Source organism: Citrobacter sp. Cpo061, assembly GCF_030332845.1.
Lineage (GTDB): Bacteria > Pseudomonadota > Gammaproteobacteria > Enterobacterales > Enterobacteriaceae > Citrobacter > Citrobacter portucalensis.
The window spans coordinates 284,827-400,169 of the sequence record NZ_JAOWHB010000054.1 but is presented as its reverse complement, the minus strand read 5'-3'; the positions used below and the strand labels follow the sequence as shown (position 1 = coordinate 400,169).

The window sequence follows — 115,343 nt, the reverse complement described above, 5'->3', positions numbered from 1 at the left end:
CTGATCCGGAATCGAGATGGAACGCTTACTTGCTGGAACCGGGCTATCGTCATAAGCAATACCGGTACGGAACGTCCAGCTTTTATCCATATAGTAAGTCGTACCCAATGCAATGCGGTAAGAATCTTTGAAGCCTTCTTCTTTATAGAACAGTGTCTGTCCATTGGAACCTGTGGCTTTCAGCTCCTGGAACTGACTCCAGCTGGTATAGGCCATGCTGTAGTGGATAGCCCACTGTGGTGCGATACGGTTATAACCTGACAATTCCCACATTTCAGGAAGGTTTAGTGTCAGAGAACCCGGGACGGTGGCATTGGTCGTTCCCCATGGGAATGTAGTGCCAGCGCCAGGTATAGCGTTGGCCTGGGTACGGATGCCACTCTTATAATCGCCATCAAAATCAATTTTAACTTCAGAACGGTACGTTAAACCATAACGGTTATTTTTATCCAGTTCGTACAGAATCCCGGCGTTCCAACCGTAGCCCCATTCGTCCCCTTTCAGACTGGCAATTTTGTTGCTGACCTTCGGTAATGCAGCCGTCTGCTCGCCAGAATAACGTTCAATTTTTGCATCAGCATAAACGGCGTTAAAACCGAGACCGAAGCTCCAGCTATCATTCAGACGGTAGGCGCCGCTCAGGTTAAGGTTGACCGTTTTAAGGTCGGTCTTACCGCCGTATTCACCGACGATGTAGCTGTCGTTAAATTCGGTAGCCAGGCCATAGTTTGAGGTAACGGAAGCACCCCAACCAAACTGTTCGTTGATAGGCATCACGAAGTGAGCATTAGGAACCCACGCCGTAGGCGCGATGTTGTCCGCATCAGTGCTGCGTCCGGTGTATGGCGATTTACCGGAAATATTAACGTCTGGATCGATATACACCGCACCTGCTGAGAAAGTAGGGCGATCAAACATCATAATCAATGCCGGGTTACGACTGGCGTTACCTGCATCATCTGCAATTGCGCCTTCACCCGAATATGCCCGGCCAAGGCCAGAGGAAGAAAATTCGTTTAACTGAAAGCCTGCAGACCAGGCCTGTGTGGAGATAATTGCCACTGCGACTGCGAGAGCAGACTTTGTAAACAGGGTTTTCTGGCTCATGACCATAACCTCATAGATTTATTTTTATACAAACAATGTTACATGCCGTAACAGGAGCGCGAAGTGTAGGGTCTGAGGTACGACTTAGAAATCAGACCAGTGGCGTGAGTATAGGTCGGACCAGCTGGAATGTTGCAAGTATGTTTATAAATATTTTCAAATTTGATCAGAGAAACGCGATCCAGCTGGCAAAATTGCGGGGGTGCGCACTCACCTGTTTGGGCGATTTTTGTTTTAGATCATTTTTAAGTGTGATTTCGGTCACTTATCGCATTTCATACAATTAACGACTGGAGAGGCGAATAATGGGAGCGTAAAATATCCCTATCGTTTATCTGGCACCTCAGGTGCGAATACAGAGGAAATCTACAATGAGTAAATGCAGTGCTGATGAAACCCCGGTTTGCTGCTGTATGGATGTTGGCACCATCATGGACAACTCCGATTGCACCGCGTCCTACAGCCGTGTGTTCGCGAACCGCGCAGAGGCAGAAGAAACGCTGGCTGCTCTGACCGAAAAGGCGCGTGGCGTGGAATCTGAGCCTTGCCAAATCACCTCGACCTTTACTGAAGAGTCAGAAGGTGTGCGTCTGGATATCGACTTTGTTTTTGCCTGTGAAGCTGAAACGCTGATCTTCCAGCTGGGCCTGCGTTAATCCCCCTCTGCAAAAGCCCTTGCTATCAGATAGCAAGGGCTTTTTCGTAACTGTCAGTGATTATTCACTGTGTCTTAGCTCCCACTTTCTTTTCTCTCCGCTTGGCTAAATGTAAAAAATTGGTTAAGACTATGATCAGGTCAGACCACTTATTTTATTTTTTTACAGGGGAGTGTTATGAGTCAGGCTTTACCGCTGGTTACCCGCCAGGGCGACCGTATTGCCATTGTAAGTGGGTTGCGTACGCCATTTGCTCGTCAGGCTACCGCGTTTCATGGCATTCCCGCCGTTGATTTAGGAAAAATGGTCGTCGGTGAGCTGCTGGCGCGCAGCGAAATACCTGCTGATGTGATTGAGCAACTGGTTTTTGGTCAGGTGGTGCAAATGCCTGAAGCGCCAAATATTGCTCGTGAAATCGTGCTGGGAACCGGCATGAATGTGCATACGGATGCCTATAGCGTAAGCCGAGCCTGCGCGACCAGTTTTCAGGCAGTGGCGAATGTCGCGGAAAGCCTGATGGCGGGGTCTATTCGTGCGGGAATTGCGGGTGGTGCGGACTCCTCGTCAGTCTTGCCTATTGGCGTTAGTAAAAAGCTGGCGCGGGTGCTGGTGGATGTCAATAAGGCCCGGACTACCGGTCAACGCCTTAAACTCTTTTCCCGACTGCGTTTACGTGACCTGATGCCTGTGCCGCCAGCCGTCGCTGAGTATTCCACCGGTTTGCGTATGGGGGATACGGCTGAGCAAATGGCCAAAACCTATGGTATTACCCGAGAACAGCAGGACGCTCTGGCGCACCGCTCTCATCAGCGTGCCGCTCAGGCGTGGGCTGAAGGAAAGCTGGCAGATGAGGTAATGACTACCTACGCGCCACCGTTTAAAGATCCTTTATCAGAAGATAACAATATTCGCGGTAACTCTACGCTGGCCGATTACGCCAAACTACGTCCGGCGTTTGACCGCAAGCACGGCACTGTCACCGCAGCAAACAGTACCCCGCTAACGGACGGCGCAGCCGCCGTGATCATGATGACGGAGTCGCGTGCGAAAGAGTTGGGGCTGGTGCCGCTGGGGTACCTGCGTAGTTTTGCTTTTACCGCCATCGATGTCTGGCAGGACATGCTGCTGGGACCTGCGTGGTCAACGCCGCTTGCCCTGGAGAGAGCGGGTCTGACCATGGCAGATTTAACCCTAATCGATATGCATGAAGCCTTTGCCGCTCAAACGCTGGCGAATATTCAGTTGCTGGGTAGCGAACGTTTTGCCCGCGACGTGCTGGGCAGAGCACATGCCACTGGCGAAGTTGATGACAGTAAATTTAACGTGCTGGGTGGGTCGATTGCCTATGGACACCCCTTCGCCGCCACTGGTGCGCGCATGATTACCCAAACCCTCCATGAGTTACGACGTCGTGGCGGTGGTTTTGGTTTAGTGACCGCCTGTGCAGCTGGTGGTTTGGGTGCAGCCATGGTTCTGGAGGCGGAATAATGGAAATGGCATCGGCTTTTACACTAAACGTACGCCTGGATAACGTTGCTGTTGTCACCATTGATGTGCCCGGAGAGAAAATGAACACCCTGAAAGCGGAGTTTGCTTCTCAGGTACGGGCCATTCTGAAACAAATTCGCGATAACAGAGCATTGCGCGGCGTGGTGTTTATTTCGGCTAAACCCGATAACTTCATTGCCGGGGCGGATATCAACATGATTGGTAGCTGTCGCAGCGCGCAGGAAGCCGAAACGTTGGCCCGTCAGGGGCAGCAAATGATGGCTGAAATCAATGCCTTGCCGATCCCGGTTATCGCCGCGATTCATGGCGCATGCCTCGGCGGTGGCCTGGAGATGGCGCTGGCGTGCCACAACCGTATTTGTACCGATGATGTTAAAACCGTACTGGGTTTACCGGAAGTACAACTTGGCTTGTTGCCCGGCTCCGGTGGTACGCAGCGGCTGCCGCGCTTGATTGGCGTAAGTACCGCACTGGATATGATCCTCACCGGAAAACAATTACGCGCAAAACAGGCGCTGAAAGTTGGTTTAGTGGATGAAGTTGTACCGCATTCCATTTTGCTGGAAGCAGCCGTTGAACTGGCTAAAAAGGACAGTTCTGCGCATCGAACACTGCCCGTGAGAGAGCGAGTGCTGGCGGGGCCGCTGGGGCGGGCGCTGTTGTTCCGCATGGCCAGTAAAAAGACGGCGCAAAAAACGCAAGGTAACTACCCTGCAACAGAACGTATCCTTGAGGTTATAGAAACCGGGCTAGCGCAAGGCAGCAGTAGCGGTTACGACGCTGAGGCACGTGCGTTTGGTGAACTGGCGATGACATCCCAGTCTCAGGCGCTACGGCACATCTTTTTTGCCAACACCGATGTGAAAAAAGATCCCGGAAGTGATGCGAAACCTGGCCCGCTAAACAGCGTAGGTATTTTGGGGGGCGGTCTGATGGGCGGTGGTATTGCCTACGTGACGGCCTGTAAAGGCGGCTTGCCTGTGCGCATCAAAGATATAAACGCTAAGGGAATCAACCACGCGCTGAAGTATAGCTGGGATCAGCTTGAAACGAAGGTTCGCCGCCGTCATATCAAAGCCAGCGAACGCGATAAACAACTGTCGCTGATTTCGGGATCAATCGACTACCGTGGCTTTGCGCATCGCGATCTAATTATTGAAGCCGTGTTTGAAGATCTGTCGCTAAAACAACGGATGGTGACAGAAGTTGAGCAAAATTGCGCACCTCATACTATTTTTGCTTCTAACACCTCATCTTTGCCCATTGGCGATATTGCTGCGAACGCTGCAAGGCCCGAACAAGTGATTGGTTTACACTTTTTTAGTCCGGTGGAAAAAATGCCGTTGGTCGAAGTGATCCCGCATGCCACGACCTCTGAGCAGACGATTGCAACTACCGTTAAGTTAGCGAAAAAACAGGGCAAAACGCCGATAGTGGTCAGAGATAAGGCCGGCTTTTACGTTAACCGCATTTTAGCGCCTTATATTAACGAAGCGATTCGTATGTTGACCGAAGGCGAGCGGGTCGAAACCATAGACGCCGCGCTGGTTAAGTTTGGTTTTCCAGTTGGGCCAATCCAACTTTTGGATGAGGTCGGAATTGATACGGGCACTAAAATTATACCAGTGCTTGAGGCTGCATATGGAGAACGTTTTAGCGCGCCTGCAAATGTTGTTGCTTCAATTTTGAATGACGATCGCAAAGGTAGAAAAAATGGTCGGGGTTTCTATCTTTATGGTGCGAAAGGGCGTAAAAGCAAAAAACAGGTCGACCCTGCAATTTATACGCTTATTGGCGTCCAGGGTCAGGGCCGGCTTACCGCCGTGCAGATAGCTGAGCGGTGCGTCATGTTAATGCTCAATGAAGCAGCACGCTGTTTCGACGAGAAGATAGTCCGCAGCGCGCGTGATGGCGACATCGGCGCTGTATTTGGTATTGGTTTTCCGCCATTCCTCGGCGGCCCGTTCCGGTATATGGATTCTCTCGGCGCGGGTGAAGTGGTTGCGACTCTGAAACGGCTGACCACGCAATACGGCTCGCGGTTTACACCGTGTGAGCAGTTATTGCAGATGGCGGAACGCGGTGAAAAATTCTGGAATACTGGGGAAACTGACCTGAATTCATGAGGTCAAACGTAGGATGAATCCGCACTGAATGTATGGGTCTCGCTCAAAATGTAAACAGAGATTGACTATACTTACGCCGTTGAGGTAAAAAACAGCGTTTCATTCGGTGAATGGATAAGGCACAATGCCGGCCACCATATCGTTACCACAGCCAATAGGGGCTGTGAATAAAGGTAGTGGTGATTCTGGTTAACAAAAGCGGTGCAATATGCAAGTTTTTATCATGCGTCACGGCGACGCAGCCCTCGATGCCGCCAGTGATTCGGTTCGTCCCTTAACCTCTTGTGGTTGTGACGAATCTCGCCTGATGGCGAACTGGCTGAAAGGTCAAAAAGTGGATATCGAACGTGTTCTGGTGAGCCCGTTCCTACGAGCCGAACAAACGCTGGATGTGGTGGGGGAGTGTATGAACCTGCCAACCGGTGTTGATGTTTTGCCGGAGCTGACTCCCTGCGGCGATGTCGGTCTGGTCAGCGCCTATTTACAGGCTCTGGCCAATGAAGGTATCGCCACGGCACTGGTTATCTCTCACTTGCCTTTAGTGGGATATCTGGTGTCTGAGCTTTGCCCTGGTGAAACACCGCCGATGTTTACCACATCAGCGATTGCCAGCGTTACGCTTGATGAGAGCGGGAAGGGTACTTTTAACTGGCAGATGAGCCCGTGTAACCTGAAAATGGCAAAAGCGATTTAAACAGGCCGGATAAGGCACAGCCGCCACCCGGAAAATCAAAGAGCCGCAAATGCGGCTCTTTTTGTTTTTCTGCATCACGGAAGTTCGGGCGGTAGCCACTCTTCCACTTCAATCAGCACCAGCAGCGCGGCGTCGCCACCGTACTCTTTCGGTGCCTGATGAAAGGCCATTACGTGCGGATGCTGGGCCAGCCAGAGCGGCGTCTGCTGTTTCAGAATATGTTTTCCGTGGCCATGCATCACGCAGGCGCAAAATACATGCTCACGGCGACAGGCGGCAATCAGCGCGCCTAACTCTTGTTTGGCCTGTTGCTGGGTCAGCCCATGCAGATCGAGAAACAGCTCCGGAGAGTAATCGCCACGGCGCATTTTCTTCAGCTCGAAATGGCTGACGTCGGCGCGCAGGTATCTTACCGGGCCGTCCGTATTCAGCAGCGGCTGAAACTCATCCGAGAAATAGTGGCTGGCATCAGCCTGCTCCTGTAGCAGTCTTTTAACCGGAACCTCGGCAATTTTTTTACGTGGAGGTCGGTGAACGATGGTGTCCTGTTTAATTTTACGCGTGCCGGTCATCAGCTGGCGAAACAGCGTCTGATCCTCCTCGCTGAGCGATGTTTTCTTTTTCATTCGAGAGTCTCAACTTTTATTTTCCGTTAGTTTAACCCGACTCGGCGGGCATCCGATCGCTTAAAACGCAATTTTCGCGTTCAGGCCCCGTGTGAATGCTGATTTATCGCCGTCTTCGTGGCAAACTAGCCGCCGAAATTAATACGAGCATGCCCTGGAGGAATACGTGGATAAAATTTTCGTCGATGAAGCAGTGAGTGAACTGCATACCATTCAGGACATGTTGCGTTGGGCGGTCAGCCGTTTTAGCGCGGCGAACATCTGGTATGGCCATGGCACGGATAACCCATGGGACGAGGCCGTACAACTGGTGCTGCCGTCACTTTATTTGCCGTTGGATATTCCAGAAGATATGCGTACCGCGCGTCTGACCTCCAGCGAGCGTCATCGTATTGTTGAACGCGTGATTCGCCGCGTCAACGAGCGCATTCCGGTTGCTTATCTGACCAACAAAGCCTGGTTCTGCGGGCATGAATTTTATGTTGATGAACGCGTGCTGGTTCCACGTTCACCGATTGGCGAGCTTATCAATAACCGCTTTGCGGGCCTTATTAATGAGCAACCGCAGCATATCCTCGATATGTGTACTGGCAGCGGCTGTATTGCCATTGCCTGCGCGTATGCTTTCCCGGAAGCCGAAGTCGATGCGGTGGATATTTCCACTGACGCGCTGGCGGTGACCGAACACAACATTGAAGAGCACGGCCTGATCCATCACGTAACGCCGATCCGCTCCGATCTGTTCCGCGATCTGCTGAAAGTCCAGTATGACCTGATTGTGACCAACCCGCCGTATGTCGATGCGGAAGATATGTCCGATCTGCCAAACGAATATCGCCACGAACCTGAGCTGGGTCTGGCGTCCGGCAGCGATGGGCTGAAACTGACCCGCCGCATTCTGGGGAACGCCCCGGACTACCTGTCAGATAACGGTATTCTGATTTGTGAAGTCGGAAACAGCATGGTACATCTGATAGAGCAATATCCGGATGTACCGTTCACCTGGCTGGAGTTCGACAACGGCGGTGACGGCGTATTCATGCTGACCAAAGAGCAGTTAGTTGCTGCTCGCGAGCACTTCAGTATTTATAAAGACTAATTACACGCGCACATACACAACACGCATAACGGAGCCGTGATGGCAGGAAACACAATTGGGCAACTCTTTCGCGTAACCACTTTCGGCGAATCACACGGGCTGGCGCTCGGTTGTATTGTCGATGGTGTTCCGCCGGGCATTTCTCTGACAGAAGCTGACCTGCAGCACGATCTCGACAGACGCCGTCCGGGCACATCGCGCTACACTACGCAGCGTCGTGAGCCGGATCAGGTGAAAATCCTCTCCGGGGTGTTCGAGGGCGTTACCACAGGCACCAGCATTGGCCTGCTGATCGAAAATACCGATCAGCGTTCACAGGATTACGGCGCGATTAAGGACGTTTTTCGTCCGGGACACGCCGACTATACCTATGAGCAAAAATATGGCCTGCGCGACTACCGTGGCGGCGGACGTTCATCCGCACGTGAAACGGCGATGCGCGTGGCGGCCGGAGCGATAGCCAAAAAATATCTGGCGGAAAAATTCGGCGTTGAGATCCGCGGCTGCCTGACGCAGATGGGTGATATTCCGCTGGAGATCAAAGACTGGTCCCAGGTGGAACTTAACCCGTTCTTTTGCCCGGACCCGGATAAACTCGAAGCGCTGGACGAACTGATGCGCGGGCTGAAGAAAGAAGGTGACTCAATCGGAGCGAAGGTGACCGTTGTTGCACGCGGTGTACCTGCGGGTCTCGGCGAACCTGTATTCGACCGCCTGGATGCTGACATCGCCCATGCGCTGATGAGCATTAACGCCGTTAAGGGCGTTGAGATTGGCGATGGATTTGACGTTGTTGCGCTGCGCGGCAGTCAGAACCGCGACGAAATCACCAAAGAAGGTTTCCAGAGTAACCATGCGGGCGGCATTCTGGGCGGGATCAGCAGCGGGCAGCAAATCATTGCTCATATGGCGCTGAAACCGACGTCCAGTATTACCGTTCCTGGGCGCACTATTAACCGCTTTGGAGAAGAAGTCGAAATGATCACTAAAGGTCGCCACGATCCGTGCGTAGGGATCCGCGCCGTACCGATCGCCGAGGCGATGCTGGCGATCGTATTGATGGATCACCTGCTGCGTCAGCGGGCGCAAAATGCGGACGTGAAGACCGATATTCCACGCTGGTAAGAGATGAAAAAAACGGCACTTGCGGCGCTGGCTCTGTTTGCCAGTACCGCCTGTCTGGCGGCGACGCCCTGGCAGAAAATTACCCATCCGGTTGCAGGAAGCGCGCAGTCTATCGGCGCGTTTTCCAATGGCTGTATTGTTGGCGCAGATACGCTGCCTGTCCAGTCAGAACACTATCAGGTGATGCGCACCGATCAGCGTCGTTACTTTGGCCATCCGGATCTGGTGAGGTTTATCCAGCGTCTGAGTTATCAGGCCAATAGTCAGGGACTGGGCACGGTATTAATCGGCGATATGGGTATGCCGGCCGGTGGGCGATTCAATGGCGGTCACGCCAGCCACCAGACGGGACTGGATGTGGATATTTTCCTGCAACTGCCGAAAACGCGCTGGACCCAGTCGCAACTGCTGCGGCCGCAGGCGTTAGATCTGGTCTCACAGGATGGTAAACGTGTTGTGCCGTCACTGTGGAAACCGGAGATTTTCAGCCTGATCAGGCTGGCTGCAAAAGATAATGAAGTAACGCGTATTTTCGTGAATCCGGCGATTAAGCAACAACTTTGTCTGGATGCAGGGACCGACAGGGACTGGTTGCGTAAAGTGCGGCCGTGGTTCCAGCATCGTGCGCATATGCACGTGCGGTTACGTTGCCCTGCCGACAGCCTTGAGTGCGAAGATCAACCGTTACCGCCACCGGGTGACGGCTGTGGCGCAGAGCTGCAAAGCTGGTTCGAACCTCCAAAACCTGGAACTACCAAGCCTGAGAAGAAGACACCGCCGCCGTTGCCGCCTTCCTGCCAGGCGCTACTGGACGAGCATGTACTCTAATGGATCATTTTGCCTCTCTGTTTATGGTGTCGCCACTGCTGTTAGGTGTGCTTTTTTTTGTGGCGATGCTGGCAGGTTTTATTGATTCTCTGGCCGGAGGTGGTGGTCTACTCACCATCCCGGCATTGATGGCGGCCGGGATGCCACCTGCGCAAGCGCTGGCAACCAATAAGCTGCAAGCCTGCGGGGGATCTATCTCTTCCTCCCTCTATTTTATTCGTCGGGGTGTGGTTAATCTGGCGGATCAGAAGCTCAATATCTTCATGACCTTTATCGGCTCAATGAGTGGCGCGCTGTTGGTTCAGCACGTGCAGTCAGATGTTCTGCGCCAGATCCTGCCAGTATTGGTTATCTGTATTGGCCTTTACTTTCTGTTGATGCCGAAAATCGGGGAAGAGGACCGACAGCGCCGACTGCACGGTTTGCCTTTCGCGCTGGTGGCCGGGGGCTGCGTCGGCTTTTACGATGGCTTTTTTGGTCCGGCGGCAGGGTCATTCTACGCGCTGGCTTTTGTCATGCTGTGCGGATACAACCTGGCGAAATCGACGGCCCACGCCAAAGTATTAAATGCCACATCGAATATCGGTGGGTTGTTGCTGTTTGCCCTCGGCGGCAAAGTGATTTGGGCGACAGGTTTTGTGATGCTCATTGGCCAGTTTATTGGCGCACGGATGGGCTCTCGACTGGTACTCAGCAAAGGACAAAAACTCATTCGGCCAATGATCGTTATTGTCTCCGCCGTGATGAGCGCCAAGCTACTTTATGATAATCATGGACAGGAGATTCTCCACTGGCTGGGGATGAACTAATGAATAATACGCATCACTACGAACAGTTAATTGAGATTTTTAACGGCTGCTTTGCCGATGAATTTAATACCCGTCTGATTAAAGGCGACGACGAACCGATCTATCTTCCAGCGGATACGGAATTACCGTATCACCGTATCGTTTTTGCGCATGGTTATTACGCCAGTGCGTTACACGAAATTTCACACTGGTGCATCGCCGGTAAAGCCCGTCGTGAACTGGTCGATTTCGGTTACTGGTACTGCCCGGACGGACGCGACGCGAAGACACAATGCCAGTTTGAAGATGTGGAAGTGAAGCCGCAGGCGTTTGACTGGTTGTTTTGCATGGCGGCGGGCTACCCGTTTAACGTCAGTTGCGACAACCTGGAAGGGGACTTTGAACCGGATCGCGTGGTATTCCAGCGCCGTGTTCATACTCAGGTGATGGAGTACCTGGAAAAGGGGATCCCTGAACGTCCGGCGCGTTTCATTAACGCGTTACAGAATTATTATCACACGCCTGAACTTACGGCGGAACAATTCCCGTGGCCCGAAGCGCTCAACTGAAGCCGCTGCCACGTTTACAATGAGGAAATAAGATGATCGCGGAGTTTGAATCACGCATTCTGGCATTAATCGACGATATGGTAGAGCACGCCAGCGATGATGAGTTGTTTGCCAGTGGCTATTTGCGTGGGCACCTGACGCTGGCTGTGGCTGAGCTGGATGCTGGCGAGGACCATTCCGCTGAGGCATTGTACGCCAATGTGACCAGCAGCCTGGAAAAAGCCATCAGCGCAGGCGAACTCTCGCCGCGTGACCAGGCGTTAGTGAAAGAGATGTGGGACACACTGTTCCAGAAGGCAACGCAATAATAATAGCAGTGGATTGTGCCGGATGGCGACGCGAAGGCGTCTTATCCGGCCTACGCGGACGGGGGTTGTAGGCCGGATAAGCGTAGCGCCATCAGGCAATGGCGAGATGGTATCTTATTTCACCGCTTTACCCTTCAATAACTTCCTCACCCACAGACGATTCGGATTCAGCGCTGCCAGCGTACTGGCATCCATAGGAATAGGTTCATCGCTCATTTGCGATGCCAGAATTTCTGCACACAGCGGGGCAGTACACAGCCCGCGCGAGCCCAGCGCACCTAACATAAATAAATCGGAATACACCGGGGCGTTTACGGCGTGCACTCTGTCTTCGGCAAGCGTGGCGTATTGGCTGAGCGTGGTGTCATAGTCCGCGACATTGCCGACCATCGGCATGTGATCGCGCGTGGCACAGCGCACTCCACAACGGGCGGCATTGCCACTAACGTCTACTTCTTTTGCCCACGAGGCATTCGGGAAACAATCTATTAAGCGCTGACGGTTTTGCTGCTGATCGTCCGCGCGATACACCGTTTCTTCACTTCCGCGATGATAGCTGGCGCCAATGCAGTGCTGCTGGTTTTGCGGGTTGTGCGGCGTGAGGTAGCCGTCATAGCACAGCACCTGACGCAGCGCTGAAAGCGAAGGCGTGGTAGGAATGTGACTCACCTGACCGCCTACGGAGTAGACCGGTAGCGACTGCGTCTGCTCAACGCCGTTAATGCGATGCCCGTTAGCCAGAACCACCGCAGCGTGAGTGGCGGTTTCGCCACTGGCAAACGTCAATTGCCAGTGTTCTGTCTGCCGAGACAGCGAGGCCAGCGTATGTTGATACCGGGTGCGTAATCCCAGCGTTGCGGCGTAGTCGAATACGGCGGCGGTTAATTGTGCCGGACACAGCCATCCTCCGGCAGGGTACTGAATCCCGCCGCATCCGGTTTCTACGCCGGTCGTTTGTAAAACCTGCTCTGCGTTAACGCTGACGGCGAGCGCATCAGGCAATTCAAGGGACAGCATTTGAGCGATTTTCTGCTGGCTTTTTTCATCCCACGCCAGTTGCGTCACACCGCACCAGTCATGCGCGAACGCAACCGGAAGGGCGTCATACAGGCGGCGGGCGAAGGTAAACGCGGTAGGGAAAAAGAGGTTAATGGCCGCGTCATGCTTGCTGAGCAACGGATAGAGCGCGCCCTGACGGTTACCCGATGCGCCTTCGGCAGGTTTCGCATCTGCGCAATAGAGCGTGACCTGCCAACCGCGGCGCAGTAACGCCAACGACAGCAATGTGCTGGCGATGCCTCCGCCAATAATGGCGGCTTCGCGCTTATCTGTGCCCGTGCGCGTGAACCACGGAGCCGATGAAGGGAGCGCCAGAGTCTGTTCCATGACGCCACAAAGCATTTCGCGTTTGCGACCAAAGCCTTTGCATTTTTGCATCGTAAACCCGGCTTCCTGCAACCCCCGACGCACAAAGCCCGCTGAGGTGAAGGTCGCCAGCGTACCGCCCGGACGAGCCAGACGGGCCATTGCGTTAAACAGCGTTGGCGTCCACATATCCGGATTTTTTGCCGGTGCGAAACCGTCCAGAAACCAGGCGTCCACTTTTTGATTCAGGGAGTCATCGAGCTTACTGGTCAGTTCGTTAATATCGCCAAACCACAGATCCAGCGTGACGCGTCCTTCATCAAGGAGCAGGCGATGGCATCCCGCCAACGGCAGCGGCCATTGCTCTTGCAGCGCCGTGGCCCATGGGGCAAGTTCTGGCCAGTGCTGATGGGCTAAGGTGAGATCTTCACGCGTTAGCGGATATTTTTCAAAACTGATGAAATGTAATCTTTCCAGGGTAGCTTCAGGATGGGTATCGCGAAAATCGGTAAATGCCTGCCAGAGCGTCAGGAAGTTAAGTCCGGTGCCAAACCCGCTTTCTGCCACCACGAAGAGGGGACGTGAATGCGCAGGGAATCGCTGGGCGAGATGATTCCCGCCGAGAAAGACGTAACGTGTCTCTTCCAGCCCGTTATCATTAGAAAAATAGACATCGTCAAAATCTCGGGAAACAGGTGTACCCTCAGCGTTGAATTCAAGGTTTGCAGGTTGTATAGCGTATTGTTTCACGTAAGTTACTCGTCTGGCAGGCTGTGCCCCGATCTTAGCGATGAGTGCCTGGCTGCGCAAATTTCCACATTAAATGGCTGATCGGACTTGTTCGGCGTACAAGTGTACGCTATTGTGCCACTCGAAACTTTAAAATAGTGCGACTTACAGAGGTATTGAATGAAACGTGCAGTGATTACTGGCTTGGGCATCGTTTCCAGCATCGGTAATAACCAGCAGGAAGTCCTGGCATCTCTGCGTGAAGGACGTTCAGGGATCACTTTCTCTCAGGAGCTGAAGGACTCCGGCATGCGTAGCCACGTTTGGGGCAACGTAAAACTGGATACCACTGGCCTCATTGACCGCAAAGTAGTGCGCTTTATGAGCGACGCATCCATCTATGCATTCCTTTCTATGGAACAGGCAGTGGCTGATGCCGGCCTTGCAGCAGAAGATTACCAGAACAACCCGCGCGTTGGCCTGATTGCAGGTTCCGGCGGCGGCTCCCCGCGTTTTCAGGTGTTCGGTGCTGACGCAATGCGTAGCCCGCGTGGTCTGAAAGCGGTTGGCCCGTATGTGGTCACCAAAGCGATGGCGTCCGGCGTTTCTGCCTGCCTCGCAACGCCGTTCAAAATCCACGGCGTAAACTACTCTATCAGCTCTGCCTGTGCGACATCTGCGCACTGTATCGGTAACGCGGTAGAACAAATTCAGCTGGGCAAACAGGACATCGTTTTTGCTGGCGGCGGCGAAGAGCTGTGCTGGGAAATGGCGTGTGAATTCGACGCCATGGGCGCGCTGTCTACCAAATACAACGATGCACCGGAAAAAGCTTCCCGTACCTATGACGCACACCGTGACGGTTTCGTTATTGCCGGCGGCGGCGGTATGGTCGTGGTTGAAGAGCTGGAACACGCGCTGGCACGTGGCGCGCACATCTATGCGGAAATCGTCGGTTACGGCGCAACATCCGATGGCGCAGACATGGTTGCTCCGTCTGGCGAAGGCGCAGTACGTTGCATGCAAATGGCGATGCACGGTGTAGACACCCCGATCGACTACCTGAACTCTCACGGTACCTCTACCCCGGTAGGCGACGTGAAAGAGCTGGGGGCAATTCGTGAAGTGTTTGGCGACAACAGCCCGGCAATCTCTGCGACTAAAGCCATGACCGGCCACTCCCTGGGCGCAGCTGGCGTACAGGAAGCTATCTACTCTCTGCTGATGCTGGAACACGGCTTTATCGCGCCGAGCATCAACATTGAAGAGCTGGATGAGCAGGCGGCAGGTCTGAACATCGTGACCAAACCGACCGAGCAGGCGCTGACTACCGTGATGTCCAACAGCTTCGGCTTTGGCGGCACTAACGCAACGCTGGTTATGCGTAAGCTGAAAGCATAAGACAGTGTGCCGGATCTTATATCCGGCTCATGCTGTACAGTAAAGGGAGCCGTCAGGCTCCCTTTTTTATATCGTTGACAATCGATCGGGTTTACAGGCAGACTCCAGCTTCAACATTATCCTCTTGATAATGCGTAAGCGTTTAACGTTATCCAACGCACCTTAATCCTGATAGTCAGGTAGAGGGGGCGTGGGCATTCCTCGCCTTACTCTGCATTTTGGAGTAACGCATGACAGCTGTAACCCAACAAGAAAAAACACCTTCGGCGAACTTTTCGCTGTTTCGTATCGCTTTTGCAGTTTTCCTGACCTATATGACGGTCGGTCTCCCTTTGCCCGTGATTCCTCTGTTTGTGCATCAGGAACTGGGCTATGGCAACACCATGGTCGGTATCGCCGTAGGTGTACAGTTTCTGGCGACGGTATTAACGCGCGGCTACGCCGGGCGCTTAGCCGATCAATATGGTGCTAAACGCTCGGCGCTACAGGGGATGTTTGCCTGTGGGCTGGCAGGCGCTGCGTGGCTTTTAGCCGCGCTATTGCCTGTTTCTGTTCCCGTAAAATTTGCGTTGTTAATCGTCGGGCGTTTGATCCTCGGTTTTGGCGAAAGCCAACTGCTCACCGGTACGCTGACCTGGGGGTTGGGGCTGGTCGGCCCAACACGCTCCGGTAAGGTGATGTCGTGGAACGGAATGGCGATTTACGGCGCGCTGGCCGCCGGTGCACCGTTGGGCCTGTTGATCCACAGCCACTTTGGCTTCGCGGCGCTGGCGGGAACGACGATGGTATTACCGCTGCTGGCATGGGCATTCAACGGCACCGTGCGTAAAGTGCCTGCGCATGCAGGAGAACGTCCTTCGTTATGGAGCGTGGTGGGGCTTATCTGGAAACCGGGCCTGGGCCTGGCGCTGCAGGGCGTTGGCTTTGCGGTGATCGGTACCTTTATTTCACTCTATTTTGTCAGCAACGGCTGGACGATGGCGGGGTTCACCCTGACTGCGTTTGGTGGGGCATTTGTGCTGATGCGCATTCTGTTTGGCTGGATGCCGGACCGTTTCGGCGGTGTGAAAGTCGCCGTTGTCTCTTTGCTGGTGGAAACTGCGGGGCTGATTTTGCTGTGGCAGGCCCCATCGGCCTGGATTGCGCTGCTCGGGGCGGCATTAACCGGGGCCGGGTGTTCGCTTATCTTCCCGGCATTGGGCGTCGAGGTGGTGAAGCGAGTGCCCGCGCAGGTTCGCGGTACGGCGCTGGGCGGTTACGCCGCGTTTCAGGATATCTCCTACGGCATAAGCGGTCCGGTAGCCGGGGTGCTGGCCACCGCGTATGGTTATCCTTCAGTGTTCCTTGCCGGGGCGATATCCGCCGTGGTGGGGATTATTGTAACGTTGCTTACGCTGCGTAAAGGTTAAGCGACCAGCCAGAAAATGGCTAACGCAATTATCAACGCAACAAACAGCAGTCCCGGTCGTGCCGACAGAGATTTAACCGTTTCAATCATCGGCGCGAACGGGCTGTAAATGGGCTGCAGATGACGCGGATCGCTGAGCTCACGTTCTCGTTCCACGCGACGCAGGAAAATTTGATTGAGCAAGTCCTGCACCTGCACCGTGGTCAGAATCGATTGTGGTTGGATCTGATACGTCTGCTGTGCGTATTCTTTTATCGCTGTCAGCTCATTCGGCTCTAATGGCAGCTTCAGCGCCGCCTGGAGCGTTTGTAGCGTAGGGGCGCTTTGCAGGCTGAGCGTCTGGCGCGCCTGCAGCCAGGTGACCAGGTGCGTAAACTGTTTGGCAGGGATCAGCTCACCGCTTTTTACGCCAGACAACTCCAGCATAGACTGCCAGATCATCTTCCCGGATTCTCCTGTGGCCGCCGCCAGTTTGGTAACTAACTGGTTCAGCGTATTGTGCTCTGCGGGGAGCAACGGGCGATCGGTAGCAGGGCGCTGCTGCGGCTGCGGTATCGACAGCTGTCCTTGTTGCAGCAGCGTGAGCACGTTCTTCAACTGCTCAGGCGTGAGCTGGCTGAGCGCCGTTTGCCCATACTGCTGACGGATAAAATCACTCACCGCCTGGCGATTATTTCCCTGGCTCAGTAATTCAGTGAGCTGCGAAAGCACCTGACGATTAACATGATTTTGCTGAGCAACCCCCAGTCGTTGGTTAAGGTTTTGCTCAGCGGCAGGAAAGTGACGTGACTGCAGCGGCGTATCACTTTTGACGCCCAGATCGTGCTTCATTCCGGCCCACACCTCAGCGCTTTGCTGCTGGGTGAGTGAAATCAAACGGGTAATTAGCCGTTCCAGCACAGTACGTTGGTGCGTGGATAACGGTTGTTCACCCGCAGCGGAAGGGGCATTTTGGCCTTCGCCGGGAGGGCGTGCGGGCGTACCTGAAATGGGCTGCATCATCTCTGTTCCTTAAATCTGTGCTGACCAGGTCTCGCAGTATGCCTGGCGGCGAGATTATGGCACACTTGCCCGGTTAACTCTCGTTCTCAAACAGGTGCGAAAGACGTGAAAATCCTCGTTGATGAAAATATGCCCTATGCCCGCGAACTGTTCAGTCGTTTGGGGGAGGTCAAAGCGGTTCCCGGTCGTCCGATTCCCGTTGCTGAACTGGATGATGCGGATGCTTTAATGGTGCGCTCGGTGACGAAAGTAAATGAATCACTGCTTGGCGGAAAACCGGTTAAATTTGTCGGTACGGCAACCGCTGGCACAGACCATGTGGATGACGCCTGGCTTGCGCAGGCGGGGATCGGTTTTTCCGCCGCGCCCGGTTGTAACGCAATAGCGGTCGTAGAATATGTTTTTTCAGCGTTACTGATGCTGGCGGAGCGCGACGGGTTTGCGTTACGCGATCGCACCGTAGGCATTGTGGGTGTGGGTAACGTGGGCGGGCGTTTGCAGGCGCGTCTGGAAGCGCTGGGGATCCGCACGCTGCTGTGCGATCCACCGCGAGCCGATCGCGGTGACGAAGGCAATTTCTGCTCGCTGGATGAACTGGTTGAGCAAGCCGATGTGCTGACTTTCCATACCCCACTGTTTAAAGACGGGCCGTACAAAACGCTGCACATGGCGGATGACGCGCTGATTAGCCGGTTGAAGCCGGGCACTATTCTGATCAACGCCTGCCGTGGGGCGGTCATCGACAATACGGCATTGCTGAACCGATTGAATGCCGGTCAGTCGCTGAGCGTTGTGCTGGATGTCTGGGAAGGAGAGCCGGATCTCAATGTGGCGTTGCTGGAGAAAGTCGATATCGGCACGGCGCACATTGCCGGGTATACCCTCGAAGGAAAAGCCCGTGGTACCACGCAGGTCTTTGAGGCCTATAGTAAGTTTATTGGTCACGAGCAGCACGTTGCGCTCAGTACCCTGTTACCCGCGCCGGAATTTGGTCGTATCACCCTGCATGGCCCGTTAGATCAGCCAACGCTGAAAAGGCTGGTGCATTTAGTGTATGATGTGCGCCGCGATGATGCGCCGCTGCGCAAAGTCGCTGGAATTCCGGGTGAGTTTGATAAACTGCGTAAAAATTACCTTGAGCGTCGTGAATGGTCGTCTTTATATGTGATGTGTGACGACGCAACGGCTGCTGCCTTATTGTGTAAGCTGGGTTTTAACGCTGTTCATCATCCGGCACATTAATGTCTTCTTAATGCTCCCTGTCGAATAATGCGACAGGGACGCTTACGTATTTCTTGGAGTAAATCACCATGTCTGAAGGCTGGAATATTGCCATTCTGGGCGCAACGGGCGCCGTAGGCGAAGCCCTGCTCGATACGCTGGCTGAACGCCAGTTCCCGGTCGGTGAAATTTATGCGCTGGCGCGTAATGAAAGCGCCGGTGAACATCTGCGTTTTAACGGTAAATCGGTCATAGTGCAGGACGTTGCAGACTTTGACTGGACGCAGGCACAGTTGGCATTTTTTGTTGCGGGCGCTGAAGCCACCGCCGCCTGGGTAGAAGAAGCCACTAATGCGGGTTGCCTGGTGATCGACAGCAGCGGTCTGTTCGCGCTTGAGCCAGACGTTCCGCTGGTGGTTCCGGACGTTAACCCGTTCGTGCTGGCGGATTACCGTAACCGCAATGTGATTGCGGTACCTAACAGTCTGACCAGCCAACTGCTGTCTGCGCTGAAACCGTTGATTGATGACGGTGGGCTTTCGCGTATTACGGTGACCAATATTATCTCGGCTTCCGCTCATGGCAAAAAAGCGGTGGATGCGCTGGCCGGACAGAGTGCAAAACTGCTTAACGGCATCCCGATTGACGAAGATGATTTCTTTGGCCGTCAGTTGGCATTCAACATGCTGCCGCTGCTGCCCGATCGTGAAGGTAGCGTGCGTGAAGAACGTCGTATCGTTGATGAAGTGCGCAAAATTATGCAGGATGATGGTCTGCTCATCTCTGCCAGCATCGTGCAGTCCCCGGTATTTTATGGCCACGCGCAGATGGTGAATTTTGAGGCCCTGCGCCCGTTGGCGGCGGAAGAAGCGCGCGATGCGTTTTCACGCGGTGAAGACGTGGTGTTGTCGGAAGAGACCGATTTCCCGACCCAGGTTGGCGATGCATCGGGCACGCCGCACCTTTCTATTGGCTGCGTGCATAATGATTACGGTATGCCAGAGCAGGTTCAGTTCTGGTCTGTGGCGGACAACGTACGCTTTGGCGGCGCGTTAATGGCGGTGAAAATAGCGGAAAAACTGGTGCAGGAGTACCTGTACTAATGTCTGACCAGCAACAGCCGTCAACCCATAAAATTGCGCTGGGCATTGAGTATGACGGCAGCAAATATTATGGCTGGCAGCGCCAGAACGAAGTGCGTAGCGTTCAGGAAAAACTGGAAAAAGCGCTCTCTCAGGTGGCGAATGAACGCATCAATGTTTTTTGTGCAGGACGCACGGATGCGGGCGTTCATGGCACTGGGCAGGTCGTGCATTTTGAAACCACTGCCCAGCGTAAAGATGCGGCCTGGACACTGGGGGTAAATGCGAATTTACCTGGTGACATCGCCGTGCGCTGGGTTAAAGCTGTACCCGATGATTTTCATGCCCGATTTAGCGCCACGGCTCGCCGTTATCGCTACATCATCTACAATCATCGGTTGCGCCCTGCGGTTTTGGGTAAAGGGGTAACCCATTACTATGAACCGCTGGACGCTGAGCGTATGCATCGTGCGGCCCAGTGTCTGATTGGCGAAAATGATTTTACCTCGTTTCGAGCGGTGCAGTGTCAGTCGCGCACGCCGTGGCGAAACGTGATGCACATTAACGTCGAACGTTTCGGTGCATATGTGGTGGTGGATATTAAAGCGAATGCCTTTGTACATCATATGGTCAGGAATATTGTCGGCAGCCTGATGGAAGTTGGCGCCAACAACCAGCCGGAGAGCTGGATAGCAGAACTGTTAGCAGCAAAGGACAGAACGCTGGCAGCGGCAACGGCGAAAGCGGAAGGACTGTATCTGGTTGCGGTAGATTACCCGGACCGGTTCGACCTGCCAAAACCGCCTATGGGCCCGCTATTTCTGGCGGACTAATTTGAGTCGTATAAAGGCAAAACTATGGACCTGATTTACTTTCTTATCGATTTTATCCTGCACATTGATGTGCACCTGGCGGAGCTGGTTGCGGAATACGGTATCTGGGTATACGCCATTCTGTTTCTGATCCTGTTTTGTGAAACCGGGCTGGTGGTGACACCATTCCTGCCAGGGGACTCGCTGCTGTTTGTTGCGGGCGCGCTTTCTGCGCTGCCAACCAACGATCTTAATGTTCATCTGATGGTGGCACTGATGATTGTGGCGGCGATTGTGGGCGATGCGGTGAACTACACGATTGGCCGATTGTTCGGGGAAAAACTTTTCAGTAACCCGAACTCCAAAATTTTCCGCCGCAGCTACCTGGATAAAACCCATGCGTTCTACGAGCGTCATGGCGGTAAGACGATTATCCTGGCGCGTTTCGTGCCTATCGTGCGTACATTTGCGCCGTTTGTTGCCGGTATGGGACATATGTCCTACCGTCACTTTGCGATGTATAACGTCGTAGGTGCATTGCTGTGGGTATTGTTGTTCACCTACGCAGGCTACCTGTTCGGCGATCTGCCGATCGTCCAGGAAAACCTGAAATTATTGATTGTGGCGATTATCGTCCTTTCCGTATTGCCGGGGGTGATTGAAGTAATTCGCCATAAGCGTGCTGCGTCACGGGCTGCAAAATAGAAAGTAACTCAGCGGTTCGACCACTTTTTTATCCAAAGTTTCGGGCTGTTATGTTTTAATGTGCAACATTCATGGTCTGTTAGGGGCAAAAATGGCATTATGCGCCCCTTATAACAAAGCTGACTAGGGTTCAGGCAGAAAGGTCACCAATGAGCTGGATTGAACGAATTAAAAGCAACATTACTCCCACCCGCAAGGCAAGCATTCCTGAAGGGGTGTGGACCAAGTGTGATAGCTGCGGTCAGGTTTTATACCGTGCTGAGCTGGAACGTAATCTTGAGGTCTGTCCGAAGTGTGACCATCATATGCGCATGTCGGCGCGCAATCGCCTGCATAGCCTGTTAGATGAAGGTTCTCTTGTGGAACTGGGTAGCGAGCTTGAGCCGAAAGACGTGCTGAAGTTTCGTGACTCCAAAAAATACAAAGACAGACTGGCTTCTGCGCAGAAAGAAACCGGCGAGAAAGATGCGCTGGTGGTGATGAAAGGCACACTTCACGGTATGCCGGTCGTTGCTGCGGCATTCGAGTTCGCGTTTATGGGCGGCTCCATGGGCTCTGTGGTCGGCGCGCGTTTTGTCCGTGCCGTTGAGCAGGCGCTGGAAGACAACTGTCCGCTGATCTGCTTCTCCGCTTCTGGCGGGGCGCGTATGCAGGAAGCGCTGATGTCTTTGATGCAGATGGCGAAAACCTCTGCTGCGCTGGCGAAAATGCAGGAACGCGGTTTACCGTATATTTCTGTACTGACCGACCCAACAATGGGTGGTGTTTCCGCAAGCTTCGCGATGCTGGGCGATCTCAACATTGCAGAACCGAAAGCACTGATCGGCTTCGCTGGTCCGCGTGTTATCGAGCAAACCGTACGTGAGAAACTGCCGCCGGGATTCCAGCGCAGCGAGTTCCTGATTGAAAAAGGCGCTATCGATATGATCGTTCGCCGTCCGGAAATGCGCCTGAAACTGGCAAGCATCCTGGCGAAGCTGATGAATCTTCCTGCGCCGAATCCGGATGAGCCGCGTGAAGGCGAAGTGGTACCTCCGGTTCCCGATCAGGAACCAGAGGCCTGATAGTTTACGCTATGGGTTTCGGGTTGCAGGCAGGCGACAAGAGTGTTAATCCCGATGAACTTACACCGTTAAGTGATTCGGGAGAGCGAGTACAGCCAACACATCTGCAACGTGGAAAACGACGTGTAAAAAAGGGCAGGCCGGTTGGCGCTGCCCTTTTGCTTTTCTCAACGTAAAGAATCTACAGGCATCATGGACAATAAACGTATCCCTCAAGCCGCGTCGCCCCTGGCGTCGTGGCTTTCTTATCTTGAAAACCTGCACAGTAAAACCATCGATCTGGGCCTTGAACGCGTCAGCCAGGTGGCGCGTAAACTGGGGGTGTTGAAACCTGCGCCATTTGTTTTTACGGTGGCAGGAACCAATGGGAAAGGCACAACCTGTCGTACGCTGGAATCTGTGCTGACTGCGGCAGGCTATAAAGTTGGGGTGTACAGTTCGCCTCATCTGGTGCGCTACACGGAACGCGTACGCGTGCAGGGGCGTGAACTGCCGGAATCAGCTCATACCGCCTCGTTTGCTGAGATTGAAGACGCACGTGGTGACATTTCCCTGACTTACTTTGAATACGGTACGTTATCGGCACTCTGGCTGTTTAAACAGGCCCAACTGGATGTTGTTATTCTGGAAGTGGGGTTAGGCGGCCGCCTTGACGCCACCAATATCGTCGATGCCGATGTCGCAGTAGTCACCAGTATTGCGCTTGACCATACTGACTGGCTGGGCCCGGATCGCGAAAGTATTGGTCGTGAGAAGGCGGGGATTTTCCGCGCAGAGAAACCGGCCATCGTCGGCGAACCGGAAATGCCTTACACCATCGCAGATGTCGCTCAGGAGTGCGGGGCGATTTTGCAACGTTGCGGTGTGGACTGGCGCTATGCGGTCACAGAGAACGACTGGTCGTTTACTGATGCTCATGGAACGCTGGCGCACCTGCCGTTGCCGCAGGTGCCACAACCTAACGCTGCAACCGCACTGGCCGCACTGCGCGCAAGCGGCCTTAACGTCAGCGAGCAGGCCATTCGTGACGGTATCGAACAAGCGATTTTACCGGGACGCTTCCAGATTGTGAGCGAGTCACCGCGGGTGATTTTTGATGTTGCCCATAACCCGCATGCGGCGGAGTATCTGACCGGACGTCTGAAAAAGTTAGTGAAAAGCGGGCGTGTACTTGCGGTTATCGGTATGCTACATGATAAAGATATTGCAGGTACGTTGGCCTGGCTGAAAAGTGTGGTTGACGACTGGTACTGTGCGCCCCTGGAAGGGCCGCGTGGTGCAACGGCAGAACAGCTGCTGGAGCACCTGGGCAAAGGCAACGCTTATGACAGCGTGGCGCAGGCATGGGCTGCGGCACTTGCTGAGGCGAAGCCAGAAGATACCGTGTTGGTGTGTGGATCGTTTCACACTGTCGCACATGTCATGGAAGTAATAGACGTGGGGAGAAGCGGTGGCGAGTAAGTTTCAGAATCGATTAGTCGGCACAATTGTGCTGGTCGCGCTCGGGGTGATTGTGCTTCCCGGGCTGCTTGACGGCCAGAAAAAGCATTATCAGGATGAATTTGCAGCGATCCCACTGGTGCCTAAACCCGGCGATCGCGATGAACCAGACATGATGCCTGCAGCAACGCAGGCACTGCCGACTCAGCCGCCGGAAGGGGCGGCAGAAGAGGTGCGTGCGGGTGATGCTGCCGCGCCATCGTTGGATCCATCACGTTTGACGACGGCAAACAGCGCGGAGTTAGATCCTGTCCCTGCGCCTGTGGAACCACCGAAACCTAAACCGAAGCCGCAGCCTGTTGCTGTCGCCCCGACGCCAACGCCGGCACCGACTCCAGCGCCGAAACCGGCCGCTGAGGAAGCGCCAGCCCCAACCGGCAAAGCGTATGTTGTACAGCTCGGTGCATTGAAAAACGCGGATAAGGTCAATGAGATCGTGGGTAAACTTCGTGGCGCGGGCTTCCGGGTATATACTTCCCCGTCAACGCCGGTGCAGGGTAAAATAACCCGCATTCTCGTAGGACCTGACGCCTCCAAAGATAAGCTGAAGAACTCGCTGGGCGAGCTGCAGAAGATCTCTGGTTTGAGCGGGGTGGTGATGGGGTATACCCCTAACTAAGGGATTGCGTTACGTTGCTCTGATGTAGGCCGGACAAGGTGTTTACACCGCCATCCGGCAGTGTCCGAAGAGGCATAAAATCGTATGGCGTTGAAGATTTTTTCAGCGCCATTTTTATTTACGCGTGGAAAGGAAATCCCTACGCAAACGTTTTCTTTTTCTGTTAGAATGCGCCCCGAACAGGACGACAGGGCGTAAAATCGTGGGACACATATGGTCTGGATTGATTACGCCATTATCGCGGTGATTGGTTTTTCCTGTCTGGTTAGCCTGATCCGTGGCTTTGTTCGTGAAGCATTATCGTTGGTGACTTGGGGTTGTGCTTTCTTTGTCGCCAGCCATTACTACACTTACCTGTCTGTCTGGTTTACGGGCTTTGAAGACGAACTGGTTCGAAATGGGATTGCTATCGCGATACTGTTCATCGCGACACTTATCGTCGGCGCTATCGTTAACTTTGTGATAGGCCAACTGGTAGAGAAAACAGGACTGTCGGGTACCGACAGAGTGTTGGGGATTTGCTTCGGTGCTTTGCGTGGAGCGTTGATCGTCGCCGCCATACTGTTCTTTCTCGATACCTTTACCGGTCTGTCGAAAAGTGAAGACTGGGGTAAGTCACAGCTGATCCCGCAGTTCAGTTTCATCATCAGATGGTTCTTTGACTATCTGCAAAGCTCGTCAAGTTTCTTGCCCAAAGTATAAACTTTGGGTCGTTGCTGAACGAGGAAAAGACGTATGTGCGGTATTGTCGGTATCGCCGGTGTTATGCCGGTAAACCAGTCGATTTATGACGCGTTAACGGTGCTCCAGCATCGTGGTCAGGATGCTGCAGGCATCATCACCATTGATGCCAACAACTGCTTCCGCTTGCGTAAAGCAAACGGAATGGTGAGCGATATTTTTGAAGCGCGCCATATGCAGCGTTTGCAGGGCAATATGGGCATCGGTCATGTGCGTTACCCAACGGCTGGCAGCTCCAGCGCCTCCGAAGCTCAACCTTTTTACGTCAACTCACCGTATGGCATTACGCTTGCCCACAATGGCAATCTGACCAATGCGCATGAGTTGCGTAAAAAGCTGTTTGAAGAAAAGCGCCGCCACATCAATACCACTTCAGATTCTGAAATTCTGCTGAATATTTTCGCCAGCGAGCTGGATAACTTCCGCCATTACCCGCTGGAAGCCGACAATATTTTTGCGGCCATTGCGGCAACCAACCGCCAGATTCGCGGCGCCTATGCCTGCGTGGCGATGATTATCGGTCACGGTATGGTTGCCTTCCGCGACCCTAACGGTATCCGTCCGCTGGTGATGGGCAAACGCGATATTGGCGATGGCCGTACCGAGTACATGGTGGCGTCTGAGAGCGTAGCGCTGGATACGTTGGGCTTTGAATTCCTGCGCGACGTAGCACCTGGCGAAGCGGTGTACATCACCGAAAAAGGCCAGCTGTTTACCCGTCAGTGTGCCGATAACCCGGTGAGCAATCCATGTCTGTTTGAATACGTTTACTTCGCACGTCCTGACTCCTTTATCGACAAGATTTCCGTCTACAGCGCCCGTGTGAATATGGGGACTAAGCTTGGCGAAAAAATTGCCCGTGAGTGGGAAGATCTGGACATCGACGTAGTAATCCCAATCCCGGAAACCTCCTGTGATATCGCGCTGGAAATTGCTCGTATTCTCGGTAAGCCGTACCGCCAGGGGTTTGTGAAAAACCGCTATGTGGGCCGTACCTTTATCATGCCGGGCCAGCAGTTGCGTCGTAAATCTGTGCGCCGTAAGCTGAACGCTAACCGTGCGGAATTCCGTGATAAAAACGTGCTGTTGGTGGATGACTCCATCGTGCGTGGCACCACCTCAGAACAGATTATCGAGATGGCGCGTGAAGCCGGAGCGAAGAAGGTGTATCTGGCCTCTGCCGCCCCGGAAATTCGCTTCCCGAACGTTTATGGCATCGATATGCCTACGGCGACGGAGTTGATTGCGCATGGTCGTGAAGTGGACGAGATTCGCCAGATAATCGGCGCAGATGGTCTGATCTTCCAGGATCTGAACGATCTGATTGAAGCTGTCCGTGCTGAGAACCCGGATATTCAGCAGTTTGAATGTTCAGTGTTTAACGGCGTGTACGTTACTAAAGACGTCGACCAGCAATATCTCGATTTCCTCGACTCCCTGCGTAATGACGATGCCAAAGCGGTATTGCGTCAGAACGAAGCGGAAAACCTTGAGATGCACAACGAAGGTTAATGTTTGCTCGCAAGCAAGGGCGCAACCTGCGTCCTTGCTTGCAACTCACAGTAATTTCCTGCAAAGTCGGCCCTGAGCAAGTAAGGGCGATTACACATGAAACGACTCATCATTGGTATTTCTGGTGCAAGCGGGGCAATTTACGGCGTGCGCCTGTTGCAGGTATTGCGTGACGTCACTGATGTGGAAACCCACCTGGTGATGAGTGCCGCTGCCCGACAGACGCTGGCGCTGGAAACGGACCTCTCTGTGCGCGACGTGCAGGCGCTGGCAAATGTGAATCATGATACCCGTGATATCGCCGCCAGTATCTCCTCCGGCTCTTTTCAGACTGCCGGAATGGTTATTCTGCCTTGTTCAATCAAAACGCTTTCTGGCATCGTCCACAGTTACACCGATGGGTTGCTTACCCGTGCGGCAGATGTGGTGTTGAAAGAACGTCGTCCGCTGGTGCTGTGTGTACGCGAAACGCCGCTGCATCTGGGGCATTTGCGATTGATGACGCAGGCGGCAGAAATTGGGGCGGTAATTATGCCACCTGTCCCGGCGTTTTATCATCGTCCGCAAACGCTCGATGATGTGATTAATCAAACGGTTAATCGCGTGCTTGACCAGTTTGATATTACCCTTCCGCAGGACCTGTTCACCCGCTGGCAAGGGGCGTAAGCCGTTCCATCAGCGTGCAAAGAATCATCCGTTGCCCTGTTTCAGGGCAATTTTGTAACCGCGATCATATCCTCAACATTTAATTCGTTAAAACTCAACGAAACGCTGCGGTTCAACCGCCAGACCTGCTATCTTCAAAATCAGGACATTATTGCAACGTTTTATTAACATATTTAACGTCGAATATCCTCATCGACGTGAAAATGGCATAAGACATGCATGAAAAAGTCTGCAAACACACAACACAACGTAAAACATAATAAAATTACGCCACTTGAGGGTTATGTATGAAGAAGACGGTTCTTGCTTTGTCTTTGCTGGTAGGACTCTCCGCCACCGCGGTCAGCTACGCAGCACTTCCGCAGACGGTTCGTATTGGTACAGATACAACGTACGCTCCTTTTTCCTCTAAAGATGCCAAAGGCGACTTTGTCGGCTTTGATATCGATCTGGGAAATGAGATGTGTAAGCGCATGCAGATCAAATGTACCTGGGTTGCCAGTGACTTTGATGCGCTGATCCCATCGCTGAAAGCGAAAAAAATTGATGCCATCATCTCCTCGCTTTCTATCACCGAAAAGCGTCAGCAAGAGATTGCGTTCTCAGACAAACTTTACGCTGCAGACTCACGTCTGATCGCCGCGAAAGGTTCCCCAATTCAGCCGACTCTGGATTCCCTCAAGGGTAAACACGTTGGCGTCCTGCAAGGCTCTACTCAGGAAGCCTATGCCAATGACAACTGGCGCAGTAAAGGCGTGGACGTGGTGGCCTATGCGAACCAGGACCTCATCTATTCTGACCTGACGGCAGGCCGTCTGGACGCGGCATTGCAAGATGAAGTCGCGGCCAGCGAAGGCTTCCTGAAGCAGCCTGCTGGTAAGGATTACGCTTTTGCCGGTCCGTCGGTGAAAGATAAAAAATACTTTGGTGACGGAACCGGGATTGGCTTGCGCAAAGATGATGCAGAGCTGAAAGCCGCTTTCGACAAAGCGCTGGGCGAACTGCGTAAAGACGGCACCTACGACAAAATGGCGAGCAAATATTTTAATTTTAATGTCTACGGCGATTAATACAGCGGCGTGGGGAATTGACTGCACCATTGCGGGTAACCATTTCGGTGCATAATAAATTCAGTGCACTGTTTTGGTGCTTTTATCGCTGACTTAATAAGCATGAGTGCATACTTAAGCGCTTTTCATGCAAATAAATACCGCCGACAGGGTAGAATGCTTTGCCTTGTCGGCCTGATTAATGGCACGATAACTGCACCTGGTCCTGTAAAGATCCCCTATAAAAGACAGTCTGTTGAGGATAGTTATGAAAAAACTGGTGTTGTCTCTTTCTCTGGTTCTGGCTTTCTCCAGTGCTACCGCAGCATTTGCAGCCATTCCGCAAAAAATTCGTATCGGTACCGATCCTACTTATGCGCCGTTCGAATCGAAGAATGCGCAGGGTGAATTAGTCGGTTTTGATATCGATCTGGCTAAAGAGCTGTGCAAACGTATCAATACGCAATGTACCTTCGTGGAAAACCCGCTGGACGCGCTGATCCCTTCGCTAAAAGCGAAGAAAATCGATGCCATCATGTCCTCGCTTTCCATTACTGAAAAACGTCAGCAGGAAATCGCATTTACCGACAAGCTTTATGCAGCCGATTCGCGTCTGGTTGTCGCTAAAGATTCTGCTATTCAGCCGACCATTGAGTCGCTGAAAGGCAAACGTGTTGGTGTGCTGCAGGGCACTACCCAGGAAACGTTCGGCAACGAACACTGGGCGCCAAAAGGTATTGAGATTGTCTCTTATCAGGGGCAGGACAATATCTATTCTGACCTGACTGCCGGGCGTATTGACGCCGCGTTCCAGGATGAAGTCGCGGCTAGCGAAGGCTTCCTGAAACAGCCAGTCGGTAAAGATTACAAATTCGGCGGCCCGTCTGTGAAAGACGAGAAGTTGTTCGGCGTGGGTACCGGTATGGGGCTGCGCAAAGACGATAACGAACTGCGCGAAGCGCTGAATAAAGCCTTTGCCGAAATGCGAGCTGACGGTACTTACGAGAAGCTGGCGAAAAAGTACTTCGATTTTGATGTTTACGGCGGTTAATTACCGCAGGTGCTGATAAAGCCCGTAGATTTTTGACGCGTTGAATTTATGCCCGATGGCGCTGCGCTTATCAGGCCTACGGTGATTTTGTAGGCCGGATAAGGCAAGGCCGCCATCCGGCATTTAACGGTTAGTCTGAAATCAAAAGAGGCTTACTACTCCACCACACACGACAGGACAGGCAGCATGTTGTATGGCTTTTCAGGTGTTATTTTACAGGGCGCAATTGTTACGCTGGAGCTGGCACTCAGCTCGGTGGTACTGGCGGTTCTGATAGGTCTTGTCGGCGCAGCAGCAAAGCTGTCGCAAAGCCGGGCAATGGGGCTTATTTTCGAAGGGTACACAACGCTAATCCGCGGCGTGCCCGATCTGGTCTTAATGCTGCTCATCTTCTACGGATTACAAATCGCGCTGAATACCATTACCGATGCCATCGGTATCGGCCAGATTGATATTGATCCGATGGTTGCGGGCATTATCACCCTTGGATTTATCTACGGTGCCTACTTTACCGAAACTTTTCGCGGTGCGTTTATGGCTGTACCAAAAGGCCATATTGAAGCCGCGACGGCGTTTGGCTTTACCAGCACACAAATATTTCGTCGCATTATGTTCCCGGCGATGATGCGTTATGCCTTACCGGGAATCGGTAATAACTGGCAGGTTATTCTTAAGGCTACGGCGCTGGTATCGTTGCTTGGACTTGAAGACGTGGTGAAAGCGACTCAGCTTGCCGGGAAGAGTACCTGGGAGCCGTTCTATTTTGCCGTCGTGTGCGGGGTCATCTATCTGGTGTTTACCACTGTTTCTAATGGTGTGCTGCTGTACCTTGAGCGCCGCTATTCCGTGGGTGTGAAGAGGGCTGACCTGTGATCGAGATTATTCAGGAATACTGGAAGTCCCTGCTGTGGACCGACGGATATCGCTACACTGGCGTCGCTATCACCCTGTGGCTTTTGATTTCGTCAGTAGTGATGGGCGGAATACTGGCACTCTTTTTGGCGATTGGTCGCGTTTCCAGTAATAAATTTATCCAGTTTCCCATCTGGCTGTTCACCTATATTTTTCGTGGGACGCCGCTGTACGTTCAGCTACTGGTGTTTTATTCCGGGATGTATACGCTGGAAATAGTTAAAGGCACGGACTTCCTCAACGCGTTTTTCCGCAGCGGGCTGAATTGCACCGTGCTGGCGCTGACGCTGAATACCTGCGCCTATACCACGGAGATTTTCGCCGGGGCTATTCGTTCCGTGCCTCACGGTGAGATTGAGGCTGCGCGCGCATACGGTTTCTCGTCATTCAAACTGTATCGCTGCATTATTTTACCTTCCGCGCTGCGTATTGCGCTGCCGGCATACAGCAATGAAGTCATTTTAATGCTGCACTCCACGGCGCTGGCATTTACGGCCACGGTGCCAGATTTGTTGAAAATCGCTCGCGATATCAACTCGGCAACATATCAGCCGTTTACCGCCTTCGGTATTGCCGCTGTGCTGTATTTGATTATTTCGTATGTCCTGATCAGTCTGTTCCGTAAAGCGGAAAAACGCTGGTTGCAGCATGTATCCTCTAAATGATTCGAGTAACACGATGTCTGAAAATAAATTAAACGTTATCGATTTACATAAGCACTACGGCGAACATGAAGTGCTGAAAGGGGTATCGCTGCAGGCCAACGCGGGTGATGTTATCAGCATTATTGGCTCGTCAGGTTCCGGTAAAAGTACCTTCCTGCGCTGCATTAACTTTCTCGAGAAACCGAGTGCCGGGTCGATTGTCGTCAGCGGTCAGAACATTGGTCTGGTGCGCGACAAAGACGGCCAGTTGAAGGTTGCGGACAAAAATCAGCTACGCCTGCTGCGTACGCGTCTGACGATGGTCTTTCAGCACTTTAATCTGTGGAGCCACATGACAGTGCTGGAAAACGTCATGGAAGCGCCGATTCAGGTGTTGGGGCTGAGCAAGCAGGAAGCTCGCGACCGTGCGGTGAAGTATCTGGCTAAAGTGGGCATTGATGAGCGCGCACAGGGCAAATATCCGGTGCACCTGTCCGGTGGTCAGCAGCAGCGTGTTTCCATTGCCCGTGCACTGGCGATGGAACCTGAAGTGTTATTGTTTGATGAACCTACGTCAGCGCTTGATCCTGAGCTGGTGGGTGAAGTGCTGCGCATTATGCAACAGCTGGCTGAAGAGGGGAAAACCATGGTGGTGGTGACCCACGAAATGGGGTTTGCCCGTCATGTTTCCACGCACGTGATTTTCCTGCATCAGGGGAAAATTGAGGAAGAGGGTGACCCGGAGCAGGTATTTGGTAATCCGCAAAGCCCGCGTTTGCAGCAGTTTCTTAAAGGATCGCTGAAGTAAGTCAACAGCCCGGAGACGCTACGCTTTCCGGGCTTACAATTTTAGCGCGTCGCGCTCCAGCCGAAACACCCAGTCGTCGTAGGCGATGCCGTCAATCTCATACGCCTTTTCCAGTACCTGCGTACGTACAAAGCCTGTCTTTTCCAGAATACGGATTGAACCCTTATTATCCGCCAGCGCGTATGCGTTTATCGCCGTCACACCTGCATGCTCGAAGGCATACTGGCACACCGCATGGACGGCTTCACTGGCAATACCTTTCCCCTGAGCCTGTGGCATGATGGCGTAGCCCAGGTCGGCTTCCTGCGGGTAAAGATGGCTGATTTGCAGACCAATATCGCCAAGTGGCGTCGGGCTGTTATGCTCGCGGATGACGAAAGTGTGCTGTGCGGCCAGACGTCTGGCGAATAACAGCCGCGTATCTTTCGCCGGGGCGATGTTGCCCATATAGCGCATGACTTCAGGACATTCACGGAGTTTCTGGAAAAATGACCAGTCAGAAAATTGAAACAAAGAGAGGGTAAGTCGGGGAGTCGATATTATCGCCATAACGTCGCCATTGCGGAAATCTGGTCTATAACCTTACCACCACAACGGCGACTGTGAATAGCGCTTAGGGGTTATCGGATGACATCCGCCAGCGCTTCTTCTAAATCGTACCAGCGAAACGTAAAACCGGAAGCTTCCAGGCGTTTGGGCAATGCGCGTTGTCCACCAAGGACCAGTACTGACGATTCCCCCATCAGCAGTCGCATAGCGGTGGCGGGAACGCGCAGAATGGCAGGGCGGTTCAGAGCGTGACCCAGCGCGTGGGCAAACTGCTCATTGTGCACCGGGTATGGCGAAACCATATTGAAGGGACCGCGTAGATCGTTATTCAGCAGCCAGATAATTCCGTTGACCATATCATCAACATGGATCCAGGCCATATACTGGCGTCCGTTACCGATCGGGCCGCCTAAGCCAAGACGAAACGGCGGGACCATTTTTGCCAGAATGCCGCCTGCTGAGGCCAGTACCACGCCGGTACGCAGCATACACACTCGGGTTTTGTCGCTTTGCGCAGTGCTGGCAATTTGCTCCCAGCGGGCACACAGCTTGTGGGTAAATTCGTTATGCGGCGGCTCTTCTTCAGTGACTACAACTTCGCCTAAATCGCCGTAGTAACCGGTAGCGGAACCGGAGATTAACACTGAGGGCGGCGTCTCGCTCGCATTGATTAAATCGACCAGTTTCTGCGTAATGCCCCAACGGCTCTGGCACAAGCGTTCCTTTTGCTGTGCGCTCCAGCGCTTATCTGCAATAGGCTCTCCGGCAAGGTTAATCACGGCATCAATATTATTGAGATGTTGCCGCTCTTCCAGTCCTTTCCATAACGTGACCCGAGAGTCGAGAATCTGACGAGCCTTATCAGGGGTACGTGTCACTACGATTATCTGATGCCCCAGTTCCAGCAGGCAGGGGATCAGATGACGTCCAATCAGGCCAGTACCGCCGGTAATCAGAATCTGCATGTCGCCTCCCGGGTTACGTTTTAGCGCTGCCAGCTCAGCGTCATTGATACTGAGTCGGCGTAACGCAATGCGTGAAGTTTATCTATCTCGACTTCAGCATAAGTGACCCAGTGATGTTCGCGTGCGATATCGAGCACATCTTGAGTTAATTTTTCTAACAATGAGAAGCGGCTACCCTCCACGTGGGCAATGATGCTTTTGGTTATAGTGCGGTAATTCAGCGCGTCGTTGATATCTTCGCTGGTACGGGCTTTGTCTGCCGGATAGTGAATGGCAATATTGATGACGATATCCTGGCGATTAAGGATCTCCTCTTCTTTGATGCCGATAAAGGTGCGCAGACGAAGGTTTTTTATACGAATAATGGCGTCAGGTTGTGACATTGCAGGTTTCCTCCATGTATGAACCTCTGCATGATACACGAGAACCGAATTGCGTCACCGCTTCTCACTCAGTGCTTGCTGCATGGCGCGTTCCGTGGCAGGACGCGTACGGATGCGTTCGTGCCAGTTATTGACCGCAGGGTAATTGTCGAGGTCGATGCGCTGACGCTGATGGGCGTGGATCCACGGCCAGCAGGCAATGTCAGCAATGCTGTAGTGATCGCCTCCCAGCCAGGGTGACGTTTCCAGACGTTTATTCATCACGTTGTACAGGCGCTGGGTTTCAACCTGGTATCTTTCAATAGCGTAAGGGATCGTTTGCGGAGCGTAATGACTGAAATGATGATTCTGCCCCAGCATGGGACCCAGACCGCTGACCTGCCAGAACAGCCACTGCAGCGTGGTGTGGCGTTCGCGTAATTCACCGCTGAGCAGCTTACCGCTCTTCTCCGCCAGATAGAGTAAAATTTCTCCGGACTCAAACAAGCTGATGGGCCTTCCGCCATCTTCCGGCGCATGATCGATAATGGCCGGGATTTTATTGTTCGGCGAGATCAGCAGAAAATCGGGGCGAAACTGGCTGCCTTTGCTGATATCGACATGAATCAGACGGTATTGCAGCTGTGCCTCTTCAAGAAACAGCGTGATTTTGTGACTGTTTGGCGATGGCGTGTAATAGAGATCGATCATTTTCAGCATCCGTTTTGTCATGAACCGGGTCATTACAAGTATAGAGCCTGTTGGCGTGCGTGAGTTTTCATCAAGTGACAGCGAGAGAAAGACTCTATATTTTGAAAGCAAGCCAATACACTTCAGAGGACATTATGAGCAAATCTGCAATTACGCTGTGGTCAGATGCCAATTTTTTCTCCCCCTACGTGCTGTCTGTTTATGTCGCTCTGCAAGAGAAGGGGCTACCTTTCACGCTGAAAACCGTTGATCTCAATAGTGGTGAACACTTGCATCCTTCATGGCAAGGTTACGCCTTGACGCGCCGCGTACCGGTTCTTGAGATCGATGGTTTTGAACTGAGCGAATCATCAGCGATTACGGAATTCCTGGAAGAGAGCTTTGCACCGCCACAGTGGGAGCGTATCTACCCACACGATGTACAAAAGCGCGCTCGGGCGCGCCAGGTTCAGGCGTGGATCCGCAGCGATTTAATGCCTATCCGTGAGGAACGATCAACAGATGTCGTTTTTGCTGGCGTGAAGAAAGGACCGTTAAGCGAAGCGGGAAAAGCCAGTGCGGAAAAACTGTTCGCTACTGCGAGCAGTTTACTGAGCCACGGTAAGCAGAATTTATTTGGCGAATGGTGTATCGCTGACTGTGATTTAGCGCTAATGCTTAATCGCCTGGTCCTGAATGGTGATGAGGTTCCAGAAGCGCTTGCGGAATACGCCACCTTCCAGTGGCAGCGCGCTTCAGTACAGCGTTTTATCGCGCTTTCAGCGAAGCGTTCCTGCTGAAAAACGGGCCGTAATCCAGTATCATTACAAGGTGATTTTCAGCGAGGAGTGAGTGATGAAACTGATGTTCGCATCGGACATTCATGGTTCGTTGCCAGCCACGGAACGCGTACTCGAACGGTTTGCTGCAAGCGGCGCGCAATGGCTGGTGATATTGGGTGATGTTTTAAACCACGGGCCGCGTAATGCGCTTCCAGAAGGCTATGCACCTGCGCAGGTTGCTGAACGGCTGAATGAGCTGGCATCGCGAATTATTGCGGTGCGTGGTAATTGCGACAGCGAAGTGGATCAGATGCTCCTGCATTTTCCGATGACTGCGCCGTGGCAGCAAATTCTGACAGAAAACCAGCGACTCTTTTTGACGCACGGACACCTTTTTGGCCCGCAAAATATGCCGGTGCTCAATGCGGGCGATGTTCTGGTTTATGGGCATACTCATCTGCCGGTTGCTGAGCGGCGCGAGGGTATCTATCATTTCAATCCCGGCTCGGTAAGCATCCCGAAAGGGGGCTTTGCGGCAAGTTACGGGATTCTGGATGATAATGTTCTCAGCGTAATGGCACTCAATGATCAAAGTGTTATTGCACAGGTCGAGATTAATCCGTAATTTACCCCACAAACATAAACGCGCCGTAAGAGCGCCAGAAAAAAGAAGGTTTCCTGATGGTGGAACAGCGTCGTTTGGCAAGTACTGAATGGGTGGATATTGTGAATGAAGACAACGAAGTCATTGCACAGTCCAGCCGGGAACAAATGCGGGCGCAACGCTTACGCCATCGTGCAACGTATATCGTTGTGCATGATGGTATGGGCAAAATTCTGGTTCAACGTCGCACTGAGACAAAAGATTTTTTGCCCGGCATGCTGGATGCCACCGCAGGCGGTGTGGTTCAGGCTGACGAGCAGATGCTGGAATCAGCGCGTCGTGAAGCAGAAGAGGAACTGGGGATTGCGGGCGTGCCGTTTGCCGAGCATGGTCAGTTTTACTTTGAAGACCAGAACTGTCGCGTATGGGGTGGGTTGTTTAGCTGCGTTTCCCACGGACCGTTTGCGCTTCAGGAAGATGAGGTCAGTGAAGTTTGCTGGTTGACGCCGGAAGAAATTACCGCGCGCTGCGACGAATTTACACCGGACTCCCTGAAAGCCCTGGCGCTGTGGATGACCCGCAACGCCAAGAATGAAGGGGCGAAAGCCGAAAAGCAGGAAGAAGCTGAGTAAACTCTGTTCATCCGGCCTACTGCGTCGAGAAATCGAGTAGGCCGGACGCACACTTTTTAATGGTAACCCATCATCTGCGCGCCAATCACCACCACGCTGGACATAATAAACAGCAGTCCCAACAGCGTAGCACCTACCTTCAGCCAGTTACGAAAATCCACCCGACAAACGCCTAACGTAGCCATCAGAGATGCTGACGTCGGATAGATAATATGACTGAATCCGTCGCCAAACTGGAAGGCCAGGACTGTGACCTGACGGTTTACGCCAACCAGATCGCCCAGCGGTGCCAGTAGCGGCATGGTTAACGCAGCCTGACCAGAGCCGGAAGTGACGAAGAAATTAAATACTGCCTGGAACAATAGCATAAACCACGCCGCGATGGCGTTATCCAGCCCGCTGATGCCATTGGCAATGCTGTGCAGCAGAGTGTTTAACACGCTGGCTTCACCCGCCTCTCCATTACCGACCAGCAGTAAAATGCCTTTGGCAAAACCAACCAGCAGGGCAGGGGCAATCATCATTCGTGCGCCCTCAGTGAATGAGGAGGCCATGATGTTGACCGTCATGCCGTTGAGCTGAAACACGACGCCGATAATGCCAATCACCAGACCCATCGTGAAGAACTGACTGGCGATCTCAGGAATAAACCACGCGTTGGCGATAACGCCCCAGACAACCCAAATCATCACCGCGGTCAGCACCAGTAGCACTAACCAGTCGCCCAGCGTGAAGCGTCGTTCCACGACTTCGTCCTGCTGCTCGCGAAAGAAGCGGTCGGATTCATGTACCCGGGACAAAAGCGGATTCTTTTTGATTCGCGTCGCATAGGCCAGCGTGAAGGTCAGCCCGATTAGTGTAGCGATCACCCAGACCACGATGCGTAGCCCGGAACCAGAGAGCACCGGTACCCCCGCAATACCTTGCGCTACCACCACGCAAAATGGGTTCATCCATGAGCTGGCGAAACCAATCTGAGTCGCGATATAGGTAACCAGCACGGTGGTGATACTGTCGTAACCTAGCCGTACCATCAAAGGCGCTATGATAATGGCAAAGGCAACAGCCTCTTCCCCCATGCCAAACACCGCGCCGCCTAAGGAGAAGAGAATAAACAGCACTGGGATAAACAGGACCTCGTTGCCCCGCGTATGGCGAATGAGCGCCAGGATGCCGTTATCAATGGTGCCGGTACGCATAACGATGCCGAATGCGCCGCCAATGACCAGCATAAACATAATGATGCCGACAGCAGTGCCGAATTTCGAGCCGGAGGTTAATCCTTCAAACGGGAAATTCATCAGGCCTGGGCGTTCATCTCCGGTGGTGAATAACTGCACCCGGTGATACTGCTCTTCACCTGCGTCGTTGGTCAGAATACGAAAGGAATGGGGGTCAACCACCTTACGGGTTTTGGTTTGTCCATCAACCTGATACTGAACTTCCTGGCTGTCGAACATCCCGACGGGAACAACCCATGTTGCCAGACTGGTTAAAATGGCGACGAAAAAAATAATCACCAGCGTGTCGGGCATCGCCCATTTTTTAGCTGGCTGTGATTCTGTTACTGCTGACATGAAAGACTATCCCTGTTGCAACGCAAAAGAGAGTAAGTATGCGAACAGAAGAATAGTTATTCATTGATGCAGCGCATCCAGGCAAATGTTTCAGATTATGCCAAAGGGGAAAAAGACATAAAAAAACCGGAAATATCAGCTATTTCCGGTTTGAAAAGCAGATGTGTTGCCGGATAAAAGATCCGGCACACTCGGCAGATTACTGCTGCTGGGAAGACTGGATCGCGGTCAGTGCGATGGTGTAGACGATATCGTCTACCAGCGCGCCACGAGACAGGTCGTTCACCGGCTTGCGCATACCCTGCAGCATTGGCCCGATGGAGATCAGGTCGGCAGAACGCTGTACCGCTTTGTAAGTGGTGTTACCGGTGTTCAGATCCGGGAAGATGAACACGGTAGCGCGACCTGCAACCGGAGAGTTCGGCGCTTTGGATTTCGCTACGTCAGCCATAACGGCGGCGTCGTACTGCAGCGGACCGTCGATCATCAGGTCAGGACGTTTTTCCTGTGCCAGACGGGTTGCTTCGCGAACTTTCTCTACGTCACTACCTGCACCAGAAGTACCGGTGGAGTAGGAGAGCATCGCTACGCGCGGTTCGATACCGAAGGCAATTGCGGAATCAGCGGACTGAATCGCGATTTCTGCCAGCTGCTCTGCAGTCGGATCCGGGTTGATCGCGCAGTCGCCGTAAACGTAAACCTGATCCGGCAGCAGCATGAAGAACACGGAAGACACCAGAGAGCTACCCGGTGCAGTTTTGATCAGCTGCAGCGGCGGACGGATGGTGTTTGCGGTGGTGTGTACTGCACCAGAAACCAGACCGTCAACATCGTCCTGTTCCAGCATCAGGGTACCGAGAACCACGTTGTCTTCCAGCTGTTCGCGGGCAACGGTTTCGGTCATACCTTTGTTTTTACGCAGTTCGACCAGGCGAGCAACGTAGCTTTCGCGAACCACATCTGGATCAACGATTTCTACGCCAGCGCCCAGTTCAACGCCCTGAGAGGCTGCAACGCGGGTGATCTCATCCGGGTTACCCAGCAGTACGCAGGTTGCGATACCACGTTCAGCACAGATGGCTGCCGCTTTAACGGTACGCGGTTCGTCGCCTTCCGGCAGAACAACGCGTTTGCCCGCTTTGCGCGCCAGCTCGGTCAACTGATAACGGAACGCTGGCGGAGACAGACGACGGCTACGCTCAGAGGTTGCAGTCAGGGATTCAATCCAGTCAGCGTTGATGTAGTTAGCAACGTATTCCTGAACTTTCTCAATGCGCTCGTGATCGTCAACCGGAACTTCCAGGTTGAAGCTCTGCAGGCTCAGAGAGGTCTGCCAGGTGTTGGTGTTTACCATGAATACCGGCAGGCCGGTTTCAAATGCACGTTCGCACAGTTTAGTGATGCGCGCGTCCATTTCGTAGCCGCCAGTCAGCAGCAGGGCACCGATTTCCACGCCGTTCATGGCCGCCAGGCATGCTGCAACCAGCACGTCAGGACGATCTGCGGAAGTTACCAGCAGGGAGCCTGCGCGGAAGTGTTCCAGCATATGTGGAATGCTGCGTGCGCAGAACGTCACAGACTTCACGCGACGGGTGTTGATATCGCCTTCGTTAACGATGGTGGCGTTCAGGTGACGCGCCATATCGATTGCACGAGTAGCGATCAGATCGAAGCTCCATGGCACCGCGCCCAGAACCGGCAGCGGACTGGATTCTTGCAGTTTAGCCGGATCAACTTTGATCACTTTCGCTTTGGAAGAGTCGTCGAAAATCTCGGACAGATCCGGGCGAGTACGGCCCTGCTCATCAACCGGTGCGTTCAGTTTGTTAACGATTACGCCGGTGATGTTGGTGTTTTTCGCGCCGCCGAAGCTGCTGCGAGTCAGTTCAATACGCTCGTTCAGCTGTTCCGGGGTGTCGGTACCCTGAGACATAACGAAGACGATTTCCGCGTTTAGCGTTTTCGCGATTTCGTAGTTCAGAGACTGCGCGAACTGATGTTTACGGGTTGGGACCAGGCCTTCAACCAGTACAACTTCAGCGTCTTTGGTGTTCGCGTGGTAGTTCGCGATGATCTCTTCCATCAGCACATCTTTCTGATTGCTGGACAGCAGAGACTCAACGTGGCTCATCTTCAGCGGCTCAGCGGCTGGCAGAGAAGAGTTAGCACGGACGATGCTGGTAGTCTGGTCTGGCGCATCGCCACCGGCACGCGGTTGAGCGATCGGCTTAAAGACGCTCAGACGAACGCCTTTGCGTTCCATTGCGCGGATCACGCCAAGGCTGACGCTGGTCAGGCCGACGCTGGTTCCGGTAGGGATCAGCATAATAATACGGGACACGGTTTATCCTCTTTCGTTACCGCCAATTTAGACGGGTTACAAAACAGCACCGCCAGCTAGGCTGGCGGTGTGAAATCAGGCAGTCAGGCGGCTCGCGTCTTGCGCGATAACCAGTTCTTCGTTGGTTGGGATAACCAGCGCAGGACGGGTACCTTCTTTGTTGATGAAACCAGATTTGCCGAAACGTGCGGCCAGGTTACGTTCGTGGTCAACTTCAAAGCCCAGAACGCCCAGTTTGCCCAGAGACAGTTCACGAACCATCGCTGCGTTTTCACCGATACCACCGGTGAAGACAACTGCATCCAGACGACCATCCATCAGCGCAGTGTAAGAACCGATGTATTTCGCCAGACGGTGGCAGTAAACGTCCATTGCACGTTTAGCGTCTTCTTTAGTAGCGTAGTTATCTTCAACATAACGGCAGTCGCTGGTGACTTCGGTCAGACCCAGCAGGCCGGACTCTTTGGTCAGCATTTTGTTGATCTGGTCAACGCTCATGCCCAGGGTATCGTGCAGGTGGAAGATGATCGCCGGGTCGATGTCACCGGAACGCGTACCCATCACCAGACCTTCCAGCGGGGTCAGACCCATGGAGGTATCAACACATTTACCGTTACGGATAGCAGATACAGAACCGCCATTGCCCAGGTGGCAAGTGATGATGTTCAGCTCTTCAACCGGTTTGTTCAGCACTTTTGCCGCTTCCTGAGTGACGAAGAAGTGGCTGGTACCGTGCGCGCCGTAACGACGAACGCCGTGTTCTTTGTACAGGCTGTACGGCAGAGCATAGAGGTAAGACTCTTCCGGCATAGTCTGATGGAACGCGGTGTCGAATACAGCCACGTTTTTGTCTTTCAGATTAGGGAAGGATTTCAGCGCTTCTGCGATACCGATCAGGTGAGCCGGGTTATGCAGTGGTGCGAAAGAGGCAGAATCTTTGATGCCCTGAATAACGGAATCATCGATAACCACGGAGCTGGTGTACTTCTCGCCGCCGTGTACGATACGGTGACCAATAGCGGTCAATTGCGCAGACAATTCTGGTTTTTGTGCCAGAATAGTGTTAACGATAAAGTTCAGCGCTTCACTGTGAGCGGCGCCTGCACCTAAAGCCGCTTCTTGTTTACCGCCGTCCATTTTCCACTTGATACGTGCTTCTGGGAGATGGAAACATTCGGCTAAACCAGAGAGGTATTCTTCACCGTTTACTGCATCGATGATGGCAAATTTCAGTGAGGAGCTACCGCAGTTCAGAACCAGTACTAACTTACTCGACATGGAAGTACCTATTTATGATACGTGGCTAAAAAAACGTCAGGGAGTCATAGAGCGTAGCGCATGATGACACCGACGTTTATGATTAACATCATGCGCCATAGTCTTTTTGGGCACGATGGAATAAATACCTTTGAGTCTATGTCATTTTGCGTATTTTTCAGGCAATGGCATAATGTATGCCAATTTGACGACTCAATGATTTTGGACTACAGGCCTTACAGGCCGGCACAGGATACCTGAATGTGGGTATCAAAGACAAAATGTTTTGAACGATGTCCCTTGTAGTTGTTGTTTTGCACAAATTTTTTAATTTTTATATGTGAAGTTGAGGTAACCGCCATGTCGACACCGGATAATCGCTCCGTCAATTTTTTTAGCTTGTTTCGCCGGGGGCAGCACTATGCAAAGACGTGGCCAATGGAAAAGCGCCTTGCGCCCGTGTTTGTTGAGAACCGCGTGATCCGCATGACGCGTTACGCGATTCGTTTTATGCCGCCTATCGCCGTCTTCACCTTATGTTGGCAAATTGCGTTAGGGGGGCAGTTGGGCCCGGCCGTGGCGACTGCGCTGTTTGCGCTTAGCCTGCCGATGCAGGGGATGTGGTGGCTGGGAAAACGTTCTGTAACGCCGCTGCCGCCTTCAATTCTCAATTGGTTCTACGAAGTTCGGGGTAAATTGCAAGAAGCTGGGCAGGCACTCTCTCCGGTAGAAGGAAAGCCGGATTACCAGGCGCTGGCTGACACGCTTAAGCGCGCCTTCAAACAACTGGATAAAACTTTCCTTGATGATTTGTAATTGACCCCTGATTACGCATATAAAAGAAGGCACAAGATGCCTTCTTTTTTTTCATCGCAGTAGTAGTGATACAGGAGTCCCAAATGGAAATGACCAACGCTCAACGTCTGATTTTGTCGAATCAGTACAAAATGATGACTATGCTCGATCCAACTAACGCCGAGCGTTATCGTCGTTTGCAGACGATTATTGAACGCGGTTACGGCTTGCAGATGCGTGAGCTGGATCGTGAGTTTGGTGAACTGACGGAAGAAACCTGTCGTACGATTATCGATATTATGGAGATGTATCACGCATTACATGTGTCCTGGACTAATCTTAAGGATGCGCAGGCTATTGATGAGCGTCGCGTGACCTTCCTCGGTTTTGACGCCGCAACGGAAGCCCGTTTCCTCGGGTACGTTCGTTTTATGGTCAATGTGGAAGGTCGTTACACCCACTTTGATGCGGGTACGCATGGCTTCAACGCCCAGACCCCAATGTGGGAAAAATATCAGCGTATGCTGAATGTTTGGCACTCTTGCCCGCGTCAGTATCACCTGAGCGCGAATGAAATTAACCAAATCATTAATGCCTGAGGGGGCGAGCGTGCAGTGCAAAGGTTTTCTGTTTGATCTGGATGGAACGCTGGTCGATTCCTTACCCGCAGTAGAGCGTGCGTGGTGCAACTGGGCCGATCGCTTCGGCCTCGATCACGCCGAGGTACTTGGCTTTATTCATGGTAAGCAGGCCATTACCTCCCTGCGACACTTTATGGTGGGCAAGTCTGAGGCAGAGATCGCCGCGGAATTTACCCGTCTGGAACAGATCGAAGCGACGGAAACCGCCGGGATCACCGCGCTGCCGGGGGCAGTTGATTTACTCAACCATCTCAATAAAGCGGGTATTCCATGGGCGATTGTGACCTCCGGCTCTATGCCGGTCGCACGGGCGCGCCATCGTGTTGCCGGGCTTCCTGCTCCTGAAGTGTTTGTCACCGCCGAGCGGGTAAAAAGAGGGAAACCGGAGCCAGACGCGTATCTGTTAGGCGCTCAGCTTCTGGGCCTGGCACCGCAGGAATGTGCAGTGGTGGAAGATGCCCCCGCCGGGGTGCTCTCAGGACTGGCTGCTGGGTGTCATGTCATCGCGGTTAACGCGCCAGCGGATACGCCGCGTCTGGACGAAGTTGATTTTTCGCTGACCAGTCTGGAACATATTTCTGTGACCAAACAACCCAACGGAAATGTGGTCGTTATAAGAAATACCTGATCATGATTTAGCCCCAGATTGTTGGGGCTTTTTTATGGCAGAATCAGTCCATCCCTCTCATTTAACAAGGATATGTTGTGAACGGTGAATTGATATGGGTTCTCTCATTGCTGGCGATTGCCGTCGTCTTGTTTGCAACTGGCAGAGTGCGTATGGACGCGGTCGCTTTGCTGGTCATTATTGCCTTTGTTCTGAGTGGAACATTGAGCATCACAGAGGCTTTTTCCGGGTTCAGCGATCCTAACGTTATTTTGATAGCGGCTTTATTCATTATCGGCGACGGCCTGGTGCGTACCGGCGTGGCGACGGTAATGGGTGCCTGGCTGGTGAAGGTCGCTGGCAGCAGTGAAGTCAAAATGCTGGTGTTGCTGATGATAACCGTAGCCGGACTCGGTGCCTTCATGAGTTCGACCGGTGTGGTCGCCATCTTTATTCCGGTTGTCTTAAGTGTTTCTATGCGCATGCAAATCTCCCCCTCACGGCTGATGATGCCGTTGAGCTTTGCCGGATTGATAAGCGGCATGATGACGCTGGTGGCAACGCCGCCGAACCTGGTCGTCAACAGTGAATTGTTACGTGAAGGACTTAACGGTTTTAGCTTTTTTAGCGTAACCCCACTGGGACTGGTGGTGTTGGTACTCGGCATAATTTATATGCTGGTGATGCGTTTTATGCTGAAAGGTGAAGACTCCGGGCAGCCGGGAGACGGCTGGAAGCGCCGGACCTTTCGCGATCTGATCAAAGAATATCGCCTGACAGGGCGTGCCCGTCGCCTGGCGATTCGCCCGGGTTCTCCCATGATTGGCCAACGTCTGGATGACCTGAAATTGCGTGAGCGCTACGGGGCAAACGTGATTGGTGTTGAACGCTGGCGGCGTTTTCGCCGCGTGATTGTCGATGTTAACGGGGTTTCTGAGTTCCGTGCCCGTGACGTGTTGCTGATTGATATGTCAGCGGCCGACGTCGACCTGCGTGAATTTTGCAGCGAGCAACTGTTGGAGCCGATGGTGCTGCGCGGTGAATACTTCTCCGAGCAGGCGCTTGACGTGGGTATGGCCGAGATTTCATTAATCCCTGAATCGGAATTGATCGGCAAAACGGTACGGGAAATCGCTTTTCGTACGCGTTATGGCCTGAATGTCGTCGGACTGAAGCGTGATGGTACGGCACTGGCCGGAGCGGTGGTGGATGAACCACTGCTGATGGGCGATATCATTCTGGTAGTGGGTAACTGGAAACTCATCACTTTGTTGGGGCAAAAAGGGCGCGATTTCGTGGTACTGAATATGCCCGTGGAAGTCAGTGAAGCTTCCCCGGCGCACAGCCAGGCGCCGCATGCGATTTTCTGTCTGGTGCTGATGGTCGCGTTAATGCTCACCGATGAAATCCCTAATACGGTTGCCGCGATTATCGCCTGTTTGCTGATGGGAAAATTCCGCTGCATCGATGCCGAAAGCGCCTATAAAGCCATTCACTGGCCAAGTATTATTTTGATTGTCGGAATGATGCCCTTTGCGCTGGCATTACAGAAAACGGGCGGTGTTGATCTGGTGGTTAAAGGGCTAATGGACGTTGGTGGAGGGTACGGCCCGTATATGATGCTGGGCTGCCTGTTCGTGCTGTGCGCGACCATTGGGTTATTTATCTCTAACACTGCGACGGCGGTACTGATGGCGCCGATTGCGCTGGCGGCAGCAAAGTCGATGGGCGTTTCGCCGTATCCTTTTGCGATGGTGATTGCGATGGCGGCTTCAGCAGCCTTTATGACGCCAGTTTCTTCACCGGTAAACACACTGGTACTCGGGCCGGGTAACTACAGCTTTAGCGATTTCGTTAAAATTGGCGTGCCGTTTACCATCATTGTAATGGTGGTGTGCGTGGTGATGATCCCGATGCTGTTTCCGTTTTGATTTTTATGTGCCGGATGGCGGCTAACGCCTCATCCGGCCTACAAAGGTAACGTCGTCGCAAACTTACAATGGAGAATCCTGACTGATTTCATCTAATGAAAGGTGAAAACTCGGGACGAACACGTCCATAAAGTAGTCCATCTCTTCGCTGCGTCGTGACTCCAGCGTTTTTTCCAGACGTGTTTTCGCCAGCAGAAATTCGTTGTTACCGGCGGAGAGTTCTTCCAGGCACTTCAGATATGCGCACAGGGCATCGGCCTGTTTAACAATCGACCTCTCTTCTTCACTTAAGGCATGTTCATCAATGAGCGGCGCAAAAATATCGCGCAGCTCATCGGGAACCATATCGACCAGTTTTTGTTGGGCAATTTTCTCTATCGCTTTATATTCTTGGGCAATCTGCGAGTTGAAATATTTCACTGGGGTAGGGAGATCGCCGGTTAACACCTCTGACGCATCGTGATACATCGCCAGCAGGGCAATACGCTCAGCATTAACCTGACCACCAAATTTACGGTTTTTAATTGCGGCCAGCGCATGGGCAACCATGGCAACCTGCAGACTGTGTTCGGACACGTTTTCGGTGCGCACGTTGCGCATCAGCGGCCAGCGGTTAATGAGTTTCAGACGGGAGAGGTGGGCAAAAAAGTGGCTCTGCTTCATAACGACCCTTACTCAGTGACTTCAGTAACGGTATTTTGCGCAGAGAGTGCTACCGGATGCAAACCCGGCAGCACTTTGCGTGGTTACAGCTGGCGATACCCTGACAGGAAACGCTCAAATTTACTCAGCGACATTTCGATATCGTCAATACGCGGTAGCGTGACGATGCGGAAATGATCCGGCCACGGCCAGTTGAATGCCGTACCCTGGACCAGCAGTACTTTTTCCTGCAACAGGAAGTCGAGTACCATCTTCTGGTCGTCATGAATATTAAAGCGTTTAGCATCAATTTTCGGGAACATATACAGCGCACCGCGCGGTTTTACGCAAGAGACGCCGGGGATGTCATTAAGCAGTTCCCAGGCGCGGTTACGTTGCTCATACAGACGCCCGCCTGGCATGATGAATTCGCTGATGCTCTGATATCCACCCAGTGCGGTCTGAATGGCATGTTGTGCCGGAACGTTGGCACACAGGCGCATAGAAGCCAGCATCTCAAGGCCTTCGATATACCCTTTGGCATGTTTCTTCGGTCCGTTCAGTACCATCCAGCCCTGGCGGAAACCGGCAACACGATAGGTTTTTGACAGGCCGTTAAAGGTAATAGTCAGCAGGTCAGGGGCCATTGCCGCAATCGAGTGGTGCTCGGCGTCATCGTAAAGAATTTTGTCGTAAATCTCGTCCGCAAAGATGATGAGATTGTTTTGGCGGGCAATCTCAACAATCTCCATCAGCAGCTCTTTAGAATACACCGCGCCAGTAGGGTTGTTTGGGTTGATGATGACGATCCCACGGGTACGCGGCGTAATTTTGGCGCGGATATCATCCAGGTCCGGGAACCAGTCTGACGATTCGTCACACAGGTAGTGCACGGCATTACCACCAGAGAGCGAAACCGCCGCCGTCCACAGTGGATAATCAGGTGCAGGAACCAGCATTTCGTCCCCACTGTTTAGCAATGCCTGCATGGCCTGCACAATCAATTCAGATACGCCGTTACCGATATAGATATCTTCCACGGTTACGTCGCGCATCCCACGGGCCTGGTAATGCTGCATGATTGCTTTGCGGGCTGAATAAAGGCCTTTGGAATCGCAATATCCTTGCGCAGTTGGCAAATTGCGGATCACATCCACCAAAATTTCATCTGGCGCTTCAAACCCGAAAGGCGCAGGGTTGCCGATGTTCAGTTTCAGAACTTTGTTGCCTTCTTCTTCCAGGCGCTTTGCTTCCTTCAGAACCGGGCCGCGAATGTCATAACAGACGTTTTCTAATTTGCTGGATTTTTCAATGGGGGACATGAACGTTGACCTTTTTAGCTGTGAATGCCACTCCCTGCCGTGGAAGTCAGCCCAGCACAATGTACTCCCACGACGGTGAGTTTTGAAGGGTCTTTAGTAGAAGATTTTGGAAAGCAGGAGGATTATAATTCACTGTTAATAACTAAATAATGTGATTTTTGTAGAGTAATAATCTGGATTTTTGTGTTTTTTTGTGGTTTATATTTTGCTTTGTTAGTGTGGGTGTGGTGATTTGTCTGGTCAAAAAAAGTTAGACCTGTAAAGAAAAAGGTAGCCGAGATCTCAGCTGAATGGCGTAATTCGAAAATACTGAGGTTTTGCCTGCGAAATCTGTTATCGGTCTGATCCCTCCGTGATGCGGTGTGAATCCATTGTTAAGCATAATTAATGAATTGAGAGATTCTTAATTAATTATTATTTATTATTTAAACGACATCAAATTGAGTGGGCCAATAATACGAAAACCGTTTCGCTGACATAACACCAATTTGCCCGGAATTATTCGCGATAACACTTATAAATATAGTGGTTTTAGGTTAAGATAACTCCTATGAAATGGTGTGTAGTACGAATTTTACGATAATTCAAATGTTTGTTGGTTGTTCCTAACATCCTGAAAAGTTAGTTTTTAATGTGTAAATTATTGTTCGTTAACTATTTTTTAAATTTACAAAATTTACATGTTTCCCATTAGTCAGAATCATCCAGCAGCTAAAAATACGGCTCTTTCTCGTTGCTATATTCCGATGAATATCACGGGTATTAAAATAGCTCAGAAAGAGAATTGTTTCGTTTGTTAAACCAAATACATCCTTATTTTCACTTGGTTACACTAAGCGAAACTGAAGGGAGGCACATTACAAATGGAGTTGTTTGATTCTGAATGCACAGCATTAACCCGGTATGACCCGCGAGTAAGTGAAAAACTATGATAAATGCAAATCGTCCGATAATTAACCTCGACCTCGATCTGCTGAGAACCTTTGTTGCTGTTGCCGACCTGAATACCTTTGCGGCTGCGGCAGCTGCGGTATGTCGAACTCAGTCTGCGGTAAGTCAGCAAATGCAGCGTCTTGAACAACTTGTGGGGAAAGAGTTGTTCGCGCGCCATGGACGCAACAAACTGCTGACCGAACACGGTATCCAGCTGTTGGGTTACGCCAGGAAAATACTGCGATTTAATGATGAGGCATGCTCATCATTGATGTTTAACAATCTTCAGGGGGTGTTAACTATCGGTGCTTCTGATGAATCCGCCGATACCATACTCCCTTTTCTGCTTAACCGTATAAGTTCGGTTTATCCGAAACTTGCACTGGATGTCAGAGTGAAACGCAACGCCTACATGGTGGAGATGCTTAAGTCGCAAGAAGTGGATTTAGTGGTCACCACTAACCGACCTGGCGATTTTGAGTGCCTGAATTTGCGAACTTCACCGACGCACTGGTATTGCGCAGCCGAATATATCCTGCAAAAAGGGGAACCGGTGCCGTTAGTTCTGCTGGACGATCCCAGCCCGTTTCGCGATATCGTGCTGGCGACGTTGAATGCCGCACAGATCCCGTGGCGTTTGGCTTATGTCGCTTCAACATTGCCTGCGGTCCGCGCGGCGGTAAAAGCAGGGCTGGGCGTTACTGCCCGTCCTGTCGAAATGATGAGCCCGGATTTACGCGTACTGGGTGCGGCGGACGGATTGCCACCTCTGCCTGATACCGAGTATCTGCTGTGCAGCGATCCGGCCACGCAAAATGAATTAGCTCAGGTTATCTTTAAGTCGATGCAGACATATCAAAATCCTTGGCAATACAATCAGTTTACCCCTGAAGGGGGAGATGACTCGCTGATTGTTGAAGGCGACTTTGAGTAAAGCGTCACAAAAAAACGTTTTAAAATGTAAGTGTAAAAAAGAGCCACTGATGATGAAAAAACATCCAGCGGCTCTTTTTTTATGCAAATATTACTGCTTTCTGTTCATTCATATACTAAAACTTAACAAAATCAGCAGGTAAAAAAACAGACTGACAATAGGATGAAAAATAATCAGCTGAGTTGCTAAATGTTTCCATGTTAAAAAACTAGAGAAATTGTTGCTGTTTTTTATGGTGAATTAACAAAAGCGTGTCACAGATCAAGAAAATACTCCCATTTAGGGGGAGGCATCTGGGTGAATTCCTGTCAAAATAGACGTGTATTATCTTTTTTACTTCACTACGGACACGATTCAACAACATTAAAAATGACCGATGATGCAATCGAAATGGGTCTAAAGAGCACTTTATGTTAATGAAGTTGGAACAGTGTAAAATAATGTGAGGAAACTTTTGTTAAAGTTGACAAAAGGTTATAGAAAGGAGTAAAAAACCCCATCAATTAGCTGTATTAAATGATTTTTCACAGTGATTGTAAGGTTTTTTTTATTCCTCCCCATGAATCGATGTGGCGTTCATCTGCCGAAAAGAGCAGAGAATTTGGCGCTACTTTTGATGAGTAAGCAATGAGTATGTCAACATCCACTGAAATCATCGCTCATCACTGGGCATTCGCTATCTTTCTTATCGTTGCCATTGGCCTGTGCTGCCTGATGCTCGTCGGCGGCTGGTTTTTAGGGGGTCGCGCACGCGCGAGATCTAAAAACGTGCCGTTTGAATCAGGTATCGACTCGGTCGGCACCGCCCGCCTGCGCCTGTCTGCCAAGTTTTATCTGGTAGCCATGTTCTTCGTTATCTTCGACGTTGAAGCGCTGTATCTGTTCGCATGGTCAACTTCTATCCGTGAAAGCGGTTGGATTGGCTTTGTGGAAGCTGCAATTTTTATTTTTGTGTTACTGGCAGGTCTGGTTTATCTGGTGCGTATTGGCGCGCTGGACTGGACGCCCGCGCGTTCACGCCGCGAGCGTATGAACCCGGAAACGAACAGTATCGCTAATCGTCAACGCTAACCGCGAGGCATTAAGATGGATTATACGCTCACCCGCATAGATCCTAACGGTGAGAACGACCGTTACCCCCTGCAAAAACAGGAGATCGTAACCGACCCCCTGGAACAAGAAGTTAACAAAAACGTGTTCATGGGCAAACTGCATGACATGGTTAACTGGGGCCGTAAAAACTCAATTTGGCCATATAACTTTGGCCTTTCCTGCTGCTACGTTGAGATGGTGACCTCGTTTACCGCCGTGCACGATGTGGCCCGTTTTGGTGCGGAAGTACTGCGTGCATCGCCGCGTCAGGCTGACCTGATGGTCGTAGCCGGAACCTGCTTTACCAAAATGGCACCAGTTATTCAGCGCCTCTACGATCAGATGCTGGAACCGAAATGGGTTATTTCCATGGGCGCATGCGCCAACTCCGGCGGTATGTACGACATCTATTCTGTGGTGCAGGGCGTTGATAAATTTATTCCGGTCGATGTGTACATCCCGGGATGTCCGCCGCGCCCAGAAGCGTATATGCAGGCTCTGATGCTGCTGCAAGATTCCATTGGCAAAGAACGCCGCCCGCTCTCCTGGGTGGTTGGCGATCAGGGCGTTTATCGCGCCAATATGCAGTCAGAACGCGAGCGTAAACGCGGCGAACGTATTGCTGTAACGAATCTTCGTACACCAGACGAGATTTAATTTGCGCCTGTCGGCAGCAGCACTTCCTTCGCTTATCACTACATAAATAGCGCGAAGCACTGCCGACCACCACGGACCATTTGCAATGGTGAACAATATGACCGACTTAACCGCGCAAGACGCCGTATGGCAAACACGGGATCACCTTGATGACCCGGTCATTGGCGAACTGCGCAACCGTTTTGGGCCGGATGCCTTTACCGTTCAGGCGACTCGCACCGGGGTACCCGTTGTTTGGGTCAAGCGTGAACAATTACTGGAAGTTGGCGATTTCTTAAAGAGACTGCCGAAACCTTACGTCATGCTGTTTGACTTACACGGCATGGACGAACGTCTGCGTACGCACCGCGAAGGGTTACCTGCCGCGGATTTTTCCGTTTTCTATCACCTGATTTCCATTGAACGCAATCGCGATATCATGCTCAAGGTGGCTTTGTCTGAAAACGATCTGCGCGTACCGACTTTCACCAAACTGTTCCCGAACGCCAACTGGTATGAGCGTGAAACCTGGGAAATGTTTGGCATCGATATCGAAGGTCACCCGCACCTGACGCGTCTGCTGATGCCGCATACCTGGGAAGGTCATCCGCTGCGTAAAGACTACCCGGCGCGTGCGACCGAATTTGATCCGTTTGAGCTGACTAAAGCCAAACAGGATCTGGAAATGGAAGCGCTGACCTTCAAACCTGAAGATTGGGGTATGAAGCGTAGTACCGAAAACGAGGACTTCATGTTCCTCAACCTCGGTCCTAACCACCCGTCTTCTCACGGTGCTTTCCGTATTGTGCTGCAGCTTGATGGCGAAGAAATCGTCGACTGCGTACCTGACATCGGCTACCACCACCGTGGCGCTGAAAAGATGGGTGAACGTCAGTCCTGGCACAGCTACATTCCGTACACCGACCGTATTGAGTACCTCGGCGGCTGCGTAAACGAAATGCCTTACGTACTGGCCGTTGAGAAGCTGGCTGGTATCACCACGCCGGATCGCGTCAACGTGATTCGCGTGATGTTGTCCGAACTGTTCCGTATCAACAGCCACCTGCTGTACATCTCCACGTTCATTCAGGACGTCGGCGCGATGACCCCGGTCTTCTTCGCCTTTACCGACCGTCAGAAAATCTATGACGTGGTGGAAGCGATCACCGGTTTCCGTATGCACCCGGCCTGGTTCCGTATCGGCGGTGTGGCACACGATCTGCCGCGCGGTTGGGACAAGCTGCTGCGTGACTTCCTCGACTGGATGCCAAAACGTCTGGATTCTTACGAGAAAGCCGCACTGCGTAACACCATCCTGAAAGGCCGTTCGCAGGGCGTTGCCGCTTACGGTAAGAAAGAAGCGCTGGACTGGGGTTGTACCGGTGCTGCGCTGCGCGCGACCGGTATTGATTTCGACGTGCGTAAAGCGCGTCCGTACTCTGGTTACGAAAACTTTGACTTTGAAGTCCCGGTTGGCGGCGGCGTTTCTGACTGCTATACCCGCGTGATGCTGAAAGTTGAAGAGCTGCGCCAGAGTCTGCGCATCCTTGAGCAGTGCCTCAATAACATGCCGGAAGGCCCGTTCAAAGCGGATCACCCGCTGACGACGCCGCCGCCGAAAGAGCGCACGCTGCAACATATCGAAACCCTTATCACCCACTTCCTGCAGGTTTCGTGGGGCCCGGTTATGCCGGCAAACGAGTCCTTCCAGATGGTGGAAGCGACCAAGGGTATCAACAGTTACTACCTGACCAGCGATGGCAGCACCATGAGTTACCGTACCCGTATCCGTACCCCGAGCTATGCGCACCTGCAGCAGATCCCGGTAGCGGTACGTGGCAGCCTGGTGTCCGACTTAATCGTCCATCTGGGTAGTATCGATTTTGTTATGTCAGATGTGGACCGCTAATTATGCACGAGAATCAACAACCACAAACCGAGGCTTTTGAGCTGAGTGCGGCTGAGCGTGAAGCGATTGAGCACGAGAAGCACCACTACGAAGACCCGCGTGCGGCGTCCATTGAAGCGCTGAAAATCGTTCAGAAACAGCGTGGCTGGGTGCCGGATGGGGCGATCTATGCGATCGCTGATGTGCTGGGTATTCCGGCAAGCGACGTAGAAGGTGTTGCTACGTTTTATAGCCAGATCTTCCGCCAGCCGGTAGGTCGCCACGTGATCCGCTATTGCGACAGCGTGGTGTGCCATATCAACGGCTACCAGGGGATCCAGGCCGCGCTTGAGAAAAAACTCAACATCAAGCCGGGGCAGACGACCTTTGATGGTCGCTTTACGCTGCTGCCGACCTGTTGCCTGGGGAACTGCGATAAAGGGCCAAACATGATGATCGATGAGGATACTCATGCTCACCTGACCCCGGAAGGCATTCCCGAACTACTGGAGCGGTATAAATGAAAGACATTATCCGTACTCCCGAAACCCATCCGCTGACCTGGCGTCTGCGTGATGACAAACAGCCGGTCTGGCTGGACGAATACCGTAGCAAGAACGGCTACGAAGGTGCGCGTAAGGCCCTGACCGGGTTGTCACCGGACGAAATCGTTAATCAGGTAAAAGACGCTGGCCTGAAAGGGCGCGGCGGCGCGGGCTTTTCCACCGGTCTGAAGTGGAGCCTGATGCCGAAAGACGAATCCATGAACATCCGTTACCTGCTGTGTAACGCCGATGAAATGGAGCCGGGCACCTATAAAGACCGTCTGCTGATGGAACAGCTGCCGCACCTGCTGGTGGAAGGCATGCTGATTTCCGCGTTTGCGCTGAAAGCGTACCGTGGTTACATCTTCCTGCGCGGTGAATATATCGAAGCAGCCGTGCATCTGCGTCGCGCGATCGCCGAAGCGACCGAAGCCGGTCTGCTTGGCAAAAACATCATGGGCACCGGTTTCGACTTCGAACTGTTTGTCCACACCGGGGCAGGGCGTTATATCTGCGGTGAAGAAACCGCGCTGATCAACTCCCTCGAAGGTCGCCGTGCTAACCCACGTTCCAAGCCGCCGTTCCCGGCAAGCTCTGGCGCATGGGGCAAACCGACCTGCGTAAACAACGTCGAAACCCTGTGTAACGTACCGGCTATCCTCGCGAACGGCGTGGAGTGGTACCAGAACATTTCGAAGAGCAAAGACGCGGGCACCAAGCTGATGGGCTTCTCTGGTCGCGTGAAGAATCCTGGCCTGTGGGAACTGCCTTTCGGTACTACCGCGCGTGAGATCCTCGAAGATTACGCGGGTGGCATGCGCGATGGACTGAAGTTCAAAGCCTGGCAGCCAGGCGGCGCAGGGACTGACTTCCTGACCGAAGCACACCTCGATCTGCCGATGGAATTCGAAAGCATTGGTAAAGCAGGTAGCCGTCTGGGCACCGCGCTGGCCATGGCTGTCGATCACGAGATTGGCATGGTTCCTTTGGTGCGTAACCTCGAAGAGTTCTTTGCCCGCGAGTCCTGCGGCTGGTGTACGCCGTGCCGTGACGGTCTGCCGTGGAGTGTGAAAATTCTGCGCGCGCTGGAGCGTGGCGAAGGCCAGCCAGGGGATATCGAGACACTTGAGCAACTGTGTCGTTTCCTCGGCCCGGGTAAAACCTTCTGTGCACACGCACCGGGTGCAGTGGAACCGCTGCAGAGCGCCATTAAATATTTCCGCGAAGAATTCGAAGCTGGCATCAAGCAGTCCTTCAGCAATACCCATCAGATTGGTGGTATTCAGCCGAACCTGCTGAAAGAGCGCTGGTGATTACAGGGTTAGCCCTGTGTCGCGATAAGAAATTCGATTAACGCTCGGTTACGACCGAGCCAACTGGAAGCATGCTGACTATGGCTACGATTCATGTAGACGGCAAAGAATATGAGGTCAACGGAGCGGACAACCTGCTGGAAGCTTGTCTGTCTCTCGGCCTTGATATTCCGTACTTTTGCTGGCACCCGGCGCTGGGAAGCGTCGGTGCTTGCCGCCAGTGTGCGGTGAAGCAATATCAAAACGCGGAAGACACGCGTGGTCGCCTGGTGATGTCTTGTATGACACCGGCCACCGAAGGCACCTTTATTTCTATTGATGACGAAGAAGCGAAACAGTTCCGCGAAAGCGTCGTGGAGTGGTTGATGACTAACCACCCGCACGACTGTCCGGTCTGTGAAGAGGGCGGCAACTGCCACCTGCAGGATATGACCGTCATGACCGGTCACAGCTTCCGTCGCTACCGCTTCACGAAGCGTACTCACCGTAACCAGGACCTGGGGCCGTTCATCTCTCACGAAATGAACCGCTGCATCGCCTGCTATCGCTGCGTACGTTACTACAAAGATTACGCCGATGGCGCGGATCTGGGCGTCTATGGCGCACATGACAACGTCTACTTTGGCCGCCCGGAAGACGGTACGCTCGAAAGCGAGTTCTCAGGTAACCTGGTAGAAATTTGCCCGACCGGCGTCTTCACTGATAAAACGCACTCCGAGCGTTATAACCGTAAGTGGGACATGCAGTTTGCGCCGAGCATCTGTCAGCAGTGTTCCATCGGCTGTAACACCAGCCCGGGCGAACGCTACGGTGAACTGCGTCGTATCGAAAACCGTTATAACGGTACCGTTAACCACTACTTCCTCTGCGACCGTGGTCGTTTTGGCTATGGTTACGTGAACCTGAAAGACCGCCCGCGTCAGCCGGTACAGCGTCGTGGCGATGACCTGATCACGCTGAACGCCGAGCAGGCGATGCAGGGCGCGGCAGATATTCTGCGTCAGTCGAAGAAAGTAATTGGTATCGGCTCCCCACGCGCCAGCGTTGAAAGTAACTTCGCGCTGCGTGAACTGGTGGGTGCGGATAACTTCTATACCGGTATCGCCCAGGGCGAGCAGGAACGTCTGCAACTGGCACTGAGCGTGCTGCGTGACGGCGGGATTCATACTCCGGCACTGCGCGAAATCGAATCTTATGATGCGGTTCTGGTGCTGGGCGAAGATGTCACCCAGACCGGCGCACGCGTTGCGCTGGCAGTGCGTCAGGCGGTGAAAGGTAAAGCGCGTGAAATGGCGGCGGCACAGAAAGTGGCTGACTGGCAGATCGCAGCAATCCTTAACATCGGCCAGCGTGCTAAGCACCCGCTGTTCGTTACCAACGTCGATAACACCCGTCTGGATGACATCGCCGCATGGACCTATCGTGCACCGGTTGAAGATCAGGCGCGTTTAGGTTTCGCTATCGCTCATGCGCTGGATAACAACGCTCCGGCGGTTGACGGTATCGACCGTGACCTGCAAAACAAAATTGACGTTATCGTTCAGGCACTGGCCGGGGCGAAGAAACCACTGATTATTTCCGGCACCAACGCCGGTAGCGCCGAAGTGATTCAGGCGGCTGCCAACGTGGCGAAGGCGCTGAAAGGCCGTGGCGCAGACGTCGGCATCACCATGATTGCTCGCTCTGTTAACAGCATGGGCCTTGGTATGATTGGCGGTGGTTCCCTTGACGATGCGCTGACCGAGCTGGAAACAGGTCGTGCTGACGCCGTTGTGGTGCTGGAGAATGACCTGCATCGCCATGCTTCAGCAACGCGTGTGAACGCTGCGCTGGCGAAAGCACCGCTGGTACTGGTCATTGACCATCAGCGTACGGCAATTATGGAAAACGCTCATCTGGTGCTTTCCGCCGCAAGCTTCGCCGAAAGCGATGGTACGGTGATTAACAACGAAGGCCGCGCTCAGCGTTTCTTCCAGGTCTACGACCCGTCCTACTACGACAGTAACACCGTGATGCTGGAAAGCTGGCGCTGGCTGCACTCGCTGCACAGCACCGTGCAGAGCCGCGAAGTGGACTGGACGCAGCTCGACCACGTTATTGACGCGGTCGTTGAGAAGCTGCCGCAACTGGCGGGTATCAAAGATGCCGCGCCGGACGCAAGCTTCCGTATCCGTGGACAGAAATTGGCGCGTGAACCGCACCGCTACAGCGGTCGTACCGCAATGCGCGCCAACATCAGCGTACACGAACCGCGCCAGCCGCAGGACAAAGACACTATGTTCGCCTTCTCTATGGAAGGGAACAACCAACCGTCTGCGCCGCGTTCACAAATTCCGTTTGCCTGGGCTCCGGGCTGGAACTCCCCACAGGCGTGGAACAAGTTCCAGGATGAAGTGGGCGGTAAACTGCGTCATGGCGATCCGGGCGTGCGTCTGATCGAAGCTTCTGCAGATGGTCTGGATTACTTCACTACCGTTCCGGCGAGCTTCCAGGCTCAGGATGGTCAGTGGCGTATAGCGCCGTACTACCATCTGTTTGGCAGTGACGAAATGTCCCAGCGTGCGCCAGTCTTCCAGACTCGCATGCCGCAGCCGTACATCAAACTCAACCCGGCTGATGCCGCGAAGTTGGGTGTTAATGCCGGTACGCGCGTTTCTTTCAGCTACGATGGCAACACGGTTACGCTGCCGGTTGAAATCGCTGAAGGATTAACGGCAGGGCAGGTTGGTTTGCCGATGGGTATGCCTGGCATCGCGCCGGTTCTGGCAGGTGCGCGTCTTGAGGATCTGCAGGAGGCACAACAATGAGTTGGATTACACCCGATCTGATTGAGATCCTGCTGAGCATTCTCAAAGCGGTCGTGATCCTGCTGGTGGTGGTCACCTGCGGGGCATTCATGAGCTTTGGCGAACGTCGTCTGCTGGGTCTTTTCCAGAACCGTTACGGACCGAACCGTGTTGGCTGGGGCGGTTCGCTCCAGCTGGTTGCGGACATGATCAAGATGTTCTTTAAAGAAGACTGGATCCCGAAATTCTCGGATCGCGTCATCTTTACCCTGGCACCGATGATCGCCTTTACCTCGCTACTTCTGGCTTTCGCCATCGTGCCGGTGAGTCCGAACTGGGTGGTTGCTGACCTGAACATCGGGATCCTGTTCTTCCTGATGATGGCGGGCCTCGCGGTATACGCGGTGCTGTTCGCTGGCTGGTCCAGTAACAACAAATACTCCCTGCTCGGTGCGATGCGTGCGTCTGCGCAGACGCTGAGTTACGAAGTGTTCCTCGGGCTTTCCCTGATGGGCGTGGTGGCGCAGGCCGGTTCATTTAACATGACCGACATCGTCAACAACCAGGCTGATATCTGGAACGTTATTCCGCAGTTCTTTGGTTTTGTCACCTTTGCCATCGCGGGCGTGGCGGTGTGCCACCGTCACCCGTTTGACCAGCCAGAAGCCGAGCAGGAACTGGCCGACGGTTACCACATTGAATATTCCGGTATGAAATTCGGTCTGTTCTTCGTGGGTGAATACATCGGCATCGTCACCATTTCTGCACTGATGGTTACCCTGTTCTTCGGTGGCTGGCATGGCCCGTTCTTACCGCCATTCGTCTGGTTCGCGCTGAAAACCGCGTTCTTCATGATGATGTTCATTTTGATTCGTGCGTCGTTACCGCGTCCTCGTTATGACCAGGTAATGTCCTTCGGCTGGAAAGTCTGTCTGCCGCTGACGCTCGTCAACTTGCTGGTAACGGCGGCTGTCATTCTCTGGCAGGCGCAATAAGGGACACAAAGACCATGACCTTAAAAGAATTGTTCGTAGGTTTCGGCACCCAGGTACGCAGTATCTGGATGATCGGCCTGCATGCGTTCGCGAAACGCGAAACGCAGATGTATCCGGAAGAGCCGGTCTATCTACCGCCCCGTTTTCGTGGTCGTATCGTTCTGACTCGTGATCCAGACGGTGAAGAGCGCTGCGTTGCCTGTAACCTGTGTGCGGTAGCGTGTCCGGTAGGCTGTATTTCTCTGCAAAAAGCAGAGACCAAAGACGGCCGCTGGTATCCGGAGTTTTTCCGCATTAACTTCTCACGCTGCATTTTCTGCGGCCTGTGCGAAGAAGCCTGTCCGACTACGGCTATTCAGCTGACTCCAGATTTCGAGCTGGGTGAGTACAAGCGCCAGGACCTGGTTTACGAGAAAGAGGATCTGCTGATCTCCGGTCCGGGCAAATACCCGGAATATAACTTCTACCGGATGGCAGGTATGGCAATCGACGGCAAAGATAAGGGCGAAGCAGAGAACGAAGCTAAGCCTATCGACGTCAAGAGCCTGTTACCGTAAGGAGAGGGGCAATGGAGTTCGCTTTTTATATCTGTGGCCTGATAGCCATTCTCGCAACCTTGCGGGTGATCACCCACACCAATCCGGTACACGCGTTGCTGTACCTGATTATTTCGCTGCTGGCGATTTCTGGGGTGTTCTTCTCGTTAGGCGCTTACTTCGCCGGTGCGCTGGAAATTATCGTCTACGCGGGCGCCATCATGGTGCTGTTCGTGTTCGTGGTGATGATGCTCAACCTTGGTGGTTCTGAAATTGAACAGGAACGTCAGTGGCTGAAACCGCAGGTGTGGATTGGTCCGGCGATTCTGTCGGCCATTATGCTGGTGGTTATTGTTTACGCCATTCTGGGCGTTAACGATCAGGGCATCGACGGCACGCCAATTAGCGCGAAAGCAGTCGGTATTTCCCTGTTCGGACCGTATGTACTGGCGGTTGAACTGGCTTCGATGCTGCTGCTGGCGGGTCTGGTTGTGGCCTTCCACGTGGGGCGCGAAGAGCGTTCTGGTGAAGTGCTGAGCAATCGCACCGATGACCGCGCGAAAAGAAAAACGGAGGAGCACGCATGATCCCCTTACAACATGGACTGATCCTCGCTGCGATCTTATTCGTGCTGGGCTTAACAGGTCTGGTTATCCGCCGCAATCTGCTGTTTATGCTGATCGGACTGGAAATCATGATTAACGCCTCCGCGCTGGCCTTTGTGGTCGCCGGAAGCTACTGGGGCCAGACCGATGGTCAGGTGATGTATATTCTCGCCATCAGCCTTGCGGCTGCCGAAGCGAGCATTGGGCTTGCGCTGTTGCTGCAACTTCATCGCCGTCGCCAGAACCTGAACATCGATTCAGTAAGTGAGATGCGTGGATGAACATGCTTGCCTTAACCATTATTCTGCCATTTATTGGCTTTGTATTACTGGCGTTTTCTCGTGGTCGTTGGTCAGAAAATCTGTCCGCTACCGTGGGTGTCGGGTCGATCGGTCTGGCTGCGCTGGTTACTGCGTTTGTTGGCGTTGATTTCTTTGCCAATGGCCAGCAGGCTTACAGCCAGCCACTGTGGACGTGGATGTCAGTCGGCGACTTCAACATCGGTTTTAACCTGGTGCTGGACGGCCTGTCGCTGACCATGCTCTCCGTGGTGACCGGCGTTGGTTTCCTGATCCACATGTTCGCCTCCTGGTATATGCGCGGAGAAGAGGGCTATTCTCGTTTCTTCGCCTACACCAACCTGTTTATCGCCAGCATGGTGGTTCTGGTGCTGGCGGATAACCTGCTGCTGATGTACCTCGGCTGGGAAGGCGTGGGCCTGTGCTCCTATCTGCTGATTGGTTTCTACTATACCGATCCGAAGAATGGCGCTGCGGCAATGAAAGCCTTCGTGGTAACCCGTGTTGGTGACGTATTCCTGGCGTTCGCGTTGTTCATCCTCTACAACGAGCTGGGCACGCTGAACTTCCGCGAAATGGTGGAACTGGCGCCTGCGCACTTTGCAGACGGTAACAACATGCTGATGTGGGCAACCCTGATGCTGCTGGGCGGTGCGGTCGGTAAATCTGCACAGCTGCCGTTGCAGACCTGGCTTGCTGATGCGATGGCTGGCCCGACGCCTGTCTCCGCGTTGATCCACGCCGCGACGATGGTTACCGCTGGTGTCTACCTGATTGCACGTACGCACGGCCTGTTCCTGATGACGCCTGAAATCCTGCACCTGGTGGGGATTATCGGTGCTATCACTCTGGTGCTGGCGGGTTTTGCTGCGCTGGTACAGACCGACATCAAACGTGTTCTTGCGTACTCCACTATGAGCCAGATTGGTTATATGTTCCTGGCTCTCGGCGTACAGGCGTGGGATGCGGCGATTTTCCACCTGATGACGCACGCCTTCTTTAAAGCGCTACTGTTCCTGGCATCCGGCTCGGTTATCCTGGCTTGCCACCACGAACAGAACATCTTCAAGATGGGCGGGCTGCGTAAGTCAATTCCGCTGGTGTATCTCTGCTTCCTGATCGGTGGCGCGGCGCTGTCGGCTCTGCCGCTGATTACCGCTGGCTTCTTCAGTAAGGATGAGATTCTGGCCGGTGCAATGGCGAATGGTCATATTAATCTTATGGTTGCAGGTCTGGTCGGTGCATTCATGACCTCTCTGTACACCTTCCGTATGATTTTCATCGTGTTCCACGGTAAAGAACAAATTCACGCCCACGCAGGGAAGGGGATTACCCATCATCTGCCGCTGATTGTGCTGATGATCCTGTCCACCTTCGTTGGCGCGCTGATTGTGCCGCCACTGCAGGGTGTACTGCCTGCGACGACCGAGCTTGAGCATGGTCGCGTCATGACGCTGGAAATTACCTCCGGTATCGTAGCGATTGCGGGCATCCTGATCGCAGCATGGCTGTGGCTGGGTAAACGCACACTGGTGACGTCGATTGCGAACAGTGCGCCGGGCCGCCTGCTGGGTACCTGGTGGTATAACGCCTGGGGCTTCGACTGGCTGTACGACAAAGTGTTCGTTAAGCCGTTCCTGGGTGTTGCCTGGTTGCTGAAACGCGATCCGCTCAACTCAATGATGAACATTCCGGCGATCCTTTCCCGCTTTGCAGGTAAAGGCCTGCTGTTGAGCGAGAACGGTTATCTGCGCTGGTATGTTGCATCAATGAGCATCGGCGCCGTCGTTGTGCTGGCACTGTTGATGGTACTGCGTTGAGTTTGTTGGCTGGATGAACGATTGCCGGATGGCGCTGCGCTTATCCGGCCTACAAACCCAAAAATAATTTTTAGAATTCGTTGAAAATCTGTTCCTGATGTACAGGCGTCATCGGCGAAGTCAGACCGGAGACCGCCAGCGCAGAGCAACCGGAGCGTACTGAAGTACGTGAAGATTGCGAGCACTGCCGGGATTTGGGCTGACGAGTGAGATAGCCTGAGCAGGAGTAAATATAAGGGACATACTTAGCTATGTTATTACCCTGGTTGATATTAATTCCCTTTATCGGTGGCTTCCTGTGCTGGCAGACCGAACGCTTTGGCGTGAAGGTGCCGCGCTGGATCGCGCTGATTACCATGGGATTGACGCTGGCGCTTGGCCTGCAACTCTGGTTGCAGGGCGGCTATTCACTGACGCAATCCGCTGGCATTCCGCAGTGGCAGTCTGAATTTGTCCTGCCGTGGATCCCACGTTTTGGCATCTCTATTCATCTGGCTATCGACGGTCTGTCGCTGCTGATGGTAGTGCTGACCGGTCTGCTCGGTGTTCTGGCGGTACTTTGCTCCTGGAATGAAATCGAAAAATACCAGGGCTTCTTCCATCTGAACCTGATGTGGATCTTAGGCGGCGTGATCGGCGTGTTCCTTGCTATCGACATGTTCCTGTTCTTCTTCTTCTGGGAAATGATGCTGGTGCCGATGTACTTCCTGATCGCGTTGTGGGGCCATAAAGCCTCTGACGGTAAAACGCGTATCACGGCGGCGACCAAGTTCTTCATTTATACCCAGGCGAGTGGTCTGGTGATGTTGATTGCCATCCTGGCGCTGGTGTTTGTGCACTATAAAGCGACCGGTGTGTGGACCTTCAACTATGAAGAGCTGCTGAATACCCCGATGTCCCACGGTGTGGAATATCTGTTGATGCTGGGCTTCTTCATCGCCTTCGCGGTGAAAATGCCGGTGGTTCCGCTGCACGGGTGGTTGCCGGATGCGCACTCCCAGGCGCCGACCGCAGGTTCCGTTGACCTGGCGGGGATCTTGCTGAAAACAGCGGCTTACGGTCTGCTGCGCTTCTCTCTGCCGCTGTTCCCGAACGCGTCGGCTGAGTTTGCACCTATCGCAATGTGGCTGGGCGTTATCGGTATCTTCTACGGCGCGTGGATGGCCTTTAATCAGTACGATATCAAACGTCTGATCGCTTACACCTCCGTATCGCACATGGGCTTCGTACTGATTGCTATCTACACCGGCAGCCAGCTGGCGTACCAGGGGGCTGTTATCCAGATGATTGCGCACGGTCTGTCCGCAGCCGGTCTGTTCATTCTGTGTGGCCAGCTGTACGAACGTCTGCACACGCGTGATATGCGTATGATGGGCGGCCTGTGGGGCAAAATGAAATGGTTGCCTGCGCTGTCGATGTTCTTCGCAGTGTGTACGCTGGGTATGCCGGGTACAGGTAACTTCGTTGGCGAATTTATGATTCTGTTCGGCAGCTACCAGGTGGTTCCGGTCATTACCGTGATCTCGACCTTTGGTCTGGTGTTTGCCTCTGTTTACTCGCTGGCGATGCTGCATCGCGCTTACTTCGGTAAAGCGAAGAGCCAGATTGCCAGTGTTGAACTGCCAGGGATGTCGCTGCGTGAGCTGTTTATCATCCTGTTGCTGGTCGTGCTTCTGGTACTGCTTGGCTTCTATCCGCAGCCGATTCTGGATACCTCGCATTCTGCGATGAGCAACATCCAGCAGTGGTTTGTTAATTCCGTTACTACTACAAGGCCGTAAATCGCCATGACAATAACTCCACAACACCTGATTGCGCTGCTACCGCTGCTGATCGTCGGCTTGACGGTGGTGGTTGTGATGCTCTCCATTGCGTGGCGACGCAATCACTTCCTCAATGCCACGCTGTCGGTCATTGGGCTTAACGCCGCGCTGGTTTCGCTCTGGTTTGTTGGCCAGGCGGGCGCCATGGACGTCACCCCGCTGATGCGGGTTGACGGTTTCGCCATGCTCTACACCGGGCTGGTGCTGCTGGCGAGTCTTGCCACCTGTACCTTCGCTTACCCGTGGCTGGAAGGCTACGATGACAACCGGGAAGAGTTCTACCTGTTGGTGCTGATTGCCGCACTTGGCGGTATTCTGCTGGCTAACGCTAACCATCTGGCGGCGCTGTTCCTTGGTATTGAGCTGATCTCTCTGCCGCTGTTTGGTCTGGTTGGCTATGCGTTCCGTCAGAAACGTTCGCTGGAAGCCAGTATCAAATACACCATTCTGTCTGCCGCAGCGTCTTCCTTCCTGCTGTTCGGTATGGCGCTGGTGTACGCGCAGTCTGGTAATCTGTCGTTTGTTGCGCTCGGTAAGAGCCTCGGCGACGGCATGCTGCACGAACCGCTGCTGCTGGCGGGCTTCGGTCTGATGATTGTTGGCCTCGGCTTTAAACTCTCGCTGGTTCCGTTCCACCTGTGGACGCCAGACGTATACCAGGGCGCTCCTGCTCCGGTTTCCACTTTCCTGGCGACGGCGAGCAAAATCGCTATCTTCGGCGTGGTGATGCGTCTGTTCCTGTACGCACCGGTAGGAGATAGCGAAGCGGTACGTATCGTACTGGGCGTGATTGCCTTTGCTTCCATCATCTTCGGTAACCTGATGGCGCTGAGCCAGACCAATATTAAACGTCTGCTCGGTTACTCTTCTATCTCTCACCTCGGCTACCTGCTGGTGGCGCTTATTGCTCTGCAGAGCGGCGAGATGTCGATGGAAGCAGTTGGCGTTTACCTGGCCGGTTACCTGTTCAGCAGCCTCGGCGCGTTCGGTGTGGTCAGTCTGATGTCCAGCCCGTACCGCGGCCCGGATGCGGACTCTCTGTTCTCCTACCGTGGTCTGTTCTGGCATCGTCCGATCCTCGCGGCAGTGATGACGGTGATGATGCTGTCTCTGGCAGGTATCCCGATGACGCTGGGCTTTATCGGTAAGTTCTATGTACTGGCCGTCGGTGTGCAGGCTAACCTGTGGTGGCTGGTTGCCGCCGTGGTGGTCGGTTCCGCGATTGGTTTGTACTACTACCTGCGCGTTGCCGTGAGCCTGTACCTGAGCGCACCGCAGCAGCTGAACCGTGATGCGCCGTCTAACTGGCAGTACAGCGCGGGCGGTATCGTAGTGCTGATTTCTGCCCTGCTGGTACTGGTGCTGGGTATTTACCCGCAACCGCTGATCAGCATTGTGCAGTTAGCGACTCCGCTGATGTAAAAGAAATACGGAAACGAAAAAACCCGCCTTGGCGGGTTTTTTTATGCGTGAAATACGGTCAGTTTAATAGCTGACGGCTCACCAGCGGACCGCTGATGCCTTTCGCTGTGCGATCCATCACTTCCTGGATCACTGAAGAAAGCTCATTGACTTCGAATTTGGCCACGTAGCCATCTGCTTTTACTCGGCGAACGTGATCTTCGTTCGCGCTACCGGAAAGCGAAGAGTGGATAACGACCGGGATTTTCTTCAGACGTTCGTCGGTTTTTATCTTACGGGTAAGCGTAAAACCGTCCATCTCCGGCATTTCGAGATCGGTGAGAACCAGAGCGATCTTCTCACTGACAGGCTTGCCCTCCGCCAGCGCTTCTGCGGAAAGCTGCTGTATTTTTTCCCACGCATCCTGACCTGTTACATGCATCAGATGCGGGATCTCCATGGCGTTAAGCCCTTTTTCCAGCATTGCGCGGGCCACTTTGGAATCATCAGCCACAATCGCCACCGCACCCGGCGTGATGTTGAATTTATTGGTTTTCAGATCGGTTGCGCGCAGGTCGTGGTTCGCCGGTACGATGTCGTACAGGATCTGCTCAACGTCGAGCACCAACGCCAGGTTGTTGGTCTCTTTGTTGTCGTCCAGGCAAGCGATACTGGTGATATAGCGACCATTAACGGCTTTCTCGGCGGTATGCACCTGTTGCCAGTCCAGGCGCATAATGTTTTCCACTGACTCCACAGCAAACGCCTGGACGCTGCGGGCATATTCTGTGATCAACAGGATGTTGAGTCCGGTCTCTGGCTTACAGCCCGCGACGGCGGGCAGGTCAATCACCGGGATCACCTGATCGCGAATGTTAACCATACCCAGTAACGGGGCCTTCATACCCGCTGGACGCGTAAAGGTCGGCATCGGCACGATTTCACGCAGCTTGAATACGTTGATGCCAAACAGCTCTGATTTCTGCTCCTCAACAGATTTGCCGAGGCGAAACAGCAGCAGTTCAAAACGGTTAGACAGGGTTAGGTTTGTCCTGTCATCAATATCTTTCTGGAAATTGTTCATCCTGTCCTCAGTGTGAAAGCCAGCCTTTCCACTGTTATCGGCACTGAGGCGGAAAAATAGAGCGTTAAACGCTGAAAATGGCGAAATCGTGAGCCAGTGCCGTGTCTGGAAATATTGTTTTGCACTCTGCGAGTAATCGCTGACAGCCTTTTTCATCGTAACGTGAGCTAACGTGGGTCATGATCAGGCGTCCCACTCCGGCCTCCAGCGCCAGCTTTGCGGCTTGTCGGGTCGAGCTGTGTCCGCGGCTGTTGGCTTTTTCCTCCATTGAAGCGTCCAGCGTGGTTTCGTGTACCATGACATCTACACCTCGAGCCAGTTCAATGGCGGACGCGCAGGGTCCTGTGTCACCGAAAATAGCGACTGATTTTCCCCTGGTGGCCGGGGCGAGGAAGTCGGCACCGTGGATCGTACGTCCATCTTCCAGCACGATGGTTTTCCCAGCTTTCAAATCCTGAAACCACGGGCCCGCTTTTACACCTGCCGCCTTCAGGGCATTGGCGTCAAGCGCACCGGGTTTGTCGTGCTCTTGAATGCGAAAACCGTAGCATTCCAGCGGATGCGCCAGCGGGTAAGCCGTTACTTTTCGCAGGCCGTCATCCACAATCTCACCCGCGGTGATTTCTACAATATCCAGCGGATAGTCGGTCCAGGAGCCGCTCAGACGCAATGCGGTTTCGGTAAACTCTCGCAACCCTTTTGGCCCGTAGAGCGTCAGAGGCTGGACATTGCCGGCCATTGAGCGACTGCATAGTAGCCCCGGTAAACCAAACAGGTGATCGCCGTGCAGATGGCTGATAAAAATACGATCGAGTTTTCCTGGATTGAAAGGCGTGGTGAGCATCTGATGCTGCGTCCCTTCGCCGCAATCAAAAAGCCACAGCCCTGCCTGAGTCGGGTGTTGCAGATTTAGTAAAATTGCCGTTACATTGCGTGAGCGCGTGGGGACTCCCGCAGACGTGCCTAAAAATAGTAATTCCATCTTTGCGTTACACTTTTCGCCATCAATAAGGCAGGGTGTTCAGGTTATCACAACATAGGGGCAGAGAATGATTCACTGGCAAGATCTCCACCATGCAAAGCTGAGTACCCAACAACTGTACGCACTACTTCAGCTACGATGCGCGGTGTTTGTAGTTGAGCAACAGTGTCCGTACCAGGATGTGGATGGCGATGACCTGGCTGGAGAGAATCGGCATATTCTGGGCTGGCATAACGATGAGCTGGTGGCGTATGCGAGGATTCTGAAAAGCGATGACGAGCTGGAGCCGGTAGTGATTGGTCGGGTGATTGTAAGCAAAACGCTGCGTGGTGAAAAACTGGGGCAACAGCTAATGGCCCAGACGCTGGCATCCTGCGCGCAACACTGGCCACACAAGGCGTTGTATCTGGGCGCGCAGGCGCATCTGCAATCATTCTATGCACGCTTTGGCTTTGTTCCGGTGACGGATATCTATGACGAAGATGGTATTCCACACGTCGGAATGGCGCGGGAAACACATCAGGCGTAAACAGGCGCAATCAGTCCAGGTTGTCTATAGTTAGCGGGTACGTCAATAGAAAGGGAGAATATAATGTCTTTTCATTCTTATGAATCACGTATCGATGATGATCTGGAATTATTAAGTGAAACGCTGGAAGAGGTGCTGCGTTCTTCTGGCGACCCAGCAGATCAAAAATACCTTGAGTTAAAAGCGCGGGCAGAGCGGGCGTTAGAAGAGGTGAGAAATCGCGTCAGCCATGCTTCTGATAGCTACTATTACCGTGCGAAAAAAGCTGTTTGTCGGGCGGATGACTATGTGCACGAAAAACCCTGGCGCGGAATCGGCGTTGGCGCCACAGTCGGTTTAGTGATGGGATTATTGTTAGCGCGGCGATAAATTCCGTTCTGTCATCGCATTTGTACGTACTCCCTAACTGGGGGTACTGCTTTTTCTGCTCAGTACCCCGTATAATGAGAGGTTTTTAACAGGGAGAGGTCCGCGTGCATTCAATCACTACTGCGCTGGAAAGTCTGATGCGTCATTTATCGCAAGAGATGCCAGCAGCACCTGGAATTCGTATTTACGATATACCTTTCCCACTGAATGATGCGTTTGACGCTTTAGGATGGCTGGCTAGTCAACCCGTCTGGCCCCAGTTTTACTGGCAGCAGCGTAACGGCGATGAAGAAGCCGCCGTATTAGGGGCCGTCGCCGCATTTTCCTCGCTGGAATCAGCACAGCAATTTTTACATCAGCATGATAATCATCCCGACCTGCGCATCTGGGGCCTGAATGCCTTTGAGCCTCAGCGTGGCAATTTACTGCTGCCGCGGCTGGAGTGGCGACGTTGCGCCGGAGTGGCGAGCTTACGCTTACATCTTTATAGCGACGTGTCGCTACGTGAAGACGCTGCACAAGCGATCGCCTTCATCTCATCGCTTGCTCCCGTAAAACCGCTCCCTGCATTGCGTTTGAATTTGACGGGAGAACAGCACTGGCCGGAGAAAGCTGGCTGGATAGACCTGATAAAACTCGCCACTCAAACGATCGCAGGAGAAGACCTCGATAAGGTCGTGCTGGCGCGGGCGACCGATTTACAGTTTTCTCAGTCGGTTAATGCCGCTGCCGTGATGGCTTCCAGCCGTCGCTTAAATCTGAACTGCTACCATTTCTTTATGGCATTCTCCGCCGACACCGCTTTTCTTGGCTCTTCTCCTGAACGTCTGTATCGACGACGTGATACGGCGCTGCGCACCGAGGCGCTGGCCGGAACCGTGGCCAATCACCCTGAGGATCATCGGGCCTGGCAATTGGGCGACTGGCTAATGAAAGATGATAAAAACCAGCGCGAGAATATGCTGGTGGTCGAAGATATTTGCCAGCGTCTGCAAGGCTGTACGCAAACTCTCGATGTGCTGCCACCGCAGGTGCTCAGGCTGCGTAAAGTGCAGCACCTGCGCCGTTGCATCTGGACGGAACTGAATCAGGCCGACGATATGCTTTGCCTGATGCAGCTTCAGCCCACGGCGGCAGTTGCCGGTATTCCGCGTGAGCTGGCGCGTGAATTCATCCAACAAAATGAACCCTTTGAACGCGAGTGGTATGCCGGTTCAGCGGGTTATCTTTCTTTGCGCCAAAGCGAGTTTTGTGTGTCATTGCGTTCAGCGAAAATTAGCGCAAACGTGGTACGCCTGTATGCCGGGGCAGGGATTGTACGTGGCTCAGATCCTGAGCAGGAATGGCAAGAAATAGACAATAAAGCGGCAGGGTTACGTACTTTATTACAGATGGAAGGATAGTGATTTCGTGTATATTTCCGATTCATATCAAAAATCCATTTATTCGATTCTCTATACTGTGTCGCAATATTGATACCGGACAATCTCATGTCAGTAAGCGCATTTAACCGACGCTGGGCGGCGGTCATTCTGGAAGCACTCACTCGCCACGGCGTCAGGCATGTCTGCATTGCCCCTGGCTCTCGTTCTACACCGTTGACGCTGGCGGCAGCGGAAAACCCCGCATTCATCCACCACACCCATTTTGACGAGCGCGGTCTTGGGCATCTGGCTTTAGGTCTGGCAAAAGTCAGCCGGCAGCCTGTCGCCGTGATTGTGACGTCCGGTACCGCGGTGGCGAATTTATATCCCGCGTTGATTGAAGCGGGCCTGACCGGTGAAAAACTGATTTTACTTACCGCTGACAGACCGCCAGAGCTTATCGACTGTGGCGCGAACCAGGCGATTCGTCAGGCCGGAATGTTTGCCTCGCATCCATCGCAAACGCTCTCTTTACCGCGTCCGACTCAGGACATTCCGGCAAGCTGGCTGGTGTCCACTATTGATAATGCGTTAGCTGCCCTGCATAGCGGGGCGGTTCATATCAATTGCCCGTTTGCGGAACCGCTCTATGGCGATATGGACGAAACGGGGATTGCCTGGCAGCAGTGCCTCGGCGACTGGTGGCAGGACGATAAGCCCTGGCTGCGAGAAGCGCGTCGGCTGGAAAGCGACAAACAACGCGACTGGTTTTTCTGGCGACAAAAACGCGGCGTAGTCATTGCGGGCCGCATGAGCGCGGAAGAAGGTAAGAAGGTTGCGCAGTGGGCGCAGACGTTAGGCTGGCCGCTGATTGGCGATGTTCTGTCGCAAACCGGACAACCGCTGCCGTGCGCCGACCTGTGGCTGGGAAATGCGAAAGCTGTAGCTGAATTGCAGCAGGCGCAGATTGTGGTGCAGCTTGGTAGCAGCCTGACCGGAAAACGTCTGCTGCAATGGCAGGCCAGCTGCGATCCGCAGGAATACTGGATTGTCGATAATATCGAAGGCCGCCTCGATCCGGCCCATCATCGCGGCCGCAGGTTGGTGGCGAAAGTTGGCGACTGGCTGGAGCTACATCCGGCGGAGAAACGTCAGCCCTGGTGTATGGAGATCCCTCGTCTGGCGCAACAGGCCTGGCAGGCGGTAGAAGCCCGTCGTGAGGCGTTTGGTGAAGCGCAATTAGCCCACCGTATCCGCGACTACTTGCCGGAGCAGGGGCAGCTGTTCGTGGGTAACAGTCTGGTGGTACGCCTGATTGATGCGCTGTCGCAGCTTCCGGCTGGTTACCCGGTCTATAGCAACCGTGGCGCGAGCGGTATTGACGGCCTGCTGTCAACGGCAGCTGGTGTACAGCGTGCCAGCGCGAAATCGACACTGGCGATTGTTGGCGATTTATCTGCATTGTATGACCTGAATGCGCTGGCGTTATTGCGCCAGGTTTCTGCACCGTTTGTCCTGATAGTGGTCAATAATAACGGCGGGCAGATTTTTTCCCTGCTGCCGACACCAGCCAGCGAACGCGAACGGTTCTATCTGATGCCGCAGAACGTACATTTCGAGCATGCTGCCGCCATGTTTAACCTTAAATACCAGCGCCCGGAAAACTGGGAGCAGCTGGAGAGCGCGTTGACTAACGCGTGGCGTACACCTGCGGCCACGGTGATTGAGCTGGTGGTGAACGAAACTGACGGGGCGCAAACCTTGCAGCAACTGCTGGCGCAGGTAAGTCACCTATGATCCTGCATGCGCAGGCGAAAGAGGGCCAAACGGGATTTCCCTGGCTGGTTTTCCTGCACGGTTTCTCTGGCGATTGCCAGGAATGGCAGACGGTCGGCGAAGCATTTCAGGATTATTCGCGGCTATACATCGACCTGCCGGGACACGGTGGCTCCGCTGACATCGGCGTGAGCGGGTTCGATGATGTCGGCGTTTTGCTGCGTAATACCCTGCTTAGTTACAACATACTTAACTTTTGGTTGGTGGGATACTCTCTTGGCGGCAGAGTCGCGATGATGGCGGCCAGTCAGGAGATGCCAGGGCTTTGTGGTCTGGTGGTTGAAGGCGGACATCCCGGCTTGCAAAGCGAGGAGGCGCGCGTTCAGCGTCGTCTCTCGGATGGCCGCTGGGCTGCACGTTTTCGCGCAGAGCCGCTACGTGAGGTGTTTAATGACTGGTATCAACAGCCCGTTTTTTCCTCGCTGAACGCGGCACAAAGAGAGGCGCTGGTCGCTCTGCGTAGCCAGAATAATGGGCAAACGCTGGCGGCAATGCTGGAGGCCACCTCGCTTGCCGTACAGCCTGATTTACGTGCGCAACTCACGACGCGCACATTTCCGTTTTATTATTTATGTGGTGAACGTGACGAAAAATTCCGCGCTCTGGCGGCGGAAATATCAGTACCAAACCATGTGATTCGTAATGCCGGACACAACGCGCATCGGGACAACCCCGCGGGCGTAGTGGACTGTCTGGCTCAGATTCTGCGTCGCTGACTATAGGACATTTTATGATCTATCCTGATGAAACAATGCTTTACGCACCGGTAGAATGGCACGATTGTTCTGAAGGCTATACCGACATTCTTTACGAGAAATCCACCGACGGTATCGCAAAAATCACCATTAATCGTCCACAGGTACGCAATGCCTTCCGTCCGGTCACCGTGAAAGAGATGATCCAGGCGCTGGCGGATGCCCGCTATGATGACAACATCGGCGTAATTATTCTGACCGGTGCTGGCGACAAAGCGTTCTGCGCAGGCGGCGATCAGAAAGTGCGTGGTGACTACGGTGGATACCAGGATGACTCCGGTGTGCATCACCTGAACGTACTGGACTTCCAGCGCCAGATTCGTACCTGTCCGAAACCGGTAGTAGCGATGGTTGCAGGTTTCTCCATTGGTGGTGGCCATGTGCTGCACATGATGTGTGACCTGACCATTGCGGCTGAAAACGCCATCTTTGGTCAGACCGGCCCGAAAGTCGGTTCTTTCGACGGCGGTTGGGGCGCTTCCTACATGGCGCGCATCGTCGGTCAGAAAAAAGCGCGTGAAATCTGGTTCCTGTGCCGTCAGTACGATGCGAAACAGGCGCTGGATATGGGTCTGGTCAACACCGTGGTTCCGCTGGCGGATCTGGAAAAAGAGACCGTACGCTGGTGCCGTGAAATGCTGCAAAACAGCCCAATGGCGCTGCGCTGCCTGAAAGCCGCACTGAACGCCGACTGTGATGGTCAGGCTGGTCTGCAGGAGCTGGCAGGTAACGCTACTATGCTGTTCTACATGACGGAAGAAGGTCAGGAAGGCCGTAACGCCTTTAACCAGAAACGTCAGCCTGATTTCAGCAAATTCAAACGGAATCCGTAATGCGTAGCGCGCAGGTATACCGCTGGCAGATCCCCATGGACGCGGGGGTGATTCTGCGCGACAGGCGGTTAAAAACGCGTGACGGGCTGTACGTTTGTCTTTGTGACGGCGAGCGCGAAGGGTGGGGAGAGATCTCCCCGCTGCCGGGCTTTAGTCAGGAAAGCTGGGAAGAGGCGCAAACCGAGCTGCTGGCCTGGGTGAAAGGCTGGCTGCAAGGGGATGACTCCTTACCGCAACTGCCTTCGGTCGCCTTTGGCGTAAGCTGTGCGCTGGCCGAACTGGCTGGCGTATTGCCACAGGACGCGGACTATCGTGCTGCGCCGCTGTGTACCGGCGATCCTGACGATCTGGTGCTACAACTGGCGGATATGCCGGGCGAAAAAGTGGCGAAGATCAAGGTCGGTCTGTATGAAGCGGTCCGTGACGGCATGGTAGCCAATCTGCTGCTTGAGGCGATCCCGGAGCTGCATTTGCGACTTGACGCCAACCGGGCCTGGACGCCGTTGAAAGCTCAGCAGTTCGCGAAATACGTTAATCCGGAATATCGCGGACGCATTGCCTTTCTCGAAGAGCCGTGCAAAACCCGCGATGATTCTCGTGCCTTCGCGCGTGAAACCGGCATTGCCATCGCCTGGGATGAAAGTCTGCGTGAAGCAGATTTCACCTTCGAAGCTGAAGAGGGCGTCAAGGCCGTGGTTATCAAACCTACGCTGACCGGCAGTCTCGATAAAGTCCGTGAACAGGTGGCTGCGGCGCATGCGCTTGGTCTTACTGCCGTTATCAGTTCGTCAATCGAGTCGAGTCTGGGCTTAACCCAGTTGGCGAGAATTGCCGCCTGGCTAACGCCGCAGACCATTCCGGGTCTGGATACCCTGAGTCTGATGCAGTGCCAGCAGGTACGCACCTGGCCGGGTAGCACGTTGCCGTGTATCGACGTTGATGCGCTGGAACGTCTGCTATGACCCAGCAGGAAATGCCCGATAGCGTGAGCTTATCGGGCCTGGTGCAGTTCCGTGACTGGCCGTGGCGTCACTGGCGACAGGTTCGTGCGAAGGCGCCAGCCTTACGCCTCAACGATGAGGTATTAAGCTGGAGCGATCTCTGCACACGTGTAGATCATCTGGCCTGCGGTTTTGCCGCTCAGGGCGTGGAAGAGGGCGATGGTGTTCTGCTTCGCGCCTGGAATCATCCACGCGCTTTGCTGGCCTGGCTCGCGCTGCTGCAATGTGGGGCGCGGGTTTTACCTGTGAACCCACAGTTGCCTCAGCCGCTGCTTGATGCGCTGATCCCGGACTTAACGCTACGTTTTGCGCTGGATCTGGAGGCCGCTATCGAACTTCCGGAACTCAGTCCGTTACAGATGCGGTCGTTACCAGGCGATCACGCCGCGGCGTGGTTGCCTGAACGTTTGAGCACGATGACGTTAACTTCAGGTTCTACCGGATTGCCAAAAGCGGCTGTTCATACCTGTCAGGCGCATCTGGCAAGCGCGCAGGGCGTCCTGTCATTAATGCCGTTTGGTGCTGAGGATGACTGGCTGCTCTCGCTGCCGCTGTTTCATGTTTCCGGCCAGGGTATTTTGTGGCGCTGGTTGTTCGCCGGAGCGCGAATGACCGTGCGCGACAAGCAGCCGCTGGAGCAAATGCTGGCTGGATGTACCCACGCTTCACTGGTGCCCACGCAGCTGTGGCGCTTGCTGGTCAACAACACGCCGGTCACACTCAAAGCGGTACTGCTGGGAGGTGCGGCAATTCCTGTTGAATTGACGGAGCAAGCGCGCGAGCAAGGGATTCGTTGCTGGTGCGGTTACGGATTAACGGAGTTTGCTTCTACGGTCTGTGCGAAAGAGGCTGATGGTCTGGCAGATGTGGGTTCCCCCCTGGCGGGCAGAGAGGTAAGAATCGTTGATGATGAAGTCTGGCTGCGTGCCGCCAGCATGGCGCAAGGTTACTGGCGTAACGGACAGCTTATTCCTTTAGTGAACGCGGAAGGCTGGTTTGCAACCCGCGATCGCGGCGTGCTGAAGGACGGCAAGTTAACGATTGTCGGTCGTATGGATAATCTGTTTTTTAGCGGCGGGGAAGGTATACAGCCGGAAGAAGTGGAACGCGTGATTGCAGCGCATCCGCATGTTCTACAAGCCTTCATTGTGCCGATAGAAGACAAAGAGTTTGGCCATCGCCCGGTGGCTGTCATTGAGTATGACGCTAATGCTGGAGAAACTAATCTCGAAGAGTGGGTAAAAGATAAGCTAGCCCGCTTTCAGCAGCCGATTTGTTGGCTAACATTGCCGCCCGAGCTCAAAGCAGGAGGAATTAAAATTTCGCGCCGTGCGTTATTGGATTGGGTAAGTGCTTCATCATTAACATTAAGAAAACATTAATAGTATTTCTCGTTATTGTCATTCCGCAGCTATTGTCCTTTTGTTTATGAGCTAATGTGTAACCTATTGTGAAATTTATTAACAATAGGTGCGCTATGGAATGGCATGTGAAGAAGACCTGCTGTCACAAAAAAGCAGGGAGGCTCTATATCGTACTTTGCGATAGCGGTGGTTCGCTCAAGATGCTTGCCCAGGCGCAATCATCTGAGCGGATTAAGCCCGGCGATCTTCTTTCGCCGCTGAAGGATGCTCAGTATTGTATTAACCGCGATACATCTCGGGTGATTAAGATCATTGATGCCAGACAGTACATTTGTGATGAATGGGAACGTCTGTTACGACTGTCTAAAGATAAATAATCTCAGGACAGGTGTTTGCGTGAAGGCAGAAAAATCGTCATTAGCCCTGCCATGATGCACAGTACTCCTGCCAGCGCTTTCACTGAAAATGTTCCCTGCCAGCCGGGCAGGATCATTGAGGCAACCCACACCAGCACATAGCTCAGGCTGAGCAGGGCATAGGCTTTGCTCAGCGCGAGTTGGTGTAGGGCTTTATGCCAGCAAATAACCGACAGCAAATACCCTGCCAGCCCGGCATATAAAGCAAACGCACCAATACTGACAGAGAATACGGCGGAGATGAACGCCAGCGGCTGCAGCATTGGCGGCAGATTATCCATTGCAAAGCCAAGGCTCAACTGGGCAGCAGAGGTGATAATAACGCTACATAATCCCCAAAATACGCCCATTACACTGCACTCCCAAGAATAAATATGCCGGTAATGATCAGCCCAACGCCCAGCCAGTGGCGGGTTGTGACGGGTTCGCGCCAGATTTTCCAGGCCGCGAGAGTTACCCATACAAAGTTAAGACTCAGCATGGGATAGGCAATACCGACAGGAATGTTTTGTAAAACCGCCAGCCATAGCAGCATGGCCAGACCGAGGCTTGCCAGAGCAAGCCCAACCCATTGCGTAATGTAGCGTTTTCGCGCACGAACAGACACCGGTCGGGTCGCCTGCTTCTGGCATAGCTGGCCGCAGACGCTGAGCAGGCTGGAGAGGACTAAGGCTATCCAGATCATTTGGGCCGATACTGAATCAGGACCAGACGCCCCTGATTATCAATGTAGTCAGCGGGAGGGATGGCAAGCTGATTAATATCTTCATCCTTACCGACAGAGAGCACGAGCGTAATGTTTCCTTGTTGACGATGTTGTGCTAACCAGTCGGCAAAATTCTCCCGACTGACAAAGCGGCCTTGAGCATCCGGGTAGTTGAGACCGTATTTTAACTCGCCCGTTTGTCCGTACATCATGATGTCGTCGCGCTTCAGGCTCCAGGCCAGTCCCGCAGCCACGCCAACGCTGTCGGTGAGAATATAACGGCTCGGCTCCAGCGATTCTTTGGTCATCTCGACAAAAAACTGCGGCTGTTTAGATTCCATCACCCGGTCAGGAATGGAGAAGCCAAATAACAGCGCCAGCCCTAATGGGCATAGTGCTGCGAATTTCCAGTTCTTCTCGCGGTTATTTAGCGTATACCAGCCAAAAAGCGTCCAGATGATAAAGATGCCCCAGGCACAAAAAACCTTATACGTTTCGATATGCGACCAGACCGGCGTCTTCAATGGTCCCAGCGTGGAAACAATAAACGTAGCGACGATGCCGACGACACCAAATAGCACGTTGATCCAGCCATTGATGCGCAGGGATGCTGAGTCTTTTTCCGCAGCCTGCAGGCCGAAGCGCGCCGTTAATATCGCTAGCGGCGCGAAGCAGGAAAGAATATAGGTCGGCAGTTTTCCTTTCGCGATGCTGAAAAACAGGATTGGCATAATAATCCAGCTTAACAGGTACAGAGCACTGCGCGGAACATCCCGCTCACGCCAGCCCGTACGCAGCGCGCCGGGAAGCAGACCGAGCCACGGTAATGTGCCTGCCACAAATATCGGGATGTAGTACCAGATAGGAGCCTTATGCTGGGCATCATCCAGCGCAAAGCGCTGAATATGTTCAACCCAGAAGAAGTAATGCCAGAAATCCGGTTCGCGTTGTGCAATCGCTATACCCCACGGTAGTACGATCGCGATGCAGCCGATCACCGCCAGCAGACCGTAGAGAATGAGGTTTTTCCAACGCTTTTGTGCAAAAACCCACGGCAGTACGCTGAGTACAGGAACGGCGAGTGCCAGAAAACCTTTGGTCATTACACCCATACCGCAGGTCAGCCCAAGCAGCAAAAAAGCGATGATTTTGCGTGTTCTGGTGGTGGCCTGCATGCCTTCCCAAAAACAACACATGCCCGCCATCAGCCAAAGCGCAATGATGGGATCAAGTACCGCGTAGGTGCCGATGCTGTAAACCGAAAAAAACGTTAAAAAGATAGCGGAGGAGAGTACGGCGGTACGCTTATCATGCCACAGTCGCATGGCAAGCCAGGCTACCAGTAATGCGGTCAACAAAGTGGCAAAAATAGCACCCGCTCTGACACCAAAATTATTGGCGCCAAACAACCATTGTCCGATGCTGTTCAACCAGTATCCGGCAATTGGTTTTTCAAAATAACGCAGCCCTAAAAAGTGTGGAACGATCCAGTCACCAGAGTTGAGCATTTCCCGGCTGATTTCAGCATAGCGCGTTTCATCAGGCTGCCAGAGCATACGGCTGTTGATAGGTAAAATAAAATACAGTGCGATTAAAGCGATAAATGCCAGAGTGTAGCGGGCAGCAGGTTTCATGGTGTCACACTCACCGGTTGTTGGCAGCCGAGCCATCCCTCTCTGCCGGGTATTTTTCCACGTACTATCTGTCCTAACGGCAGCGTACTGATGTCGTCAGGTAACAGCTCGCCAAGCGGGCAGAATGTCATCCCCATATCGGCAGCGCGAATGAGCAACTCGTCAAAATTCTGATGAAAGGCGATACCTTCAACTTCCGCATGAATGGTGTACACCGGTGTTCCTCTGCTCATCTGGATGTGGGAGAGAATATAGGAGTTGAAGTCCACCGCCTGGACCTCCTGACCAACCACCTCATCCCATGTTGGTAGGGTGACGGGAATTTGTGGCGTCCCCGTTTTCCCGGATTCCAGCACCGGACGAAATAACGACGTTCCCCGACAGTCACTGTTATAGCGCAGATGGAATGCTTCTTTGGCATGGACGACACGGTTGTCGGCACGCCATCCGGCAACGGCAGAGCAGGTGACTGGCTGACCGATGATGGCTTCAAGTGCGGTGATACCTTGCGAAATATCATCAATCAGCTGTTTGTCATTCCAGTTTCCGCTTCGCGCCTGCCAGGCGTGATGATCCCAGGCATGCAAACCGGTTTCATGAATCTGGGCGGTTTGTGCAATGATTGCCGCGTTGGCCTGGCCAATCTCTTTTCCCGGCCATGCGGTTCCCGCCAATAAAATATCCCATCCGTAGAGTGATGCTGCGTTTGAACGCAGCATCTTCCACAGAAATTGTGGCTTCACCAGACGCCAGAGATGGCGTCCCATGTTGTCAGGCCCAACGCTAAAGAAAAAACTTGCCCGAATGTTATGTCGGTTTAATGTCTCCAGCAGGCGGGGCACGCCTTCGCGCGTCCCCCTGAATGTATCGACATCAATGCGCAAGCCTACTTTGGTCATGATGTGTGTTCCGTGATATCCACACTGCGTAAGAAGAAGTCCAGCGTCTCTTCTACCGTTTCCTGCATCTCAATGGTCGGTTCCCAGTTCAGGCAGCGTTTTGCATTGCGAATGTTAGGCTTACGATGCTCAACGTCTTGATAACCTTTACCGTAGTAGCTGCTGCTTTCGACGTCACGGAAACCGGCAAACGGCGGGAACTGGTTACGCAACGGATGTTTTTCAAAGCAGGAAAGCAGCATTTCTGCCAGTTCCTGAATACTTGCTTCGTTCTGTGGATTACCGATGTTGATAATCTCACCGTCACAGCGGCCGCCTTCGTTTTCAATGATGCGGTACAGGGCTTCGATACCATCGCGAATGTCGGTAAAGCAGCGTTCTTGCTTACCGCCTTCAATCAGCTTGATCGGTGAACCTTCCACGAGGTTGAGGATCAGCTGTGTAATGGCGCGTGAGCTGCCGATACGCGCGGCGTTAAGGCTGTCCAGACGCGGTCCCATCCAGTTAAACGGGCGGAACAGGGTGAAGCGCAATCCCTCTTTTTCGCCGTATGCCCAGATAACACGGTCCAGCAACTGCTTGGATACGGAGTAGATCCAGCGTGGTTTATTGACCGGACCGACGATCAGATTCGAACTGTCTTCATCAAAGACTTTGTCGGTACACATGCCGTAGACTTCGGAGGTTGACGGGAAAATGATGCGCTTGCGGTATTTCACGCAGTAACGAATGATTTTTAGGTTCTCTTCAAAATCGAGCTCAAATACGCGCAGCGGGTTGCGGGTATATTCGATAGGCGTTGCGATCGCCACCAGCGGCAGCACAACGTCGCATTTTTTCACATGATATTCAATCCATTCGGAGTGAATGCTGATATCACCTTCGACGAAATGGAATCGCGGATGTTGCAGGAAACGCCCAATGGCGTCGCTGCCAATATCGAGTCCATACACTTCGTAATTATCTTCTTGCAGCAGGCGCTCGGTCAGATGGTTACCAATGAAGCCGTTAACGCCGAGGATCAGTACGCGAGTACGGCGTTTGCTGGTGGTCACTGACTGGCTGTTTAGGCGAGAACCTGGCACCAGACCCAGAACTTGCGCCAGTTGTGAACCCTGCATTGCAATACCATCGCCAGCTTGTCCGGTAATAATCTCCAGTGCACCATCGACACAGGCGATCAGTAAAGGAGACACTGAGATGACGGTGCCCGGCTGGGCCGCAATGTCGTTTGTGCAAACGCGCGATGACCAGACGGTGAACTTTTGTGTGCCAACATAGCTAAATGCGCCCGGCCACGGATCGCTGACGGCACGGACCTGGTTATGTAACTCCGCGGCAGGTTTGTTCCAGTCGAGGAAGCTATCTTCCGGCGTACGGCGACCAAAACAGGTAGCATCTACATCCTGTTGAGGGAATTCGGAGTAACTTCCCGCGTTGATGGCCGGCAGTGTCTGCTCCAGCAGATGACGTGCTGCCTGACACAATTTATGGTGCAGCGTTAACGCCACGTCTTCCGGTGAAATAGCGACACGTTGCTGGGCAACAATAGCACCGGCATCCGCGCGTTTGACCATGCGGTGAAGTGTGACGCCCGTTTCGGTTTCACCATTGACCAATACCCAGTTCAATGGCGCGCGACCACGGTATTTCGGCAGCAGCGAGCCGTGCAGATTAAATGCACCCTTAGGGGCAAGACTGAGGATCTCATCACTCAGTAAATGGCGATAGTAGAACGAGAAGATAACATCGGGTGCCAGTTGGCTAATGCGCTCAATCCACAGGGGATGATTAACCTCGTCTGGGGCGTAAACCGGAATACCGGCGCTGGCCGCGAGGCGGGAAACAGATCCAAAAAACGCTTTTTCACCCGGGTTGTCGGTGTGCGTAAAAATGGCAGCGATTTCATAACCTGCATCCAACAAGGCCTGGACACCCTGACATCCCATATCGTGATAGGCAAATACGACGGCTTTCATGCGCGGTTTTCCTCGGTTGACTGCGTAGTTTGTGGGCGGATAACGTGTTGAACAAAATAGCGGGGGCGGGCGCGGACATCGTTATAGATGCGACCGATATATTCGCCGAGTAAACCCATGCCAATAAACTGTGCGCCGATAAAGGTAAACAGGACGGCAAACAGCATGAATACCCCCTCCGCTGCCCACTGTGGGCCGAGCGTCAGGCGCAGAACAACAAGCAGGACTGATAAGGTAAAGCCCGTGGCAGCTATCACGCTGCCCAGCAGGCTCAACATGCGAAGCGGTGTTGTGGTAAGGCAAGTCACCAGGTCATACATCAGGTTGATCAGACGCATGAAGCTGTATTTGGAGTCACCAAATTCACGCTCTGCATGATGTACCGGGATCTCCGTGGCGCGACGGGCAAAAATGTTGGCCAGAATAGGGATAAAGGTGCTGCGCTCCTGGCAATGCAGCATGGCATCGACGATGTGACGGCGATAGGCGCGTAGCATGCAGCCGTAGTCGCCCATTGCTTTACCGGTGGTTCGTTGGATCAGATGGTTTATCATTCGTGAGGCGGTCTTACGAAATACGCTATCCTGACGGTTCTGGCGTACCGTGCCTACCACATCGAAACCCTCATCTGCAGTGGCGACCAACCGAGGGATCTCCTCCGGCGGGTTTTGCAAATCGGCATCCAGCGTGATGATCAAGTCTCCGGTGACATGGCTGAAACCGGCCATAATCGCAGAGTGTTGCCCGTAGTTGCGATTCAGTAAAATTGAGACAATATGGCTGTTCGGTGCCTGAGAGGCGTCCATCATCAACTGAGCGGAACGGTCGCTGCTGCCGTCGTCGATTAGCAGAATCTCATAGTCTTTGCCCAATTTTTCGCAGGCGGCACTGGTGCGTCTGATTAACTCTGGCAGGCTTTCCTGTTCATTAAAAACGGGAATAACCACCGAGACTTTTTTAATCGGTGTGGCTTCAAACATGCTCATTGTCCTGCGATCTCGCGAAGCGCCGTAATGACCCGCTGAGTGTCATCATCGGTCATGTCAGGGAATAACGGCAGCGAGCAGATGCGCGCGCTGTTCCATTCAGTATTTGGGAGCGAAAGGGTAGTGAAGCGTTCGCGATAATATTTTTGCGTATGGGCTGCACGAAAATGCAGACCGGTGCCGATATCTTTGGTCTTCAGCGCTTCCATCAGGGCATCTCTGCTCAACCCGCAGCGCGTTTCATCAACACGAATGATGAATAAGTGCCAGGCATGAACGTGCGACCACTGCGGTAGGCTCAGCGGCTGGAATGGAGTATCGGCCAGCGCTTTTTGATAGTGCTGGGCAATTTGCGCCCGGCGTGAATTCAGTTGTCCCAGCTTATTCAGCTGTACCAGCGCGATGGCGGCATTGATATCTGTGAGGTTGTATTTGTATCCTGGCGCAAGTACTTCGGCTTGTGGTGCCCGGCCGTAGGTTTGTCGATCAAATGCATCAACGCCCAGACCGTGAAACTTCAGGCTGCGAAGCCGCTGAGCAAGCTGGCTGTCGTCGGTAACGATCAGTCCACCTTCCGCACAGGTGATATTTTTAATGGCGTGAAACGAGAAAATTGCCGTACCGCGAGCACCGACATGACGGCCTTTATACAACGTCCCCACGGCATGGGCCGCATCTTCTATTACCGGGATGCCATAACGCTCGCCAATGGCATAAATTGCGTCGAGGTCGGCGGGGGCGCCAGCATAATGTACTGGAACAATGGCTTTGGTTCGTGGGGTAATAGCGGCTTCAATTTGCTCAGGTGTCACCATAAGCGTATCGCGGTCGACATCGATCATCACTGGCGTCGCCCCCAGCAAAACAATCATGTTGAGGGTAGAAACCCACGTCATCGACGGCGTAATGACCTCGTCGCCCGCACCAATGCCCAGCGCCATAAGCGTAATGTGCATTCCTGCAGTGGCGGAGCAAACGGCGACGGCATGCTTATTCCCCGTGAGCTGGCAAAAAGCCTCTTCCAACTGTTGATTTTTCGGGCCGGTGGTTATCCATCCAGAGTCCAGAACCGCCTTCACTGCGGCAAGTTCTTCAGCGCCCATGGCCGGGCGAGAGAAAGGCAAAAAGTCAGACATCATTATTCCTTCAAGCCATTTAACGCCACCGAAGTTTTATTTTTAGTGATAAACAGGGGCGTCGTTAATTATTTCATCAGGCTACAAAGGTTAATGACTGAAGGTTAATTTATCCTTAAGAGTTTAAGGTTTGGGAACGATAGCTAAATAGAGGTGTTTTTTTTGTTTATCTTAATGAAATTAAGTGTTTTTTAGGTTTTTGCGACATTGCTGTTTGCTATAAGTTGAAGAGTGCAATGCCGCTATTCAGAATGTTAATTATATGCCGTTATTAAAATGATAACCTACAGTAACCCTTTTAAGGTTAACGTTTTACGCGTGGCGATATTTAAATCGTAGGCACTGAGATCTTCCGGTTTAACCCAGGCGAATGCCTGGAACTCTTCGTTAATCTTCACTTCACGATTCGCTGCGACACAATCGAAGATAAGATAAATCATGTAAATCTCTTCCTGACTGCCATCAGCATAGGTTTTAGTGCGAATATCATCACTGAAGGTCCAGGGGGTAATTTCTGATAACACCAGTTGCTCGCCCAGCTCTTCCCTCACTTCACGGCGCAGAGCTTCTTCAATACGTTCACCCGGTTCAACACCGCCGCCAGAAAGCGCCCACTGACCGGGAAACACACCGCGGTCACCAGCCATTTTGCAGAGTAAATAACAGCCATCGTTTTGAATTAATGGGCAAACAATCGTTCTTTGGCGCATCAGTCGAGTCCTTGTTGGGGAGGTAGAGAAAATTCCGTCATGCACGCATCTTACCTTTTGCTGGCGGCAGAAAAAATGTTTCATCGGTGATTAAGAGCGCTATGGCAGGGAAAACAGGATGTTTGTTGAAAATGACGTTCTGGGACGTCCAACTGTGTAATTGGCACAAGAAATTAACCTTAAATAAATCTTGTGAGTAGTATTTAGTTACAATATGTCATTGCATCGCTTTTTTAGCTCATTGATTCCTCGCCATCTGACAGTACAATTCATCGGTTTTGGGGCTATGTTTTGATTCTTGCTGGAAAGGATAGAAAATGAAAAAAAGTTTAATGTTGGGTTTTGCCGGAATGCTGTTTGTTTCCGCGTCGGCGAGCGCGATTAGCATCAGCGGCCAGGCTGGCGAAGACTACACTAACCTGGGATTCGGTATGGGCACTGAGAGTACTGGTCTGGCCGTCAGCGGTAACTGGATGCATAACGATGACGACGGTGATGTTGCCGGGCTGGGTTTAGGTTTGAATATCCCACTGGGGCCGCTGATGGCGACCGTTGGTGGTAAAGGTGTTTATACCAATCCAAACGATGGCGATGAAGGCTATGCTGCCGCTGTCGGTGGTGGTTTACAATGGCCGATTGGCGATAGCTTCCGTCTGTTTGGTGAGTATTATTACTCTCCTGATTCACTTTCCAGCGGTATCGACAGCTATGAAGAAGCGAATGCCGGTGCGCGTCTGACCATTTTGCGTCCGCTGAGCATTGAAGCCGGTTATCGTTACCTGAACCTGGCAGGCAAAGACGGCAACCGTGATAACGCGATTGCTGATGGCCCGTACGTTGGGGTTAACGCCAGCTTCTAACATTTCTGGCGCGGCGTTCAGTCGCGCCTTACCCCCTCCATGCGTTATAGTGTTTTCATCATAAAAGCAGGAGAACACGATGTTAAACGTGGAGATGCTATCCACAGGGGATGAAGTGTTGCACGGACAAATCGTCGACACCAATGCCGCCTGGCTGGCCGATTTTTTCTTTAATCAGGGTTTACCGCTAACACGCCGCAGCACGGTAGGTGACAATCTTAACGATTTGGTCGCCGTTTTGCGTGAGCGTAGCGAGCACGCCGATGTACTGATCGTTAATGGCGGTCTGGGACCTACCAGCGATGATTTGAGCGCGCTGGCAGCGGCAACGGCAAAAGGCGAAGGGTTGGTGCTGCATGAAGCATGGCTGGCCGAGATGGAGCGATATTTCCGCGATCGTGGCCGCGTGATGGCGCCAAGCAACCGCAAACAGGCTGAACTTCCGGCCAGCGCTGAGTTTATCAATAATCCGGTGGGTACCGCGTGCGGGTTCGCCCTGAAGCTTAACCGCTGCCTGATGTTCTTTACACCGGGTGTACCGTCAGAATTCAAAGTCATGGTGGAGCATGAGATCCTGCCCCGTTTGCGTGAGCGTTTCTCTTTGGCTCAGCCCCCGTTATGCCTGCGATTAACCACCTTTGGCCGTTCTGAAAGCGACCTGGCGCAGAGCCTGGATCCGCTCCCGTTGCCTCCGGGAGTAACAATGGGTTATCGCTCCTCAATGCCGATTATTGAGCTGAAGCTGACCGGGCCGGATTCCCAACGGGAAGCGATGCTGGCGCTGTGGCCAGAAGTTAAGCGGGTTGCCGGGCAGAATATGATTTTTGAAGGTACGGAAGGCTTACCCGCGCAAATCGCCCGCACGTTGCAAGAACGGCAATTCAGCCTGACGCTGAGCGAACAATTCACCGGTGGTCTGGTGGCATTGCAGCTTTCTCGTGCGAATGCGCCACTGTTGGCGAGTGAAGTGGTTCCGCCTCAGGAAGAAACGCTGGCGCAAACGGCGCATTGGATAACCGAACGACGCAGCAAACATTATGCTGGATTGGCACTCGCGATATCGGCTTTCGAAAACGAACATATTAACTTTGCGCTGGCCACGCCTGATGGGACACACGCCTTGCGCGTAAGGCTGAATGCAAATCGCTACAGCCTGGCGATTCGTCAGGAAGTGTGCGCGATGATGGCGCTAAATATGCTGCGCCGCTGGCTTAACAATCAGGATATCGCTAGCGAACACGGCTGGATCGAAGTGGTTGAGTCGTTGACGATTTAATTATTGATTGGGAAGGCTAAATGCCTTCCCAATCTGGCTCATGCGGTGGTATCGCCAGGCAATAGCCCGGTAATTAACTGAACTAAATCACGATCAATACCTTGTTCCAGCATTATGTGAGCGATACGTAAGGCTTCTTCTTGCGTACCTTTTTGCACCCCTTGTTCTAACCCTTTTTGCATTCCTTGTTCTAACCCTTGCTGTATCCCTTCTTGCAGTCCATTTTGGTGGCCTTCCTGCCTGAGTCTCTCTGCAATTGTCATCAGCTTCTCCTTGTGATGGGGGGATCGTTCGGCAACTTCGCGGATAAACTCGCTGACGCGAGAAACGTCGCCGTACCGTATCAGGTAATTAAATAGCGTTTGTAGCTGGCTGTCATTAGCAGTGCTTGTAACTAATAGCGAGACCAGTCGATCCACTAACCCCATTAAGTCACGATCGCGGATATGTTTTTGCATCAACTCAAGCAGCGCAACCCTGCGATGCTGTGCGATTTCATCGTCAGGTATTACGGTAATGTCGACCAGCGGAAAAGCCTCTGAATACAGTTGTCGCGCCAGTTGCGGATTATCAAATTCATCCAGCCAGTTGAGCGACCAGGGATAGGGACTTTGTTGACCGTGATAAAACAGCATGGGGATCACCAGCGGCAGCGTTTTATTCCCGGCATCTAGATGATGCTGCATCGCCGCGGTGGCATAACGCATCAGGCGAAATGCCATATGCGGTACCGCGGTACTCTGATGTTCAATAACACAATAAATATAGCCCTGACCTTCGCGGGTTTTTAGTGACCACACTACGTCGGAGTAGCATGCGCGGAGATCTTGTTCGATAAAACTGGTGGACTCCAGCTTCAGCGTTTGTAAATCACATATCTCACGTAATGCGATAGGAAGGTGTATATCCAGAAAATCCCGAGCCATCTCAGGGTAAGACATTATCTTTTTAAAAACGGCATCATGTGGTGTAGATGTAGTGGATTTAGCCATGGTAGTCCGTCACCAGAAAGAGAAGATGGCGTGACGGTATCCACTTTTAATATGCGCTGCATGCGGGAAATGGGTTCTTTGCGTGGGTGAATCAGAGATAAATACGTCCGACTACAACGTATTCAATTAAGCGGAACGGGCTACGCAAAAATGCCCGGTAGCAAACACCACCGGGCAACAGAGTTAACCCAACGCTTTGGCAAGCAGGGTGATAGGATGTTCGCAGCGTTTGCTTGTAGACATCTCAATCTGCCATTTACAGGTTTCGCAGTCGGTGACGACGATATCAGCGCCGCTTTCTTCAATTTGGCGGAATAACGGTGCGCCAATAGACTGTGAAGTCGGATAGTTTTCCTTTTTAAAGCCGTAAGTCCCGGCAATCCCGCAACACTGAGAATCCAGCACCGTCAGCTCCAGCCCTGGAATTTGTCGCAGTAGCTCCAGCGTATAGAGCGTCCAGCCCATTTTCTCCATGTGACATGGCGTGTGATAGACCACCTTCAGCGGCAGCCTTTTCAGCGGCAGCGTTTTACCTTCATCCAGCTTGCGCCACAGCCAGCGGGTTGCCAGTTCAATGTGTTCACGCAGGCCTGAGTTGTCGACATCCAGCACTTCCGGATATTCATCACGTAGCGCAAAGGTACAGGTTGATGAGGTGGCGATCACCGGAATGCCTTTGCCATCAATCGCCTCTCTGAGTGAGGCCACGTTGCTTACTGCCTGCTTACGCGCTTTATCGGTAAAACCGTTGGCAATCAGCGGCACGCCACAGCATTTCTCTTTACTCAGCAGTTGCACGCCAGTACCCATCGCATTCAACACCTTGATCAGGTCTTTGCCGAGCTGGGGATGGTTGTAATTCACAAAACAGCCGTGGAAAAAGGCGACCTGATCCTGATACTGCGCCTGCTGTGCGGCAACGCTGCGATACCAGCGGCGGAAGGTGCCAAAGGAGTACTTCGGCAGCGTACGACGATGATCGATTTTTAACGCGTAATCCAGCAGTTGACGCACCGGTTTTAATGAGGTGGCGGTATTCACTATTGGGGCGAAGGGAGTGGATACGCTGCCCATTAAATCGGTATGGCTTAAGACAAAGTTACGCAACGATGGGCGCGTCGTGTCGTATTTGGCGCGCGCGCGCTGGATGATATCGCCGATTTTCACGTCTGACGGACAGGCCACTTCGCAGCGTTTACAGTTGATGCAGTATTTCAGCGCGTCGTCATATAGCGCGCCATCTTTCAGGCGCAGACGTTCACCGTCCGGGCCGGCCTGCTTAGGGCCCGGGTAGCTCGGATTGACGCGGCTTACCGGGCAGGCGGTGGTGCACACCGTACATTTGATACAACTTTCAAAACGTGTGTCGCTCATTGCTGTCCTCCTGCACGTTTCGCAATATGATGCGCGGCATGTAAGGCGCTAACTGCGCACACGCCGCCTCCGCAACCCTGGGCGATAGGGTCGAATCCGCCGAGGACAGAACCGATGGCATACATGTTCTCTATCGTTTTTCCCGCCAGTGATGGACGTAATGCGGTATCGGTTGTTACGCCAAACTGTTGCCACGGTTGTGGATCGAAAACATCACGCTGATACCACTCGGCGCGGGTAGCTGTTTGCTGTACATCCAGTCCCAGGATTGGTTCGTGGATTGCCTCACGCGTGGCGACCAGCCCGCTGCTGAAGAAGCTGCCGCTGGCGAGCACGGCGAAACGTGGCCGCAAGGGGATATCGGCATGATTTCGGGTCCAGATTTCGCTGACCACGCCATCCTGACAGGTGATTTTTTTCACTTCATCACCCGGCATCCACACACCGCCCTGGCGCACAAACTGGCGCTGTAATTTGTTGTGCAAACGCATGCCCAGTACCGAAGGTGGTAGGGTCGGTAACAGTGTCAGCGAGCAGGGGAGGCGCTCGTTAAGCCACTGCCAGAGCCGCTCATCTGCCAGGCCAAAGCAGGCTGGCATGATTATCATGTCGCAGGTTTTTGCCATTGGCAGCAATGCGTCATAGAGCAGCGACCATTTATCTTCGTTATCCAGCAGGCGTGCAATATTAACGGCACGAAACTCGGTTGGGTTATCACGCAGGACATCCAGCTCCGGTAGCTCGATTTCTGCCGTCTCGACGCTGAGATTGCGTTGGCGTAATGACGCCGCGGCGAGATGCGCCTGAAAATCCAGTAACCCGCTAATCCCTACAACGCAGATACGCTGCGCGGACAGCGGCCAGACCGGCACTTCCGGGGAACTTAACCAGGTTGAGCGCAGGGTGCCCAGCGGGGTAACACGTTGATGTGCCTGATGCACTTTGCCCTGCAAATGCGTTCCGCATTCTTCCAGTAAATTTTGCGCCTGTTGGGCCAGTTCCAGAACGTTCTGCGTTCCGATGGTGCTATACGGATGTGCGGGTGCCTGAGTGCGCAGCGCATTCAAACCCGCTTCTATATCCGTCACCGGCTGACCATCGGGTAAGCTGCTGAGCAAATCCAGTGAGCCGGAGGAAAAATGCAGGGCGCTTTGGCCGCGGGTAACAATCGTGCAGCGCAGTCCGCTTTTTTGCAGTTGCAGGCCACATAGCAGTCCGGCGAGGCCGCCGCCGATAATGACGGTATCAAATTTCATCCTGGTGCTCCTTTTCCAGACCACACAACCCTTGATAAACCCAGCGCGTGAATTCGCTTTCGCGCAGCGCATCTCCCCAGGCGATGGGCTGCACGCCTTTCCAGCGTTCGTTGAGGAAGTCGGAAAGCTGGGTAATGGACTGCGCTGCGGTAGTGACATTGAAACGTTGCAGCAAACCTGCGGCGCGACAGGCACACAATTCGCCCTGGCAGGTCCCCATTCCAACACGGGTACGGCGACGCAAATCGAGCAGGCTGTTGACGGTTAAATTCTCGACGGCGTATTGCACTTCGCCTGCGGTGACTGCTTCGCATTCACAGACCAGACTGCGGTGCTGGCGGCCTTCGCTAAGCCACGCAGGGGTGCGATCGCCGTGACGGTAGACCGCCGAGCCGCGCAGTGGAGCTGGCAATGAGATCACGCGTTTAAGCGTATGCTCGGTAGATTCCTGTGAGCCAGGCAGCGCGGTGTCTGCCGTTGTGCAAGGCTGGGTATTGCCCAGCTTACGGCAAACGGCATCGGTGGCCCATTCCGCCATCAGGCGGTAGGTCATCAGTTTGCCGCCGGTAATGGTGATAAACCCTTCCAGTCCGTCACGTTCAGCGTGATCGAACAGTACAATCCCACGGCTGACGTTACGACCGCTTGGGTCGTCGTCGCTGGCCACCAGCGGGCGTACGCCGGAGTAGGCGCGTAAAATGCGTGTTTTCGCCATAATCGGCGCCAGCTTCTCGCCTTCACGCAGCAGAATATCGACCTCTTCTGCGGTGACGCGGTTGCTGTCGATATCGTCGTAATCAATGTGCTGTGAGGTGGTACCGATCAGTGAAATGGTATCGCCAGGCACCAGAATATCGGCGTCAGAAGGCTTACGGCAGCGGTTAATGACATGCTGGTTAATACGATGATCCATAATCAGCAACGAACCTTTGGCCGGGAACATACGGATGCTCAGATCGGCATATTCCGCAATGCGTTGACCCCAGATCCCAGCGGCGTTGACGACAACCGGTGCATGCAGGGACTGCATTTCGCCTGTCAGATGATTGCGCACGTTAACGCCGCAAACCGTTGCGCCTTCGCGGATCAGTCCCGTCACTTCATGCGCCGTTAAGATAACCGCGCCATGCTCACGCGCATCCAGCATGTTAGCTGCTGTTAAGCGGAAAGGATCGACCGTGCCGTCTGGTACTTTTACTGCACCAATCAGCTGTGGATTCACAGAAGGTTCGATAATACGTGCCTGCTGAGGGTCAATCGCTTCTGCGCGAATCCCTGCCTCTTCACAGGCGCGAATAAAGGTGGCCTGGAAGGAAAGCTCATCCTCCGGCAGAGTAATAAACAGACCGTCCGTTGGCTCAACGCAATGACGGGCGATACGTTTCAGAATTTGGTTTTCGCTGATGCACTCACGAGCAGATTCAGCGTCGGTGACGGCGTAGCGTGCACCGCTATGCAGCAGGCCGTGGTTGCGCCCGGTCGCACCTGTGGCGATATCGTGGCGTTCCACTAAGATGACGCGCAACCCGCGCAGCGCACAGTCACGTGCGATCCCTGCACCTGTTGCTCCTCCACCAATGATAATCACGTCACTTGTTTGCGAGTCGCGAGTTTTCATTGTTTTTCCTCACAGTTCGTTTTTTATCATTTAGCCACATAAAAAACATGGGTTGTTTGATTTCGCGCATAATCGCTCATTATTCGAAAATGAAACGTGATTTCGTGCGCCTTTATGAACATTTGTCATAAATCTGTAACAATATGTGCTGCGTTTCACATTTTTGTTATGTATCTTTCCTTAACATCGCGGCCACACTGGGAGCGGTAGGGTAGTAATGACGAACTGCAGTGTTTACTTCGAATGAAAGACGGCCACGGAGGCTACACTATGTTGAGCATTTTTAAACCAGCGTCACACAGGGCGCGTTTACCTGCAGCGGAGATCGACCCGACATATCGTCGATTACGTTGGCAGATTTTTCTGGGGATTTTCTTTGGTTATGCCGCGTACTATCTGGTACGTAAGAACTTTGCCCTTGCGATGCCGTATCTGGTTGAACAAGGTTTCTCGCGTGGCGATCTGGGTTTTGCGTTGTCCGGTATCTCCATTGCTTACGGATTTTCGAAATTCATCATGGGGTCCATTTCGGATCGCTCGAATCCGCGCGTTTTCCTGCCAGCCGGTCTGATTCTGGCCGCCGCAGTGATGCTGTTCATGGGCTTTGTGCCGTGGGCGACATCGAGCATCGCGGTAATGTTTGTGCTGCTGTTCCTCTGCGGATGGTTCCAGGGGATGGGCTGGCCGCCGTGTGGCCGTACTATGGTGCACTGGTGGTCGCAGAAAGAGCGTGGAGGCATTGTTTCCGTCTGGAACTGTGCGCATAACGTGGGGGGCGGTCTGCCTCCGCTGTTGTTCCTGCTGGGTATGGCCTGGTTCAATGACTGGAAAGCGGCGCTGTATATGCCTGCTTTCGGTGCGATCGTCGTCGCGCTGATTGCTTTTGCCCTGATGCGTGATACGCCGCAGTCCTGTGGTCTGCCGCCTATCGAAGAGTATAAGAACGACTATCCGGACGATTACACCGAGAAAGCGGAAGAAGAGCTGACTGCGAAGCAGATCTTCATGCAGTACGTACTGCCGAACAAACTGTTGTGGTACATCGCTATCGCCAACGTGTTTGTTTATCTGCTGCGCTACGGCATCCTGGACTGGTCACCAACCTACCTGAAAGAAGTGAAGCATTTCGCACTGGACAAATCATCCTGGGCCTACTTCCTGTATGAATATGCGGGTATTCCGGGCACGCTGCTGTGCGGCTGGATGTCGGATAAAGTCTTCCGTGGTAACCGTGGCGCGACCGGCGTGTTCTTTATGACGCTGGTAACTATTGCGACCATCGTTTACTGGATGAACCCGGCAGGCAACCCGAACGTGGATATGGCTTGTATGATCATCATCGGATTCCTGATCTACGGTCCGGTAATGTTGATTGGTTTGCACGCGCTGGAACTGGCACCGAAAAAAGCGGCGGGAACGGCGGCTGGCTTTACCGGTCTGTTCGGTTATCTCGGCGGTTCTGTGGCCGCGAGCGCCATTGTTGGCTACACCGTTGACTTCTTCGGTTGGGACGGCGGCTTTATGGTGATGATTGGCGGTAGCGTGCTGGCGGTTATCCTGCTGGTGGTCGTTATGATTGGCGAAAAACGCCATCACGAAGAGATGCAACTGAAACGTAACGGGGGCTAATAGATGAAAACTACATTGAAAAGTCTCAGCGTGGCGCTGATGCTCACAGGTATGGTGGTCAGCAGCGCGGCGGTTGCCGCAGATAAAATCGTGATTGCGCACCGTGGTGCGAGCGGTTATCTACCGGAGCATACGCTGCCAGCGAAAGCGATGGCCTATGCCCAGGGTGCGGATTATCTGGAGCAGGATTTGGTGATGACCAAGGATGACCATCTGGTCGTCCTGCATGATCATTATCTTGACCGCGTCACCGATGTTGCCGAGCGTTTCCCGGATCGGGCGCGTAAAGACGGGCGTTACTACGCTATCGACTTTACGCTGGATGAAATTAAATCGCTGAAATTTACCGAAGGCTTCGATATCGAAAATGGCAAAAAGGTCCAGACCTACCCAGGGCGCTTCCCGATGGGTAAATCTGATTTCCGCGTGCACACGTTCGAAGAAGAGATTGAGTTTGTTCAGGGATTAAATCATTCCACCGGTAAAAACATCGGTATTTACCCGGAAATGAAAGCGCCGTGGTTCCATCACCAGGAAGGGAAGGACATTGCGGCTAAGACGCTGGAAGTGCTGAAAAAGTACGGGTATACCGACAAGAACGACAAGGTCTATCTACAGTGTTTTGATGTTGCAGAGTTGAAGCGCATTAAAAATGAACTGGAACCGAAGATGGGGATGGATCTCAATCTGGTACAGTTGATTGCGTACACCGACTGGAATGAAACTCAGGAGAAAAAGCCGGACGGTAGTTGGGTTAATTACAACTACGACTGGATGTTTAAGCCGGGTGCCATGAAGCAGGTTGCGCAGTATGCGGACGGCATTGGGCCGGACTACCACATGCTGATTGATGAGAAGTCGAAGAAGGGCAATATCTCGTTAACTGGCATGGTGCAGGACGCACATCAGAACAAGATGGTGGTGCATCCTTATACCGTTCGCGCCGATCAACTGCCGGATTACACCACTGACGTAAACCAGCTGTATGACATTCTTTATAACAAGGCGGGCGTTGACGGGCTGTTCACCGACTTCCCCGACAAAGCAGTGAAATTCTTGAATAAAGAGTGATGGCGTAAGGCCTGTGATGCACCTCCGGTCACAGGCCTAAATGGATGAAACGTTTTAACTGCTAGATAAGGCCGTCTGCTGTCAACGTTTCCATACATGCCTGCAGGAGAAATAAAGGGCTGCCGTCCACCGGCGGCTCTTTTGCCAGTAAGGATATCTGTCGATAGAACGTCGGTTCCAGCGCGACTGAGCGTACTTTCCCACCAACCGCCTTCAGCGTTAATTCCGGTAATAACGCTATACCCAGCCCCTGACGAATAAAGCTCATCGCGGTATCCGGATGGTTAAACTCGTATTTAATGACCGGTTCAATTCCCTTCTCTTTAAATAGCGCCATGATGCTTAATTCATAGCGACCTTTGCTGATAATGAGCGGTTCTCCAACCAGTTGTTCCACTGAAATCGTTCTATTGGCCGCCAGCGGATGGCTTTCAGGAACTACAACGGTAAATTTGTCGCGATACACCGGTACGCAGTACATGCCATTTACCGGGAAATGTACAAATCCCGCATCGATATCCCCACTGCGCAGGGAATCAACGATTGCCGTGCTGTTTTCTTCATAAGGGATAATTTTGATATGCGGGTGGTGCTGCTCGAAGTGGTGGATGATACCGGGCAAAATACAGGCACAGGCGCTGGGAAAGCAGCCGATTCGCAGGGTTCTGGCCGGGTTTTGTCGCTCTTGCTCGGCAATCTCTTTCACCGCGTTGGTTTCAGACACGATCGTCCGCAGGTGTGAAACGATCCGACTCCCGGCCGGACTAAGTTGAATGTCTTTGCGGCGTTCGCGGATAAGAATATCAACCCCTAGTTCTTCCTCTAGCGCTGAAATTGCCTGGCTAACGGCGGATTGGGTCATGTACAGCCGCTTGCTGGCTTCGGTAAAACCACCGTACTCAAGTACGGCAAGCAGGGCATGGATCTGGGTTAATGTCATTAGCTCCCTCTAATCAACAATATTAAAACGATTAATTTCTCTAATATAATGGACCTGTTTATACTTGCGGTCTACCGTAAAATCACACTTCGACGCACCTGTCCGTAGTTCAGTTGAGCTGAGCGTTGCCTGCGTGCGCCGTCTGGACAGGTTGTCGAATATGAAAGAAAAACTGTGGACGAAAGATTTTTGGGCAATAACGATAATCAGCTTTATTATATTTTTTGTTTTTTATGTCCTGCTCACGCTGTTGCCGATCTATATTTCGGATCGCCTGCATGCCACTCCAGATAAGGCCGGATTATTAGTCACCTTCTTTTTGGGGGCCGCAATTGTTGTGCGCCCGTTTGCGGGACAATGGGTAGGAAAATATTCGAATAAAACAATTCTGGTGCTCTCTTCTCTGGCCTTTTTGGTGGTCACTGCGCTGTATCCTGTTTGCCACTCAATTGAATCACTGCTGTTGATTCGGGTGCTTCATGGTGTAACGTTTGGCGTTATTACCACGGTAAAAGGAACGATTTCCGCGCGGTTGATACCGGCCTCCCGACGTGGGGAGGGCATCAGTTTTTTCTCGTTAGCCATGGGACTGGCAATGGTTGTGGGGCCGTGGGTAGGGCTGAACATGGCACGCTGGGAAGCTTTTACCACTGCATTCTGGCTGTGTAGCGCGGTTGCCGTACTGGGTATTATCCTGTCATTGATTGTCGCCGTACCGCCGGTTATCCGTCATGCTGACGGCTCAAAACCGAAGCTGGGATTTGCTGCTATGTTTGATCGCGCCGCACTGCCTTTCGCGATGGTGACGTTTTTCATGACCTTTTCGTACGCGGGCGTTTCCGCTTTTCTCGCACTGTATGCGCGCGAGCTCGATCTAATGGCCGCCGCCAGTAATTTCCTGCTGTGCTACGCCATTTGCCTGATGATCTGTCGAACCTTTACCGGCAATATTTGTGATAAAAAAGGGCCGAAATACGTGGTCTATCCGTGTTTGCTGGCCTTCACTGTCGGGCTGGTGGCGCTTGGCTATACTAACGGCAGCATTATGATGATTATTTCCGGTGGATTGATTGGCATCGGTTATGGTTCGGTCACGCCCGTATTTCAGACACAAATTATTAGTTCGGTGGAACCCCATAAAATTGGTATCGCCAATTCGCTGTTTTTCAATGCGATGGATGCGGGAATGGCAATCGGCGCGTTTATCATGGGGATGATGGTCGAGGGCGTGGGATATCGGGCGATTTATCTGGTGGGGGCGCTGCTGGTGGTACTGGCCGGGGCGCTGTATATCATGCAGATGAAAAAACGCGGAGACGTGGTACTGGTCTCCGCGCATGAAGTTCACTAAACACTACAGCTCTATTTCAATATCGCCTTTTGCCCGGCAACAGCACGGCAATATTTCACCGGGCTGAATGAAGGCCAGCGGTTCTGCAATCCAGTCAACCTGTCCCGCCACCAGGCGGGTACGGCAGGAGCCGCAGTAGCCTTCACGACACTGATATTCGACTTCAACATCGTGCGACTCGAGCGCGGCAAGCAGGGAAGGGTGTTCATCCTGGCACAGCAACTGCGTGCCAGAGATGCGCAGAGTCACGCGGCCCATCAGAGCTGGAAGTTACTCAGATCGTCAGTATCGACTTCGGCATCGATCTGGCCGACCAGATAAGAGCTGACTTCCACTTCCTGCGGCGCAACCTGGACGTTGTCAGACACCAGCCAGGTATTGATCCAAGGGATCGGGTTAGAACGTGTCTGGAATGGTAGATCGAGTCCAACAGCCTGCATACGGATGTTGGTGATGTACTCAACGTACTGGCACAGAATGTCTTTGTTCAGGCCAATCATTGAGCCATCACGGAACAGATAGTCCGCCCACTCTTTTTCCTGCAGCGCGGCCTGTACGAACAGGTCGTAGCACTCTTGTTTGCACTCTTCGGCAATTTCCGCCATCTCCGGATCGTCCACGCCGCTGCGCAGCAGGTTCAGCATATGCTGAGTGCCGGTCAGGTGCAGGGCTTCGTCGCGGGCGATCAGACGAATAATTTTCGCGTTGCCTTCCATCAGTTCACGTTCGGCGAAGGCGAAAGAGCAGGCGAAGCTGACATAAAAGCGGATCGCTTCCAGCGCGTTCACGCTCATCAGGCACAGATACAGCTTCTTCTTCAGCTCACGCAGGTTTACGACAACCGTTTTACCATTAACGGTATGCGTACCTTCGCCCAGCAAATGCCAGTAGCTGGTCATCTCGATCAATTCGTCGTAGTAGCTGGAGATGCCTTCTGCGCGTTTCTGGATTTGCTCGTTGGTGACGATATCGTCAAACACCACCGCCGGATCGTTAACAATATTACGGATGATGTGGGTGTAAGAGCGGGAGTGGATCGTTTCAGAAAACGCCCACGTTTCCACCCAGGTTTCCAGTTCAGGGATCGAGATTAACGGCAGCAGCGCGACGTTAGGACTACGTCCCTGAATGGAGTCCAGCAGCGTCTGATACTTCAGGTTGCTGATGAAGATATGTTTTTCATGTTCCGGCAATGCCTGGAAGTCGATACGATCGCGAGAAACATCGACTTCTTCCGGACGCCAGAAGAAAGAGAGCTGCTTTTCGATCAGTTTTTCAAAGATGTCATATTTTTGCTGATCGTAGCGGGCGACGTTCACCGGCTGGCCGAAGAACATCGGTTCCAGAAGCTGATCATTTTTCGTCTGTGAAAAAGTGGTGTATGCCATTGATGTGAATCCTGTCTGGAATGTACTGCCGGATGCGCTTTGCTTATCCGGCCTACAATACCGCGAATTAATTTGTAGGCCGGGTAAGCGTTACGCCACCCGGCAAAAGATTAAATCTTACATGCGCCGCTTTCGCAGCCATCGTCCTGAATGGACGGTACCAGATCGTCCTGAGAGTCTTCCGCACCGTCACGGGTGTTCTGATAATACAGCGTTTTGACACCAAATTTGTAGGCGGTGAGCAGGTCTTTCAGCAACTGCTGCATCGGTACTTTTCCGGACGGGAAGCGCGACGGATCGTAGTTGGTGTTGGCGGAAATCGACTGATCGATAAATTTCTGCATGATGCCTACCAGCTGCAGATAGCCGTCGTTGTTTGGCATTTCCCACAGCAGTTCGTATGCGTCGTGCAGGTGTTCGTAGTCCGGCACGACCTGACGCAGAATCCCATCTTTCGATGCTTTGATGCTCACGTAACCGCGTGGCGGTTCAATACCGTTGGTGGCGTTGGAGATCTGCGAAGAGGTCTCGGACGGCATCAGGGCTGACAGCGTGGAGTTACGCAGGCCGTGAGTCTTGATAGATTCACGCAGCTGTTCCCAGTCCATATGCAGCGGTTCGTTAGCGATAGCATCAAGATCTTTTTTATAGGTATCAATCGGCAGAATACCTTTCGCATAGGTGGTTTCGTTAAACCATGGGCATGCGCCTTGCTCTTTTGCCAGCTCGTTAGAAGCCTTCAGCAGGTAATATTGAATCGCTTCAAAGGTTTTGTGAGTCAGGTTATTGGCGCTGCCGTCAGAGTAGCGTTTACCGTTTTTCGCCAGCCAGTAAGCGTAGTTGATCACGCCAATACCCAGCGTACGACGACCCATCGCACCGCGTTTGGCGGCCGGAATCGGATAATCCTGGTAATCGAGCAGCGCATCCAGCGCACGTACCGCCAGTACAGCCAGCTCTTCCAGTTCGTCCAGACTTTCGATAGCGCCCAGGTTAAATGCGGACAGCGTACACAGTGCGATTTCGCCGTTTTCATCGTTAACGTCGGTTAGCGGTTTGGTCGGCAGAGCAATTTCCAGGCACAGGTTGGACTGGCGTACCGGCGCGACAACCGGATCAAACGGGCTATGGGTGTTGCAGTGGTCAACGTTCTGAATGTAGATACGACCGGTCGAGGCACGTTCCTGCATCATCAGTGAGAACAGCTCAACTGCTTTCACGCGCTGTTTGCGGATGCTGTCGTCGTTTTCATATTGGGTGTACAGACGCTCGAACTCATCCTGATCGGCGAAGAACGCGTCATACAGACCCGGGACGTCGGACGGGCTAAACAGGGTGATGTCACCGCCTTTCAGCAGGCGGGTGTACATCAGCTTGTTGATCTGTACGCCGTAGTCCATGTGACGAACGCGGTTACCTTCGACGCCACGGTTGTTTTTCAGGACCAGCAGGCTTTCAACTTCCAGGTGCCACATTGGGTAGAACAGCGTGGCTGCACCACCGCGTACGCCACCCTGAGAGCAGGATTTCACCGCAGTCTGGAAATGCTTGTAGAACGGAATACAGCCGGTGTGGAACGCTTCACCGCCGCGAATCGGGCTACCCAGCGCACGGATGCGACCAGCGTTAATGCCGATACCGGCACGCTGAGAAACGTATTTCACAATTGCGCTGGAGGTTGCGTTGATGGAGTCCAGGCTGTCGCCGCACTCGATTAGTACGCAGGAGCTGAACTGACGCGTAGGGGTACGCACGCCGGACATAATTGGCGTCGGCAGCGAGATTTTGAACGTAGAAACGGCGTCGTAGAAACGTTTTACATATTGCAGACGTGTTTCACGCGGATAGTTAGAGAACAGGCAAGCCGCTACCAGAATGTAGAGGAACTGTGCGCTTTCATAGATCTCACCGGTAACACGGTTTTGCACCAGATATTTACCTTCCAACTGCTTCACCGCAGCGTAGGAGAAGGTCATATCACGGTCGTGTACGATGAACGAGTCCATCTGCTTGAACTCTTCTTCCGTGTAGTCTTCCAGCAGATGATTGTCGTATTTGCCCATTTCAACCATTTTCACGACATGGTCGAACAGCTTTGGCGGTTCAAACTCACCGTACGCTTTTTTACGCAGGTGGAAAATCGCCAGACGGGCAGCCAGATATTGATAATCCGGCGCTTCGCGGGAGATCAGGTCGGCGGCTGCTTTGATGATTGTTTCATGGATGTCGGAGGTCTTGATTCCGTCATAAAACTGAATGTGGGAGCGCAGCTCGACCTGAGAAATCGATACGTTATTCAGTCCTTCTGCCGCCCAATCCAGAACTCGGTGGATTTTGTCGAGATTGATGCGCTCTGTACTACCATCACGCTTTGTCACCAGCAGACTCTGATTCATGTGGTTTTTTACCTGTCCGTGAAAGAAAAAATATCCCCCATATTATCCACAGAGTCATGTTGTGACTAAGTCTGTGGATAAATACTATATGTAGGGGTTGTTTGATAAAATAGACGCTATATGGTGAGTATTCTAGTAGGGATTCTTTTCAGCACAAGAGTTGATTTTGAGGTTAAATTGAGGTTGCAAAAGGGTGATAATCGCTAAGTGCGCGTCTTATAAGGCCTGGCGGGGATGTCAATAATTGAGAAAAAAAATAGAAAATTTGATCGAGTGCTGATTTCTTCATCTAAGGCAAGGAAAGTTCTTATGATCTGGCACAGGATTTGTAGGCCTGATAAGCGAAACGTCATCAGGCATGGTTCCAGTAAGCATGCCGGATGGCGGCGTTGCACGCTTTATCCGGCCTACAGGAGCGGTTAATCAACCTTGGCGGTGGTATGTACCATATAGTTCACATCAACGCCCGGGCCAAGTTTGAAGGTGTTGGTGATGGGGTTGTAATGCAGGCCGGTCATATGGCGCTCTTTCAGTACGGTCTGGTCAACCCACTCTAATAATTCAGCAGGCTTAATAAACTTTTTCACATCGTGCGTGCCTTTCGGCACCATGCGCAGAATATATTCCGCTCCGACCACCGCCATCAGCCAGGATTTGCCGTTGCGGTTAAGCGTGGAGAAAAATACTTCGCCACCCGGTTTGACCAGCCTGGCGCAAGCTCTGACTACTGACTGTGGGTCTGGCACGTGCTCCAGCATTTCCATGCAGGTGACAACGTCATACTGATGTGCATGCTTTTCCGCATGCTCTTCGACGGTTTCTTGTACGTACTCTACCTGGATACCGCTTTCCAGTGCATGCAGTTTTGCTACCTGCAGCGGTTCAAAACCCATGTCCAGTCCGGTGACGGTGGCACCTTCGCGCGCCATACTCTCCGCCAGAATACCGCCGCCGCATCCGACGTCGAGTACCTTTTTACCAAACAGGCCGCCTGAGCGCTCAGTAATATAGCCCAGACGCAGTGGGTTAATGCGGTGCAGCGGCTTAAATTCACCCTCAAGATCCCACCAGCGTGACGCGACTGCTTCAAACTTGGCAATTTCTTCATGGTCAACGTTGTGAGCTACCGGAGGTTTTTCGGCATTCATTGGGGCTTCTACTCCTAAATTTGCGATGCAAATGAGTATATCAGCCTGACGGGATGAATAAAGCCTCTGTCAGGGGGAATCCATTTACCTGAATCTGCACGGATGTGTTATAATTTGCGACCTTTGAATCCGGGATACAGTAGAGGGATAGCGGTTAGATGAGCGACCTTGCGAGAGAAATTACACCGGTCAACATTGAGGAAGAGCTGAAGAGCTCCTATCTGGATTATGCGATGTCGGTCATTGTTGGCCGTGCGCTGCCGGACGTCCGAGATGGCCTGAAACCGGTTCACCGTCGCGTACTTTACGCCATGAACGTATTGGGCAACGACTGGAATAAAGCCTATAAAAAATCTGCCCGTGTCGTTGGTGACGTAATCGGTAAATACCACCCTCATGGTGATACCGCCGTTTACGACACCATTGTTCGTATGGCGCAGCCATTCTCCTTGCGCTACATGCTGGTAGATGGTCAGGGTAACTTTGGTTCTGTCGATGGCGACTCCGCAGCGGCGATGCGTTATACGGAAATCCGTATGTCGAAAATCGCCCATGAGCTGATGGCTGACCTGGAAAAAGAAACGGTTGATTTCGTCGATAACTATGACGGCACCGAACAAATTCCTGACGTCATGCCGACCAAAATTCCTAACCTGCTGGTGAACGGTTCGTCCGGTATCGCGGTAGGTATGGCGACCAACATTCCGCCGCACAACTTGACCGAAGTGATCAACGGCTGTCTGGCATACATTGACGATGAAGACATCAGCATTGAAGGGCTGATGGAACATATTCCGGGTCCGGACTTCCCGACTGCCGCGATCATCAATGGTCGTCGTGGTATCGAAGAAGCCTACCGTACCGGTCGTGGCAAAGTGTACATTCGCGCACGCGCGGAAGTCGAAGCGGATGCCAAAACGGGTCGTGAAACCATCATCGTTCACGAAATTCCGTATCAGGTAAACAAAGCGCGCCTGATTGAGAAAATCGCCGAGCTGGTAAAAGACAAACGCGTTGAAGGCATCAGCGCGCTGCGTGACGAGTCTGACAAAGACGGTATGCGCATCGTGATAGAAGTGAAACGCGATGCGGTCGGGGAAGTGGTTCTGAACAACCTCTATTCCCAGACCCAACTGCAGGTTTCCTTCGGTATCAACATGGTTGCATTGCACCATGGCCAGCCGAAGATCATGAACCTGAAAGATATTATTGCCGCGTTCGTACGTCACCGCCGTGAAGTCGTAACCCGTCGTACTATCTTTGAACTGCGTAAAGCCCGCGACCGTGCGCACATCCTTGAAGCGCTGGCGATTGCGCTGGCGAACATCGATCCGATCATCGAACTGATCCGCCGCGCGCCGACCCCGGCTGAAGCGAAAGCTGCGCTGGTTGCGCGTTCGTGGGAACTGGGCAACGTTTCCGCCATGCTGGAACGTGCCGGTGATGACGCCGCGCGTCCTGAATGGCTGGAGCCGGAATTTGGCGTGCGTGACGGTCAGTACTATCTGACTGAACAGCAGGCCCAGGCTATTCTGGATCTGCGTTTGCAGAAACTGACCGGCCTTGAGCACGAAAAACTGCTCGACGAATACAAAGAGCTGCTGGAACAGATCGCTGAACTGCTGCACATTCTGGGCAGCGCCGATCGTCTGATGGAAGTTATCCGTGAAGAGATGGAGCTGATTCGTGAACAGTTCGGTGACGCTCGTCGTACCGAAATCACCGCGAACAGCGCTGACATCAACATCGAAGATCTGATTAGCCAGGAAGATGTTGTCGTAACCTTGTCTCATCAGGGCTACGTGAAATATCAGCCGTTAACCGATTACGAAGCGCAGCGACGTGGCGGTAAAGGTAAATCAGCAGCACGCATTAAAGAAGAAGACTTTATTGACCGCCTGCTGGTGGCCAACACCCATGACACGATCCTCTGCTTCTCCAGCCGTGGTCGTTTGTACTGGATGAAGGTCTATCAGTTGCCGGAAGCAAGCCGTGGCGCACGTGGACGTCCAATCGTCAACCTGCTGCCGCTGGAAGCTAACGAACGTATTACCGCAATTCTACCAGTACGTGAGTACGAAGAGGGCGTGAACGTCTTCATGGCAACCGCTAGCGGTACCGTGAAGAAAACGGCGCTGACCGAATTCAGCCGTCCGCGTTCTGCCGGTATTATTGCGGTTAACCTGAACGAAGGCGACGAACTGATTGGTGTAGATCTGACGTCCGGCAGTGACGAAGTCATGTTGTTCTCTGCGGCTGGTAAAGTGGTGCGCTTTAAAGAAGATGCTGTCCGTGCAATGGGTCGTACCGCGACCGGTGTACGCGGTATCAAGCTGGCGGAAAAAGATAGCGTGGTATCGCTGATCGTTCCGCGCGGTGAAGGCGCTATCCTGACCGTTACTCAGAACGGTTACGGTAAACGTACGGCGGCGGAAGAGTATCCGACCAAGTCTCGTGCGACCCAGGGTGTTATCTCCATCAAGGTTACCGAGCGCAACGGTTCCGTTGTTGGCGCTGTGCAGGTTGAAGATACCGACCAGATCATGATGATCACCGACGCTGGTACGCTGGTACGTACTCGCGTGTCGGAAATCAGCGTGGTAGGGCGTAATACCCAGGGTGTGATCCTTATCCGTACTGCGGAAGACGAAAACGTCGTGGGTCTGCAACGCGTTGCTGAACCGGTTGATGATGAAGAGCTCGATTCCATCGACGGAAGCGCAGCTGAAGGTGACGAGGATTTCGCACCTGAAGCGGAAAGCGATGATGATGCAGCAGCGGATGACGCTGACGAGTAATTAAGACGCTATAAAAGGGCCGGAGAAATCCGGCCCTTTTTTTAATGGCATTGCGACAAAAGACATTTACCGCTACCTTAACCACACTCTATTAATGCCCTGAGGCGGAGCTTCGCCCCTTTGAAATACCTTGCTTCCGTTCATTCAACCCTAAAAGTTTCACGCTACCTGTTCAGAGCGTTGGCGCTCGTTATCTGGTGTCTGATTGCGTTCGCCTCCGTGTTCTACATTGTGAATGCGCTGCATCAGCGAGAGTCTGAGATCCATCAGGAGCTTAATCTCAGCTCCGATCAGGCCCAGCGCTACATTCAGCGCACATCTGATGTCATTAAAGAGCTGAAATATATTGCCGAAAATCGCTTAACGGCGGAAAACGGCGTGATGTCGCTGCGGGCGCGAGATGATAAAACCGTCGTGCCAAATTTTGAGCCGCTGTTTGCCGACTCCGACTGTTCTGTCATGGGCAACGCCTGGCGAGGTTCTCTGGAATCACTGGCATGGTTTATGCGCTACTGGCGCGACAACTTTTCCGCCGCCTATGATTTAAATCGAGTGTTCCTGATTGGCAGCGACAACCTCTGTATGGCTAATTTCGGCTTGCGTGATATGCCTGTCGAACGTGACGAGGCCCTGAAGGCGTTGCATGAGCGCATTATTAAGTATCGCAATGCTACGCAAGATGAAAACGGTAACAACTTGTTCTGGATCAGCCAGGGGCCGCGTCCAGGAGTAGGGTATTTCTATGCGCTGACGCCGGTTTACCTCGCCAATCGCCTCCAGGCGCTGTTGGGCGTAGAGCAGCCTATTCGTATGGAGAATTTCTTCACGCCGGGCAGTTTACCGATGGGCGTGACCATCCTCGACGAAAATGGGCATGCGCTGATTTCGCTCACTGGCCCTGAAGGGAATATTAAGGCTGAGCCCCACTGGATGCAGGAACGCTCCTGGTTTGGTTACACGCCGGGTTTCCGCGAGCTGGTATTGAAGAAGAATCTGCCTCCGTCCTCCCTGAGCATCGTTTATTCCGTTCCGGTCGATCTGGTGCTGGAGCGGATCCGCATGATGATCCTGAACGCTATCTTGTTGAACGTGCTGGTTGGCGCGGCATTGTTTATGCTCACGCGCATGTATGAACGGCGCATTTTTATTCCAGCGGAAAGCGATGCTCAGCGGCTGGAAGAACATGAGCAGTTTAACCGTAAAATCGTAGCTTCTGCGCCGGTGGGTATTTGTATTCTGCGCACGATGGATGGGATTAACATCCTGAGTAACGAACTGGCGCACACCTATCTGAACATGCTGACGCATGAAGACCGTCAGCGGTTAACGCAAATTATTTGCGGCCAACAGGTCAATTTTGTTGATGTACTGACCAGCAACAATACCAATCTGCAAATCAGCTTTGTGCACTCGCGCTATCGCAATGAAAACGTGGCAATTTGTGTCCTGGTTGATGTCAGTGCGCGCGTTAAAATGGAAGAGTCGTTGCAGGAGATGGCACAGGCGGCGGAACAGGCTAGTCAGTCCAAATCGATGTTCCTTGCGACGGTGAGCCATGAGCTACGTACACCGTTGTATGGCATTATCGGAAACCTTGATTTGTTGCAAACCAAAGAGTTACCGAGTGGGGTGGATCGTCTGGTAACGGCGATGAATAACTCTTCCAGCCTGCTGCTGAAAATTATCAGCGATATTCTCGACTTCTCAAAAATTGAATCTGAACAGCTGAAGATTGAGCCGCGAGAGTTTTCACCGCGTGAAGTCATGAACCATATTACGGCTAACTATTTGCCGCTGGTGGTCCGCAAGCAGTTGGGGTTGTACTGCTTTATCGACCCGGATGTGCCTGTGGCGCTGAATGGCGATCCGATGCGTTTACAACAGGTGATTTCTAATCTGCTGAGTAACGCAATCAAGTTTACCGATACCGGTTGTATTGTGCTGCACGTGCAGTGCAGCGGCGACTACCTGAGCATTCGAGTGCGTGATACCGGTGTAGGGATCCCTGCCAAAGAGGTGGTTCGGTTGTTCGATCCTTTCTTCCAGGTGGGGACTGGCGTACAGCGTAATTTCCAGGGAACGGGACTCGGTTTGGCGATTTGTGAAAAACTGATCAGCATGATGGATGGGGATATTTCCGTCGATTCCGAGCCGGGAATGGGGAGTCAGTTTACGCTGCGTATTCCGCTTTATGGCGCACAGTATCCGTTGAAAAAGGGTGTAGAAGGATTGGCTGGCACGCGTTGCTGGCTGGCAGTACGCAATGCGTCACTGTACCAATTTCTCGAATCCAGCCTGACGCGTAACGGGATGACGGTGCTGCGATATGAGGGACAACAGCCCGATGCGGATGACCTGCTGGTGGCCGACGATGTGCTGGAACAGGCCTGGCAGGGACGGGCAGCGGTAATTTTCTGCCGCCGCCATATTGGCATTCCGCTGGAAAGAGAGCCTGGAGAATGGGTACACAGCGTGGCGTCACCGCACGAAATGCCTGCGCTGTTGGCGCATATCTACAGTGTAGAGCTGGGGAGTGAAGATCTCTCCACGGCGTTGCCAGCCCCGGCTAAAGCCGGTGCGACGAACGATGACATGATGATCCTGGTTGTTGACGATCACCCTATCAACCGGCGCTTACTGGCCGATCAGCTGGGATCGTTGGGATATCAGTGTAAAACGGCGAATGACGGTGTGGATGCGCTCAATGTACTCAGCAAAAACCATATCGATATCGTGCTGAGTGACGTCAACATGCCAAATATGGATGGTTATCGCCTGACGCAGCGTATCCGCCAGCTAGGGTTAACGCTGCCTGTTGTGGGGGTAACGGCAAACGCGCTTGCCGAAGAGAAGCAGCGTTGTCTGGAATCAGGTATGGATAGCTGTCTGTCCAAGCCGGTGACCTTAGACGTATTGAAGCAAACGCTGGCGGTCTATGCGGAAAGAGTGAGAAAAACGCGGGGATAGGGGATAAAAGAGCCGGATGGCGGCGTTAGTCTTATCCGGCCTACGAAACGTGCACGATGCTGTGTGTTCGTAGGCCTGATAAACGCAGCGCCATCAGGCATTTTGACGTGATAAAGAATTACTCTTTGTCTGATGGACTCAGCGTCACGGAGGAGAGGTAATTCAGCAGTGCGATATCGTTTTCCACACCAAGCTTCATCATTGCCGATTTTTTCTGGCTACTGATGGTTTTAATGCTGCGGTTGAGCTTTTTGGCGATTTCAGTAACCAGGAAACCTTCGGCAAACAAGCGCAGAACTTCACTCTCTTTCGGTGACAGACGTTTGTCGCCATAGCCGCTGGCGCTGATTTTCTCCAGCAGACGAGACACGCTTTCCGGGGTAAATTTCTTACCTTTCTGCAGCGCGGCCAGCGCTTTTGGCAGGTCGGTTGGCGCGCCTTGCTTCAGTACGATCCCTTCGATATCGAGATCCAGTACCGCGCTCAGGATAGCCGGATTGTTGTTCATGGTCAGAACGATAATCGACAGGCTCGGGAAATGGCGCTTGATGTATTTAATTAACGTGATCCCATCACCGTATTTATCTCCCGGCATGGAGAGGTCGGTAATCAACACATGCGCATCCAACTTAGGCAAATTGTTGATCAGTGCAGTGGAGTCTTCAAATTCGCCGACAACATTTACCCACTCGATTTGCTCAAGTGATTTACGAATACCGAACAGTACAATCGGGTGGTCATCGGCAATAATTACGTTCATAGTGTTCATGTATTGGGCTACCTTGCTACAGCAAGCTCTTGACGTATGCGTCAATGTCGCTGATGTATTTTTCTATACCTGGAGCATCTTTCTCTTGAATAAGATGTTCCAGCGCTTCACATAACTGCTTGCCGGGTACCAGATTAAGCATGGCAAACACGCCTTTCAGGCGATGGGCCGTTTGGGCTAATGCAGCGAAATCGCTGATAGCCGCCTCAGTATACAACCTCTTAACATCATCCGGTACTGTGTCTACAAAGAGAGCGTAGTAACCACTGGCATGAAGTTCGGCGTTTTCATCTCCTCCGAGGGGGAGTTCCTGGAACTCTTCTTGTGCCAGCTGCTCTTCAATTAGCTCAAGGACAGCTTCCTGCATAGCATTGCTCATATTAAAGTTGACGCGCAGTTGGCCGGGGCCAATTTTCCGTACGCCAGACTCATCATCGCTTAAAAGCAAGCCCGAGGCAGTAAGATTAGACGGATTATCTGTTAAAAAGAGATCATATTCTTGACTATTCAACCGTTCGTCGGGCGTGATGCAGGTTGCTCCCCAGTTTTCCAGTTGACGTAATACAATGCTCCGTACGTCATTAGAGGTGACATCAACCATTACGCAGACGTCATCCAACAGGCGCTCTTCACTGTCAGCATGTTGATCGTGCAGCGGCATTTTAACATGGACGATGTAACGTGTTCCAAGTTCTTCCCGTGCTTTAATATTCAGGTGTCCGCCAAGCTTGCGGGCTAACTGATCGCACAGCCAGAACGTCAGCGGGTTGGCTTTGCCATTCCGATCGCCCTGCGTGTCATTAATGAATGGGAAATGGAGATTATCAACTTCATTTAATGTGACGCCTTCCCCGGTATCCAGAATGCGGAAGGTCAGGCGTTCGGCCTCTGACTCATCCTGGTCGACTTCCAGCGTGATTTTACCAATCTGAGTGGTAGTTACCGCATATTGGATCAACAGCAGCAAAATACGGCGCAAGGCATCGCGATCGCCACGGCGTTCGTCATGGGCGCTTAGGTGATTTTTAATCAGTAACTGCAGCCCTTTACGCTTAATAGCCGGCAGAACCTCCGGAACCACGTCGTCAATTAATGCCTGCACGGAAAACAGTGTGGATTCACCTTTCCAGGCATCGTTCTCCAGCAGGTTGGCTAGCTGGATTTCGTCCACCATGCGCACCAGAACGTCGGCCTGATTGGCCAGTTTCTGGCTGTCTGGTGTATTGAGCGCGGCGGCATTAGCAGCCAGCGTTTTCGCGGGGTCTTTCAGCGCGCTGCCAATATTCTGCATAAAGGCCGCGCGGGCCTGCTGGTTTTTCTCATACAGCCGCTGTGCTTGTTTCAGCTTCTTATTGACCAGCACCTCGCGGTCCTGGTCACGAATGATAAAGATCTGCGTTCTCGGGGAGATCTGGCTGCGAAACAGTCTGATCTCATACAGTTCATTATTGATGGTGGCCTGAATCACTCCCTGATGCTGCTCTGCCATATTGGTAATGTTTTGCAGATTTAAATGTGGCAGCAGGTGGTCGGCAATTTTATTGCTGATAACCGTGCGGTTTGCTTCCTGATCGTGTACCAGTAATCCCAGCGGCAGAAGGGAAACAATCTCTTCATTGATTGCGCGCAGAACGCGCAGCTCATTATTTGCCGCAAGGTTTGGCGCCACCTGGGTGGAACGGGCAGGGAGGTGGCGAAAGGTGGTATAGCCAAACAGCGCCAGAGCCAGTAACGCAATGTTCAGCAAAAGCGGTAGCAGAATGCTTTGCAATGTGTCGAGTAGCAATGAGCCAAACGGAACCTGCCACACCAGCCGCATATCCGTTGAGTTTAGCGCCGAAGAGATCTCAATTTTACTGTTGTTGAAATTAATGCTGACGCTGTCAGGCGACTCTTTTTCATTCAGGTGCTCGGTCGTTGAGGTGGCATCAGGTTCCAGATGGAAACTGTCCAGCGGCATACCGGGCGGGATCAAGTCATTAATCGGCAGGTCAAAGGCGACAACCGTTGCCAGATGTCCTGGCTGATTAAAGGTCGTGCGTAGCGTGAAGTAATGCCCGTTCTGCCAGGCCAGACGGCGCAGTGAAGAGAAGCTTTCACGTTCATCTAGCGCATTAGCCTGTTGCAGCATCTCAGCTCGCCGGGAATCGACAATATTCCCAATCGTCGATTCTTTAAAACCGGAGGTCAGATCTTTCAGTGGTAACGTTGAGATTAGGATCAGGCTGTTATCCTGACCATTCAGGTAATACATTGACCATGGGACATTCTCCGCGCCCCACAACGTGTCCAGATACGTTGAAATGCGCTGGGTCATTTCCAGCGTAGAACTGTCATGCGAGCCAAAAATCAGCGCCTCGGTCTTTCTGCGGGGTTTCTCAAGATAATAGATATCTTGTTTCAGACGCGTTTCCTGTAGCCCATCTGCGCCTGGTGAACTGGTTGTAGCGGCAATATTGTCATAGATTTGCCAGGTCACGTATCGCCAGGTATCGACCCTTTTATGAATGGCATGGGTAATATCAACAATCTGATAGCTCTTATCTTTTAACCAGGTGTTGACGGCGCTCTGGACCATAACACCCATCATCACCAACAGCACAACGATCAGTAATAAGAAGAAACGGGTAATACTTCCTGGCAACAGGGAGAATCGGGTGGAAACCGTTGTGTCAGACTGACTCATTCGTGTTTATGACCTGTTAAACGACGCGAAAGATGAAAGGGCAGTATAAAGGGTAATGTATGAATTACCACACTTACACCACGCCGCCTGGCCTCCATTCTTTGCGCCTGATTTTGTTGCAGCCATTACGATGCAAAGGTGTACAGAAGATAAAGGCGGGTACAAATATTCGTACGGAATGTATACATTTAGCATTAAATAACAAGAAATTATTTATCAAACTTATATCTGATCGTGACGCCCGAGATAGTTAATAGTCGTTATAGTTTTGCATCGGTAGCACGGAAAGGTAAGTTTTGTGTAAAGAAGGGTAAAAAAAAACCGAACGCAGAGCATTCGGCTGAAATAGGGGTAAACAGACATTCATAAATGAATGACGGTAATAAATAAAGTTAATGATGATAGCGGGTCTATTTTAGTTGCGAGTGAAGATTTTGTTTTGTCATTCAGTGCTATAAGATGCTTTTGTGTAATGCATTGATTTTAAAGACAATTAAAATGATTCTTGATTATTTGTGCTTATTTTGCCTGTTTTTTGATTTTAAAAAAGTTCCCTCATATTAATATTTTGAAACATCTATACCGACAAATGAAACACCTTAAAAGTTTTAGTATCATATTCGTGTTGGATTATTCTGTGTTTTTGCGGAGAATGAAGTTGCCGACTGGTTAATGACCTTAATCAGTATGCAGTGGCATAAAAAAGCAATAAAGGCATATAACAGAGGGTTAATAACATGAAAGTTAAAGTACTGTCCCTCCTGGTACCAGCACTGCTGGTAGCAGGCGCAGCGAATGCGGCTGAAATTTATAACAAAGACGGCAACAAATTAGATCTGTACGGTAAAGTCGACGGTCTGCACTATTTCTCCGACAACAAAGGTGATGATGGTGACAAGACTTACATGCGTATCGGCTTCAAAGGCGAAACTCAGGTTAACGACCAACTGACCGGTTACGGCCAGTGGGAATACCAGATTCAGGGTAACCAGAGTGAAGCGAGCAACGACGCCTGGACGCGTGTGGCATTCGCGGGTCTTAAATTCGCTGATGCAGGTTCTTTCGACTACGGTCGTAACTATGGCGTGACTTATGATGTAACGTCCTGGACCGACGTCCTGCCTGAGTTCGGTGGCGACACCTACGGTGCTGATAACTTCATGCAGCAGCGTGGTAACGGTTATGCGACCTACCGTAACACTGACTTCTTCGGCTTGGTTGATGGCCTGAACTTTGCCCTGCAGTACCAAGGTAAAAACGGCAGCGTAAGCGGTGAAAACGTAGGTGGTCGTAGCCTGCTGACCCAGAATGGCGACGGTTACGGCGGATCTGTGACCTATGATATCGGCGCTGGCTTTGGTGTCGGTGGTGCTATCACGACGTCTAAACGTACTGCTGATCAGAATGCTGTTGGCGTGTACGGTAGCGGTGACCGTGCAACGGTTTATACCGGTGGTCTGAAATACGATGCTAACAACGTTTACCTGGCCGCACAGTACTCCCAGTCCTATAACGCAACCCGTTTCGGTACCTCTAATGGTAGCAACCCGACTGCTGCATATGGCTTCGCGGATAAAGCACAGAATTTTGAAGTTGTGGCACAGTACCAGTTCGATTTCGGTCTGCGTCCGTCCGTGGCTTACCTGCAGTCAAAAGGTAAAGACATCAGCAATGGTTTCACCAGCTACGGTGACCAGGATATCGTGAAATATGTTGATGTTGGCGCAACCTACTACTTCAACAAAAATATGTCTACCTATGTTGATTACAAAATCAACCTGCTGGATGACAACAACTTCACCCGTGATGCTGGCATTGCTACCGATGACATCGTAGCACTGGGTCTGGTTTACCAGTTCTAATCTACATTATGTCTATCAAAGGCCCTGCGGGGCCTTTTTTAATGCCGTTTTTTCGCCGTACAAACAACGATTTTTGGTGTACTCTTGCGCCCGTTCGCATGAGGATAATTACGTATGGAAATGAATTTTTATCGCGCAGCACTGCTGGCTGTGACGATCTTTTTTGTCGGGTGCGATGAGGCCCCGAAACCTGCTCAGACCACAATTCCTGCCACGGTTCTGGAAGGTAAAACGATGGGCACTTTCTGGCGGGTCAGTGTGGTAGGCGTAGATGCCAAACGCGCCAGGGAACTGCAGGCCAAGATCCAGACTCAGCTTGATGCCGATGATCAGCTGCTCTCCACCTATAAAAACGATTCTGCGTTAATGCGCTTTAACCTGTCGAAAAGCCTGTCGCCGTGGCCGGTTAACGACGCCATGGCGGATATCGTGACTTCGGCGCTACGCATTGGTGCAAAAACCGATGGGGCCATGGATATCACCGTGGGGCCGTTAGTCAACCTGTGGGGCTTTGGCCCGGATCAGCAGCCGTTGCATATTCCCACCCAAGCGCAAATTGACGCTGCAAAAGCGCAAACCGGGCTTTCTCATCTGAAAGTTGTGAATGAAGCGCATCAGAACTACCTGCAAAAAGACTTGCCGGATCTGTATGTTGATCTCTCGACCGTTGGTGAAGGGTACGCCGCCGATCATCTGGCTCGATTGATGGAGCAAGAGGGGATCTCCCGTTATCTAGTTTCCGTTGGTGGTGCGCTGAACAGCAGGGGAATGAATGCTGAAGGGCATCCGTGGCGAGTGGCAATCCAGAAACCCACCGATCGTGAAAACGCGGTGCAGGCGATTGTCGACATTAACGGGCACGGCATTAGCACCTCCGGCAGCTACCGGAACTATTATGAGCTGGACGGTAAGCGCCTTTCCCATGTTATCGATCCACAAACCGGTCGCCCGATCGAACATAATCTGGTGTCCGTAACGGTGATTTCGCCAACGGCTCTGGAAGCCGATGGCTGGGATACAGGATTGATGGTGCTTGGCCCGGAAAAGGCCAAAGAAGTCGTGCGTCGTGAAGGGCTGGCGGTCTATATGATTGTGAAAGAGGGTGAGGGGTTTAAAACCTGGATGTCGCCGCAGTTTAATAGCTTTCTGGTCAGCGAAAAAAATTAAAAAGCAAGATTGCGGGTTTTTATGCCCGACGATGGGGACACACTGAGGCTAAGCGCTATGCTTAACAAAGGAGTCCGAAATGAAAAATCGTTTACGCATCACTGACGATGACCGTTGGCAGTCCGTTGTGGATCGCGACGTTGACGCCGACGGTCAGTTTGTTTTTGCCGTCCAGACCACCGGTATTTTCTGCCGTCCGTCCTGTCGGGCAAAACATGCGCTGCGCAAAAATGTCCGTTTTTTCGCCGATGCTCAGCAGGCGCAGGCTGCCGGGTTTCGCCCCTGTAAGCGCTGCCAGCCGGATAAAGACAGCGCGCAACAGCATCGGCTGGAGAAAATAGCCCGCGCTTGTCAGTTGTTGGAGCAAGAGTCACCTCTTACGCTGGACGAGCTGGCACAGCAGGTGGCGATGAGCCCGTATCACTTGCATCGTCTGTTTAAAGCCACGACGGGCATGACCCCGAAAGTGTGGCAACAATCATGGCGTGCTCGCCGTCTGCGTGATGCCCTGGCGAAAGGTGTTCCGGTTACACAGGCGATTCTCAATGCCGGATTCCCCGACAGCAGCAGCTACTATCGCAAAGCCGATCAAGCATTAGGCATGACGGCAAAGCAATTTCGTAAAGGTGGCGACAACGTTTCTGTACGCTATACCCTCGCAGATTGCGCTCTGGGTCGCTGTCTGGTGGCGGAAAGCGAGCGGGGTATCTGCGCGATCTTGCTTGGCGATGATGACGCTACGTTGGTTGCGGATCTTCATGCGCTGTTTCCCGCCGCGCAGGATGTTCCTGCAGATGCCAATTTTCAGCAGCGCGTGCGCGAAGTGATCGTTGCGATCAACTCGCGTGACGCGTCGCTATCGCTACCCCTGGATATTCGGGGAACAGTCTTTCAGCAGCAGGTGTGGCAGGCGCTGCGCACAATTCCGTGCGGTGAAACAGTGAGCTACCAACAGCTGGCCAGCGCCATCGGCAAACCGAAGGCGGTGCGCGCGGTGGCCAGTGCCTGTGGGGCCAACAAACTGGCGATTGTTATCCCGTGTCACCGGGTGATCCGTGGCGATGGCGCACTTTCGGGCTACCGATGGGGTATTGCGCGCAAAGCGCAGTTACTGCAACGGGAAGCTACTGGCGAGGAAACATAATGCTCGATCTCTTTGCGGATGCGAAACCCTGGCAGGAGCCGCTGGCGTCAGGTGCGGTTATTCTCCGACGTTTCGCTTTTGACTCTGCGCCCACTTTACTTCAGGCGATAGCGGCTGTCGCCAGACAGTCGCCGTTTCGCCAGATGGTGACGCCCGGCGGCTATACAATGTCGGTGGCGATGACCAACTGCGGTCATCTGGGCTGGACGACGGATCAGCATGGCTATCTTTATTCTCCGTTTGATCCACTCACCGGCACGCACTGGCCGCCGCTGCCGGATGCGTTCGCTGATCTGTGCCAACAGGCGGCGACGGCGGCGGGCTATGCTGATTTTCAACCCGATGCCTGCCTGATTAACCGCTACACGCCAGGGGCAAAACTGTCCTTACATCAGGATAAAGACGAGCCCGACCTGCGGGCGCCGATTGTCTCTGTATCGCTGGGGCTACCAGCCATCTTTCAATTTGGCGGATTGCGCCGTAATGACCCTTTAAAGCGTTTGCTGCTGGAACATGGCGATGTCGTGGTATGGGGCGGTAATTCGCGGCTGTTTTATCATGGGATCCAGCCGCTTAAAACAGGGTATCACCCATTAACCGGAGACTGTCGTTACAACCTGACGTTTCGTCTGGCGGGTAAAAAAGAATAAAAATAAGAATTATTATTGCTGTCGACGAAGAGATGTTTAAACTGCGGGCTGTTATTACTTGTCCGGGTTGTTTGCATGGAACTTTTACTTCTTGTCTGGCGGCAGTATCGCTGGCCATTTATCAGCGTGATGGCGCTCAGCCTCGCCAGCGCCGCGTTGGGGATTGGGCTGATTGCGTTTATCAACCAGCGCTTGATCGAAACGGTCGACACCACGCTGATGGTGCTACCGGAGTTTCTTGGCCTGCTGCTGTTGTTGATGGTTGTCACCCTCGGTTCTCAGCTGGCGTTGACCACGCTGGGTCACCACTTTGTCTACCGCCTGCGTAGCGAATTTATCAAACGAATTCTGGATACTCACGTCGAGCGTATTGAACAGCTTGGCAGCGC

The 115,343-nt window shown here is 52.8% G+C and carries 103 protein-coding genes (2 of these 103 only partly in view); 69 read left to right on the top strand and 34 right to left on the bottom strand.

What is annotated here, in order from left to right:
• Positions 1 to 1,107, bottom strand: partial view of a long-chain fatty acid transporter FadL gene (fadL, locus tag OGX97_RS22065; protein ID WP_003028188.1) — the 5' portion only. 174 nt of this gene lie to the left of the window's left edge; only the first 1,107 of its 1,281 coding nucleotides appear in the window; the start codon lies at positions 1,105 to 1,107; its stop codon lies beyond the left edge, outside the window.
• A 371-nt stretch (positions 1,108 to 1,478) separates the two neighbouring features.
• On the opposite strand from fadL, the gene OGX97_RS22060 reads away from it, so the two are divergent.
• The 4 genes from OGX97_RS22060 (at position 1,479) to sixA (ending at position 6,092) form a co-directional block, all read left to right on the top strand.
• Positions 1,479 to 1,763, top strand: a complete 285-nt coding sequence (locus OGX97_RS22060) for a YfcZ/YiiS family protein (protein WP_003834838.1) — start codon at positions 1,479 to 1,481, stop codon at positions 1,761 to 1,763.
• Between the two features lie 177 nt (positions 1,764 to 1,940).
• Entirely contained in the window at positions 1,941 to 3,251 is a 1,311-nt protein-coding gene (gene fadI, locus OGX97_RS22055; RefSeq protein ID WP_235127106.1) for an acetyl-CoA C-acyltransferase FadI, read from the top strand.
• A complete protein-coding gene (gene fadJ, locus OGX97_RS22050; RefSeq protein WP_235127109.1) occupies positions 3,251 to 5,398 on the top strand; it encodes a fatty acid oxidation complex subunit alpha FadJ in 2,148 nt (715 codons plus the stop codon). Before fadI ends, fadJ begins: the two co-directional genes overlap by 1 nt.
• Before the next feature lie 208 nt (positions 5,399 to 5,606).
• The gene (gene sixA / locus OGX97_RS22045) at positions 5,607 to 6,092 is read left to right on the top strand and encodes a phosphohistidine phosphatase SixA (RefSeq protein WP_003028179.1); all 486 of its coding nucleotides are present in this window, start codon (positions 5,607 to 5,609) and stop codon (positions 6,090 to 6,092) included.
• A 74-nt stretch (positions 6,093 to 6,166) separates the two neighbouring features.
• Here sixA and smrB read toward each other — a convergent pair whose 3' ends face one another.
• On the bottom strand, positions 6,167 to 6,718 hold the full coding sequence (smrB, locus tag OGX97_RS22040) for an endonuclease SmrB (RefSeq protein WP_003839296.1): 552 nt from the start codon (positions 6,716 to 6,718) through the stop codon (positions 6,167 to 6,169).
• A gap of 166 nt (positions 6,719 to 6,884) precedes the next feature.
• On the opposite strand from smrB, the gene prmB reads away from it, so the two are divergent.
• The 6 genes from prmB to OGX97_RS22010 are packed head-to-tail and all read left to right on the top strand — an operon-like array spanning position 6,885 to position 11,435.
• On the top strand, positions 6,885 to 7,817 hold the full coding sequence (gene prmB / locus OGX97_RS22035; protein ID WP_003028173.1) for a 50S ribosomal protein L3 N(5)-glutamine methyltransferase: 933 nt from the start codon (positions 6,885 to 6,887) through the stop codon (positions 7,815 to 7,817).
• 39 nt (positions 7,818 to 7,856) lie between these two features.
• Complete coding sequence (gene aroC / locus OGX97_RS22030) at positions 7,857 to 8,942, top strand: chorismate synthase (protein ID WP_003834825.1); 1,086 nt, start codon at positions 7,857 to 7,859, stop codon at positions 8,940 to 8,942.
• A gap of 3 nt (positions 8,943 to 8,945) precedes the next feature.
• A complete protein-coding gene (mepA, locus tag OGX97_RS22025) occupies positions 8,946 to 9,770 on the top strand; it encodes a penicillin-insensitive murein endopeptidase (RefSeq protein ID WP_032944099.1) in 825 nt (274 codons plus the stop codon).
• Complete coding sequence (locus tag OGX97_RS22020) at positions 9,770 to 10,579, top strand: sulfite exporter TauE/SafE family protein (RefSeq protein ID WP_003834821.1); 810 nt, start codon at positions 9,770 to 9,772, stop codon at positions 10,577 to 10,579. The genes mepA and OGX97_RS22020 overlap by 1 nt, the downstream gene beginning before the upstream one ends.
• Positions 10,579 to 11,127 carry an elongation factor P hydroxylase gene (locus OGX97_RS22015; RefSeq protein ID WP_048234811.1) on the top strand — a complete coding sequence of 183 codons (549 nt, stop codon included), beginning with the start codon at positions 10,579 to 10,581 and terminating at the stop codon, positions 11,125 to 11,127. The genes OGX97_RS22020 and OGX97_RS22015 overlap by 1 nt, the downstream gene beginning before the upstream one ends.
• 32 nt (positions 11,128 to 11,159) lie before the next feature.
• Positions 11,160 to 11,435: a YfcL family protein gene (locus OGX97_RS22010; protein WP_003028163.1), complete on the top strand. Its 276-nt coding sequence runs from the start codon at positions 11,160 to 11,162 to the stop codon at positions 11,433 to 11,435.
• Between the two features lie 114 nt (positions 11,436 to 11,549).
• Here OGX97_RS22010 and mnmC read toward each other — a convergent pair whose 3' ends face one another.
• The gene (gene mnmC, locus OGX97_RS22005) at positions 11,550 to 13,550 is read right to left on the bottom strand and encodes a bifunctional tRNA (5-methylaminomethyl-2-thiouridine)(34)-methyltransferase MnmD/FAD-dependent 5-carboxymethylaminomethyl-2-thiouridine(34) oxidoreductase MnmC (RefSeq protein ID WP_048234813.1); all 2,001 of its coding nucleotides are present in this window, start codon (positions 13,548 to 13,550) and stop codon (positions 11,550 to 11,552) included.
• A gap of 159 nt (positions 13,551 to 13,709) precedes the next feature.
• Between mnmC and fabB the strand changes: the two genes are divergently transcribed.
• Both fabB and OGX97_RS21995 read left to right on the top strand, forming a co-directional pair.
• The gene (fabB, locus tag OGX97_RS22000) at positions 13,710 to 14,930 is read left to right on the top strand and encodes a beta-ketoacyl-ACP synthase I (protein WP_008785363.1); all 1,221 of its coding nucleotides are present in this window, start codon (positions 13,710 to 13,712) and stop codon (positions 14,928 to 14,930) included.
• 230 nt (positions 14,931 to 15,160) lie between these two features.
• Positions 15,161 to 16,339 carry an MFS transporter gene (locus OGX97_RS21995; RefSeq protein ID WP_003834805.1) on the top strand — a complete coding sequence of 393 codons (1,179 nt, stop codon included), beginning with the start codon at positions 15,161 to 15,163 and terminating at the stop codon, positions 16,337 to 16,339.
• On the opposite strand, the gene flk is transcribed toward OGX97_RS21995, so the two are convergent.
• Entirely contained in the window at positions 16,336 to 17,337 is a 1,002-nt protein-coding gene (flk, locus tag OGX97_RS21990) for a flagella biosynthesis regulator Flk (protein ID WP_048236385.1), read from the bottom strand. The genes OGX97_RS21995 and flk overlap by 4 nt on opposite strands.
• A 108-nt stretch (positions 17,338 to 17,445) precedes the next feature.
• Here flk and pdxB point away from each other — a divergent pair, with 108 nt between their 5' ends.
• The 15 genes from pdxB to hisP all read left to right on the top strand — a co-directional run bounded on the left by pdxB (position 17,446) and on the right by hisP (position 31,726).
• A complete protein-coding gene (gene pdxB, locus OGX97_RS21985; protein WP_048234815.1) occupies positions 17,446 to 18,582 on the top strand; it encodes a 4-phosphoerythronate dehydrogenase PdxB in 1,137 nt (378 codons plus the stop codon).
• Between the two features lie 68 nt (positions 18,583 to 18,650).
• A complete protein-coding gene (locus tag OGX97_RS21980) occupies positions 18,651 to 19,664 on the top strand; it encodes an aspartate-semialdehyde dehydrogenase (RefSeq protein ID WP_008785360.1) in 1,014 nt (337 codons plus the stop codon).
• Positions 19,664 to 20,476 carry a tRNA pseudouridine(38-40) synthase TruA gene (truA, locus tag OGX97_RS21975; RefSeq protein ID WP_003028142.1) on the top strand — a complete coding sequence of 271 codons (813 nt, stop codon included), beginning with the start codon at positions 19,664 to 19,666 and terminating at the stop codon, positions 20,474 to 20,476. The genes OGX97_RS21980 and truA overlap by 1 nt, the downstream gene beginning before the upstream one ends.
• Positions 20,477 to 20,500: 24 nt before the next feature.
• Positions 20,501 to 21,160: a DedA family protein gene (locus OGX97_RS21970; protein WP_003028140.1), complete on the top strand. Its 660-nt coding sequence runs from the start codon at positions 20,501 to 20,503 to the stop codon at positions 21,158 to 21,160.
• A 149-nt stretch (positions 21,161 to 21,309) separates the two neighbouring features.
• Entirely contained in the window at positions 21,310 to 22,224 is a 915-nt protein-coding gene (accD, locus tag OGX97_RS21965) for an acetyl-CoA carboxylase, carboxyltransferase subunit beta (protein WP_003834797.1), read from the top strand.
• A gap of 192 nt (positions 22,225 to 22,416) precedes the next feature.
• On the top strand, positions 22,417 to 23,685 hold the full coding sequence (gene folC, locus OGX97_RS21960; protein ID WP_071445209.1) for a bifunctional tetrahydrofolate synthase/dihydrofolate synthase: 1,269 nt from the start codon (positions 22,417 to 22,419) through the stop codon (positions 23,683 to 23,685).
• Entirely contained in the window at positions 23,675 to 24,343 is a 669-nt protein-coding gene (dedD, locus tag OGX97_RS21955; protein WP_003834793.1) for a cell division protein DedD, read from the top strand. Before folC ends, dedD begins: the two co-directional genes overlap by 11 nt.
• A gap of 213 nt (positions 24,344 to 24,556) precedes the next feature.
• Positions 24,557 to 25,045, top strand: coding sequence for a colicin V production protein (gene cvpA, locus OGX97_RS21950; protein WP_003028129.1), 489 nt, complete (start codon positions 24,557 to 24,559; stop codon positions 25,043 to 25,045).
• Positions 25,046 to 25,078: 33 nt separating this feature from the next.
• Positions 25,079 to 26,596 (top strand): amidophosphoribosyltransferase, encoded by a 1,518-nt coding sequence (purF, locus tag OGX97_RS21945; protein WP_003028127.1) that lies wholly within the window; start codon positions 25,079 to 25,081, stop codon positions 26,594 to 26,596.
• 96 nt (positions 26,597 to 26,692) lie between these two features.
• Positions 26,693 to 27,262, top strand: coding sequence for a UbiX family flavin prenyltransferase (locus OGX97_RS21940; RefSeq protein WP_003028125.1), 570 nt, complete (start codon positions 26,693 to 26,695; stop codon positions 27,260 to 27,262).
• A gap of 287 nt (positions 27,263 to 27,549) precedes the next feature.
• Complete coding sequence (gene argT / locus OGX97_RS21935) at positions 27,550 to 28,332, top strand: lysine/arginine/ornithine ABC transporter substrate-binding protein ArgT (protein WP_071445219.1); 783 nt, start codon at positions 27,550 to 27,552, stop codon at positions 28,330 to 28,332.
• Between the two features lie 247 nt (positions 28,333 to 28,579).
• A complete protein-coding gene (gene hisJ / locus OGX97_RS21930; protein WP_003028120.1) occupies positions 28,580 to 29,362 on the top strand; it encodes a histidine ABC transporter substrate-binding protein HisJ in 783 nt (260 codons plus the stop codon).
• A gap of 186 nt (positions 29,363 to 29,548) precedes the next feature.
• Complete coding sequence (locus OGX97_RS21925; RefSeq protein ID WP_235127116.1) at positions 29,549 to 30,235, top strand: histidine ABC transporter permease HisQ; 687 nt, start codon at positions 29,549 to 29,551, stop codon at positions 30,233 to 30,235.
• The gene (hisM, locus tag OGX97_RS21920; protein ID WP_003028116.1) at positions 30,232 to 30,939 is read left to right on the top strand and encodes a histidine ABC transporter permease HisM; all 708 of its coding nucleotides are present in this window, start codon (positions 30,232 to 30,234) and stop codon (positions 30,937 to 30,939) included. Before OGX97_RS21925 ends, hisM begins: the two co-directional genes overlap by 4 nt.
• A gap of 13 nt (positions 30,940 to 30,952) precedes the next feature.
• Positions 30,953 to 31,726, top strand: coding sequence for a histidine ABC transporter ATP-binding protein HisP (gene hisP, locus OGX97_RS21915; protein WP_003028114.1), 774 nt, complete (start codon positions 30,953 to 30,955; stop codon positions 31,724 to 31,726).
• Positions 31,727 to 31,759: 33 nt separating this feature from the next.
• Here hisP and OGX97_RS21910 read toward each other — a convergent pair whose 3' ends face one another.
• The 4 genes from OGX97_RS21910 to yfcG all read right to left on the bottom strand — a co-directional run bounded on the left by OGX97_RS21910 (position 31,760) and on the right by yfcG (position 34,313).
• Positions 31,760 to 32,275: a GNAT family N-acetyltransferase gene (locus OGX97_RS21910; RefSeq protein WP_071941297.1), complete on the bottom strand. Its 516-nt coding sequence runs from the start codon at positions 32,273 to 32,275 to the stop codon at positions 31,760 to 31,762.
• A 71-nt stretch (positions 32,276 to 32,346) separates the two neighbouring features.
• Positions 32,347 to 33,240 (bottom strand): TIGR01777 family oxidoreductase, encoded by an 894-nt coding sequence (locus OGX97_RS21905; RefSeq protein WP_003834782.1) that lies wholly within the window; start codon positions 33,238 to 33,240, stop codon positions 32,347 to 32,349.
• Positions 33,241 to 33,260: 20 nt separating this feature from the next.
• On the bottom strand, positions 33,261 to 33,623 hold the full coding sequence (gene folX, locus OGX97_RS21900; protein ID WP_279850731.1) for a dihydroneopterin triphosphate 2'-epimerase: 363 nt from the start codon (positions 33,621 to 33,623) through the stop codon (positions 33,261 to 33,263).
• Between the two features lie 54 nt (positions 33,624 to 33,677).
• Positions 33,678 to 34,313, bottom strand: coding sequence for a GSH-dependent disulfide bond oxidoreductase (gene yfcG / locus OGX97_RS21895; RefSeq protein ID WP_279850773.1), 636 nt, complete (start codon positions 34,311 to 34,313; stop codon positions 33,678 to 33,680).
• Positions 34,314 to 34,447: 134 nt separating this feature from the next.
• Here yfcG and yfcF point away from each other — a divergent pair, with 134 nt between their 5' ends.
• Genes yfcF through yfcD form a run of 3 tightly spaced genes read left to right on the top strand, consistent with a single transcriptional unit; the run spans position 34,448 to position 36,310 of the window.
• Positions 34,448 to 35,092, top strand: a complete 645-nt coding sequence (gene yfcF / locus OGX97_RS21890; protein WP_003834778.1) for a glutathione transferase — start codon at positions 34,448 to 34,450, stop codon at positions 35,090 to 35,092.
• Between the two features lie 55 nt (positions 35,093 to 35,147).
• Entirely contained in the window at positions 35,148 to 35,699 is a 552-nt protein-coding gene (gene yfcE / locus OGX97_RS21885; RefSeq protein WP_008785353.1) for a phosphodiesterase, read from the top strand.
• Positions 35,700 to 35,755: 56 nt separating this feature from the next.
• Positions 35,756 to 36,310 carry an NUDIX hydrolase YfcD gene (gene yfcD / locus OGX97_RS21880; protein WP_003834775.1) on the top strand — a complete coding sequence of 185 codons (555 nt, stop codon included), beginning with the start codon at positions 35,756 to 35,758 and terminating at the stop codon, positions 36,308 to 36,310.
• 56 nt (positions 36,311 to 36,366) lie between these two features.
• Here the strand turns inward: yfcD and yfcC are convergent, their stop codons facing one another.
• The 3 genes from yfcC to ackA all read right to left on the bottom strand — a co-directional run bounded on the left by yfcC (position 36,367) and on the right by ackA (position 41,506).
• A complete protein-coding gene (yfcC, locus tag OGX97_RS21875; protein ID WP_100272078.1) occupies positions 36,367 to 37,887 on the bottom strand; it encodes a putative basic amino acid antiporter YfcC in 1,521 nt (506 codons plus the stop codon).
• A 199-nt stretch (positions 37,888 to 38,086) separates the two neighbouring features.
• Positions 38,087 to 40,228 carry a phosphate acetyltransferase gene (pta, locus tag OGX97_RS21870; RefSeq protein ID WP_003834771.1) on the bottom strand — a complete coding sequence of 714 codons (2,142 nt, stop codon included), beginning with the start codon at positions 40,226 to 40,228 and terminating at the stop codon, positions 38,087 to 38,089.
• Between the two features lie 75 nt (positions 40,229 to 40,303).
• Positions 40,304 to 41,506: an acetate kinase gene (ackA, locus tag OGX97_RS21865; RefSeq protein WP_003834770.1), complete on the bottom strand. Its 1,203-nt coding sequence runs from the start codon at positions 41,504 to 41,506 to the stop codon at positions 40,304 to 40,306.
• Positions 41,507 to 41,845: 339 nt separating this feature from the next.
• On the opposite strand from ackA, the gene yfbV reads away from it, so the two are divergent.
• From yfbV to OGX97_RS21845, 4 genes are all read left to right on the top strand, one after another.
• On the top strand, positions 41,846 to 42,301 hold the full coding sequence (gene yfbV, locus OGX97_RS21860; RefSeq protein WP_003028087.1) for a terminus macrodomain insulation protein YfbV: 456 nt from the start codon (positions 41,846 to 41,848) through the stop codon (positions 42,299 to 42,301).
• 83 nt (positions 42,302 to 42,384) lie between these two features.
• The gene (locus OGX97_RS21855; protein WP_003028086.1) at positions 42,385 to 42,879 is read left to right on the top strand and encodes a YfbU family protein; all 495 of its coding nucleotides are present in this window, start codon (positions 42,385 to 42,387) and stop codon (positions 42,877 to 42,879) included.
• A complete protein-coding gene (locus OGX97_RS21850) occupies positions 42,872 to 43,549 on the top strand; it encodes a sugar phosphatase (RefSeq protein WP_008785348.1) in 678 nt (225 codons plus the stop codon). The genes OGX97_RS21855 and OGX97_RS21850 overlap by 8 nt, the downstream gene beginning before the upstream one ends.
• Positions 43,550 to 43,626: 77 nt before the next feature.
• Positions 43,627 to 45,459 (top strand): SLC13 family permease, encoded by a 1,833-nt coding sequence (locus tag OGX97_RS21845; RefSeq protein ID WP_032944084.1) that lies wholly within the window; start codon positions 43,627 to 43,629, stop codon positions 45,457 to 45,459.
• A 63-nt stretch (positions 45,460 to 45,522) separates the two neighbouring features.
• Here OGX97_RS21845 and yfbR read toward each other — a convergent pair whose 3' ends face one another.
• Together yfbR and alaA are read right to left on the bottom strand one after the other, a co-directional pair.
• Positions 45,523 to 46,122 (bottom strand): 5'-deoxynucleotidase, encoded by a 600-nt coding sequence (gene yfbR / locus OGX97_RS21840; RefSeq protein ID WP_003028083.1) that lies wholly within the window; start codon positions 46,120 to 46,122, stop codon positions 45,523 to 45,525.
• An 83-nt stretch (positions 46,123 to 46,205) separates the two neighbouring features.
• Positions 46,206 to 47,423, bottom strand: coding sequence for an alanine transaminase AlaA (gene alaA / locus OGX97_RS21835; RefSeq protein ID WP_003028082.1), 1,218 nt, complete (start codon positions 47,421 to 47,423; stop codon positions 46,206 to 46,208).
• Between the two features lie 928 nt (positions 47,424 to 48,351).
• Between alaA and lrhA the strand changes: the two genes are divergently transcribed.
• From lrhA to nuoN, 14 genes are all read left to right on the top strand, one after another.
• Positions 48,352 to 49,290, top strand: a complete 939-nt coding sequence (gene lrhA / locus OGX97_RS21830) for a transcriptional regulator LrhA (RefSeq protein ID WP_003834760.1) — start codon at positions 48,352 to 48,354, stop codon at positions 49,288 to 49,290.
• A 627-nt stretch (positions 49,291 to 49,917) separates the two neighbouring features.
• The gene (gene nuoA / locus OGX97_RS21825; RefSeq protein ID WP_003028077.1) at positions 49,918 to 50,361 is read left to right on the top strand and encodes an NADH-quinone oxidoreductase subunit NuoA; all 444 of its coding nucleotides are present in this window, start codon (positions 49,918 to 49,920) and stop codon (positions 50,359 to 50,361) included.
• 15 nt (positions 50,362 to 50,376) lie between these two features.
• Positions 50,377 to 51,039: an NADH-quinone oxidoreductase subunit NuoB gene (gene nuoB / locus OGX97_RS21820; protein ID WP_003028075.1), complete on the top strand. Its 663-nt coding sequence runs from the start codon at positions 50,377 to 50,379 to the stop codon at positions 51,037 to 51,039.
• Positions 51,040 to 51,124: 85 nt separating this feature from the next.
• The gene (gene nuoC / locus OGX97_RS21815; protein WP_003834757.1) at positions 51,125 to 52,927 is read left to right on the top strand and encodes an NADH-quinone oxidoreductase subunit C/D; all 1,803 of its coding nucleotides are present in this window, start codon (positions 51,125 to 51,127) and stop codon (positions 52,925 to 52,927) included.
• 2 nt (positions 52,928 to 52,929) lie between these two features.
• Entirely contained in the window at positions 52,930 to 53,430 is a 501-nt protein-coding gene (nuoE, locus tag OGX97_RS21810) for an NADH-quinone oxidoreductase subunit NuoE (RefSeq protein WP_003028069.1), read from the top strand.
• Positions 53,427 to 54,764, top strand: coding sequence for an NADH-quinone oxidoreductase subunit NuoF (gene nuoF / locus OGX97_RS21805; protein WP_003834753.1), 1,338 nt, complete (start codon positions 53,427 to 53,429; stop codon positions 54,762 to 54,764). Before nuoE ends, nuoF begins: the two co-directional genes overlap by 4 nt.
• 80 nt (positions 54,765 to 54,844) lie before the next feature.
• Positions 54,845 to 57,571 carry an NADH-quinone oxidoreductase subunit NuoG gene (gene nuoG, locus OGX97_RS21800; RefSeq protein ID WP_128612040.1) on the top strand — a complete coding sequence of 909 codons (2,727 nt, stop codon included), beginning with the start codon at positions 54,845 to 54,847 and terminating at the stop codon, positions 57,569 to 57,571.
• On the top strand, positions 57,568 to 58,545 hold the full coding sequence (nuoH, locus tag OGX97_RS21795; protein ID WP_003028063.1) for an NADH-quinone oxidoreductase subunit NuoH: 978 nt from the start codon (positions 57,568 to 57,570) through the stop codon (positions 58,543 to 58,545). The genes nuoG and nuoH overlap by 4 nt, the downstream gene beginning before the upstream one ends.
• 14 nt (positions 58,546 to 58,559) lie before the next feature.
• Entirely contained in the window at positions 58,560 to 59,102 is a 543-nt protein-coding gene (gene nuoI, locus OGX97_RS21790; RefSeq protein WP_003028062.1) for an NADH-quinone oxidoreductase subunit NuoI, read from the top strand.
• Positions 59,103 to 59,113: 11 nt separating this feature from the next.
• Positions 59,114 to 59,668 (top strand): NADH-quinone oxidoreductase subunit J, encoded by a 555-nt coding sequence (gene nuoJ / locus OGX97_RS21785; RefSeq protein ID WP_003028059.1) that lies wholly within the window; start codon positions 59,114 to 59,116, stop codon positions 59,666 to 59,668.
• Entirely contained in the window at positions 59,665 to 59,967 is a 303-nt protein-coding gene (nuoK, locus tag OGX97_RS21780) for an NADH-quinone oxidoreductase subunit NuoK (protein WP_000612644.1), read from the top strand. Before nuoJ ends, nuoK begins: the two co-directional genes overlap by 4 nt.
• The gene (nuoL, locus tag OGX97_RS21775) at positions 59,964 to 61,805 is read left to right on the top strand and encodes an NADH-quinone oxidoreductase subunit L (RefSeq protein WP_003834744.1); all 1,842 of its coding nucleotides are present in this window, start codon (positions 59,964 to 59,966) and stop codon (positions 61,803 to 61,805) included. Before nuoK ends, nuoL begins: the two co-directional genes overlap by 4 nt.
• Positions 61,806 to 62,056: 251 nt before the next feature.
• Positions 62,057 to 63,586, top strand: a complete 1,530-nt coding sequence (gene nuoM / locus OGX97_RS21770) for an NADH-quinone oxidoreductase subunit M (protein WP_003027692.1) — start codon at positions 62,057 to 62,059, stop codon at positions 63,584 to 63,586.
• A gap of 6 nt (positions 63,587 to 63,592) precedes the next feature.
• Positions 63,593 to 65,050, top strand: a complete 1,458-nt coding sequence (gene nuoN / locus OGX97_RS21765) for an NADH-quinone oxidoreductase subunit NuoN (protein ID WP_003027689.1) — start codon at positions 63,593 to 63,595, stop codon at positions 65,048 to 65,050.
• Positions 65,051 to 65,108: 58 nt separating this feature from the next.
• On the opposite strand, the gene OGX97_RS21760 is transcribed toward nuoN, so the two are convergent.
• Together OGX97_RS21760 and rbn are read right to left on the bottom strand one after the other, a co-directional pair.
• Positions 65,109 to 66,113 (bottom strand): chemotaxis protein, encoded by a 1,005-nt coding sequence (locus OGX97_RS21760; protein ID WP_032944079.1) that lies wholly within the window; start codon positions 66,111 to 66,113, stop codon positions 65,109 to 65,111.
• 64 nt (positions 66,114 to 66,177) lie between these two features.
• Positions 66,178 to 67,095, bottom strand: coding sequence for a ribonuclease BN (gene rbn / locus OGX97_RS21755; protein ID WP_235127120.1), 918 nt, complete (start codon positions 67,093 to 67,095; stop codon positions 66,178 to 66,180).
• A 67-nt stretch (positions 67,096 to 67,162) separates the two neighbouring features.
• Between rbn and OGX97_RS21750 the strand changes: the two genes are divergently transcribed.
• The 9 genes from OGX97_RS21750 to pmrD all read left to right on the top strand — a co-directional run bounded on the left by OGX97_RS21750 (position 67,163) and on the right by pmrD (position 75,523).
• A complete protein-coding gene (locus tag OGX97_RS21750) occupies positions 67,163 to 67,624 on the top strand; it encodes a GNAT family N-acetyltransferase (protein WP_235127122.1) in 462 nt (153 codons plus the stop codon).
• Positions 67,625 to 67,687: 63 nt separating this feature from the next.
• On the top strand, positions 67,688 to 67,993 hold the full coding sequence (gene elaB / locus OGX97_RS21745; RefSeq protein WP_003027683.1) for a stress response protein ElaB: 306 nt from the start codon (positions 67,688 to 67,690) through the stop codon (positions 67,991 to 67,993).
• Between the two features lie 104 nt (positions 67,994 to 68,097).
• The gene (gene menF, locus OGX97_RS21740; RefSeq protein ID WP_032944075.1) at positions 68,098 to 69,396 is read left to right on the top strand and encodes an isochorismate synthase MenF; all 1,299 of its coding nucleotides are present in this window, start codon (positions 68,098 to 68,100) and stop codon (positions 69,394 to 69,396) included.
• Positions 69,397 to 69,483: 87 nt separating this feature from the next.
• Positions 69,484 to 71,154: a 2-succinyl-5-enolpyruvyl-6-hydroxy-3-cyclohexene-1-carboxylic-acid synthase gene (gene menD, locus OGX97_RS21735; RefSeq protein ID WP_279850736.1), complete on the top strand. Its 1,671-nt coding sequence runs from the start codon at positions 69,484 to 69,486 to the stop codon at positions 71,152 to 71,154.
• The gene (gene menH, locus OGX97_RS21730; RefSeq protein WP_218659078.1) at positions 71,151 to 71,909 is read left to right on the top strand and encodes a 2-succinyl-6-hydroxy-2,4-cyclohexadiene-1-carboxylate synthase; all 759 of its coding nucleotides are present in this window, start codon (positions 71,151 to 71,153) and stop codon (positions 71,907 to 71,909) included. The genes menD and menH overlap by 4 nt, the downstream gene beginning before the upstream one ends.
• Positions 71,910 to 71,923: 14 nt before the next feature.
• Complete coding sequence (gene menB / locus OGX97_RS21725) at positions 71,924 to 72,781, top strand: 1,4-dihydroxy-2-naphthoyl-CoA synthase (protein WP_003027671.1); 858 nt, start codon at positions 71,924 to 71,926, stop codon at positions 72,779 to 72,781.
• Positions 72,781 to 73,743 (top strand): o-succinylbenzoate synthase, encoded by a 963-nt coding sequence (gene menC / locus OGX97_RS21720; RefSeq protein WP_008785338.1) that lies wholly within the window; start codon positions 72,781 to 72,783, stop codon positions 73,741 to 73,743. The genes menB and menC overlap by 1 nt, the downstream gene beginning before the upstream one ends.
• Entirely contained in the window at positions 73,740 to 75,164 is a 1,425-nt protein-coding gene (gene menE / locus OGX97_RS21715; RefSeq protein WP_279850737.1) for an o-succinylbenzoate--CoA ligase, read from the top strand. The genes menC and menE overlap by 4 nt, the downstream gene beginning before the upstream one ends.
• Before the next feature lie 95 nt (positions 75,165 to 75,259).
• Positions 75,260 to 75,523 carry a signal transduction protein PmrD gene (gene pmrD, locus OGX97_RS21710; RefSeq protein WP_008785336.1) on the top strand — a complete coding sequence of 88 codons (264 nt, stop codon included), beginning with the start codon at positions 75,260 to 75,262 and terminating at the stop codon, positions 75,521 to 75,523.
• Positions 75,524 to 75,525: 2 nt separating this feature from the next.
• Here pmrD and arnF read toward each other — a convergent pair whose 3' ends face one another.
• The 8 genes from arnF to nudI all read right to left on the bottom strand — a co-directional run bounded on the left by arnF (position 75,526) and on the right by nudI (position 83,612).
• A complete protein-coding gene (gene arnF / locus OGX97_RS21705; protein ID WP_191226977.1) occupies positions 75,526 to 75,912 on the bottom strand; it encodes a 4-amino-4-deoxy-L-arabinose-phosphoundecaprenol flippase subunit ArnF in 387 nt (128 codons plus the stop codon).
• Positions 75,912 to 76,247 (bottom strand): 4-amino-4-deoxy-L-arabinose-phosphoundecaprenol flippase subunit ArnE, encoded by a 336-nt coding sequence (gene arnE, locus OGX97_RS21700; RefSeq protein ID WP_279850738.1) that lies wholly within the window; start codon positions 76,245 to 76,247, stop codon positions 75,912 to 75,914. The genes arnF and arnE overlap by 1 nt, the downstream gene beginning before the upstream one ends.
• Entirely contained in the window at positions 76,244 to 77,902 is a 1,659-nt protein-coding gene (gene arnT / locus OGX97_RS21695; protein ID WP_218659712.1) for a lipid IV(A) 4-amino-4-deoxy-L-arabinosyltransferase, read from the bottom strand. Before arnT ends, arnE begins: the two co-directional genes overlap by 4 nt.
• The gene (gene arnD, locus OGX97_RS21690; RefSeq protein ID WP_218659081.1) at positions 77,899 to 78,801 is read right to left on the bottom strand and encodes a 4-deoxy-4-formamido-L-arabinose-phosphoundecaprenol deformylase; all 903 of its coding nucleotides are present in this window, start codon (positions 78,799 to 78,801) and stop codon (positions 77,899 to 77,901) included. The genes arnT and arnD overlap by 4 nt, the downstream gene beginning before the upstream one ends.
• Complete coding sequence (gene arnA, locus OGX97_RS21685; protein WP_235127128.1) at positions 78,798 to 80,780, bottom strand: bifunctional UDP-4-amino-4-deoxy-L-arabinose formyltransferase/UDP-glucuronic acid oxidase ArnA; 1,983 nt, start codon at positions 80,778 to 80,780, stop codon at positions 78,798 to 78,800. The genes arnD and arnA overlap by 4 nt, the downstream gene beginning before the upstream one ends.
• Entirely contained in the window at positions 80,777 to 81,760 is a 984-nt protein-coding gene (arnC, locus tag OGX97_RS21680) for an undecaprenyl-phosphate 4-deoxy-4-formamido-L-arabinose transferase (protein WP_042307134.1), read from the bottom strand. The genes arnA and arnC overlap by 4 nt, the downstream gene beginning before the upstream one ends.
• A 2-nt stretch (positions 81,761 to 81,762) precedes the next feature.
• Positions 81,763 to 82,902, bottom strand: a complete 1,140-nt coding sequence (gene arnB / locus OGX97_RS21675; protein WP_235127129.1) for a UDP-4-amino-4-deoxy-L-arabinose aminotransferase — start codon at positions 82,900 to 82,902, stop codon at positions 81,763 to 81,765.
• Positions 82,903 to 83,186: 284 nt separating this feature from the next.
• Entirely contained in the window at positions 83,187 to 83,612 is a 426-nt protein-coding gene (gene nudI, locus OGX97_RS21670) for a nucleoside triphosphatase NudI (RefSeq protein WP_235127130.1), read from the bottom strand.
• 317 nt (positions 83,613 to 83,929) lie between these two features.
• Between nudI and OGX97_RS21665 the strand changes: the two genes are divergently transcribed.
• On the top strand, positions 83,930 to 84,472 hold the full coding sequence (locus tag OGX97_RS21665) for a YfaZ family outer membrane protein (RefSeq protein ID WP_008785326.1): 543 nt from the start codon (positions 83,930 to 83,932) through the stop codon (positions 84,470 to 84,472).
• Between the two features lie 79 nt (positions 84,473 to 84,551).
• A complete protein-coding gene (locus tag OGX97_RS21660) occupies positions 84,552 to 85,748 on the top strand; it encodes a nicotinamide mononucleotide deamidase-related protein YfaY (protein ID WP_218659082.1) in 1,197 nt (398 codons plus the stop codon).
• Positions 85,749 to 85,786: 38 nt separating this feature from the next.
• Here OGX97_RS21660 and OGX97_RS21655 read toward each other — a convergent pair whose 3' ends face one another.
• From OGX97_RS21655 to glpA, 4 genes are all read right to left on the bottom strand, one after another.
• Positions 85,787 to 86,740 carry an Rpn family recombination-promoting nuclease/putative transposase gene (locus OGX97_RS21655; protein ID WP_218659083.1) on the bottom strand — a complete coding sequence of 318 codons (954 nt, stop codon included), beginning with the start codon at positions 86,738 to 86,740 and terminating at the stop codon, positions 85,787 to 85,789.
• Positions 86,741 to 86,923: 183 nt separating this feature from the next.
• A complete protein-coding gene (gene glpC / locus OGX97_RS21650; RefSeq protein WP_218659084.1) occupies positions 86,924 to 88,114 on the bottom strand; it encodes an anaerobic glycerol-3-phosphate dehydrogenase subunit GlpC in 1,191 nt (396 codons plus the stop codon).
• The gene (gene glpB / locus OGX97_RS21645) at positions 88,111 to 89,370 is read right to left on the bottom strand and encodes a glycerol-3-phosphate dehydrogenase subunit GlpB (protein WP_198801521.1); all 1,260 of its coding nucleotides are present in this window, start codon (positions 89,368 to 89,370) and stop codon (positions 88,111 to 88,113) included. Before glpB ends, glpC begins: the two co-directional genes overlap by 4 nt.
• Entirely contained in the window at positions 89,360 to 90,988 is a 1,629-nt protein-coding gene (gene glpA, locus OGX97_RS21640; protein WP_032944055.1) for an anaerobic glycerol-3-phosphate dehydrogenase subunit A, read from the bottom strand. The genes glpB and glpA overlap by 11 nt, the downstream gene beginning before the upstream one ends.
• Positions 90,989 to 91,258: 270 nt before the next feature.
• Between glpA and glpT the strand changes: the two genes are divergently transcribed.
• A complete protein-coding gene (gene glpT, locus OGX97_RS21635) occupies positions 91,259 to 92,617 on the top strand; it encodes a glycerol-3-phosphate transporter (RefSeq protein WP_235127134.1) in 1,359 nt (452 codons plus the stop codon).
• A gap of 3 nt (positions 92,618 to 92,620) precedes the next feature.
• Positions 92,621 to 93,688, top strand: coding sequence for a glycerophosphodiester phosphodiesterase (gene glpQ / locus OGX97_RS21630; protein WP_032944051.1), 1,068 nt, complete (start codon positions 92,621 to 92,623; stop codon positions 93,686 to 93,688).
• Positions 93,689 to 93,749: 61 nt separating this feature from the next.
• Here glpQ and OGX97_RS21625 read toward each other — a convergent pair whose 3' ends face one another.
• A complete protein-coding gene (locus OGX97_RS21625) occupies positions 93,750 to 94,628 on the bottom strand; it encodes a LysR family transcriptional regulator (RefSeq protein ID WP_213752565.1) in 879 nt (292 codons plus the stop codon).
• A gap of 160 nt (positions 94,629 to 94,788) precedes the next feature.
• Here OGX97_RS21625 and OGX97_RS21620 point away from each other — a divergent pair, with 160 nt between their 5' ends.
• The gene (locus OGX97_RS21620; RefSeq protein ID WP_032944048.1) at positions 94,789 to 95,979 is read left to right on the top strand and encodes an MFS transporter; all 1,191 of its coding nucleotides are present in this window, start codon (positions 94,789 to 94,791) and stop codon (positions 95,977 to 95,979) included.
• A gap of 3 nt (positions 95,980 to 95,982) precedes the next feature.
• On the opposite strand, the gene yfaE is transcribed toward OGX97_RS21620, so the two are convergent.
• The 4 genes from yfaE to ubiG form a co-directional block, all read right to left on the bottom strand.
• Positions 95,983 to 96,237 carry a ferredoxin-like diferric-tyrosyl radical cofactor maintenance protein YfaE gene (yfaE, locus tag OGX97_RS21615; RefSeq protein WP_003027609.1) on the bottom strand — a complete coding sequence of 85 codons (255 nt, stop codon included), beginning with the start codon at positions 96,235 to 96,237 and terminating at the stop codon, positions 95,983 to 95,985.
• The gene (gene nrdB / locus OGX97_RS21610) at positions 96,237 to 97,367 is read right to left on the bottom strand and encodes a class Ia ribonucleoside-diphosphate reductase subunit beta (RefSeq protein WP_003834668.1); all 1,131 of its coding nucleotides are present in this window, start codon (positions 97,365 to 97,367) and stop codon (positions 96,237 to 96,239) included. Before nrdB ends, yfaE begins: the two co-directional genes overlap by 1 nt.
• A 110-nt stretch (positions 97,368 to 97,477) precedes the next feature.
• Positions 97,478 to 99,763, bottom strand: a complete 2,286-nt coding sequence (gene nrdA, locus OGX97_RS21605; protein ID WP_003834667.1) for a class 1a ribonucleoside-diphosphate reductase subunit alpha — start codon at positions 99,761 to 99,763, stop codon at positions 97,478 to 97,480.
• A gap of 419 nt (positions 99,764 to 100,182) precedes the next feature.
• Positions 100,183 to 100,911 carry a bifunctional 2-polyprenyl-6-hydroxyphenol methylase/3-demethylubiquinol 3-O-methyltransferase UbiG gene (gene ubiG / locus OGX97_RS21600; RefSeq protein WP_008785314.1) on the bottom strand — a complete coding sequence of 243 codons (729 nt, stop codon included), beginning with the start codon at positions 100,909 to 100,911 and terminating at the stop codon, positions 100,183 to 100,185.
• 158 nt (positions 100,912 to 101,069) lie between these two features.
• Between ubiG and gyrA the strand changes: the two genes are divergently transcribed.
• Together gyrA and rcsC are read left to right on the top strand one after the other, a co-directional pair.
• Positions 101,070 to 103,709, top strand: a complete 2,640-nt coding sequence (gene gyrA / locus OGX97_RS21595; RefSeq protein ID WP_279850739.1) for a DNA topoisomerase (ATP-hydrolyzing) subunit A — start codon at positions 101,070 to 101,072, stop codon at positions 103,707 to 103,709.
• 120 nt (positions 103,710 to 103,829) lie between these two features.
• On the top strand, positions 103,830 to 106,676 hold the full coding sequence (rcsC, locus tag OGX97_RS21590) for a two-component system sensor histidine kinase RcsC (RefSeq protein ID WP_279850740.1): 2,847 nt from the start codon (positions 103,830 to 103,832) through the stop codon (positions 106,674 to 106,676).
• 118 nt (positions 106,677 to 106,794) lie between these two features.
• Here rcsC and rcsB read toward each other — a convergent pair whose 3' ends face one another.
• Both rcsB and rcsD read right to left on the bottom strand, forming a co-directional pair.
• Positions 106,795 to 107,445 (bottom strand): response regulator transcription factor RcsB, encoded by a 651-nt coding sequence (gene rcsB / locus OGX97_RS21585; RefSeq protein ID WP_003027592.1) that lies wholly within the window; start codon positions 107,443 to 107,445, stop codon positions 106,795 to 106,797.
• A 16-nt stretch (positions 107,446 to 107,461) separates the two neighbouring features.
• Positions 107,462 to 110,131 (bottom strand): phosphotransferase RcsD, encoded by a 2,670-nt coding sequence (rcsD, locus tag OGX97_RS21580; protein ID WP_235127140.1) that lies wholly within the window; start codon positions 110,129 to 110,131, stop codon positions 107,462 to 107,464.
• 737 nt (positions 110,132 to 110,868) lie between these two features.
• Between rcsD and OGX97_RS21575 the strand changes: the two genes are divergently transcribed.
• The 5 genes from OGX97_RS21575 to OGX97_RS21555 form a co-directional block, all read left to right on the top strand.
• A complete protein-coding gene (locus tag OGX97_RS21575; protein ID WP_235127143.1) occupies positions 110,869 to 111,993 on the top strand; it encodes a porin OmpC in 1,125 nt (374 codons plus the stop codon).
• A 114-nt stretch (positions 111,994 to 112,107) separates the two neighbouring features.
• Positions 112,108 to 113,160 carry an FAD:protein FMN transferase ApbE gene (apbE, locus tag OGX97_RS21570; RefSeq protein ID WP_235127149.1) on the top strand — a complete coding sequence of 351 codons (1,053 nt, stop codon included), beginning with the start codon at positions 112,108 to 112,110 and terminating at the stop codon, positions 113,158 to 113,160.
• Positions 113,161 to 113,239: 79 nt separating this feature from the next.
• Positions 113,240 to 114,304, top strand: a complete 1,065-nt coding sequence (gene ada / locus OGX97_RS21565; RefSeq protein ID WP_008785307.1) for a bifunctional DNA-binding transcriptional regulator/O6-methylguanine-DNA methyltransferase Ada — start codon at positions 113,240 to 113,242, stop codon at positions 114,302 to 114,304.
• Positions 114,304 to 114,954 carry a DNA oxidative demethylase AlkB gene (gene alkB / locus OGX97_RS21560; protein ID WP_125362695.1) on the top strand — a complete coding sequence of 217 codons (651 nt, stop codon included), beginning with the start codon at positions 114,304 to 114,306 and terminating at the stop codon, positions 114,952 to 114,954. The genes ada and alkB overlap by 1 nt, the downstream gene beginning before the upstream one ends.
• A gap of 75 nt (positions 114,955 to 115,029) precedes the next feature.
• On the top strand, positions 115,030 to 115,343 hold the start of the coding sequence (locus OGX97_RS21555; protein WP_003834645.1) for a multidrug ABC transporter permease/ATP-binding protein. 1,330 nt of this gene lie beyond the right edge of the window; 314 of the gene's 1,644 nt are visible here — the first part of the coding sequence; its start codon is at positions 115,030 to 115,032; its stop codon lies beyond the right edge, outside the window.

What these genes read in the sequence shown, in the direction of transcription:
- OGX97_RS22060 (WP_003834838.1), top strand. Translation starts at nt 1,479, where the DNA reads ATGAGTAAATGCAGTGCTGATGAAACCCCGGTTTGCTGCTGTATGGAT.
- fadI (WP_235127106.1), top strand. Translation starts at nt 1,941, where the DNA reads ATGAGTCAGGCTTTACCGCTGGTTACCCGCCAGGGCGACCGTATTGCC.
- fadJ (WP_235127109.1), top strand. Translation starts at nt 3,251, where the DNA reads ATGGAAATGGCATCGGCTTTTACACTAAACGTACGCCTGGATAACGTT.
- sixA (WP_003028179.1), top strand. Translation starts at nt 5,607, where the DNA reads ATGCAAGTTTTTATCATGCGTCACGGCGACGCAGCCCTCGATGCCGCC.
- smrB (WP_003839296.1), bottom strand. Translation starts at nt 6,718, where the DNA reads ATGAAAAAGAAAACATCGCTCAGCGAGGAGGATCAGACGCTGTTTCGC.
- aroC (WP_003834825.1), top strand. Translation starts at nt 7,857, where the DNA reads ATGGCAGGAAACACAATTGGGCAACTCTTTCGCGTAACCACTTTCGGC.
- mepA (WP_032944099.1), top strand. Translation starts at nt 8,946, where the DNA reads ATGAAAAAAACGGCACTTGCGGCGCTGGCTCTGTTTGCCAGTACCGCC.
- OGX97_RS22020 (WP_003834821.1), top strand. Translation starts at nt 9,770, where the DNA reads ATGGATCATTTTGCCTCTCTGTTTATGGTGTCGCCACTGCTGTTAGGT.
- OGX97_RS22015 (WP_048234811.1), top strand. Translation starts at nt 10,579, where the DNA reads ATGAATAATACGCATCACTACGAACAGTTAATTGAGATTTTTAACGGC.
- OGX97_RS22010 (WP_003028163.1), top strand. Translation starts at nt 11,160, where the DNA reads ATGATCGCGGAGTTTGAATCACGCATTCTGGCATTAATCGACGATATG.
- fabB (WP_008785363.1), top strand. Translation starts at nt 13,710, where the DNA reads ATGAAACGTGCAGTGATTACTGGCTTGGGCATCGTTTCCAGCATCGGT.
- OGX97_RS21995 (WP_003834805.1), top strand. Translation starts at nt 15,161, where the DNA reads ATGACAGCTGTAACCCAACAAGAAAAAACACCTTCGGCGAACTTTTCG.
- flk (WP_048236385.1), bottom strand. Translation starts at nt 17,337, where the DNA reads ATGCAGCCCATTTCAGGTACGCCCGCACGCCCTCCCGGCGAAGGCCAA.
- OGX97_RS21980 (WP_008785360.1), top strand. Translation starts at nt 18,651, where the DNA reads ATGTCTGAAGGCTGGAATATTGCCATTCTGGGCGCAACGGGCGCCGTA.
- truA (WP_003028142.1), top strand. Translation starts at nt 19,664, where the DNA reads ATGTCTGACCAGCAACAGCCGTCAACCCATAAAATTGCGCTGGGCATT.
- OGX97_RS21970 (WP_003028140.1), top strand. Translation starts at nt 20,501, where the DNA reads ATGGACCTGATTTACTTTCTTATCGATTTTATCCTGCACATTGATGTG.
- accD (WP_003834797.1), top strand. Translation starts at nt 21,310, where the DNA reads ATGAGCTGGATTGAACGAATTAAAAGCAACATTACTCCCACCCGCAAG.
- folC (WP_071445209.1), top strand. Translation starts at nt 22,417, where the DNA reads ATGGACAATAAACGTATCCCTCAAGCCGCGTCGCCCCTGGCGTCGTGG.
- cvpA (WP_003028129.1), top strand. Translation starts at nt 24,557, where the DNA reads ATGGTCTGGATTGATTACGCCATTATCGCGGTGATTGGTTTTTCCTGT.
- purF (WP_003028127.1), top strand. Translation starts at nt 25,079, where the DNA reads ATGTGCGGTATTGTCGGTATCGCCGGTGTTATGCCGGTAAACCAGTCG.
- OGX97_RS21940 (WP_003028125.1), top strand. Translation starts at nt 26,693, where the DNA reads ATGAAACGACTCATCATTGGTATTTCTGGTGCAAGCGGGGCAATTTAC.
- argT (WP_071445219.1), top strand. Translation starts at nt 27,550, where the DNA reads ATGAAGAAGACGGTTCTTGCTTTGTCTTTGCTGGTAGGACTCTCCGCC.
- hisJ (WP_003028120.1), top strand. Translation starts at nt 28,580, where the DNA reads ATGAAAAAACTGGTGTTGTCTCTTTCTCTGGTTCTGGCTTTCTCCAGT.
- OGX97_RS21925 (WP_235127116.1), top strand. Translation starts at nt 29,549, where the DNA reads ATGTTGTATGGCTTTTCAGGTGTTATTTTACAGGGCGCAATTGTTACG.
- hisP (WP_003028114.1), top strand. Translation starts at nt 30,953, where the DNA reads ATGTCTGAAAATAAATTAAACGTTATCGATTTACATAAGCACTACGGC.
- OGX97_RS21910 (WP_071941297.1), bottom strand. Translation starts at nt 32,275, where the DNA reads ATGGCGATAATATCGACTCCCCGACTTACCCTCTCTTTGTTTCAATTT.
- OGX97_RS21905 (WP_003834782.1), bottom strand. Translation starts at nt 33,240, where the DNA reads ATGCAGATTCTGATTACCGGCGGTACTGGCCTGATTGGACGTCATCTG.
- folX (WP_279850731.1), bottom strand. Translation starts at nt 33,623, where the DNA reads ATGTCACAACCTGACGCCATTATTCGTATAAAAAACCTTCGTCTGCGC.
- yfcG (WP_279850773.1), bottom strand. Translation starts at nt 34,313, where the DNA reads ATGATCGATCTCTATTACACGCCATCGCCAAACAGTCACAAAATCACG.
- yfcF (WP_003834778.1), top strand. Translation starts at nt 34,448, where the DNA reads ATGAGCAAATCTGCAATTACGCTGTGGTCAGATGCCAATTTTTTCTCC.
- yfcE (WP_008785353.1), top strand. Translation starts at nt 35,148, where the DNA reads ATGAAACTGATGTTCGCATCGGACATTCATGGTTCGTTGCCAGCCACG.
- yfcD (WP_003834775.1), top strand. Translation starts at nt 35,756, where the DNA reads ATGGTGGAACAGCGTCGTTTGGCAAGTACTGAATGGGTGGATATTGTG.
- yfcC (WP_100272078.1), bottom strand. Translation starts at nt 37,887, where the DNA reads ATGTCAGCAGTAACAGAATCACAGCCAGCTAAAAAATGGGCGATGCCC.
- ackA (WP_003834770.1), bottom strand. Translation starts at nt 41,506, where the DNA reads ATGTCGAGTAAGTTAGTACTGGTTCTGAACTGCGGTAGCTCCTCACTG.
- yfbV (WP_003028087.1), top strand. Translation starts at nt 41,846, where the DNA reads ATGTCGACACCGGATAATCGCTCCGTCAATTTTTTTAGCTTGTTTCGC.
- OGX97_RS21855 (WP_003028086.1), top strand. Translation starts at nt 42,385, where the DNA reads ATGGAAATGACCAACGCTCAACGTCTGATTTTGTCGAATCAGTACAAA.
- OGX97_RS21850 (WP_008785348.1), top strand. Translation starts at nt 42,872, where the DNA reads ATGCCTGAGGGGGCGAGCGTGCAGTGCAAAGGTTTTCTGTTTGATCTG.
- yfbR (WP_003028083.1), bottom strand. Translation starts at nt 46,122, where the DNA reads ATGAAGCAGAGCCACTTTTTTGCCCACCTCTCCCGTCTGAAACTCATT.
- alaA (WP_003028082.1), bottom strand. Translation starts at nt 47,423, where the DNA reads ATGTCCCCCATTGAAAAATCCAGCAAATTAGAAAACGTCTGTTATGAC.
- lrhA (WP_003834760.1), top strand. Translation starts at nt 48,352, where the DNA reads ATGATAAATGCAAATCGTCCGATAATTAACCTCGACCTCGATCTGCTG.
- nuoA (WP_003028077.1), top strand. Translation starts at nt 49,918, where the DNA reads ATGAGTATGTCAACATCCACTGAAATCATCGCTCATCACTGGGCATTC.
- nuoB (WP_003028075.1), top strand. Translation starts at nt 50,377, where the DNA reads ATGGATTATACGCTCACCCGCATAGATCCTAACGGTGAGAACGACCGT.
- nuoC (WP_003834757.1), top strand. Translation starts at nt 51,125, where the DNA reads ATGGTGAACAATATGACCGACTTAACCGCGCAAGACGCCGTATGGCAA.
- nuoE (WP_003028069.1), top strand. Translation starts at nt 52,930, where the DNA reads ATGCACGAGAATCAACAACCACAAACCGAGGCTTTTGAGCTGAGTGCG.
- nuoF (WP_003834753.1), top strand. Translation starts at nt 53,427, where the DNA reads ATGAAAGACATTATCCGTACTCCCGAAACCCATCCGCTGACCTGGCGT.
- nuoG (WP_128612040.1), top strand. Translation starts at nt 54,845, where the DNA reads ATGGCTACGATTCATGTAGACGGCAAAGAATATGAGGTCAACGGAGCG.
- nuoH (WP_003028063.1), top strand. Translation starts at nt 57,568, where the DNA reads ATGAGTTGGATTACACCCGATCTGATTGAGATCCTGCTGAGCATTCTC.
- nuoI (WP_003028062.1), top strand. Translation starts at nt 58,560, where the DNA reads ATGACCTTAAAAGAATTGTTCGTAGGTTTCGGCACCCAGGTACGCAGT.
- nuoJ (WP_003028059.1), top strand. Translation starts at nt 59,114, where the DNA reads ATGGAGTTCGCTTTTTATATCTGTGGCCTGATAGCCATTCTCGCAACC.
- nuoK (WP_000612644.1), top strand. Translation starts at nt 59,665, where the DNA reads ATGATCCCCTTACAACATGGACTGATCCTCGCTGCGATCTTATTCGTG.
- nuoL (WP_003834744.1), top strand. Translation starts at nt 59,964, where the DNA reads ATGAACATGCTTGCCTTAACCATTATTCTGCCATTTATTGGCTTTGTA.
- nuoM (WP_003027692.1), top strand. Translation starts at nt 62,057, where the DNA reads ATGTTATTACCCTGGTTGATATTAATTCCCTTTATCGGTGGCTTCCTG.
- nuoN (WP_003027689.1), top strand. Translation starts at nt 63,593, where the DNA reads ATGACAATAACTCCACAACACCTGATTGCGCTGCTACCGCTGCTGATC.
- OGX97_RS21760 (WP_032944079.1), bottom strand. Translation starts at nt 66,113, where the DNA reads ATGAACAATTTCCAGAAAGATATTGATGACAGGACAAACCTAACCCTG.
- rbn (WP_235127120.1), bottom strand. Translation starts at nt 67,095, where the DNA reads ATGGAATTACTATTTTTAGGCACGTCTGCGGGAGTCCCCACGCGCTCA.
- OGX97_RS21750 (WP_235127122.1), top strand. Translation starts at nt 67,163, where the DNA reads ATGATTCACTGGCAAGATCTCCACCATGCAAAGCTGAGTACCCAACAA.
- elaB (WP_003027683.1), top strand. Translation starts at nt 67,688, where the DNA reads ATGTCTTTTCATTCTTATGAATCACGTATCGATGATGATCTGGAATTA.
- menD (WP_279850736.1), top strand. Translation starts at nt 69,484, where the DNA reads ATGTCAGTAAGCGCATTTAACCGACGCTGGGCGGCGGTCATTCTGGAA.
- menH (WP_218659078.1), top strand. Translation starts at nt 71,151, where the DNA reads ATGATCCTGCATGCGCAGGCGAAAGAGGGCCAAACGGGATTTCCCTGG.
- menB (WP_003027671.1), top strand. Translation starts at nt 71,924, where the DNA reads ATGATCTATCCTGATGAAACAATGCTTTACGCACCGGTAGAATGGCAC.
- menC (WP_008785338.1), top strand. Translation starts at nt 72,781, where the DNA reads ATGCGTAGCGCGCAGGTATACCGCTGGCAGATCCCCATGGACGCGGGG.
- menE (WP_279850737.1), top strand. Translation starts at nt 73,740, where the DNA reads ATGACCCAGCAGGAAATGCCCGATAGCGTGAGCTTATCGGGCCTGGTG.
- pmrD (WP_008785336.1), top strand. Translation starts at nt 75,260, where the DNA reads ATGGAATGGCATGTGAAGAAGACCTGCTGTCACAAAAAAGCAGGGAGG.
- arnF (WP_191226977.1), bottom strand. Translation starts at nt 75,912, where the DNA reads ATGGGCGTATTTTGGGGATTATGTAGCGTTATTATCACCTCTGCTGCC.
- arnE (WP_279850738.1), bottom strand. Translation starts at nt 76,247, where the DNA reads ATGATCTGGATAGCCTTAGTCCTCTCCAGCCTGCTCAGCGTCTGCGGC.
- arnT (WP_218659712.1), bottom strand. Translation starts at nt 77,902, where the DNA reads ATGAAACCTGCTGCCCGCTACACTCTGGCATTTATCGCTTTAATCGCA.
- arnD (WP_218659081.1), bottom strand. Translation starts at nt 78,801, where the DNA reads ATGACCAAAGTAGGCTTGCGCATTGATGTCGATACATTCAGGGGGACG.
- arnA (WP_235127128.1), bottom strand. Translation starts at nt 80,780, where the DNA reads ATGAAAGCCGTCGTATTTGCCTATCACGATATGGGATGTCAGGGTGTC.
- arnC (WP_042307134.1), bottom strand. Translation starts at nt 81,760, where the DNA reads ATGTTTGAAGCCACACCGATTAAAAAAGTCTCGGTGGTTATTCCCGTT.
- arnB (WP_235127129.1), bottom strand. Translation starts at nt 82,902, where the DNA reads ATGTCTGACTTTTTGCCTTTCTCTCGCCCGGCCATGGGCGCTGAAGAA.
- nudI (WP_235127130.1), bottom strand. Translation starts at nt 83,612, where the DNA reads ATGCGCCAAAGAACGATTGTTTGCCCATTAATTCAAAACGATGGCTGT.
- OGX97_RS21665 (WP_008785326.1), top strand. Translation starts at nt 83,930, where the DNA reads ATGAAAAAAAGTTTAATGTTGGGTTTTGCCGGAATGCTGTTTGTTTCC.
- OGX97_RS21660 (WP_218659082.1), top strand. Translation starts at nt 84,552, where the DNA reads ATGTTAAACGTGGAGATGCTATCCACAGGGGATGAAGTGTTGCACGGA.
- OGX97_RS21655 (WP_218659083.1), bottom strand. Translation starts at nt 86,740, where the DNA reads ATGGCTAAATCCACTACATCTACACCACATGATGCCGTTTTTAAAAAG.
- glpC (WP_218659084.1), bottom strand. Translation starts at nt 88,114, where the DNA reads ATGAGCGACACACGTTTTGAAAGTTGTATCAAATGTACGGTGTGCACC.
- glpB (WP_198801521.1), bottom strand. Translation starts at nt 89,370, where the DNA reads ATGAAATTTGATACCGTCATTATCGGCGGCGGCCTCGCCGGACTGCTA.
- glpA (WP_032944055.1), bottom strand. Translation starts at nt 90,988, where the DNA reads ATGAAAACTCGCGACTCGCAAACAAGTGACGTGATTATCATTGGTGGA.
- glpT (WP_235127134.1), top strand. Translation starts at nt 91,259, where the DNA reads ATGTTGAGCATTTTTAAACCAGCGTCACACAGGGCGCGTTTACCTGCA.
- glpQ (WP_032944051.1), top strand. Translation starts at nt 92,621, where the DNA reads ATGAAAACTACATTGAAAAGTCTCAGCGTGGCGCTGATGCTCACAGGT.
- OGX97_RS21625 (WP_213752565.1), bottom strand. Translation starts at nt 94,628, where the DNA reads ATGACATTAACCCAGATCCATGCCCTGCTTGCCGTACTTGAGTACGGT.
- OGX97_RS21620 (WP_032944048.1), top strand. Translation starts at nt 94,789, where the DNA reads ATGAAAGAAAAACTGTGGACGAAAGATTTTTGGGCAATAACGATAATC.
- yfaE (WP_003027609.1), bottom strand. Translation starts at nt 96,237, where the DNA reads ATGGGCCGCGTGACTCTGCGCATCTCTGGCACGCAGTTGCTGTGCCAG.
- nrdB (WP_003834668.1), bottom strand. Translation starts at nt 97,367, where the DNA reads ATGGCATACACCACTTTTTCACAGACGAAAAATGATCAGCTTCTGGAA.
- nrdA (WP_003834667.1), bottom strand. Translation starts at nt 99,763, where the DNA reads ATGAATCAGAGTCTGCTGGTGACAAAGCGTGATGGTAGTACAGAGCGC.
- ubiG (WP_008785314.1), bottom strand. Translation starts at nt 100,911, where the DNA reads ATGAATGCCGAAAAACCTCCGGTAGCTCACAACGTTGACCATGAAGAA.
- gyrA (WP_279850739.1), top strand. Translation starts at nt 101,070, where the DNA reads ATGAGCGACCTTGCGAGAGAAATTACACCGGTCAACATTGAGGAAGAG.
- rcsB (WP_003027592.1), bottom strand. Translation starts at nt 107,445, where the DNA reads ATGAACACTATGAACGTAATTATTGCCGATGACCACCCGATTGTACTG.
- rcsD (WP_235127140.1), bottom strand. Translation starts at nt 110,131, where the DNA reads ATGAGTCAGTCTGACACAACGGTTTCCACCCGATTCTCCCTGTTGCCA.
- OGX97_RS21575 (WP_235127143.1), top strand. Translation starts at nt 110,869, where the DNA reads ATGAAAGTTAAAGTACTGTCCCTCCTGGTACCAGCACTGCTGGTAGCA.
- apbE (WP_235127149.1), top strand. Translation starts at nt 112,108, where the DNA reads ATGGAAATGAATTTTTATCGCGCAGCACTGCTGGCTGTGACGATCTTT.
- ada (WP_008785307.1), top strand. Translation starts at nt 113,240, where the DNA reads ATGAAAAATCGTTTACGCATCACTGACGATGACCGTTGGCAGTCCGTT.
- alkB (WP_125362695.1), top strand. Translation starts at nt 114,304, where the DNA reads ATGCTCGATCTCTTTGCGGATGCGAAACCCTGGCAGGAGCCGCTGGCG.